The organism is Pseudomonas sp. CCC3.1 (assembly GCF_034347405.1).
Taxonomy (GTDB): Bacteria; Pseudomonadota; Gammaproteobacteria; order Pseudomonadales; family Pseudomonadaceae; genus Aquipseudomonas.
The window spans coordinates 4935535-5048907 of record NZ_CP133778.1 but is presented as its reverse complement, the minus strand read 5'-3'; the positions used below and the strand labels follow the sequence as shown (position 1 = coordinate 5048907).

Sequence of the window (113373 nt, the reverse complement as noted above, 5' to 3'; positions counted from 1 at the left end):
TTCTGAAGGTTAAGACCTGCGCGCTGCCAATAGCCTTGCTGGTCAGCCAGTACCCTGGCAATTCCGGGCACGCCCGCTAACGCCGAAGGCTCAAGGCGCAATCCTTCGTGGCGCTCCATCAGGGCCAGCAAGCTGTACATTTCGTCGTCACTGACGGTGTAAAAACCATCCAGTAAACGTTGCATGGCTTTGCCGACAAAACCTGACGCGCGGCCTACGGCCAGACCATCAGCCGCCGTCACGTTATCAATGCCGAAGTCCTGCACGCTGACTTCGTCATGCAGCCCGGTGTAGACGCCCAGCAGCATGCACGGTGAGTGCGTCGGTTCGGCGAAGATGCAATGCACGGCATCACCGAATGCCAACTTCAAGCCGAAGGCCACGCCACCCGGCGCGCCGCCCACTCCGCAAGGCAGGTACACGAACAAGGGATGTTGCGCGTCTACGGTGATGTTGGCTGTCGCCAACTGCGTTTTCAGACGCTCGGCGGCCACCGAGTAACCGAGGAACAGGTTGACCGAGTTTTCATCGTCGACGAAATGGCAGGTCGGATCGGCCTCTGCCTGCTGGCGGCCCTGAGCAACCGCCACGCTGTAATCAGAGGCGTATTCAATGACCTCCACGCCATGGCAACGCAGCGTGTCTTTTTTCCATTGCCGCGCATCGGCCGACATGTGCACCGTGACCTGAAAGCCCAGTGCGGCGCCCATGATGCCAATCGACATGCCGAGGTTGCCCGTCGAGCCGACGGCAATTTTGTACTGCCCAAAAAAGGCCCGCGCTTTGTCGCTGTCGAGCAATGCGTAGTCGTCATCGAGGGTTAACAACTCAGCAGCCAGCGCCAGGTCTTCGGCGTGCTTGAGCACTTCGTAGATCCCGCCACGCGCTTTTATCGAGCCCGAAATTGGCAGATGGCTGTCACGCTTGAGCCACATTGCACCGGGCAGGGGCTGGTCATAGCGCTCGCTCAGCACGTGCTGCAGATGCGGGATCGGCACAATGTCCGACTCGATAATGCCGTTGTTGGCGACGGTCTCGGGAAACGCACGTTGCAGGTAAGCCGCAAAGCGGTTCAGCCGAGCGCTGGCATCGGCAACGTCAGCGGCAGTCAGCCCCACATCGCCGATGGCTTGTGCGACCGGCGTCACGCCGGGGTTAAACCACGTGGTGGGTTGCAGCGCTACCAGGTGGCGAATCAGCGGGTAATGGGTGTACCAGCTTTCACGTGTTCTTCCCAAAATCATGGTGGGTCCCTTCAAGCGATCAGGTGCAAAGTACGGGTTGAATCAAACAACGCGCGGCGGCACGGCTAACGGCACCGAAGTCACTTTGCTTTCAACCATTAGAAGGCATGGCACAGGAGGCTGACAAAGGATGGATCATCAGGGGGTAGATGACGTGAGGTCATCTGTAGCGAGCGTGCCTCGCGATCTTTTGATTGTTTAAAGACCGCGAGGCAGGTTGCGCAGGGGGTTAGAAATCCCAGCGCGTGGTGACCATTACGTTGCGCGGGTCGCCGTAGTAGGCCGAGGTATAGAAGCCGATATTGGTGTAATACACCTTGTCGAACAGGTTGTTGACGTTGAAGGTCGCTGACAGGTTCTCGGTGAGTTGATAGCGCGCCATCAAGTCCACGAGCCAGTACGGGTCTTGGGTGAATTTTTCCGAGCTTCTTTTGCCGCTGTTGTACAGCGTCTGCCATCCAGCACTCTGCCAGCGTGCGCCGCCGCCGAGAGTGAGTTTGTCTAGGTTACCCTTGAGTTTGTAGCTGCTGTAGAAACTCAATTGGTCTTGCGGCTCCCAGGTCGAGACTTTTTCGTCAGTGTCGTTCTCGCGGGCAATTTTGTGTGTGTAGCCTGCTTGCAACTGCCAGCCAGGGCTAAGTTCGCCGGAAATCTCTGCTTCGTAACCTTTGGTTTTAGTCTTGGCAGACAGGTACGCAATGTCGTTGCCTGGAATCGCGTTGAAGAGTGTGTCTTGTATCGGCCGGTTGTTTTCATGCACTTCGAAATAGGCGAGGCTGGTGTTCAGGCGGCCTCCGTAAAATTCGCCCTTGATGCCCAGCTCATAGTTCTTGCCTTCGTTGGGCTCCAGCATTTTGCGGGTACGGTCCAGGTATTCGGTGTGCGGCTGGAAAATCTCGGTGTAGCTGGTGTAGGCGGAGAAGTTGTCGTTGAGGTCGTACACCGCGCCTGCATAAGGCAGGACTTTACCGCTTGCCCGGCTGTCTCGGGTGCCAGTGACTTGGTAGTTGGCGACGCGCGTGCCCAGCAACAGGTGCAGGTCATCCATCAGGCTGAAGCGACCGGCGATGTAAGTGCCCGTCTGGCGCGTTGTAACGTCGTTGATGCGGGTGGGCTGATTCCACTCGGGCTCGATGGCTTCACCATGCCACTGGTAGAAATCGTACGAGTTGTCGAAATAGGTGGCTCTGCCGTAGTCCTTACCTTTCCATTTGGCATTGGACAAGGACTGGCCTACCACCAGTTGGTGTTCTCGGCCGAGCAGTTCAAACGGCCCCGAAGCGTACACGTCCAGGCTGTCACTGGTGGTTTTGCCGGTGTACTTTTGCGCCCAGATGGAGCTCTCGGTAGCAGAGTCTTGAGAGATATAACCCAAAGGTGCGTCGTAGCCGTTGATCTGATGGTTGTACTGCGCTTTGGTCACCCAGCCATTGGCAAAGTTATGTTCGAGGGTCGCGAATACCGTGCGGCTGTACTGCGCCCAGGAACTCCACTTGGGGCCGTTGTTGAACGAGCGGGGTACATCCAGACGGTTGCCAACGGCATCAAACACCGTACGAGAGCCTGTCCAGCTTGAGCCTTTTGGATCGCTGTCCAGATAGTCCGCACCCAAAGTCAGCAGAGTGTCTTCATCCAGATCAACTTCAAGAATGCCGTAGTACACGCCGGTCTTGCGTGAGTAGTGGTCGAGAAACGATTGCTTGTCCTGGTAGGCCGCGACTGCCCGGCCACGCACATTGCCGGTTTCGGTCAAAGGGCCGCTGACGTCAACTTGGCTGCGGTAGTTGTCCCAGGAGCCAGCGCCGAGTTCGATGTTGCCCTGAAAGTCGGCAGTGGGCTTTTTACGAATCAGGTTGATGGTACCGCCTGCGCCGCCCGCACCGGTGAGCAGCCCGGTCGCGCCTTTGAGCACTTCGACCCGATCATAAATGGCCATGTCACTCAGCGTCTGGCCCGCCGAATATTGGGTGTCCCGCAGGGTTGGAATGCCATCGTATTGAAAATTCACGATGGAAAAACCGCGTGAATAGTAGTTGGTGCGCTCGGAGTCGTAGGTCGATACGGTGATGCCCGGCGTGTGGCGCATCACATCATCAATGGAATTGAGCCCGAAATCGTCCATCACCTGACGGGTCACCACTGAAATCGACTGCGGGGTTTCTCGTGGGGTTAACACCAGACGCGTGGCCGTGGCGATGGTGCCGGGTGTGTAAGACCCAGTCCCTTCGGTAACCGACCCCAACTGGTTGGTGGTGACTTGAGTGGCCCCCAACTCCAGTGCGGCTTCGGACGGGCGAGCAACCAGCACATAGCCCCCATTGCTCTGGCGCTCGGCTTGCAGGCCGCTGTGGGCGAGCAAGCGCTCCAGGCCTTCTTCAACGCTGTATGAGCCCTCTAGCCCGTCGGTTTTGAGGTGGCGAGCCTGTTCCGTGTCGAACGAAAGGGTCACTCCCGCTTGCACGCCAAATTGAGTCAGCGCCTTGCCCAGCGGGCCTGCGCCAATCTGATAGACCGTCTGGCTTTGCGCACACGCTGGGGTCGGCATCAGCGCCAGACCGGACAGGCTGGCGAGAGACGCGCCAAACACCGCCAGCCGAACAGCGCGCGTTATCTTTGTTGGGGCATTGAGAGGAAGCGGGGGCATCGGGTGATCCTTCCGTTAGTCTGGCAGAGAGCCGCTGTATTCGCGGTTTGTGTCAAAGACGGATGAGAATCAAAATCAGCAAGGCTGTTTGCTCACTTTTTTGAATTGAGTTCATGCAGGCTCGATGCTGGCCCAATAACGCGTCATATAGCGCACCTTGACCGGCAAGGTTTTGCTCAGGTTTTGCAGCACAGTGTCGGTGTCATCAATGCGAAAAGCCCCTGAAATACTCAACCCTTGAACCGCCGGGTCGCAGCGCAGCACGCCTGGGCGATAACGCCCCAACGCTTCGACAAAGTCGCCCAGCCGCCAGTCGTCCACGCTCAACATGCCCTGTACCCAGGCCGTCGACCCGGCAGGCAAGCGTTGAATCTCGTCGACTTCATCGCGATCAAACGTGACTTGCTGCCCGACCTCTAGGCGCACAGGCCGCTCGACATGCTGAAGCGGGCGTACTTCAACGGCGGCTTGCAGCACGCAGACGCGTGTTTGCTCGGGCAATTGGCGCACGCTAAAACGGGTGCCGAGCGCCCGAACGCTACCGTCAATGGTGTGAACGACAAAGGGGCGAGGGTCCCAGGCTTTGGCGGTCTGGACCAGCATCTCGCCCTGATACAACTGGATATGCCGCTGCTCTGAGTCAAAACGAATATCCAGCGCCGTGTCGGCGTTCATGTCCAGTTGTGACCCATCATCCAGGCGCAGCGAGCGGCGTTCACGCCTACCTGTACGTTGCTCAGCGAGCATTGCGCGATACGGCACCTGCTCCACGGCCAGCCATGAAGCGCCCCCCACGGCCACCAGCATGCTCAGTATTTTCAACACATCGCGGCGCTGCGCCTTAGCGGCGCCCAAGCTGGATAACGCCGCTTGCTTAGGCATCATCGACCATTGCTGTTGCAGCGTTTCGACGCGTGCCCAAGCCGCCGCATGCTGCGGGCTGGATTGCAGCCACGCCTGCCAAGCCCGGTGTCGGGCCTCACTGACCGTTCCGTCATTGAGTTGCACATACCAGGTGGCGGCGGCTTCGAGCGTTTTAAGATCCAAAGAACACGGCATCACTGTTCGACCAGCAACAGGCAGCGGGTCATCGCGCGAATCAGATGATTTTTAACCGTCGTCACCGACACCCCAAATCGCTCGGCGGCTGCCACATACGTCAGTCCTTCAAGCTGAACCGCCAGAAAAATCTCCCGCGTCCTGGGGCCCAATTCATCGAGCAGCGTATCGATTGCAATCAGCATCTCGATGATCGACAAGCGCACCTCTGGCGAAACCTCCACCGGTTCGGGCCTCTGAGCCAGGGCAAACAGATAAGCCTGCTCAATGGTGCGGCGGCGAGACTTGTCGATCAGCAGCGAACGGGCAATCGCGCTGAGATAGCCACGCGGCTCGCGGATCGGCACATCAACGCGGGCCGTCATCACCCGCACAAACGTATCCTGAGCCAAATCCGAAGCATCGGCCGCATTACCCAGGCGCACGCGCAACCAGCCTTTCAGCCAACTGTTGTGTTCGCTGTACAACTGATGAAGCGCTGAATGATCGAGCGACGACATGAGAGAGTCACCAAAAGCGTAAATGGTAATCGCTCTCATTGTCGTGATGGCACGCCAGTAATGCAAGGGGGGAGGGGCAACTACCTTGCGGACTGTCTGCACATCCCCCGTAGCAGTTGACGAGCTTTGCGAGGCTACGTTCGACTGTGAAACAGTCGTAAATCAGATTGTCGCGGTCTTTCAGTTAAACCGTGGTTTCAGGGTTTACGATCGCTGCGCAATCGGACGTAGCCTCGCAGGCTCGGCAACTGCTACGGGGGTGCAAATTCCTAAAACCGTCCGCTAATCCCCAGCAGCGGGCCTTTTTGCACGATGTCGTACACAAAACCGTCGTTGCGATAATTCACGCCCATGGCCCGGTAGCCGGCCACCGCCGAAAAGCCGGGTGTGAATTCCCAGCCTGCCAGCGCTGCCACGTCCCAGTCTTCACGCGATTGCCCGGCACCCACCATGCCCCAGGAAGATAACCAGAACCGCTCATTGAGGGCGTAGCGCCCCCGCAGTCCGACCATGGCGTCTGCCCAAGTGGCGTTGTCAGAGCCAGAACTCCTCGCCGTCTGCCCACCATGAAGGGTCAGGGTGGTGCTGCTGTACCAGACGCGCACGCCGCCCGCGACGTCGACCCGATAATCGTCATCGCCGAGCACCGTATAGCCGCCGCCCAAAAATCCTGATGCTGTTTTGCTCTCTACCTCCAGCTTGGACCCTGTGGGCAGACGATTTCGGGTGTCGGTTTCGATGTACATCAGGTCGGCGAGCACGCTGTAAGGCCCGCGCCGCGCTTCGCCCATGAACATCACCGACATATCGACGGTACGCGCGATGTCAGAAAAGTCGGACTTTATAAACGTCGTCCCGGTGCTTTTGTGGCCGACGTGCCCGCGGATCCCGGCGCCCCACAGATAAGGCCCGCCGTTGAACTGCCACTCATCGCTGTCTGCCGCGTTGGCGACAGTCGGCAGGCCGCTTGCGGCGCTCGCCAAGGCCCCACACAGCAGGGCCAGGCGAGCGTGTTTGCGCCGCAACCTAGTGTTACTGAGCTTCATGGCGCCTCCCCGTTCAGTGCTGCGTCAACGAGAGCGCAACACCCTCGGCGGCGCAGTCTTCTGTCGGTTTATTGGCTGCCTTTTGCGCCACCTGGATTTCTTCCTTCGCGGCTGCCAAGTCCTTCAGGAACGCCGGATTGCTGTGCAGGCTGGCCACGGTGGCGGCGCCCATGATGCGCCCGGCATCCACGTCGCTTTGCCAGTGGGCGTTGCAGATGACGCGGCTTTGGCCATACGCCAGGCCGCGGGTCATCAGTTCGGTGGCGCGTGCCGGGTTCACCTCTGCGAGGATCAAGCCCCAGGCCCAACCTGCCGCCGAGTGACCGGAGGGCCAGGAACCGTCGGTGCGCAGCAGCGCTTCCATGTCTTTGCGGCAGGTGCCTTCGTCATGCACCACAAAAGGACGGGTGCGGTTGTAGGCGTTTTTCCCGGCATACGTGGAGCCACCGGCATCCGTCAGCGTGCGCTGCATCAAGGTGTAAAGATGCGGTGTGGTCTTCTCGCTGATCTGCGTCCCCATCGCACACGAGAACGTGTTCGCCGGGCCCGGGAATGCTAGCTCGGCATCCGTTGCCGCGAGTTTCTCCCGGGCCGTGCCGCGCAGTGCCAGCGCCGCCTGCCGTGCTTCTTCATCTCGCGCCAGCGCCGCAGAGTCTGGTTTGGGCGGTGCGCCGAGCAACGCCAGGCGCAGCGGCAAATCCGCCGGGGTCAGGTAGCCCGGAGCCAGCTTGAAATGAGGATCCGTGATCTTGGTGGCCGCCTCTTCGGCAAGCACCAGCCCCGACCACAGCAGGCCAGTCAGGGACACGGTCAGCCCCAACTGCTTATGTCGTTGTTTCATCGTGTATTCCCTTGTCTGTCCTGTCGCGGATGGCAGCGGCGTGAGCGGTTAATCAAAACGAGTACAGCGCGTTCAGATAGGCACCTGCGCCCACCTTTTCACCTGTGAGCGGGCTGTTGCGAGCATCGGAGACCAAGGCGTAGGTCTTGATCCCGCCTTCCAGTGCGATTTGGGGTTGCCATTGCCAGGTGAGGCCCAGCTTCAAGGTCACGTCGCGCATCCCGCCACCCGGGTGGTATTCCTCGAATTGGGTGCGTGCCGCTTGTTGAGCTGTGACGCCGAAGCGCGCCATCATGTCGTTCTCATTGCTCCAGGTGCCGTACAGCGTCGAGTCCAGAGTCAATGTCGAAGACAGCGCGTAAGCCGTGGCAAAACCGGCTTCAAGGTACGCGGTGTGGCCCAGACGCTCGCCCCCGTAATTGCGGTTATCGCTTGAGCGCAGGCCGCGAACAAACAGGCGGCCCGCTGGCAGCGTCCAATACGCTTCAGCCCCGACCAGCGCAGTGCTGTCCAGGTTGCCCATGCCCCGCAGATAGTCATCACGACCGTCCAGGGTGTGGATTCTTTCCTTGCGGCCTTGGTCATAACCGATCAACAGCGCAAACCCGAAAGGCGACAACCCCGGCAAGTCCCAACGCAAGCCCTCAGGGAACGCCGCGCTAAACGTGCCCCATTCTTGGGTCGGCAGCACGGCCTTCAATTTCAGCGACGGGAACGCCGCGTAGTGCGACGAACCTTCGTACAGCGGGCCGACACCAATGCCGCCACCCACGGTCACGGACGGCTCACTGGCGTCGTCTGCGTAGACCGGCAGCACCATCGCCAATGTGAGCATTGCACCTGTCATGAGTGTCACGGGATGCTTGAGAAAGTTTGAACCGCCGAGGGTTGTCATTGCTTCTTTCCTTGGGTGTAAAACCAAACGTATGGGCGTGTGTGCAGGGTTATGAAAGTCGGGCGTTGCTCATTAGCGGGCGACAAGCTGCGGCTTTGGGAAGCTCCATTGGCCATTCAGTAGTTGTTCGCTCGGCTGATAAAGCCTGACGGTGTAGTTCCAGCCAGGCGTGGTAGGCAGGCAATTGGCGATCTTCGCGTCGCAGCCGCCGAACTGGATGACAATCGAGCCGTCCTCACTTTTCTTGGCGGTGAGGTTGTTCAGCGAATAGGCGTCTTCGGGGTTCTTCTGGAAGTAACCGTCGGCGTTATAAACACTGACCGACCAAAAACCATTGACCGGGACTTCTCCAACTTTCAGGCGGTAAACGGCGTGCCCATCGTTCTGCGGCATCACGCCGCCCAGGTAGATAGCGTCCTTGGCCGGGTTGCCGCCCCATCCCGTGGCCGTGCCGATCAAGTGATGGATCGGATTGACTGTGCCCTTGGGGCCAAAGGACTGGTTGTAGTCAGGAATCGTCGAACCCAGGACTTCCAGAGCCTCACGCACTTTTTTCTGGCTCGTCTGATCCCACTTAGGGACTACAAACTCCCCAACCTTGGCCTGGCTGACCGTCATTGCATCCTGCAGTGCATGGACCTTTTCAAGGTCTTTACGATCTGCGGGATCGAAGAAGGTGCGCACAGCCACAAATACATAACGGGTGCCGACGGACTCTTTGGTCAGTGTCTGGCGGCCGGCGCCGTAAGCGACGAGGGGCACGTAGTGATCTTCATTGATCACCGCCATCGACATGAAACGCCCATCGGCTTCAGGCAAGGTGATCGTGACGGGGCCTGCATCGAGATCGAACACCGCTGACGAATAGAGCGTGTCCCGATTCATACGGACCACATTTTGGGCGTCGATGGGCACGGCTTCGCGGCTGTGAACAAACCGGCCCAAACTGCCAGTTGCCACCATTTTCCCCAAATAAAGGTCGGACTCAGCACGGGCAAAGTTATCCACACCCACCGGTATCGCCGCCTCTGGGGATGACTGAGCGTTCGCACTTCCAACAACTGCCAGCGCCATGGCAAGGATGCAGACCGCGGATGAAGGGGACATTTAAACCTCTTGGTTTATAGGTTGGCGTTAGTTTTTTGACTGTATAAGAACGCCTTGGCGCAAACTTGCCATTTGGTGCCAAAAGCAATGCGAGCGCGCACGCGAGAGCCGCCCAGCAAAGGGGCACGTGTTGTGTGGGAGGGGTTAGGCGGAGGGGTTAACGGTCTTGTTTCAAGAGGGTGCGATAGTGCGACGGCGGGCTGCCCGTCCAACGCTTGAAGGCGCGGGTAAAGTGCGCGGGATCGCTGTAACCGACCATGTAGGCAATTTCGGTCGCGCTGTATCGGGCGCTGGCAATCAATTGCATGGCTTCACTGCGACGTGTCTCGTCACGTAATGCGTCGAAGTCGATGCCGCAATGTTCGAGACGCCGCTGCAGTGTCCGGGCCGACAGTCCAATTTTTCTTGAAATAGTGACAAGTTTGGACAGTTCCTGATCCGCTACCTGCTGGACGAGCGCGTCAGCGGCGTCGGCGGTTGACTTCAAGGCTTGGGTGGTTTTCCAGGCACTGTCTCGACCGGGCTGTAGAGGAATCTCGAGCAACTCACGATCAAATTCGATCATGTTGTACTCAGCGTTCATCACCAGATTCGGCCCCAGATACTCCTCAAGCGCCTCATCGCCGCGCTCCCTCGGGTTTTTCAGATGCACACGAATGGCACGAGGCTCACCGGACATCAGCGGGATTTTTCTCAGCAGCGCCAGCGTGCCCAAAATCACCTGCTTCGGGTCGGCCCCGTGGTGCCCGTTAAAGTGATGAATCAGCTTCGTCACCCGGCCTTCGGTGATGATCTTCACGTCACTGCCTTGATGCAGCAAATCCGTATGCACTGCCGCCAATGCACACGCCTGAGCAAGATTGGTCGAGCCCAGCACCCATTCGCCCCAGACACCGAGCGAACGCACCTCAATCAAATGCCCCACCGACGCCCCGGCAAACGGGTCTTGGGTGACCGCCGCCATCTCATTGGCAATATGAAAACAGGCCGCGCGCGGAATCCAGGCTTCAGGGTTTTGAAACACCTGCGGGGAAATCCCATAACGCCGAAAAAACTCCAGCGGCGACACCCCGCGCATCCCCAGATAAGGAGCAATTTGCCGAAGCGTACTGAGCTTTATCGAGGGCGCAGCAATCGTCATCGCGTTCATACCTGATCAAAAGGCAAAAAAATCGGCAGGGAGCAGCGGGAACAGGGTGTTTGCGCCTGTTGGCGCGGGTGATGGCACAGTTAACACGATGTTTGTTTCAGGGACAAGGCGGTGGGGGGTGGGAGGTTTTTTTTTGGGGCTGTAGCTATCTCTTCGCCGGTTTCGTGATTGAGCTCGCCCAATTTATTGCTCTTCTTGCTGTACAGCTGAGTTCACAAAAAGCCCAACTATCAGGCCCGCACACCGATATAGAGCTCTAAATCTATTGGCAGAATCTCATTTATTGCTGAAGAAATTTTCCGGATTTGTTCACTGGTTAGTTGCAGCTCACCATCGCATTCGGCAGCTAGGCTTTTCCAGCCAAGGATGTCTAATACTGTTGATTCATATTCAGGAGGGACATCTAGTTCAAACTTGATAGAGCTGTCGTCGCTACCGATTGCGGGAAAACCTGTGATTTCTAAGAACATATTAAGTCGCCGATTATTTTTATTTTAAGCCGCCATTCGATTATTCCATCTACCAGGCTTGGAGTTTATATCAAGCGCATTACCCGATGCGTCAACTCACGTTACAGGTAAGTTGGAATATATATTTATCGTTCTTAAAATGCTTGCCTGCCAAAACCTCAATGCTCGAAAGCTGCGTGTCAGTGAGGTTATAACCCTCGTCGCCTCGCTGTGGTGATGTCCAGTTCATAATTTTTGCTAATTGGGTTTCGCACCCCTCTAGAAGCTCAATTTCAAAGGCGAGAGATTCGCTTTCTTTGTCAAATGCTTCAACAACGTAAATCATGGCTCAACCTCTATTTTTTTATCCGTATCTTTTGTTTGCTCACCTGTTTCGTGATTGAACTAGCCAAGGTTATTACCTTGCTCGCTGTACAGCTGAGTTGACAGTAACCCCGATTATCAGCCTCTCACACTAATATAAAGCTCCAAGTCCATTGGCAGATGCTCATCAATTGCGATACTGAGCTGCTTTACTTGGTCGTTCGTCAGCAACCATTCACCTTCTGGGCTTTCGGCCAAGTTTTTCCAGCTAAGAATTGCCATTACAGCGGCTTCATACTCAGGTTGAACGGTTAGGTCGTATTTCAAAGCGTCGTCCTCATCATCGTCCTTTAAAAATCCACTGATCCATAAAAACATGATTCATCTCCTGATTTATTTAGGTGTCGTTCTGCCGGGCTTTGCCGGGTCTATCTGTTCGCCTGTTTCGTGATTGAACTCGCCTAAGTGATTGCCTTGCTTGCCGTATAACTCAATGGCAGCTGTCTTGCTGTCCCATTCGTAAATACGGCCTTTTCTGTCTTTCCAGCGACTGCGTTTGGCTCCCCCACCCTGGACGCTGCTTTTGGATTTAACTGGAAAAGCATCTGGGAATGCAGGCAAGCCTAATGGAGGCCTGTGATATTTGATATCACCGCCACCAACAGGCTTTGTAAACACCACATACAGCGACGTCAGTCCACTGTCTGCCGGGAAAACCAGAATACAGTCGTCGGTTGTAATGTCTTCGCCAGGCAGTCCTTCAAGTTGACTATCCGTATTCTCTGCGATCGGATGCACGAGAATAGTGCCCAGTTGCGCGCCGCTGTCATCAGGGTAGACCAGCGGAGGCATGTGACCCAGGCGCCCATTCTGTGGTGTCCAGAGAATAGTGATGCCATTTAGCTCGGCTTCCAGCACCGTTTTTGCCGCATTCCACTTAACCTGCACCGTGCGTACCGAGTCGTCGCCTGACGCGCCCGTGTGAATGCCGTACACCTGTAACACGCCTTCAGCATCGCGACGGAACTGAAAGCGCACCCGCGTGGTGGCCCTGCTCATGCTGCGTAGCTGGTCGTCAGTGTGCAGTGTGCCGTCGCCCATTTTGGTGGGCAGCATGCCGAGTATAAAAACGCTGGCAGGTCCGCCAGCGCCGCGCAGTGCCCAAGTCATGCGCTGTTGCATGATGCCGCCACCGGCCATACGACCCAGTCCGGCATCGGCGCCTAGAGCTAACGCTATAGCAGTGGATGCGTCAGGCAAAAGCATGGCGCCAGCGACCATGACATTACCGAAATGTGAAGCGGGTTCTGTGGTCGTTCCAGCGTCGGTGCTGCACCAGTTTTTAGAGAGGCAGGACTTGGCAAAGACTTGATCTGTTCGCTCTTTGGGGGATGGCCATTCATCTTTTGCGATGTAGACCGGTTCTGGCTTGGAGGGGGGATTCCATGCTGCCCATGAAGCGCCACCGTTCGGAAGTCGTGGCTGCCAGTCGTCGCTTGGAAACCAGTCGTCGTTTGGAAAAGGGTCGCCCGGTTTATTCTTCTTCATGGCACGTCTTGTATGACTGCAGAGTGAGTCATGGAGCGTGCAGCTGTATTTCGGCCTTGGTCAAATTGGCTCGGTTACAGGGCGTTTCAGGGTATTCAGAAAATAGGCAGTGGCACGCAGGTGGGGGCTTTGACAGGCGTAGGCCTTGGCTTGGCCCCAGAAACAAAAAAGGCCCACCTTTCGGTGAGCCTCTTTCGGTGTTGCGTATGGTGCGGCACCAGGAGTCGAAAGACTTTATATCTATATGATTTATAATTTATTTATTGTTAGGGTTATGCGCTTCTATCTCTAAAACTATCCTCGGGCACTCGCCCGATTGTCTTCCACTAGGAACGTAGTAGGTTCTGCATCAGAGCCAAACCACCAAATGATCACGGAGATGATAGTGAGCCCGAAGAAAACTCTGCCTGGCAAAGTGAAAATGCCAGGACGCGATTTACGTAAAGCGCAGCTCGTTTAGCTGCCTTCAACTTTATCGCTTTCCGCCTCGTCAAAATTTGGATTTCTGTATCCGGGCGCAAACATTGAGCTCTCCACCCCGTACAGAGCCAAGGGATCGCTAAGCCATAGGCGGTAGGCCTTGTCTTTGATGCTGTGGTCAGGCGAGGAGTCCACGTGGTACTGCTGCAAGACGTACCCAGCCATGGCCGCACGAACTCGAAGCCTTAGGACACCGTCAGGCATGTCGTAGTCGCACATCATAATCTGTGCACAATCCTTATCAGGATGAGGGACAAGAGGGAGGTCGAGCATTCGATTCCACTGGTCATCGTTCTTCTGGTTCTCTTTGGCGAGTGGCTTTTCTCCCAGTTGAACTTGAGCAGATCCGATTCGAGCTAGAACAAAGTCCACAAACTTTCCGCGCTTACGATCGTACGCGCGGACGTGCCAGCGCAAGCCGTCGCAACTGATAGCGAACGGCACAATTTCCCGTTCAGATTTTCCCGAGCCCGAGGTGTAGCTGATTTTCACCACTTGGTTGAGGCTGATTGCGCGCGAGATTGGCGCCAAAACCTCTACTTTCGGCTTGCTGAGCAGCAAAACCGATTCATTTAGGATGAATGGCTTCTCTCCATCCAGACCGTATCCGTACCCATGGGAGAGAGCCGTGAGCACGCGCTCAGGCGAATGCGCGACTAGAGGCGAGAACGTCTCGCGCATCACGTAGTGCTTGGTCACAGTGTCGAGCTCAGTGTTCTGAGGAGCAATCTCTCGATACTGCGCGAAATCACGGGTGGCAGCTGCCGCGCCCACCCCGAACCTATCCATGAGGTCAGTGCGTGAAACGGTCCCCGTGAAATACAGTCGGAAATCTATGTACACCAGACGCTCCCGTTGCGCCTGGCTATATTCGCTCAAATCAATCATTTGCTCTCCGTCTTGCCTTCTTACGGTATTGCCTTCGTACCTGCCTTGCGGAATGCCCCAACGTCTGGTCGGGCGCATCTGAGATCCCACGATAGCACATGAGAGTGCTTGACGTAATCAAAATGACGATGATACATTTCGCTTATGGCTTGTTCTTGTGTTCATCTGTAGCACCTTAGGTGCTTCAAAAAGATGGCTCGGATGAAATGTCAGAACGCCAGAAACACAAAAGCCGGTCAAGGTACGAACTTGACCGGCCTTCGGAAAAAGACGTCTGAATCGGCTCCAGGTGTCTCTCGCGCTTTGTGGAAAAAGCTTGTGGATGGTAGCCCCTATGGGGTCCTTTCGCAAGGGAGCGAGTTCTGTGTTTGAGCCATCTCGAAGGAGGCATTCTATGTCCCAGCTTGAGATGTTCGAAAAACCCGATGGGGAAGGCGAGGTTATCTACCGGATGACCATCACCACCAAGTCGGGGAAGGTGATTCGACGTGCTAACGGGCAACCGTTCCGTATCGTCATTCGCCCAAAAGCGACCAATTGATAATCGCTTAAACAGAGCCCAGGACACATTTTGTGTCCTGAAGGCCACTCGCTTCGTATATGAAAGGGTTACGACATGTCTAGATGTACAGCACCAATACGCGGACATAGCTCAGCTGCAGCGGCAGCGGCCTGCCCTGCGTGCCGCTACCGCAGCAGCTCTCGCTCCTACACCCCATCATTTGGTAGCAGTGGGAGTAGCTATAGCAGCTATAGCAATAGTGGTGGGGCTGGCAGATCGGGCGGTGGTTCAAGGCCACGCTGGTCCAAAGCTGGTTCGTCCGTGTCATACACATTGGATCAGGTGCAATCACTTCAGCCAATTCGCCAGACCATCGAGACTCGAGCAGCGGCGCAACCTGACCTGCGTGACGTATTTCTGTGCCACGCGTGGGACGATCGGCAAGGGGCGGCCAAAGAGCTGCACGAGCTTCTAGTAGCTGCTGGTGTCAAGGTTTGGTTTAGCGAGAAGGATCTTGGGCTCGGTGTTCCGATGATGCGCGCCATCGACAAAGGCTTAGCAAATTCGCGAATTGGACTCGTGCTGGTAACTCCCGCGCTGTTGGCTCGCCTCCCCAAAGAAAGCGTTGCCGACAAAGAGCTTTCCACGCTCTTGGCGAGTAACCAACTAGTTCCCATCGTGCATAACACTACATACGACGCACTTCGCAATGTCAGCCCGTTACTCGCCTCCCGAAGCGGCCTGGACACCGCTGAAGATTCGATGTCGGTGATAGCTGAAAAGATTGCCGAGTTGGTCGCGTTCTAGATTTTGCAATCAGTTGGTTCGTTATCCTGCTGCGCTTGCGTGAAAAAGTTCTCCGCATTATTCGAATAGACTGACCGCTGGAGAAACTGTTAGCGCAAGAGTTGGAGCCTGTTTCCGATCCCTATCTGCTCTCTGTAAAGAGCAGCTAGGGGTCGGTTGGCAGCGTAGGGCTCGGGTGTAGCAGCTTTGGCTCGATAATTGCCATTGGTAATTGGCCGCAGGTTGTCATTGAATATCTATAGAGTGTTAGGTGAATCGATATAATTGGCCCGGTGTCGTGGGATTATATCGCCTAAGGATTAGTTATGATAAAGCCACCGTTCAAAATTCTTAAGTCTCATCTGGTAGACGCATTCTTTATTACGCCTGATAAGTTGTATCGCGAATTCGAAGTGCCTCTAGAGGTGGTGGATAGATTCAGAAGCGGGCGAATCTATTTTCTTGTAAAACGACGTAAAGTGCGATTTTCCAGTGCCTCGCTGAGCAAAAAGTGCCAGATCGTGTTTAAGTATGCCTCACAGGGCATGCTGTCGCGCCCTCACAAGGTCGACATTGCTCAACTGATGCACGGCGCGCCGGCTATCAATAAAGAATTCTTTCCGACACCGGCCCATCTGCAATCAATGATTCAATATGTCGAGTCCGCAGATGAGTATGAGCGCCTGTTGAAGCGAGAGCCCATGGTTGCAGCCGTCATGCCGGGAAGCGGGGAGAAGGAGCGTGCGGATCGGGCAATCGCCTACCATTTTCTGACACCTGTGGACCCGATGCCCAAGGATGAAAATAGGCATATCATCTTTGCTCATCAACTGCTGCGTGTTACCGATGACCTTCCGGAAAAGTACGAAGTTATGTACATCGGCAAGGCCATGGAGCTGTCTGACCGAATGGATGGGCACAAGCGTGTGCAGCAAGCCCAAGCAGAATGCGAGGACAATGCGGAAATCTATCTGTACTTCTTCACGCCACAGTTCGAGGCGATGGCGTCTCGCGACGGCATGGTCATCAAACAACCTAAAGACTATATGACCTTAGGGGAAGAAAATCTTGTGCTCGCCGCCGAGGCCGGTTTGATCAATTACTTCAAACCTGAATTGAATGTTCAGAATAAAACAACGGAGTTGCGTAAAAGCAAGACCATGGCTCGCGTGAAGAGTTTGAAATACACTCATTTTATTTCGGAGTGTAATTTTGATGAACATGACTATGCGTTCGAATCGTCGAAAGTCAAGAAGAGTGGCGTGCACGAGAGGATTTATTCACTTTGACGCAGAGCAGGCATTTCCTACTCATGTTGACGTCTGCTTTGAGCCGGTTGCTGTCGGTCGTGACTATCTGAATCACATCCCAGTTTGAGATTGAAAGCCCATGACGTTTCTAGGCGCTGAGCGAGCAGTCGGATAGTAAGCAGATAGTAGTATCGTGTCGTCTCGTCATGGCTGGCGAGACAATGCTCTATGAACCAAGTCAAATGCTTTCGCTGCCAAGCCCAGGGTGTCGCTCGCTGCCAGCGCAGTGCAATTTTATTCTGTATGGTTTGTGCCTGCCGTAAGTGACGTTGCCGCGTCGCGTGCGATCCGGTCAGCACTCCAGCCAAGAACAGCTCCATATCGAATGGCTTGCTCATGCCCGCCCCCCAATGTAGGCAGCGACTACGTCAATCCGACCGTGCCCCAGTTCATAGCTGATTTGCCGTCGGGCTTCATGATCAAGACGCTGATCTAACTGGCAGCATTGGCCACCGTTAATAGGCGCGCGGTGTTGGGTGATTTGCTCATAGCGCTCACATGCATAGGCCGCTCGTAGCTCATGGAAGCCTTTGAGGTTTTGTGCATGTAGGACGTCCCGTGCCGGGCGGACGACTTTCTGCAGAACACTCAAGTAACTTTCGCTTGGCGCAATCAGGTTGTGGCTACCCGCAGGCGATACCTGCTCCGCAAATCCCAGCGTTATTCGAACTTTCTCATCCACCGTAATCCAGCGGGGAGCGGATGCACCGGCACGGCCGCCTTTGGTGCCGTCTTGGATGTTGATCTTGCCGAATTCTCTAGCCTCCCGACTTAATCGTGGCAGATCCGCCAAGATGGCCTCACGCAAGCGCATGCCGGTGGCTCGCGCCAATAGAACGATAGCGGCGGCCCTTAGCTGATGATGGTTGCAAAGCGCATCGACGATCTGCTTAACCTGTTCGTGGTCCTGGCCCTGCGGCACCGAGTGTCGAACCCCGGTGCGCTGCATACCCAACGCCTTGCTCGGGCTTGGCAATTTCACGCACTGATCACCGCGAAGCGCCGCCATGGTCCTGTTAACGCTGGATAGCCGATTTTGCGCGGTGCTGATGGCGAGGTCACCGCGCCCAACCAGGTCACGGAGATACGCCGCATAGTTGGCCAACACCTTCCGATCAACCTGCCGCGCATCATTGATACCGGGCCCCAGTTCGGATCGGCACCACTTCACAAATGCCTGCCACCGATCAGAATGCGCCTTGACCGTGCCGTAGTGGCCGCCGCCGAACATGTCTTTCAATGCCTGCGGTCCTGCGTAGCTCAATTGCCTGCCGTAGCCGAAATTGCGGCCATCGTGTCTACCCACCAATGCCATCTCAATCACCTCATCTCCCGTTCTCCGATCCTCGCCCCACGTCATCCCGCCAAGGATGTTGAGTGTTATCAGGGATCAAGGCCCCTGCGACCTGTGAGGGTTGTCCACTAACGCGGGACTGACGGCTCCTTACGACCAGGAGCTTGGGCATCTCATGATCTGGCCTCCTGGACACCGTTGCCGGTGGGCGGGTGGAGGCTGCGCTGGCTGACGAGACCGGTGCCGCGAGATCCTGAGTCGGGTGAAGGCAGCTACGCGATGACTGGGGCATGCCTGACTGTCAGTCAGGTGCAGTCCATTCCTTGGGCTGCGGCACCATCATCTACATCGCTGTTGCTGGTGACTTCGGAGTTTGTCACGCCGATTGTCACGAGGGGGAATGCCGCAAAGCCTTGTACGAGGTGGCCTGCAGCAGTGGTAGGAGCGTCCGTCTCTTTCCGGGAGAAAGAGACGGGCGCAGGTTGGCGCACGGGAATGGCCAAGCGGATAGGTTGCTGCAGGGCAGCTATGAAAGGGGATGAGTTGCCGCAGTGGGCACACTGTCAAAGTAGGCATCCATCACATCGCTGTGACCGTGCGAGCCGCCGGACGCTAATCGCACTTTGGGAGAACCACCACCATGTGGCGTAGCCTTAAAGGTTCTGGCTACCTGGGTTGCTGTCGGCGACAGCGCTTTGCCCGATCTTTTCTACGCCTGTGGATAATTCGGGTCAAGACTCCAATTTTCGGGAGTTCTGCGGCTGTGGATGAAATTATCCACCGGTGGAAATCTGTGGTTTTCCACAGACAGTTGCGTTGGCTTTAGATTTTTTAAGTGAGGTCCATCCTAGCAGGGCGGCTTTGCAGCCCTGCTAGGATGGACCCGCAGGGTTGTAGCGGCCGAGATCCAGGGTCGACCTAGTAAGAGAGGTGAACTCTAAGCGGGAAAAGCATTATGCTTACTTATTCATAGATAAAATCGTAGTATGCCTATTTTTTCCCGCTAAGAAGCTTAGGGTGTTTGTATGATTAAGGATTCTGCAAAATGGAGGGCGGAGTTAACTGGTGTTGCTAAGTTTCTAGAGAAAAAAACCTACCAGCTCAGATGGAGTGATATCACGTTCTTTCAGACTGAAAGAAACATAATGACAGCTTTTTATTGGATAAGGAAAATGCTCGAGTCGAAAAAGTCGTCGCCGAAAATAATGGCGTCTTCACTTAAACTTCTCGAGTTTGAAAGAGGGCTGATTGGAAGTGGGGAAGTTGTCGGGCCGATACTCCAAGTAAACTTTGATATGGAGCATCCAAAGGCGATCACTCGGGATTTAGTTTTTGTATGTCATCAAATAGTACATAGTTACATTTTTTCTCTGGCAGTTGGTTATCAGTCCGGTCTGCAAGGTTTATATTTCTCTTCGGATAGAGAACATCGAAGTCGCTTATTTTTTATATCGGTTGAAGATTTAATAAATACCATAAAGATGGTAGGGCTTGATACCGATGTGGGGTTTTCTCCTTGGATAGAAGAGAGGCTTCAATTTCATCGCGTGCAGACAGCGTTTCCACAACCTTAGTATTCTATTGCAGGTCATTGATTTTAATAGATTTGTAGTGAGTCTAGCGAAAGCCTAGTTTGCTTTGATCTTCCCTTGACTAGCCGCTTGGAGAATCACGGGGGCAGTTGCTCCAAGATGTATGGCAACCAATGCGCTCATTTGAGCCTGGATTACCTCCATATAAAACCACACGATTCCACCGCCCGCACCTATCATGAGAATGGTTGAGACCCAGTAAAAAACTGACGTAATCCATTCGGGGCGGCGTGACTTCTTGATTTGTCTGAGCTTATAAAGTGCAATAAACTCAGGGATTATTCCTCCCGCTATTCCATAACCTATAAGCTCAACGTTCATCTTCTTCCTTAACGTCAGAATACTTTTCCCTGCTCATCTCTCTAAATGTTGACCAAATGTCGCCTAATGTGCTTTTTCTGGATTTTAAGGTGTAGAGCTTGCCTTTTGGTGACCGTGGAATCAGGGATTCTCTAACTCGATTGTCAGAGCTAAGTACCTTTATGACTGTCTCCTTCGGGAAACCTGTTTGAGTTGAAACACCCTGTGCGGTCCGGTAATCCCAGCGTGCGTCTCCCAAGGCAGCGATCACACGCGACGTAACTTCAGCCCAAGTATTAGGCGTTCCCTTTTGCTTTTTTTTGATCGGTCTTGTCATGGATTAAGCAACTGTTCGTTATGATGTGAAAATCTATTAAACTTTTTGACTAAATTACCCTTTAGCCCAGATGCTATACACAGATTAGCAAAGCCTGATGTAGTCGTACAGCTAGGACTTAGTGTAAGTACGTAGTATTTCCCACGGTGGTGTCAACCGGGCAGGGTGTAATTGTTGGGTGGGGGATTTTTCAATCGACTGACGAGACACTGGTCAAGCGCTCAGTTTTTCAAATCACGCTTTACTTTTAGTTGGGAGACATTGACTCCAATCTGATTCGCGAATTCGTGTGGAGTGACATGCTCCTGCCGGTTGGCCTCCAGGTACCGACTCCACCAGTTCATGATCAGCCTGCGCTCCTCGATGAACTCGGCCTTGTGGATGTAAGCGGCGCGGACGTTGTTGCGCTCCTTGTGGCTCATCTGCCGTTCAATGGCTGTCTCCGACCACAATCCTGACTCGATCAGTGCGCTGCAGGCCATCGAACGAAATCCATGCCCGCAGATATCGGTTTTGGTGTCGTATCCCATCGTCCGAAGCGCGTTGTTCACGGTATTTTCGGACATGGGCTTCCAGGGTTTGGCATCCCCTGCGAAGACCAATGCGAATTTGCCTGTGAGTGCATGGATTTTTTCGAGTAGCGCCACTGCTTGCGGCGATAAGGGTACTAAATGGATATCCCCTGCCATCTTCGTACCCCTTGTGGAAAAGGGTACTCCCTCCAACGCGGGTCGAGTGTCCGGTATCTCCCAGGTGCCGCGCTTGAGGTCGAACTCGCTCCAGCGGGCGAAACGCAGTTCGCTGGATCGTACAAACACATGCAGCGATAGCATCACCGTCAGACGGGTAAGTGCGCGGCCTTTATAGGTGTCGATCCGCTCCTGTAGTTCCGGCAGTCGCGATAAGGGTAGAGCGGGGCGATGTACCACCCGCGGGGCTTTGATCAAGCCTTCGAGGTCGTAAGCAGGGTTTGTGGTGATAAGCCGGAGGCGTTTTGCCTCGCGCATAATGCTCTGCAGGTAGTTTTGTACCCTTAAAGCAACGTCGATCGTTCCGCGCTTCTTGATCGCTTCCAAGGGCTGCATAAGGTCATGGGTGTCGAGATCAACAATGGCGCGTGCGCCGATTAGCGGGAATACGTGGGTTTTGAGGCGGTTCATCACTGTCTTGGAATGGCCTGGTGCCCACTTGGCCGACATTTCCGCATGCCAGTTGAGCGCAACGCTTTCAAAGGTTCTGCCTTTGATTACGGCTTCCGCCTTGGCTTGGTGCTTGGTCTCTATAGGATCAACGCCATCCGCCAGCATTCGCTTGACTTCCAAGCGCTTGCGGCGCGCATCAGCGAGGCCAATGACGGGGTAGTTGCCGAACGAGGTTAGTCCTTCGCGTCCGTCAGGTTTGACGTAACGGAGCCGCCAGCCTTTGCGGCCATTGGGTTGGACTAGGAGGTAGAGGCCATCGCCGTCGAAAAGCTTGTAGGCGCGGTCTGTAGGTTTTGCCAAGCGGCAAGCTGCGTCGGAGAGCGGAGCTGTGGTGCGCGACATAAGGGTACTCCCTTTTATCGAAGTGACCTGTATCCCAAACTCTACCCTTAAAACGGTTGGAATCCACCAGTTTCTGACGGAAACCGATGGAACGCCAAAACGAAAAAACCCGCCATAAGGCGGGTTTTTCGGGGGTTCCAGAGATTTTGAAAGCCTTCTCTGGAACCTTGTATGGTGCCGGCACCAAGAGTCGAACTCGGGACCTACTGATTACAAGTCAGTTGCTCTACCAACTGAGCTATACCGGCGTTATGGGCGACGAGTATACCCGGATGTTCTAGCTTGTAAACCCCTGATAACAGACTATTTTCACGATCCGCGCTAACGCTGGGGTGTAGGCGGATGGCGGTCGCTGAAGTACTGGCGTAAATACTCGACGGTGACGCGGATTTTGGCGGAGTTGGCCAGCGGGGCGGTGTACACGGCCCAGATGTTTGCCTGCTGTCGGTAGTCCTGGAGGATGTGCACCAATTTGCCGCTTTCCAGGCTGTCGCGCACGTCCCAGTAGGAGCGCAGCAGGATGCCTCGCCCATTAATCGCCCATTGGTGGACGACTTCGCCGTGGTTGGCCGAGAGGGCGCCGGTGACTTTGACGCTTTCTTCGCCTTCCGGCCCTTGCAGGCGCCACAGGCCGAACGGGTGGTCGCGTTCTTTGATGACCAGGCATTCATGGCCCGCGAGTTCGGCCAAGGTGCGCGGTTCTCCGTGGCGTTGCAGGTAGTCGGGGCTGGCGCACAGGACGCGGGCGTTGTTGGCCAGCAGTTTGGCGATGAGGTTGGGGGCGATGTTGTCGCCAATCCGGATGTCGAGGTCGAAGCCTTCTTCGATCAGGTCCACCAGCCGGTCGAACATGTCGAAGCGGATGTCCAGCGCGGGGTAGCGCTGCGACAGTTCTGAGAGCGCCGGGCCGACATGGCGACGCCCCAGGCCGAAACTGCTGATGATTTGTAATTGCCCACGTGGTTCTTGGTGCAACGCCGAGACTTCGTCGCTCATCTGCTCAACGGCATCGAATATATGCAGCGCCCAGCGATAGACCCGCTCGCCGTCGTCGGTCACGGCCACGCGGCGGGTGGTGCGGTGCAGCAGACGTACGCCGATGTTTTGTTCCAGCAGTTGAATGCGTTTGCTGACGTAGGCAGGTGATGCGCCCAGTTCGCTGGCCGCCGCGGCAAAGCTTGAACGCCGGGCCACGATGACGAAGACGCGCAGGTCTTCGAGGTTAGGCAGATTATTCACAAACCGTGTCTTATCCATCATCAGTTCGCCTGATTATCTTTCTTTGGTCGCTTTATACCATGGGCTCACTTTCCTTCTTCAAGAGTTCGCCCCCATGAGCAAGACATTCAAAATTGCCGCCATCGCCGGTGACGGTATTGGTAACGAAGTACTGCCAGAAGGCCTGCGCGTTGTGGAAGCAGCGGCCAAAAAGTGGAACCTCGATCTGTCGATTGAAATCATCGAGTGGGCCAGTTGCGATTACTACGAGCGCCACGGCCAGATGATGCCGGACGACTGGTTTGAGACGCTCAAGGGATTTGACGCGATCTATTTCGGTGCTGTGGGCTGGCCCGACAAAGTGCCGGATCACATTTCGCTGTGGGGATCGCTGCTCAAGTTCCGTCGCGATTTCGATCAGTACGTGAATATCCGTCCTGTGCGTCTGTTCCCAGGTGTGCCGTGCCCGCTGGCAGGCCGTGAGCCGGGTGATATCGATTTTGTGGTGATCCGCGAAAACACCGAAGGCGAATACTCCTCGGTGGGCGGGCGCATGTTTGAAGGCACCGAAAACGAATTTGTCCTGCAAGAGTCGGTATTCACCCGACGCGGTGTGGACCGCATTCTCAAGTACGCTTTCGAAGTGGCCAAAGAACGTCCGCGCAAGCACGTGACCTCGGCCACCAAGTCCAACGGTATTTCCATCAGCATGCCGTACTGGGACGAACGCACCGAAGCCATGGCGGCGAACTATCCACAAGTGACGTGGGACAAGCAGCACATCGATATTCTGTGCGCGCGTTTCGTGTTGCAACCCAACCGCTTTGACGTGGTGGTGGCGTCTAACTTGTTTGGCGACATTCTGTCGGACCTGGGCCCGGCGTGTGCAGGCACTATCGGCATCGCGCCGTCGGCCAACCTTAACCCTGAGCGTAATTTCCCGTCGCTGTTCGAGCCGGTCCACGGCTCGGCACCGGACATTTACGGGCAAAATATTGCCAACCCGATTGCGATGATCTGGTCGGGCGCGCTGATGCTGGAATTTTTGGGCAAAGGTGATGAGCGCTATCAAGCCGCTCACGATGGCATTCTGCGCGCCATCGAGGACGTGATTGCCAGTGGTCCGAAAACACCGGATCTGGGTGGCAAGGCATCGACCCAACAAGTCGGTGAAGCCATCGCTGCTGCCTTGGCGTGAGTTGATCGCACGGCGCGAATAAACGCCGCGAAATAGACGCTTCACCCGCCTGCGAAACCCTCTGAAAACGGGGACTTTCGCGGGCTATTTGGCGTGTGAAATCCGCTATTTAATGCGTAGGAAATAACAACAAATCCAGTTGCAAAGCCTTACATTTCATAGCATATTGTTAACCGTAAGATATGCGTAAACCAGTAGTTAACAGTTCGGGTTCAACGATGTGAAAGGAGTCCTTAACAGCTGTAAATGCTGACGTAGAGCCATGCAGTAAGAGAAAAAACTCTCTCTCTGGAGACTTAAATGTCCAATAACAATAAAAAAGATGTCTTTTTGATATCGACTAGCCTGATTGCTGTACTGGTCACCGTTGTAGGCCTTGCCGTTTACCCGCAACAAGCCGAGATCACCGCCAATATGCTGTTTGAATTGGCTTCTCGTACGTTTGGCACTTCGGTGCAAGTGTTTGTGTTCTGCTGCGCCCTGGTGGTGCTGTACATCGCGTTCAGCAAGTACGGCAACATTCGTTTGGGCAACGGCAAAGCTGAATACCCTACCGTCACGTGGGTGTTCATGTTCATCTGCGCGGGTATGGGGTCGTCGACCCTTTACTGGGGTGTGATGGAGTGGGCGTATTACTACCAGACGCCGGGTCTGAACATCGCCGCAGGTTCGCGTGAAGCGTTGGATTACAGCGTCAGCTACTCGTTCTTCCATTGGGGTATCAGTGCCTGGTCGCTGTATGCCTTGTCGTCGTTGGCGATGGCTTATCACTTCCACGTGCGTAAGAAGAGCGGCCTCAGCCTGTCTTCGATCGTCGAGGCGGTGACCGGCTTCAAAGCGCAAGGCCCCGTCGGCCGTATCGTCGATCTGGTGTTCCTGTTGACCATGTTCGGCGCCTTGACCGTATCGCTGGTGCTCACCGCCTCCACGTTAACCCGTGGTCTGTCGGCACTCACTGGCATGCCGGACACCTTCACCACGCAATTGCTTGTGATTGGCGTAGTAGCAGTTGTGTTCTCGCTCAGTTCCTACATCGGTATTGCCAGTGGCATGCAGCGTCTGTCGAAGATGGTGTGTATTGGCGCGCTGGTGTTCGCAGCGGTCGTGCTGGTCGTTGGTCCAACGCAGTTCATCATCAACAACACCGCCAACTCTGTCGGCCTGATGATGCAGAACTACGTGCACATGAGCCTGTTTACCGACCCGCAAGGTGATGGTGCCTTCACCCGCAACTGGACGGTTTTCTACTGGTTGTGGTGGGTGTCCTACGCGCCGGGTGTTGCGATGTTTGTGACCCGTGTTTCCAAGGGCCGCAAGATGAAAGAGGTGGTCGCCGCGATGTTGATGGGCGGCAGCTTTGGTTGCTGGTTCTTCTTCGGCACGCTGGAAAGCTACAGCATGCATCAGTTCATCACTGGGGCTATCGACGTGCCGCGCATCCTGACGGAACAGGGCGGTGAAACAGCGGTAGAGATGCTGCTCAATGCTTTGCCGTTCGGTCAGATCTTCCTCGGCGTTTACCTATTCATCATGGCGGTGTTCTGTGCCTCGCACATGGACGCAGCGGCCTACGCCGTGGCGGCCACCAGCACCCGCAATATGCAGGAAGGCCAAGACCCGTCGCCCACGCACCGTCTGTTCTGGTGCATCGCCTTGACCCTGGTGCCACTGGCCATGCTGTTTGCCAAGGTCTCGTTGTCGACCATGAAAACCGCAGTGGTACTGACCGCCATTCCGTTCCTGGTGATTCTGCTGACCAAGATATATGGCTTCCTCACCTGGATGTTCAAGGACTACGGCTCGATGCCCGCGTACCTGATCGAGGAAGAGGCCGTGGCCCGTGGCGAGAACCTGGATTACGTCGCCTCGTTTGAAACCGCGACGCCAGCGTCAGCGATCAAGCCCAAAACCAAGGCGGTACCCGCAGCCTGAGTTGATGGCTTTTGAGCGAACCACGCGCAGGCTCCGGCACCACGGTGCCGGGACCTGAGCGATTTTTTTTGCGTGTACTGTTAACCATTGGTTTCTTGTTAGTCATTGGTTACATAAAAACAGCCTGAAACAGGGCGTCATGCACAGCCCTCTTAATAGCTTGAGAGAGACAAGATGAACACAATCGTGAAATTGCCTGCTGACTTCTGCACCAACGCTGACGAAGCTCACACCATTCCGGCGTCCTACTACACCAGCCAGAACGTGTTCGATCAGGAGAAGGAAAAGATCTTCGCCAACACCTGGATCTGTGTCGGCCACCGCAGCGAAGTGGCCAACAGCAACGACTACATCACCCGCGAAGTGATCGGCGAAAGCATCATCGTCGTACGCGGTCGTGACAACGTGCTGCGTGCGTTCTACAACGTGTGCCCGCACCGTGGCCACCAGTTGCTGAGCGGCAGCGGCAAAGCCAAAAACGTGATCACCTGCCCGTACCACGCCTGGACCTTCAAGCTCGACGGCGAACTGGCACACGCGCGCAACTGCGACAACGTGGTCAACTTCGACAAAGAAAACTCCAGCTTGGTCTCGCTGCGCGTTGAAGAATACGCGGGCTTTATCTACATCAACATGAACAACGAAGCCGGCACCGTTGAAGACCAACTGCCGGGCCTTCAAGCACGTCTGCGTGAAGCCTGCCCAGTGGTCGATGACCTGCACCTGGCGGCGCGTTTTGTCAGCGACACACCGGCCAACTGGAAGTCCATTGTTGATAACTACCTGGAGTGCTACCACTGCGCCCCGGCTCACCCGGGCTTTGCCGATTCGGTCAGCGTGGACGAGTACTGGCACACCCTGCACGGCAATTGGTCGTTGCAGTTTGGTCACGCCAAGTCGTCGGAGAAATCCTTCAAGTTCGACGAATCGATCAAAGATCCGTCCTTCAGCGGCTTCTGGGCCTGGCCGTGCACCATGTTCAACGCGCCACCCGGTGGCAACTTCATGACCGTGATCTACGAGTTCCCGGTCAGCGCTGGCGTGACCATGCAGCACTACGACATCTACTTCCTCAACAAAGAGATCACCCCCGAGCAGCAATCGCTGATCGAGTGGTACCGCGACGTGTTCCGCCCAGAAGACCTGCGTCTGGTCGAAAGCGTGCAGCGCGGCCTGCAATCGCGCGGCTATCGCGGCCAGGGCCGAATCATGGCTGACCGTCAACGCAGCGGCATGAGCGAACACGGCATCGCGCACTTCCACAACCTGATCGCCGTGGCCCACCTGGACGACTGATCCCGATGCCGCCGCGGCCTGGCTGCGGCGGCTTAGCCCTATTAAGAGGAGTGTCCTGCGTGCAGCTCAAAGACCCCCAATTGTTTCGCCAACACGCGTTCATCAATGGCGTTTGGTCGGATGCCGACAATCGCGAAACAGTCGACGTGACCAACCCGGCCCAAGGCCAATTGCTGGGCAATGTGCCGCTGATGGGCGGCGCAGAAGCGATTCGTGCCATTGAAGCGGCGGACGCGGCATTGCCTGCATGGCGTGAACGCACCGCCAAAGACCGCGCGCAGATCCTGCGCCGCTGGTTTGAACTGATGCTGCAACACGAAGACGACCTGGCCCAGATCATGACGCTGGAACAGGGCAAGCCACTGCACGAAGCCGTTGGCGAGATTCGCTACGCCGCTTCGTTTATCGAGTGGTTCGCCGAAGAGGGCAAACGCATTTATGGCGACGTGATCCCTTCGCCGTCCACCGACAAACGCCTGCTGGTGGTCAAGCAAGGCATCGGCGTTTGCGCCGCCGTCACGCCGTGGAATTTCCCGGCGGCGATGATCACCCGCAAAGTCGCGCCTGCGCTGGCCGCCGGGTGCACCATCGTGGTCAAGCCCGCCAACGAAACGCCGTTTTCGGCGCTGGCGCTGGCTGAACTGGCACAGCGCGCAGGCATACCGGCAGGCGTGTTGAACATTGTCACCGGCGATGCGCCCGCGATTGGCGCGCAGCTCACCGGCCACCCGCTGGTGCGCAAATTCAGCTTCACCGGCTCGACCCCGGTCGGCCGCTTGCTGATGAGCCAGTGCGCCGAAAGCATCAAAAAAGTCTCGCTGGAACTGGGCGGCAACGCGCCGTTTATCGTGTTTGCCGATGCCGACATTGATGCCGCCGTCGAAGGCGCCATTGCTGCCAAATACCGCAACGCAGGCCAGACTTGCGTCTGCGTTAACCGCTTCTATGTGCACGACGCGGTTTATGACCAGTTCGCCAGCCAGTTCGCCGCCAAAGTGGCCGAGCTGAAGGTCGGGCACGGTGAGGCCGCCGACACCCAAATCGGCCCGCTGATTACTGTCAAGGCGGTGGAAAAAGTCCGCTTCCTGATCGACGACGCGGTCAGCAAAGGCGCGACCTTGCTGCTGGGCGGGCAGGTGCATGCACTGGGCGAGCAATTCTTCGAGCCGACTGTGCTGGGCGACATCCAGAAAGGCATGTTGCTGCTGGACGAAGAAATCTTTGGCCCGGTTGCACCGCTGGTGCGCTTCCACTCCGACGCCGAAGTCGTGGCTTTGGCCAACGACACGCTGTACGGCCTGGCCGCGTATTTCTACAGCCGCGACATCGGTCACGTCTGGCAGATCGCCGAGAAGCTGGAATACGGCATGGTCGGCGTCAACACCGGGCTGATTTCCAACGAAGTGGCGCCGTTTGGCGGGGTCAAACAATCCGGTCTGGGGCGCGAAGGCTCCAAGTACGGGATCGAAGATTACCTGCAACTGAAATACCTGTGCCTGGCGGTCTGAGCCGTCAGCACCGGGTTTTGAATCAGGCGGCACGCGCGTGCCGCCCTTTACCGCAGTAGAGGTTTTGCGATGGCCAACTCATACCAAATGCTTGCCGCCCGTGTCATCGGTGTTGAGCAGGTGACGCCGCTGATCAAACGTTTCACCCTGGTACGTCAGGACGGCAAAGCGCTGCCGGACTTTACCGGTGGCAGTCACATCATCGTGCAGATGAAAGACCTCGACGGCCGTCAGCACAGCAACGCCTATTCGTTGATGAGCGATCCGCGCCAGACCGCCAGCTACCAGATTGGCGTGCGCCTTGAAGAGCAATCCAAAGGCGGCTCGGCCTTTATGCACCAGCAAGTCGAGGTCGGCACCGAGCTGATGATTTCGACCCCCAACAACCTGTTCGCCATCGACCCGAAGGCGAGCAAACACGTGCTGATCGCGGGCGGAATCGGCATCACGCCGTTTCTGTCGCAACTGCACGAACTGCGTGACACCGGCGCCGATTACCAGCTGCACTACGCTTTCCGCAGCCCGGAACACGGCGCGTTTCACGACGAACTCAGCGCAGGCTCGCATGCCGACCGCACGCGCACCTACGCCGACAGCCTGGGTCAATCGCTCAATCTGGCCGAGTTGATGGGCGCCCTCGACAGTGACGCGCACGTCTATGTGTGTGGCCCCAAGCCGTTGATCGATGCCGTCATCGCGACCGGCAAACAGTTGGGCTTGGCCGATGAGCGCGTGCATTGGGAACAGTTCGCGGCTGCACCGATCACCGGCGGCGCCTTCACCCTGGTGCTGGCTAAATCGGGTCAGGAGCTGCGTGTCGAAGAAGGCATGAGCATCCTCAAAGCCATCGAAAAGGCCAAGGTCGACGTTGAATGCCTGTGTCGCGAAGGCGTGTGCGGCACCTGTGAAACGCGCATCCTTGAGGGCGAAGCCGAGCACAACGACCAATACCTGAGCGACGAAGAAAAAGCGTCCCAGCAGACCATGATGATTTGCGTGTCACGTGCCCGTGGCGAGCGTCTGGTTCTGGATTTGTAAGCCGGACTCCGTGATCGGACCGAGGGCCGCAGGCGTGTGTGTATAATCGCGACCGCCCTGCGCCTCCCATGATCACGGAAACGTCATGACTGAAGATAGCTTTGCCTTTCGCCTGAAGGAGCTGCTCGAACACCACAAAATGACCCTGCAAGCGGTCGGGACAGCCTTGGGCATCTCCCGCACGGCGGTGCACAAATGGACCCGTGGTGGCGAAATCGACTACAGCAACCTGCGCAAACTGGCTGACCTGTTCAAGGTCAACTGGGTGTGGCTGCGCTATGGCGAACAGGCAGTGCAAGACCTTCAGGGCGCGGCATCGGTAGAACTGCCGATGACCGATGTGCGGCGCAAATACATCGCCGACATCATGGAAAGCGAAGCCCGCATGACCCTGGCCCAAGAAAACGCCGGGATCGTGACGTGGGAATGGAACCTCATCACCGACGAAGTGTTCTATTCGGCCAACGTTGAGCGGGTGTACGGCTGGCAGGTCAACAGCAACGCAGACTTCTGGCCGCACGTATTGCCCGAAGACGAAGTGGTCATGAACGAGCTGTACCGCGAATGCTTCGCCAACAACACGCCTTACGAATATGACTTCCGCATTTTTCGCCCGGATGGCGAGATGCGCTGGATCTCATCGCGGGCCATGCCACTGAACGACAGCGCCGGGCGTCCGGTAAAAATGATCGGCATCAGCATGGACAACACCGCCCGCAAGACTGCCGAACAATCGCTGCGAAAAAGCGAAGAAGCGTTTCGTGCGTTGTTCGAACTCGCGTGTGGCGCCATCGCCTACGTCGACCTGGACGGCAGTTGGCGGCGCGTCAACGACAGCCTGTGCCAGTTGCTCGGGTACAGCGAGCAAGAGCTGCGGGCGCTGACCTTCCAGGACATCACCCACCCCGACGACCTGCAAACCAACCTGGAGCAGCTCCAGCGATTGCTTGACGGGGACATCAGCAACTACGACCTCGAAAAACGCCTGCTGTGCAAAGACGGGCGCTACATCTGGGCCCACGTGCGCACCTCGTTGCAGCGCAACTCACAAGACGACAGCCCCGAGCATTTGATCAGCGTGATCGACGACATCACCCAAGAGCGCGCAGAACGCCAAGCGCTGCTGGCGCGCATAAAACACCTCGAATCCCTGTAGCCGCTGACGAGGTACGAGGCTGCGATGCGGGCCGCAGGACCGCCGTTAGGAGCGCTTCGCACTCCATCGCAGCCTCATTCTTCGGCAGCGGCTACAGGGCAATGTGCCGAGGAAAACCCAGCTCAAACAGCGTTACGCGATGATCGCTTTGCACACGCACTTCGCCGCCATGCAGCTGCATGATCGACCACACAATCGCCAATCCCAGCCCGCCTGAATCCCCTGGCTCTGCGCGTGAAGGGTCGACTCGGTAAAAACGGTCGAACACTTTGCTCAGGTGCTGGGGCTCGATGGCGGGGCCGATGTTGTGCACGCCGATCCAGCAATAATCGGCGTCATCACGTTGCAACAGCCTGACGATCGAGTCCGGTTCGGCATGCCGCACGGCATTGGCCAACAGGTTGCTCAAGGCCCGCTGCAACAGATGCAGATCAGCCGTCAGCGTCCCGTTGAGCGAGTTGCCCAAGCGCACTTGACGGTCTTCCGCCAAGGCGTCGAAGTAATCGCACAGCTCGTCCCCCACTTCGCGCAGGTTCACGCTTTGCAGGTGCAACGGCCGTTGCCCGTGCTCGGCGCGGGCCAGGAACATCAGGTTCTCGGCCATGCGATTCAGGCGTTCATATTCTTCAATGTTGGACGCCAGCACTTCCTGATACTCCGCCGGGCTGCGCGGTTGGTTCAGCGCCAGGCTGTTGCTGCCCAGCAAGTTATGCAGTGGGGTGCGGATTTCATGGGCCAGGTCGGCCGAGAACTGTGACAGCCGCGCAAAGTTGTCCTCAAGGCGCGCAAGCATGGCATTGAGTGCCTGTACCGGCTCTTTCAGTTCCGTGGGCACGTGGTCGACGGGCATGCGTTGATCAAGGCTGCGCGGGTTAATGCCACGCATGGCCTGCGCCAGTGCACGCAGCGGTTTGAGGCCGCACCGCAACAGCAACAGGCCCAGGCCAAACGCGAGCACGGCGCCAAACCCGACGGCCATGTACAAGCGCAGACGGTAGCTGGCGAGCATCTGCTCTCGCTCTTCAAGCCATTTGCCCACGGTCACGCTCAGGCGTTCTCCCGCAGGCCCTTGAGCGGTGCCGGTCAGCAGGGCGATGTGGTCCACCGTCTGAACATCGGCACGCTTGGGTAATCGTTCTTGAGCAAGAGGCTCGAGGGCGGGCAAGGCAAGCTGACGCGGGTTGATCGTGATCACCGGGCTGCCATCGCCGCGCTTGACCAGCAACACGCTGTCGAGATTGCCCAGCATGTTTTGATACAGCCGCGGGCGCTCTTGCAGGGCTTCGAGGCTGTCGCTGTCGTGCAGCAGGGCCCGCACTTGCTCAAGGCGCCCAAGCAGCGCCATGTCGTCACGAAAGGTCAGCTCCGAGGCCAGCGAGCGGTACAGAAATACGCCGACAGCGCTCAGCACCAGTGCACAGGTCAGGGCAATTGCCAGGGCCAGGCGCCAGGCGATGGATTTACTCATCGGGTGCTTCCAACTGATAGCCGACGCCGCGCACGGTGTGGATAAGTTTAGGCATGAACGGGTCGTCGACCTTGGCGCGCAGGCGGCGCACGGCGACTTCGACCATGTTGGTGTCGCTGTCGAAATTGAGGTTCCACACCTGGGAGGCGATCAAGGTGCGCGACAACACTTCGCCCTGGCGGCTGGCCAGCAAGTGCAGCAACGCGAACTCCTTGTTGGTCAGGCTGATGCGCTGACCACCTCGGCTGACACGGCGGCGCAGCACGTCGATCTCAAGGTCGGCAATGCTGTACGACTCGGCCTCGCGCATCGGGCCGCGGCGCAGCAAGGTGCGCACGCGAGCCAGCAGTTCGGCAAACGCAAAGGGCTTGAGCAAGTAATCGTCAGCGCCCAGCTCAAGGCCGCGCACGCGATCTTCGATAGCGTCTTTGGCGGTCAAAAACAGCACCGGGGTGGCGCCGCGCTGGCGAATCAGTTGCAACAGTTGCCAGCCATTGAGACCGGGGAGCATCACATCCAGGATGATCAGGTCGTACGCCTGCTGCTCAATGAAGTAGCGCCCGTCCAGCCCGTTCAGTGCCACATCCACTGCAAAGCCTGACTCTTTCAGGCCTTTGGCCAGGAAGTCAGCCGTCTTGGCTTCATCTTCAACCACTAACAAACGCATCGCACACCTCGATCAATCGTGGTCACAGGCTAGGCGCCTTCTGTGGTGTTGCCTATTACAAACTTGTAATCCAACTGACGGGGTTCTGACGGCGGTGGCTGGTTAAGGTGGCGTCCTTCGAACAGGAGCTTGCCCATGATGCTGAAAACCTTGCTGTTATGGACTGCGGTTGGCGTTGTCGGCGCCGCTCAGGCAGCGCCCCAGCTACCGCGCCATGCCGATCTGGACCTGGCCACCGCCCGCCAATTGGCCGACGCCACGCTCAAGCACTGCACCGGCGCGCTGAGCGTGCTGGATCGCGGCGCTAACGTTTTGGTTGCGATGCGCCCGGAAGGTGTGGGGCCGCACAACCTGCTGGCCAGCCAGCGCAAGGCCTACACCGCACTCTCGACCAAAACCCCGACCCGGCAGTTTGCCGAGCGCGCCCGCAACAACCCCGAAGCCTCCAACCTCAATTCCATTGCAGAACTGTTGCTGTTAGGCGGCGGCGTGCCGTTGTTTGCTGACGGTGAATTGGTGGGCGCCATCGGCGTGGCCGGGGCGGGCGGCGCCGAACAGGACGAAGGCTGCGCCATTAGCGCGGCCCAACAAATTGGCTTGGCCACACAACGCAATTAACCCCAGAGGATGACTGATGACTATGTTACGAACCACCCTGGCAGCTTTGAGCCTGAGTGCTATTTCGAGTGTCGCGCTGGCAGCGGGCAACCCGTTGAGCGTGCACGTACTGAATCTGGAAAACGGCTTGCCGTCACCGGGCGTCAACGTGACCCTGGAAAAACACGTCGGCCAGAACTGGCAGCCGCTGGCGCAGGGCGTCACCAACGAGCAAGGTCGCATTGGCGAGTTGTTCCCGGCCAAGCGAGCGTTTGAAGCCGGTGAGTATCGGGTCGTGTTTAAAACCGGCGAGTACTTCAAGAAAACCGGTCACGAGACCTTCTTCCCGGAAATCCCGGTGATATTTGAAGTGAAGAACCCCGACCAGCATTACCACATCCCGTTGCTGCTCAGCCCTTATGGGTTCTCGACGTACCGCGGGTCGTAGGCACTGACTACCCTCCCTGTAGGAGCGAGCTTGTCTCGCGATCTTTTATATTTTTAAAAAATCGCGAGACAAGCTCGCTCCTACAGAGGCTGTGTGCGCTGCGCAATCACCATCAGATTGCGTGGCGTGAGGTGGCTGTCGCAAAACTCGCCCACCTGCACGTCATAGCCGTGCTCGCGCAGATACAACGCCCGATCCAGCACCAGCCACAGCTCCAGCGGGCGACGAAACAGCCCGCGTACCAGCTCCAGATTGCGTACTTGAGCCAGCCGCTCCCAACCCGTCGCCTCAAGCGCTGCCCACTCTTCGTGGCCGGTTGTGGATAAGTTTTTCAGCGCCGCCAGGTCCTCGCAATATTGCGCAAACGGCTTGTTCAGCCATGAGCTGGGCAACGAGGGTGTGGATAAGTAGTCATCACGCTGACGCAACTGCCGTTGCAGCCCATCAAACCCCAAGCGGCGCGCCATGGACTCATCGCGCTGGCGCCTTACGCGGCTGCCGGCGGTCACGGTTTCGCTCATCGGCAGGCTCAGGTCTTCCAGCGACAACTGCAAGGGCGACGCTTTGGCTGCTGTGGATAACGGCTGATACTGCGCGGTACCGATTCGGTTGTAGCAGCACGGCGAGATCGCCAGTTGTGCACAGCCTGCTGCGCTGGCCAGTTGCAGCAAGCGCACATGCAAGTCACCACATGCATGCAACGCCACCGGGGTCATGCCGGGTTGCAGTTGCAACGAGGCATCAGCGGCGAGCACGTCTTGCTGCACATGGCGGGCGTTTAACTGATGACGCTGGCTCAGCGTCTGGCCTGCGTCGATCAGCGTCGGGTCGTATTCCAGGCAGGTCAGTTGCTGCTCGGCACTCAGCAGGCGTCGCCCCAAGTGCCCTTTGCCTGCGCACCAGTCCAGCCAGTGAGCAGGCGCCTGTTTAAAGTTCAGGCTCTGGGCGAATGCTTCGATTTGCTGCCATTTGCGACCGGGTACATCCACCTGCAAGCGCGCAGCGGCTGGCGGCAAGGCGTGCACGGGCAAACGGTCAATGGCGCAGAGGGCAAAGGAGGTGGCCGCCAGTGCTGGAAACGGCGCAGGTGCATCTAACGAGTGCGGCTGATTGTGGCTGTCTTCAGCGTCTTGCAACGAACGCTGGCGCAACCACGCAGAGAGTTCGGGGTGTTGGGCTTCCCACGGCATCTTCAGTTGGGTGAAGGGCCGTGGGCGCCACAGGTGCTGGTGGTCACGCAAGAACGTGTCCAGCGCCTCAAAGCGGGCGAGCAAAGGCTCGCCCTGAGGGTCAACGACCTTGGCAGGCATCGACGCGCAACCAGCGCTCCAGCAGCTTGAAACCCTGAATCAAAACAAACGACATGACCAGGTAGATCACCCCGGCGATCAGGAACATATCCACCGTCTGGTAGTTGCGGGCAATGATGGTGCGGGTCATGCCGGTCAGTTCCAGCAAGGTCACGGTACTCGCCAGCGAGCTGGCCTTGAGCATCAGGATCACTTCGTTGCTGTACGCCGGCAGGCCGATGCGCGCAGCACGCGGCAGCATGATGTGCACCAGGGTTTTGAAGCGCGACATGCCCAAGGCGCGTGCGGCTTCGATTTCACCCGGTGGAATGGCCTGAATGGCGCCGCGCAAAATTTCTGCGATATAAGCGGCTGTGTGCAGGGTCATGGTCAGCACGGCACACCAGAACGGACTGCGCAGGTAGGGCCACAAGACGCTTTCGCGTACTGCCTCAAATTGCCCCAGGCCGTAATAAACCAAAAAAAGCTGAATCAGCAGCGGTGTGCCGCGAAAGAAAAAAATGTACCCGTAAGGCAGCGAGCGCACGTACCACAGCTTGGATGAGCGGGCGATGCCCAGCGGAATGGCCACAATTAAACCGGCGATGACCGAAAGGGCGGTCAGTTCCAGCGTCAGGGTTGCACCCTGGATCAGCTTGGGCAGCCACTTGAGGAAAAGCTCCCACACCATTACGTTCTCCTCGCGAAGCCGCGTGCGGCGCGTTTTTCAAGCACGTACATAGTGCCCATGGCCAAAATGGTCAGGCCCAGGTACATCACGGCAGCCACCATATAGAAGGTGAAGGGTTGTTTGGTGAAGGTCACCGCGTTTTGCGCTTGGCGCATGATTTCTTCCAGGCCGATCACGGAGACCAGCGCGGTGTCTTTCATCAAAATCATGAACAGATTGCCCAGGCCGGGCAGGGCGATACGCCACATTTGTGGCAGCACCAGCTTGGTGAAAATCCGCGGCTTGGACAGACCCAATGCCATGCCCGCTTCGCGGTGGCCTTTAGGAATGGCCAAAATGGCGCCACGAAACACTTCGGTCGCATACGCGCCAAAACACAGGCCCAACGCGAGAACCCCAGCCGCGAAGGCGCTGAGGGTAAGGTCGGGCATGCCGATCAGTTCGCCGAGGGCACGCACCGCATTGACGCTACCGAAGTAAATCAGCAACACCCAGAGCAGTTCCGGCACGCCGCGAACCAACGTTGAATAAGCGCCGCCGAGCCATTTGAATGGCTTGTAAGGCGACGTTTTAGCCAGTGCACCGAGCAATCCGAGCACCAGGCCCAGGCACAGCGCACTGAGTGCCAGTTTGACGGTCATCAGCGCGCCAGCGGCAAGCGCCGGGCCGAATCCGTAGAGATCGATAGTCATTGGGTAGGCAGGCTTTGCTAGGGACCGGCGCGCCCGTTGGCGCACCGGTCAGGCAGGTCAGTAGATGCTGAACGGGAAATACTTGTCGTTGATCTTCTTGTACGTGCCGTCTTCAACGATTTGCTTGAGGGCCAGGTTCAGCTTGGCGCGCAGTTGGTCATCGCCTTTGCGTAGCGCGATGCCGACTTTGTCGTCTTCATTGACCGGTTCACCCTTGAACTCGTAAGCCTGGCCAGCCGGGCTTTTGAGCCAGTCGTAGTTGGCGTACTTGTCCGCCAGCAACGCATCGACACGGCCCGAGGTCAGGTCGAGGTAGGCGTTTTCTTGGGTGTCATACAACGAGATGGTCGCGTCTGTGCCCAAGTTGTCATCCAGCCAGGTGGCGGCCTGAGTTGAGCGCTGGGTGCCCAAGGCCTTGCCCTTGAGCGACGCAATGTCGGTTTTGAAATCGACTTTTTTCGGCGCAATGAACTGCTGTTTGTTGGAGTAGTACGGGTCGGTGAAATCGACGGCTTGCTTACGCTCGTCAGTGATCGACAGCGACGACACGATGAAATCGTACTTTTTGGCGTTAAGCGCCGGGATGATGCCGTCCCAATCGGAGGTGACGATCTCGCACTCGGCTTTCATCTTCGCGCACAGGGCCATAGCGATGTCCGGGTCGAAACCGACGACTTCACCACTGGCGTTCTTGTTATTGAACGGAGGGTAAGCGCCCTCAATACCGACTTTGTACTTATCAACAGCCAGGGCATTAGCGCTGAACACCAAGGAGGCGGCAGCAGCCAGGAGAAGTTTTTTATAGTTCTGCATTCGTATTGCTCCGTTAGCGATTGCTGGACATGAATTGTTTGCAGCGCGCTGAAACCGGGTTATCAAACACCTGTTCAGGCGATCCTTGCTCTTCGATCAGGCCTTGGTGCAAAAACACGACTTCAGTGGACACCTGACGGGCAAAGCCCATTTCGTGGGTGACCAGTAGCATAGTGCGACCTTCTTCGGCGAGCGCGCGGATCACACTAAGTACTTCCTGGACCATTTCCGGGTCAAGCGCTGATGTGGGTTCATCAAACAGGATGACTTTAGGTTGCATGGCCAGGGTGCGAGCGATGGCGGCGCGTTGTTGCTGGCCGCCAGACAATTCAGAGGGGTAGGCATGACGCTTTTCAGCGATACCGACCTTGGCCAGTAACGCTTCGGCCACTTCGATGGCCTCGGCCTTGCTCTGACCCAGCACGCGCCGCGGTGCCTCGATGACGTTGTCGAGGATGGTCATGTGCGGCCACAGGTTAAAGTTTTGAAACACAAAACCCAGTTCACTGCGCATGCGGTTGATCTGTTTGCCATCGGCGGCAACCAGTTCGCCATTTTTGGCTTTCTTGAGCTTGAGTTCTTCTCCGGCGACCAGAATCTGGCCATCGTGCGGATTTTCCAACAGGTTGATACAACGCAGCAGAGTGGACTTGCCGGAACCGGAAGAGCCCAGGATCGAGATCACGTCGCCGTCGCGTGCGGTCAGCGAGATACCTTTGAGTACCTCAAGCTCGCCGTAGCGTTTATGCAAGTTGCGGATTTCAAGCGCGGGCGTGGCCAAAGCCATGTGCGGTCCTCATTGTGTTCGGGTGCGATCCTGCTATTGGGGGGCCTTCCTGGCGATGGCCAAGCTAGCATAGGGTCGCCAAGGCAACCAGCCGCCCCACAGACGCAAAAGGCAGAAGAGTGGTCGTGTGTCGCATCGCTACAGCTGACTGTCGCGCCGACAACAACCGACCCTGTGTTTTGCCGTTCGGCCAGACAGGTGTCGCGTAAAAAAGGTCGCGATGGTGCCAGTTTTAGCCCGGTGTTGGAAGCACGAACCTACTAAAGGTCAAACATGTGCACCGGTTTTGGGCCATATGGGAATTTTTGGGTTTTTTTGGTGCGCGAGACGCCCTGTAACTGAGTGTTACGGTAACAAATTAGCAAAAAGCCATTACTCTCAATGGGTTGCCAAAAGAGACCTGCTACGTTGCAGCCCGCGTAAACCGTGCATGTGTCACATTTTGGCTCATTTATTGCGTCAATAATTCTAAACGCCCCGTTGGTTACTTTTTACGAGAAGGTAATCAAGCGCGGCGCTCGGAATGGCTTTCACTGCAAAGGTAGTCCCAATGAGCAATACGCAAACCTCTAACGGCCTGGAGCAAGGGCTCAAGCCGCGGCATGTGACCATGCTGTCAATCGCCGGCGTCATCGGTGCCGGCTTGTTTGTCGGCTCAGGACACGCGATTGCCCAAGCGGGCCCCGCTGTGCTGCTGGCCTATGCCGCCGCTGGCACGTTAGTGGTGCTGGTGATGCGCATGCTGGCCGAAATGGCCGTCGCCTCGCCGGACACCGGTTCGTTCTCCACTTACGCCGACCGTGCCATCGGGCATTGGGCCGGTTTTACCATCGGCTGGCTGTACTGGTGGTTCTGGGTGCTGGTCATCCCGCTGGAAGCCGTCGCCGCTGGCACCATCCTGCATGCGTGGTTCCCGGGCACCGCGATTTGGGTGTTTACCCTGGTCATCACCTTGTTGCTGACTGTGACCAACCTGTTCAGCGTCAAGAACTACGGCGAGTTTGAGTTCTGGTTCGCGCTGGTCAAGGTGCTGGCGATTATTGGCTTCATCGTGTTGGGTGCGTTGGCCATCTTCGGCGTGCTGCCAACCAGCCAAGTCAGCGGCGTCTCGCACCTTGTCGACACCATCGGCTTTATGCCCAATGGCATGGGCGCCGTACTGGCTGCCATGCTGACCACCATGTTTTCGTTTATGGGCACTGAAATCGTCACCATCGCGGCGGCGGAATCCAAAGACCCGAGCAAGCAAATCACCAAGGCCACCAACTCGGTGATCTGGCGTATTGGCTTGTTCTACCTGGTGTCGATCTTCATCGTTGTGGCCCTGGTGCCTTGGAACGACCCAAGCCTTGCCAGTCTCGGCTCTTATCAGACCGCGCTCGTCAGCATGGGCATCCCGAATGCCAAACTGATCGTCGACATCGTGGTGTTGATCGCTGTGACCAGTTGCCTGAACTCAGCGCTCTACACTGCCTCGCGGATGCTCTTCTCCCTGAGCAAGCGCGGCGACGCACCGGCGGCTGCCAAGCGCACCAACGCCAGCGGCACGCCTTACTGGGCGGTGATGATGTCTACCGGCGCAGCCTTTGTGGCGGTGTTTGCCAACTACGTGGCACCTGCGGCGGTGTTCGAATTCTTGCTCGCCAGCTCGGGTGCCATCGCCCTGTTGGTGTACCTGGTGATCGCGGTTTCGCAACTGCGCATGCGTAAAAAGCGCGTGGCCAAAGGCGAGAAAATCGAGTTCAAAATGTGGTTGTTCCCGGGTCTGACTTGGGCGGTGATCGTGTTTATCGTGGCTATTTTGACCATCATGCTGTTCCAGCCGCAGCATCAGGCCGAAATCATGGCCACCGGCTTGTTGAGCATTCTGGTTGTGGCGGCGGGCCTATTGGTGGCACGCCGTCGTCGTATCGAGAAAGCGGGGGCAACGGTACTGAACTGAGGCCAGGAAGGCCCTCACTGTTGAGTCCAAAATAAAGGCCGCCCTCTGTCGAGAGGGCGGCCTTTTTTGTGGGCGTGGATCAGGTGAACGATGACTCGATTCTAGGCACCGTAAAGCGGAACTCGCTGCCTTCGCCCAGCGTGCTCTCGGCCAGCAACTGGCCGCCATGCGCCTTGATGATGCCTTGCGAGATATACAGCCCAAGGCCCGTGCCAGAGGCGTTGCCTTCTTTTGCCGTCCAGTAGCGATCAAAGATGTGAGGCAGTTGCTCAGCGGGAATCCCTTTGCCGGAGTCACGTACGCTAAACACAATGTCATCGCCGTTGGACATGGCCGCCACCACGATTTTGCCGTCCGCCGGGGTGAACTTGATCGCGTTGCTGATCAGGTTGGACAGCACTTGAAACAGTCGCTCCGGGTCGGCGTTGATCCGCAGGTCGGGCTCGGCGTGGAACGTCAGCTCAACCGACTTTTCCGTCGCCAGTGGCGTCAGCAACGACAGTGCCTCTTCAAAGATCTGCGTCACGTCCAGCGATTGCGCAGCGATCGTGTAGCGGCCCGCTTCGATCTTGGACGTGTCCAGCAAGTCTTCCAGCAGAATGTTCATGCGGCTGCTGGCCTGTTGCATGGTGTCGATGGCCGTGGTGATGCGCCTTGAGGCATGCGAGCCGTCACTGCTGAAGGTTTTTTGCATCATCCCGCAGAGCATCGAAATGATCGTCATGGGGTTGCGCAAGTCGTGGGACACCACCGCCACCAGTTCGTCCCGAGCGCGCACGGCTTGCTGCTCGCGATGAACTTGACGCGCCAGGTCATTTTCCAGCGCCGAGCGTCGCAGATCGTTGGCCGCGAACAGATCGCCATGGCTCCATTTACTGGAGATGCCGTCCATTTCGACCTTCCACAACTCGAACGACGTGCGGGGACTCAAACGCAAGCCTTTAGCGCTCGGCTCCAGGTTGAGCGGTTTTTTCGGGTCGCCGCTCCAGGGGATGCTTTCTTTGACCTCGGTGCGAAACCACAGCACAGCGTTGTCCACAGGTTTGGGCAAGCTCATGGCCAACAGGCCGCTGGCAATGTCTTTGTACACAGCCGCTGGCGCATACAACGACGACAGGCTGTGGGTGGAAAACACGGGCGCGTCGTCGTGCTTGAGCCATTGGTACAGGTCGCGGATTTGGTCGGGTTGCGGGCATTGGCCATACCGGTGCAATACGTTGCCTTCGAGAATGGCCACGCCACTCGCCTGGGTCAGTTCCATCAGCAACTTGTGTTCTTGTGCCAGGCCGTCAAACACGTTTTCCGGGCCCTGCACCATGGCGCCGTTCAGGCGTACCAAGGTGTCCACTTTGGCTTCGCGCTGGCGGTTGATTTCCAGGGTTTGCAAGGCGCTGATCTGTAGCGACAGCACTTGGCCGATGGTTTGGCAGGCCATGCGCAACTCGTGCGACACGTGCAGCGGGGTGCGATGACCGCAACTGATCAGGCCCCACAACCGCTCGCCATCCATCAAAGAAATACTCATGGACGACAGCACGCCCATGTTTTTCATGTACTGGCAGTGAATCGGCGACACGCTGCGCAACGTTGCACCGCTGAGGTCCAGCGGCTGCTGAGTGTCGGGGCGCAGCGTGGGCACCAGCTCAACCGGCCTGTAGTCAGCGTTGGGGATGATGCGCAGCCAGTGCGTGCGATACAACTCGCGCGCCTGCTCCGGGATGTCAGAGGCCGGGAAAAACATCCCATTGAACAGCTCCATAGACGGCGCCGATGCCTCAGCGATGACCTGGCCGTGGCCCTCTTCTTGAAAGCGATAGATCAAGACTCGGTCGTAACCGGTCAGCGCCTGAATCTCGGCGACGCAGATGTCGTACAGCGCGGGCAGTGTTTTGGCGGCTTGCAGGCGTTGTAACACGCGGCTCAGATTGCGCACCTTAGCCATCGTGCCCACCCGCTCGACGTCATCGGGTTTTAACTCAAGCTCCAGAATCAAAATGCCTTTGTCTTTGTGCAACAGCCCTTCGTAGTCGATGCCTTGCAGGGTCAGTTCCAGCGGCGGCGCATCGACATGCTCGGCATAATGCGCGGCCTGCCGTACAGCGGTTGCGGCTTGCGGGCCGGTCAGCATCGACAATGGCTGATTCAGCAGTGCAGCGGGCGACAGGCCGAACAGTGTTTCTATGTTGGCGCTGATTTGCTGGATGCGCAGGTCGGGTTCCGACAAGGTCAGCAGCAGGCCGTGGGGCTGAATGGCGCCCGGAAAGCGAATCGGCTCGTCGGCACAATTGGCCAGCAAGGTTTCGAAGGCTTGAGTGTCGAGTGGGTTCATAACAGTACCTCCTGGCGTTCGAGCCACTGCTCGAAACAGCTAAAAGTGGAACAGGCCGCCTCAACGGCTTCATTGCGTGCCTGGGCGTCCAGCGGCACTGCGCTTAGAAAGTCCAGAAAAGACTTCCAGTTGCGGCCGGTGGCTTCGCCATAAACGTAAAGAAAGGCGCATCCGTTGCCGGCATCCAGCGCCAGGTGCTCAGCCACCTGTTTGCGCAAGACATTGCCACCCAAGGTGGCGCCTTCCAGTACATACAAAACCCCAAGCACGCTGGCTTGGCTGTTCAATGCTGCAAGCGTCGGGCACAGCGCCAGCGTCTGAGGATTGATGCCCAGCGCCTGCAGGTCTTGCTCCAGTGCGGGCGTCTTGAGCCGAGCCTGAAGATCGAAGCCTGGCGGGACCGATGCACTGCGTTGCAGTTCGTGCTCTATCGCCTGATAGAACCCGAAATAAGCAGCCAGCAGACGTCTGTAGAGCGGCAGATCAAGGCTGTCTGAGAAAAACGGCAGGCGTTTCTCAAGGGCGACATGCAGGGTGTGAGTGCCAGCGCGCAGCTCGGCAAGGACCGAAGAGGCGGGCGGGGTATTGAGTTCGTGTGGCATGAAGTGTGACAGGGCTCTCTGTGTGCGCTTTTGAGTCAGCGCTCATAAGCATCTGAATTCACGGGATCGAAAAAGTGCAATTAATTTGCCATGGCCAATTAGCGGTTGGTTTTTTACAGTAAGCGGCTTAAATGCAATGAAGAAAGTTTTCCTGATGACGATGAGGTGCTCATGCTCGAATTACGCCCCAATTGCGAATGTTGTGATTGCGACCTGCCGCCAGAGTCCGCTCAAGCGCGAATTTGCTCATTCGAGTGCACGTTTTGCGCAACCTGCGTGGAGCAGACATTAGGCGGGCTGTGCCCTAACTGCGGGGGCGAATTACTGGCCCGCCCGCGTCGACCAGCGAGCAAGCTGGCAAACAACCCGCCGTCAAACACGCGGGTGCACAACCCCCAAGGCTGCGCTACCCGCTGAGATTCAACAGGTAGAGGTTTCGATCAGTGCTTGTTCCGGGCCTGCCTCAAAAAGCCCGGTAGCGGTGCAATGCCGTTCTCTCAAGAGCAACGCGACTCAAAGTGTGGGAGCGGGCTGCTCCCACAGAGGTAGAAATCACTTAAGTGAACAGCTCAGCAGGGTGCGGTAATGGGTCCAGCTCAATTCGTGACGCAGTGCGTCACACTTTGGAAAAGCTTAAGAGATGCGCACGACTAACTGTAGGAGCGAGCTTGTCTCGCGAGCTTTTAAAAGATCAAAAGATCGCGAGACAAGCTCGCTCCTACAGGGCCCGCTTTCGCTTAAATGAACAACATTGCCCACAAGAGCGTGTCTTTCAGGGCTGATGGCTGATCACTCGCCCTGGCATATCCACGGCCAATTCCCCGTGTCGCAACCATTGCAAGGCAATCGGCCATAAGGTGCTCTGAAAGCGGCTATGGAAAAACGCGAAATGGCCGATGGCGTCTTCGCCGATGTCCTGTGGGTTTATGCGCAAATGCGTACGCGGGCTGGCGCTGAAGTAACTCAGCAAGCGCTCGATGGCCGCCACGGTGCCGAAAGGATCGTCGCTAAGGCTGATAGCGAGGGTTTTGGCTGTAACGGATGAAAAGGGCAGGGTGGCAAGCGGGCGTGCGCTAGGGAGGCGCTCATAGCGTGGGCTCAGGCCGCACCAGTCTTTGACCACGCCTGCCGGGGTGTCTTCGAGCCAGCCCAGGCGTTTGCCTGGAAAGTAGCCGCATACGCGTGTCAGCAGCGGCATTACGCCGTGCCATTTGGCGAGCATGTACCAGCGCTGGGCGGATGCGTAGTCGCGCCAGTGGGCAAATTGCGCGCCCACGCTCACTACGTGACGAATAACCGGGCCTGACGCTGCCAGTCCCACTGCACAGCCGCCAAAGCTGTGGCCGACTACATCAATCGGCTGGCCGGGGTATTCGCGCTGTGTGCGCTTGAGCAGGGCTTCAAAGTCGAGTGCGCCCCAGTCCGACCACGAGGCCTCAAAGCCGCGCAGCGATCCGGCGCGTGAGGCGCCGATGCCTCTGTAGTCGAACAGCATCACGTCCAGCCCATGGCTGAACAGATAATCGGCAAAGCGTGAGTAGTAGGTGCAGCGTACGGAGGTGGCCGCGTTGATGATGACCACGGCGCGGGCGGGATTGGGGTCAGGGTGACGCCATTCAAACCCGCCCAGCCAGTAACCGTCAGCAGCGGGCTCAGTGAACGCCCGGCTGACAGGTTGGGTCAGTGCTGCGGTCAGTGCGCGCTCCGGGTGTTGCGCTCTTGCAGCACGCGGGAGGCTTCGACGTAGGCTTTCTGGAAGGTTGGGGTTTCTATCCAGGCCACGGCGCTGTCTTCGTCGTCGCCGTGGATGGCGATGCGGTATTCGATCAGCAGGCCCATCAAGAAGTCCGTGGCAGGCTCTTCTTCCTCTTCCGAGATCACCAGTTCCAGCACCGGGTATTGCAGGAACACCGTGCACATCGTTTGCAGGTTGATGGCTTCGGCGGCTTTCATGACCTGGAACAAATCGTCGTAATCGGCCGGGTCAAAGCCGTTGTCGAGGATGTCCTGAAAGTTAAACGTGCTGAGATCGATTTTGACGTCATCGAACGGGTTGTCGATCAAGGTCGCGGCCGAGGCTTTGGCCGGTTTGCCAGCTCGGTTCTGCTTGGCTTTGGACTTGGCCCGCTGTGCATTCTTTTGCTGTTTTTTGGGCGATGACATGAACGTGTGTCCTTTGCAGGCTGAAGAGAGGATTGAACCCCATCTCTTTGCAATCGCCAAGAGAGGTGGCGCCGCCGGGTATAAATCGCGCCCAACAAAAAACCCGCACTAGGCGGGTTTTTTGTGTGCTTTGAGGTGGTGTGAACACCACATCAAAACTGAATGTGGTGCCCAGAGACGGAATCGAACCGCCGACACGGGGATTTTCAATCCCCTGCTCTACCGACTGAGCTATCTGGGCAACGGGGCGCATTAGAAGCCTTTTTCGATGACCCGTCAAACACTTTTTTCAAAAAATTTTAATTATTACCGTCGCTTACGGACCAAACCCTTTAAAACCGGGGTTTATTCGCTTGGCGGAACGTAGCCTTCTGCTTGGGCGTATTCTTCGCCGCTGAAGAACTTATCCATCTCGCCCTGCAAATATTTTCGATCTTCGGCGTTCATCATGTTCAAACGCTTCTCGTTGATCAGCAATGTCTGGTGTTTTTGCCAGTCAGCCCAGGCTTTGGCCGAGACGTGGTCAAAAATGTCCTGGCCTTTGGTGCCCGGGAATGGGGCGCGCTCAAGGGCGGGCAGTTCTTCTTTGTATTTGCGGCACATAACGGTGCGGGTCATGAGGTCTCTCCTGCGTGTAATAGGTCGGCGGCTCGCTTGAGCAGCTTCTTGACCGGGGCAGCAAGGCCCAGGCGCGGCGGGGTGGCGAGGTTATACCAGAGCCAATCGGCCTCGGCCACGTGATGACCCGACTCCTTGACGTGGATCAGCCAGGGTTCGATGGCCAGTTGGAAATGGCTAAAGGTGTGGGTCAGGCCGGGCAGTTCATGTTGTGCGCCCAGGGCCAGCGAGTGTTGTTGCGCCAGGTGCTCGATGTCGTTGAGGTCGTCCAGCTCGGGCAGGCTCCACAGGCCTCCCCACAAACCGGTCGAGGGGCGGCGGTACAGCAAGATTGCGCCCTCGGCATTGGCCAGCATCGGCATCAGCGTGCGCTTTTGCGGGACGGTCTTGCGCGGCTTGGGGATCGGGTAACGCGTTTCCAGGCCGAGCATGTGCGCTTCGCAGCCGGTTTCCAGGGGGCAGAGCAGGCAACTGGGTTTGCTGCGGGTGCAGAGCGTCGCGCCCATGTCCATCATCGCCTGGGTGTAGGCGTTGACCCGGTCATGGGGCGTGAAGCGTTCTGCGGTGGCCCACAGCTGTTTGGCGATTTTGGGTTCGCCCGGGTAGCCCTCTTGCGCGGTGTAACGTGCCAGCACCCGTTTGACGTTGCCGTCGAGGATCGGCGCCCGCAGGCCCATGCTCAGGCTGGCAATGGCCCCTGCGGTGGACAAGCCAATGCCGGGCAGTTCGACCAGTTTTTCGACGTCACGCGGGAATTCGCCGCCGTATTGCTCGACGACGATCTTCGCGGTTTTCTGCAAATTGCGGGCGCGGGTGTAGTAACCGAGCCCTGTCCACAGGTGCAGCACTTCGTCTTCGGGGGCGTTAGCCAGCGCTTGGACGGTGGGCAGAGAAGCCATGAACCGGTCGAAATAGTTGAGCACGGTGCTGACTTGCGTCTGTTGCAACATGATTTCCGAGACCCACACCCGATACGGGGTGATGCCCTGTTGCCAGGGCAAATCATGGCGGCCGTGATGGTCATACCAGTCCAGCACGGCGCTTGCGAATTGCTCATCTCTCATCGGTTGAACAGCCCTTTGAGCGCGTTTTTGAGTTCTGGGCTGACTTTATCGCCGAGTTTCTCTTCAAGTTTTTCGCTCAGTTTGCTGGCCGCTGCTTTGGCGGCGACTTTGCCCAGGCCGTCTTTGTCCAGACGACAGGCCTTGGCGCCCAGCTCCAGCGGGCCACGGCACAGTAAGGGAAGTTCGATGCCGACAAAGTTTTTGCCAATCTGGCACGCCGGGTCCGGGAGCGGGTTGGTGTCGCCTTCCAGGGTGATGCCGATGCGGTAATCCATGCCCAGCACGCGCAGGTCGATGTCGCCATTGCCTTTTACGCTCAGGCCGGGAATGCGCACGATCAGGTCCGGGTTGCTGGCCACGCCATTACGGAACACCAGGTTGCCCTTGAGTTCCTTGAACGGGGTGTCTTTGCCCAGCGGGGCGCCGCTCAGGGTTTTGCGGTTGAGGATGGAGATGCCTTTGCACAGTTGCTGTTCAATGTTGGCGTTGAGCAGCACGCCGTTGTTGAGCGCAAAACTGGCGGTGCCATTGAGGCTTTGAATCAAGGCGCTCTGGCTGTTGCCGCTGCCGGTGACATTGCTGTTGAGGGTCAGCAGGCCGGTCACGGGTGGTTTTTGGCCCTGGCTCTGCAGGATCTTCTCGACTGGCACATTGGTGATGCGGGTTTGCAGTTTGACCAGCGGCTGGATGGGTTGCACGTCCAGGCTGCCGTTGGCTGCGAACGTGCCTTTGTAGAGGCCGCCGCTCAGGTTTTCGAGGGTCAGTACGCCGCCTTTGCTGTTGGCTTTCAGCGCAGCATTCTGGATCGGCAGCTTGCTGAGTGTCAGCTGGCCAAAGCTGATGTCTGCCTCCAGGTCCAGGGTTTTAAGGCGGGCCACGGGGATGATTTTGGTTGTGCTCCAGCCGCTTTTGGTCGGGGCGTCTGGCAGCGGGCTGTCGCCTGATGCGGTCAGCGCGCTGGCCTCGCTGCCTTGCACTTCAGCCTGGCGAGCAGCGGCGGCGCCATTGGCCTCCGCCGACTTCGGCGGCAGGTAGCGATCAGCGTCGAACGTGTCGCCTTTGAGCTGAATACGCAGGGCTTGTTTGGCGAAGTCTTCGACGGCGATGCGGCCAGTGAAGGTGCTGTCATCGACATTCAGCTTGAGGTCGTCAAAGGTCACGCTGGTGGGCGTGCCTGACAGACGGGTCACTAATTCGACTTTGCTCAGGCTGCCCGGCGCCATGGCAGGCAAGGGCTGGCCGACGCTGTCGAGGAACTTGGCCAGATCAAGCTGGGCAATCGACAGGCCGCCGCTGACCTGTGGGGTCGTGTCCAGGCTGTTGGCTTTGAGTTCGCCAATGGCGCGCAGCTGGTTGGCGGAGATTTTCAAACTGCTCCATTCGGCGACGTTCGCAGCCAAATCAACCAAAAGCTGGCCAGACGCGGAGAAGTTCATGGTTTTGCCTTGCAGCGGCTCGCCAGAGGCTTCGCCCACCACCTTCATGTCTTCGAACTGATAACGCTTAAGCACGCGGTCAAAGCGCAGCTTGCCGTCGAGTTCAGTCTTGACCCGCATCACGGGCTTGTTGGTGCCCAGGAAGGCGGTCAATTTGACCGGGGTGCTGGTGGCCTCATGAATCGGGCCGGTGCTCATCTGGATGCTCTCGGCGCTGAACTGCTGGCCGCTTTGCTCGTCGTTGTATTCAACGCGGGCATTGTTCACCGTCAGGCTGTCGATATCGAGTTTGAGCGGTTGGCTGGCGACTTCGGGCGTGACAGGCGCGGGCTGGGCGCTGTCGGTCGACGCTGTTTCGGCACCCGCTGCGGCAGGCGCTGGCTTGCCGATGTCTTCCCAATTGCCGCGTCCGTCTTTGTCACGGGCCAGACGCAGGTTCAGGCCTTCGACCCGTACATCGCTCATTTGTATTTCTTTGCGCAGCAGCGGCAGTACGCGCACAGACAGACCCAGCATTTGCAGGTCGGCAAAAGGTTGGGTCGGGGTTGCCAGGGTCGCCACGCTAGCGTCGTGCAACTCCAGGCCGAGCCACGGGAAGAGGCTCCAGCCGATGTCGCCATTGAGAGTCAGCTCGATGTGAGCTTTGTCACGGGCTATCTGGCGGATCTCGTTTTTATAATCGTTGGGGTCGAACAGATGGCTCAGGGCAAAGCCCAGCGCCACGATGATCAGCAACAATCCGAGAAGCACCAGACCCAGGATTTTGCCGAACGCTTTCATGGGCGAGTCCTTGTAAGTCTGTGTGAAGGGAAGTTTTAAATTTAGCCGCAGAGTATAGCCCCAGGCGCCAACCGACTGGGCGGTGGATCGCGGCGGATCAGTTCGGTTATTTAACACCGCGTCAGATTGGGCTTTGTCCTACGCTCAAATGGTAATCTTCGTCTGTTTTCCAAACCTTCGGTGGCGCATTGTCGCGCCATGAACTGAACCCAACAAAATGACTCGCGCTGCAAAGCGTCAAGGTCGGGGGTTTAGCGTGTCTGGAAAATCACTTCATCCATGGGGGAGACAATCATGACAAACAGCACCGCTGCGGGCAGCCTTGCCTCACAGCCTGCGTTCTTGTCCAAAGAGCGCATCATCGCTAAACCCGGTTTCAATCGCTGGCTGGTTCCGCCCGCTGCGTTGGCCATTCACTTGTGTATCGGCATGGCCTACGGTTTTTCCGTGTTCTGGCTGCCGCTGTCCAAGGCGGTGGGGGTGACCGCACCTGTTGCCTGTGCACCCGACATGAGTTTTATCGCGCAAGTGTTCTCGTCGCAATGCGATTGGCCGATTTCGATGCTCGGCTGGATCTACACCCTGTTCTTCATTTTTCTGGGTTGCTCGGCAGCCGTATGGGGCGGCTGGCTTGAGCATGCCGGGCCGCGCAAGGCCGGTGTGGTGTCGGCGCTGTGCTGGTGCGGCGGTTTGCTGATTTCGGCGCTGGGCATTTATACCCACCAAATCTGGCTGATGTGGCTGGGCTCGGGGGTGATTGGCGGGATCGGCCTGGGCTTGGGTTACATCTCGCCGGTGTCGACGCTGATCAAATGGTTTCCGGACAAACGCGGCATGGCCACCGGCATGGCGATCATGGGCTTCGGTGGCGGGGCCATGGTTGGCGCGCCGTTGGCTGCGGCGCTGATGAACCATTTTGCCGGGCCGGATGGCGTGGGCGTGTGGCAGAGTTTCGTGGCGATGGCGGCGATTTACTTCGTGTTCATGATCGGCGGCGCGTTGTCGTACCGCGTACCACCGACCGGCTGGAAGCCTGAGGGCTGGACTGCTCCAGCGAACAAAGCCGCTAACGCGATGATCACCAAGCGCCATGTGCACGTGAGCGTGGCTTGGAAAACCCCGCAGTTTGCGCTGGTGTGGCTGGTGCTGTGCCTGAACGTATCAGCCGGTATCGGCATTTTGGGCATGGCTTCGCCGCTGTTACAGGAAGTGTTCGCGGGAAAATTGCTGGGTAACGGCCTGACGTTCAGTCAGCTGGATGCTGCGCAACTGGCGCAAATCGCCGCGATTGCCGCAGGCTTCACAGGCTTGTTGAGCTTGTTCAACATCGGTGGGCGGTTCTTCTGGGCGTCGTTCTCCGACTATCTGGGGCGTAAAAACACCTACTTTGTGTTCTTCGCGCTGGGTTTTGCGCTGTACGCGATGATTCCTAACCTGGGCCATTTGGGCAACGTGTCACTGTTTGTGGCTGCGTTTTGCATCATCTTGTCGATGTACGGCGGCGGTTTTGCCACGGTGCCGGCTTATTTGGCGGACTTGTTCGGCACGCAAATGGTTGGGGCGATTCATGGTCGCCTGTTGACTGCATGGGCGGCGGCGGGCGTGTTGGGCCCGGTGCTGGTCAACTATCTGCGTGAATATCAGTTGAGCATCGGCGTTCCTCGGGCGGCGGCGTACGACATCACGTTGTACATCCTGGCGGGCCTGCTGGTGCTGGGCTTTATCTGCAACTTGCTGGTGCGCCCGGTGGCCGACAAATACTTCATGACCGATGCGCAGCTCGCGGCCGAGCAGGCGTTGGGGCATGACAAAGGCACCGATGCCACAACGTCGCTGGAGTGGAAGGCCGCGTCGGGCAGCATGCCGTTGGTCATTGCCGCCTGGCTGGCAGTGGGCATTCCCCTGTTGTGGGGCGTGTGGGTGACCGTGCAGAAAACGGCGGTGTTGTTTCATTAAGTCGTAAAGCGTTTGCGTAGCAGCTGTCGAGCTACGCGAGGCTGCGTCCGGCGGCAAAGCCGTCGTAAAACCAGACAGCGCGGTGTTTCATATTGACCGTGATCTCAGGTTTTACGATTGCTTCGCAATCGGACGCAGCCTCGCGGAGCTCGGCAGCTGCTACGCAGTCGTGTGTCTTGGACGCATTACGTCAGTCTTATCACCCGCCATGTTTCTGTTTGCCTGACCCGTGCCTATAATGGCCACCTTTTTCGCCCAATGATTTTGCGGAGCTGGTGATGGCCGAACGTAAGGCGTCAGTCGAGCGCGATACTCTGGAAACCCAGATCAAAGCCTCGATCAACTTGGATGGTACCGGTAAGGCCCGATTTGATATCGGAGTGCCTTTTCTTGAGCACATGCTCGACCAGATCGCTCGACACGGGCTGATCGACCTGGACATCGAGTGCAAAGGCGACCTGCATATCGACGATCACCATACCGTCGAGGACGTGGGCATTACCCTCGGTAAAGCCTTCAACCAAGCGGTCGGCGATAAAAAAGGCATGACCCGTTACGGGCACGCTTATGTCCCGCTGGATGAAGCGCTGTCGCGCGTAGTGATCGATTTCTCTGGCCGTCCAGGCCTGCAAATGCACATTCCGTATACCCGCGCGACTGTCGGCGGCTTCGACGTTGATCTGTTTCAGGAGTTCTTTCAGGGCTTCGTGAACCACGCCAACGTGACGCTGCACATCGACAACCTGCGTGGCACCAACACCCACCACCAGATCGAAACCGTGTTCAAGGCGTTCGGCCGCGCGCTGCGCATGGCGATCACGCTCGATGAGCGCATGGCAGGGCAAATGCCATCGACCAAGGGCGTGCTCTGATGCAGACAGTGGCGGTTATCGACTACGGCATGGGTAACTTGCACTCGGTGGCCAAGGCGCTGGAACACGTTGGCGGCGGTCGGGTGTTGATCACCAGCGATGCCAGCGTGATTCGCGAAGCCGACCGCGTGGTGTTCCCGGGTGTTGGCGCGATTCGCGATTGCATGGCTGAGATCCGGCGTTTGGGGTTTGACTCGCTGGTGCGTGAAGTCAGCCAGGATCGCCCGTTCCTCGGGATCTGCGTCGGCATGCAAGCCTTGCTCGACAGCAGTGAAGAGAACGGCGGCGTTGATTGCATCGGTCTGTTCCCAGGCCAAGTGAAGTTTTTCGGCAAAGACCTGCATGAAGACGGCGAGCACCTGAAAGTGCCGCACATGGGCTGGAACGAAGTGCAGCAGAAGGTCGATCACCCGCTGTGGCACAGCATCCCTGACCTGGCACGCTTCTACTTTGTGCACAGCTACTACATCGCGGCGGGCAACCCCCGCCAAGTGGTGGGGGGCGGGCATTACGGCGTCGACTTCGCGGCAGCGCTGGCCGAAGGGTCGCGTTTTGCGGTGCAGTTTCACCCTGAGAAGAGCCATACCCACGGCTTGCAGTTGCTGGAAAACTTCGTGGCTTGGGACGGGCGCTGGTAATGGCGCCCCGTAAAAAGCCGCCGATTCTCACGCTTACCCCCGAGCAAGAGAACGAGGCCAACAGCAAGATCAAACGCTTTATGCAAGACCGTTTCGAACTGGACCTGGGTTCGTTCGAGGCGGCTGAAATCCTTGAGTTGTTCACCCGCGAAATTGCGCCGCATTACTACAATCGCGCGATTTTCGATGTGCAGGCGCACCTCAAAGAGAGGTTCGAAAGCATCGAGAGCGATGTGTGGGCGCTTGAAAAAAACTGATTTCCGAGTCTTCGACTCCCGAATTTTAAGGTTTGCCAGATGCTGATTATTCCCGCTATCGATCTTAAAGACGGTGCCTGTGTACGTCTGCGCCAGGGCCGCATGGAAGATTCCACGGTGTTCTCCGACGACCCGGTGAGCATGGCTGCCAAATGGGTAGAAGGTGGTTGCCGCCGTCTGCACCTGGTTGACCTGAACGGCGCCTTTGAAGGCCAGCCGGTCAATGGCGACGTGGTCACGGCCATTGCCAAGCGCTACCCGCATTTGCCGATCCAGATCGGCGGCGGCATTCGCTCGCTCCAAACCATCGAGCATTACGTCAAAGCGGGCGTGAGCTACGTGATTTTGGGCACCAAAGCGGTCAAGAACCCTGAGTTCGTGGCAGAAGCGTGCCGTGCCTTCCCCGGCAAAATCATTGTCGGCATGGATGCACAGGATGGTTTCGTGGCCACTGACGGCTGGGCTGAAATCAGCACCGTACAGGTCATCGATCTGGCCAAACGTTTTGAAGCGGACGGCGTATCAGCCATCGTTTATACCGACATCGCCAAAGACGGCATGATGCAGGGCTGCAACGTGGAATTCACCGCCGCGCTGGCTGCTGCGACCAGCATCCCGGTGATCGCTTCGGGCGGCATCCACAACTTGGGCGACATCAAGTCCCTGCTGGACGCCAAGGCGCCGGGCATCGTGGGCGCGATTACGGGCCGCGCGATCTATGAAGGCACCCTGGATGTGGCTGAGGCTCAGGCCTTCTGCGACAGCTACAAGGCCTGAGGAGAACCGCATGGCGCTGGCCAAACGCATCATCCCTTGCCTGGACGTGGATAACGGCCGGGTCGTGAAGGGCGTCAAGTTCGAGAACATCCGCGACGCGGGCGACCCGGTAGAAATCGCCCGTCGCTATGACGAGCAAGGGGCTGACGAGATTACCTTTCTCGACATCACTGCCAGCGTCGATGGCCGCGACACCACGCTGCATACCGTTGAACGCATGGCCAGCCAGGTGTTTATCCCGCTGACCGTGGGCGGTGGCGTGCGCTGTATTCAAGACATCCGCAACCTGCTCAACGCGGGTGCCGACAAGGTTTCGATCAACACTGCTGCGGTGTTTAACCCGGAGTTTGTCGGTGAGGCTGCGCAGCATTTCGGCTCGCAGTGCATTGTGGTCGCCATTGATGCCAAGAAAGTCTCCTTGCCGGGCGAAACCCCGCGCTGGGAGATCTTCACCCACGGCGGGCGCAAGCCAACCGGACTCGACGCCGTTGAGTGGGCGATGAAGATGGAAGGCTTGGGCGCGGGTGAAATCTTGCTGACCAGCATGGATCAGGACGGCATGAAAAGCGGCTTTGATCTGGGCGTGACCCGTGCAATCAGCGATGCGTTGGGCATTCCGGTGATCGCCTCGGGTGGTGTCGGCAACTTGCAGCACTTGGCGGATGGCATTTTGGAAGGTCACGCCAGTGCCGTGTTGGCGGCGAGCATTTTTCACTTTGGTGAATACACCGTGCCGCAAGCCAAAGCCTATATGGCTGAGCGCGGGATCGTGGTGCGTTAAACACAAAGGCTACTAGACACCATGGTGTGCCCGCGTCACTCTTGGGCACGCCATGGATTTGGATTGTCTGTCATGTTTAAACGTTTTCTGCTCGGTCTTGCCGGTTGCACGATGTGGCTGGCGAGTTCCACTTATTCGGCGCAAGCCCCTCGGACTCCCCTGGTGCTGCTGACTGAAAATTTCCCGCCTTACAACATGGCCATTAATGGGAAAAACTTCGCGCAAAACCAGAATCTCGAAGGCATTGCCGTCGAAGTGCTGCGTGAAACCTTCAAGCGTGCCGGTATCCCCTACAGCATGACCCTGCGCTTTCCATGGGAGCGTATTTATAACCTCGCTTTGGCAAACCCAGATTACGGTGTTTTTGTCACGGCACGCGTGCCTGAGCGTGAAGCGCTGTTTAAATGGGTCGGCCCAATTGGTCCGGATGACTGGGTCTTGCTGGCCCGGGCAGATAGCCCGATTGAACTGACCTCTCTTGAGCAGGCAGGAAAATACCGGATCGGCGCTTATAAAAGTGACGTGATTGCCCAGTCGTTGGAGAAGCAAGGGTTCAAGCCCGTTATCGTTTTGCGCGATCAGGACAACGCCAGAAAGCTACAGGCCGGGCAAATTGATCTCTGGGCTACAGGTGATCCGGCCGGTCGATTTCTGGCGCGTCAGGTGGGTATTTCAGGGTTCAAGACGGTGCTGCGCTTTAATCAGGCCGAGTTGTATCTGGCATTGAATAAGGAAGTGCCGGATGAGGTGGTGAGCAAGTTGCAGGTGGCGCTGGATGAACTGCGGGCAGAAGGCGTAGTCGAGATGATTCAGGCGAAATACCTCTCGATTCGTTGAATCATCTCGTAGGTGCTTCTGGCAGCTGCGATCTTTTGAATGCTGCTGATTGAAGAGATCAAAAGATCGCAGCTTTGCTACCTCTTCAGCGTTATGGCTGCATGTTCATCTGATAGCTCACAACAGCGGATTGATCGTTTCGGATGTTGTGGCTGTATAGGCAGTGCCGAGTGGTCTGTGCTTGGCGCACTATTTTGAAGGTGTCCTTTTCAAACGCCTCGTCAGCAATGGGGCTATACCCCTCGTGCGCTTCACACTCGGTAGAGGCGGGCGGGCCTGATTTGACGAAGTAGCGCGTATTAAAGTGAGCGTCGCGCACCAGCGTCAGTTCGGTCCAATGGGGGCGCTCAAACCCAAAACCTGTTGCACTTATAGCAGGCATCCACGCATCTCCTTGTTCCACCAGGTTGACGGCCAGCATCCGCACATTCGACAAATCCCCCCATAACGGCCCTTGGTTTTCGCTGGATACGCCGAGTAAACAGAGCATGCTGATACCCGCTTTAGCGCCGACGGGCGCAGTGACATGGGCGTTCCTGCTGGTTAAGGCAGTGCTGTAGTCGGCAGGGTTTTGGCAGCTCTCTGAGCGGTCGACAACTTTGTAGCGGTAAAAGGGTGTGGATATTGAAAATTTCACATCCCAGGTGGGGAAAATGGCGGGATGTTCATCCCCCGACAGTGCGGGCAAATAATGCTGCACAGGCTTCGGGGCAGACAGCGTGGTGATCGTTGCCGGATAAAGCGAGCAATAGTCGGGGTCATTGTTCAGCACGCCATTTTTCCAGCAGTTACTGAGGTTTTCTACTGTGTGCGAGTACTGCGTGTTGAGTTGCTGTGCTTGAGCGATGCCGTCGCTGGTTTCACAAGGGGCGCTTTGATCGCATCGGTTGCGGGCATTCTGGCGAAGGGGGATGGCGCCCAGCACGGCGATGATGGTGTTTGAATCGCGATCCAGCATCGGGCTCCCGGAGAGCGTGCTTGTTGTGAGGTTGCATTGGCTTTTCAGTGCATTGCGCCACACCGCAGGGTGGGCAACGGTATCGGCGCTGGGTTGCAACAGGCAAGACCTGATGGCCAGCGCGTTTACCCGAGGGGACGACGCTCCAACCAGCAGGCCGCTGATAGAGGTTTGGGGGGCGGGGCCAACTGTCAGAGGGTGAATGCCATTTGCGATAAGTCGGGACAGCGGTGCATCCAGCTCCGCTATGGCCAGATTGGTACCTTGCAGGCTTTGCCAATTGACCCTTTTTATTGTGTAGACGGCCTGGTTCTGTGGGGTGTCTTGAAAGTTGTTGAAGCGGATGGCCACGTTTACTTCGGTGTCGGTATTGATGAGTTGCTGGTGGGGAAACTCGAAGCAGTGGCCGCTGGTCAGCACGTACCCTGGTCCGTCACGCTCATAGGCGCGGGTATCAATGAGGCTGGCATTGCAGGTGTGCTTGGCGGTAAACAGGCCAATGCCTGACCAGTGATTGTTCTGGCCCTGACTGTTGTTCAAAACCAGAGGGGGTGCATGGTCGACTACGCCTTGGTCGAAGTTTTTGGCCGCGGCAGGCAAGCAAATAATCAGCAGTGCGCAACCAGCGAGTTGGTGGGCGGTTTTCATGGAATAACCTGATAGTGAGTGATGGTGCCCTGAGGCGGTCACTCAATTAATCAGGTGTCTGAAGGTGGCGTGCGGTACATATGTCTAGCGATAAACACCGTCTTTGCCATGACCCGCCACCGCTTTGTTGCTGCGCAGGCCGATCATCTGTTTGATGTCGATCCAGTCAATGCCTTGTGCTTTTAGCTTGGGCAGTTCTCGCTCCAGCACTGCGAGGGTTTGCGGGTAAGGATGGCCGATCATGACCACCGAACCGTGGGTTTTGGCGTGTTTGATGGCGGTGTTGAGCTGTTCGGTAATCGCTGGTTCGGTCCGCACGTTGTCGAGGAACACATCCCGCGAAACGCTGGCCAAACCAATTTTTTGCGCTTGGGCCGCCGCGACTGTGCTGGCGCTGGTCCGGCTGTCGACAAAGAACTTGTGACGCTGTTGCAGCTCGCCCATCAACCAGGCCATTGCCTGTGGCTGAGCGGTCATGCGGCTGCCTTCATGGTTGTTGATGCCGCTGGTGTAGGGCACCGCCTTGAAGGCTGCGTCGAGGCGTTTGGCCAGCTCATCGAGGGGCAGGTCCGGGTGCCAGGCAAATGGCCCCGTAGCAGGGTCCATCGGCATGTGCAGAATGACGATTTTGCCGGCCTTGTGGGCTTCGCGGGCAAATTCGGCGGCGTGCGGGGTGTCGGGCATGACCGCCGTGGTCACTGGGCCGGGCAGGCTCAAGACACGCCGATCGCGGGGCAGATTTTGCCCCAGGTCATCGATGATCAGACTCAGATACGCCTTGTGGGGCGCTTGAGCAGGGCTGACCGGCGCCGCGTGGGCGGCATCGGTCAGGCAGCAGAGCAGGGCGAGGGCGAGCGAAAAACGCATCTCAATTGCCGCGAGTGATGCTCAAACCTTTGAGCAGGCTCAACGCCTGACTCAACTGGAAGTCATCGTCCTGTGGCATGGGCTTGGCTTTCGGGCCAGAACCGGTTGGGCGATCTGCACCGCCGTTGCCGTTGCCGAGGTGACCTTGCAGGTCGGCCTCTTTGTAGTACTCGGTGTCTTGCTCGCGAGTGATCTTGGCGCGGCTGACTTCGATGTCCGGCACGATGCCTTGGGCCTGGATCGAGCGGCCGTTAGGCGTGAAGTACAGCGCGGTGGTGATTTTCAGCGCGCGATCATTGTTCAGCGGCAGCACGGTTTGCACCGAGCCTTTGCCGAAGCTGGTGGTGCCCATCACCACGCCGCGTTTTTGATCTTGCAGGGCGCCGGCGACGATCTCCGAAGCCGAAGCGCTGCCGCCGTTGATCAATACCACCAGAGGCACGCCTTCGCTCAGGTCTTTGCCGGTGGCCGAGAAACGCAGTTCGGAGTTGGCGATGCGGCCTTTGGTGTAGACAATCAGGCCTTTGGTGATGAAGTGGTCAACCACTTCAACGGCCGATTGCAGCACGCCGCCAGGGTTGTTACGCAGATCAAGGATGATGCCCTTGAGCTTCTTGTTGCCGTTTTCCTTGCGCAGCTTGGTCAGTGCCGCGGCGACTTCTTCGCCCGTCTTGACCTGGAACTGGGTAATGCGGATGTAGCCGTAGCCGTCTTCAAGCAGCTGGGCCTTGACGCTTTTGACCTGAATGTTGGCGCGGGTCAGGGTCACGTCGAACGGTGTGCCGCCATCACGCACCAGGGTCAGGGTGATCTTCTGCCCGATCTTGCCGCGCATTTTGTCCACCGCTTCGGTCATGCTCAGGCCACGTGTGGGCTGACCATTGATCTTGACGATGAAGTCGCCCGCCTGAACACCGGCCTTGCTGGCTGGAGTGTCGTCGATGGGCGAGACAATTTTGATATTGCCGTCTTCAGAGCCGACTTCGATGCCCAGCCCGCCGAACTCACCGCTGGTGCTTTCTTGCAGTTCTGCGAAGTCTTCTGGCCCCAGATACGCGGAGTGCGGGTCAAGGTTGCTGAGCATGCCCTTGATGGCGTTCTCCAGCAGGGTCTTGTCGTCTACGGGTTCAACATACGCAGCCTTGATGCGGTCCATGACCTCGGCAAATGTACGCAGCTCTTCCAGCGGCAGCGGAGCCTTGGCGCTGGCGGCGGCCGCAGGCTGAGCGACTGGCTGGGCAGCCAGTGCCAGAGGCGAGCCAACCACCAGAGCGATCATCAGGGCCAGCGAGTTGAGGCGGGACAAGTGCGGCATGTTGAACGAACTCCTACGTATTAAAGGTGATGGACTCATCCTTGAGTGCGACACCATTGTGCAGGGTCGCTGGGGCGGCCCTGCTGACGAATAGCAAAATACAGCGCTGGTGTGGCTTGCCCGCCGCTGTTGCCCACGGTGGAAATCACATCGCCAGCTTTAACAACGTCTCCGGCGGCCTTAAGCAATGTCTGATTGTGGCCATACAAGCTTAAGTAACCATTACCGTGGTCCAGAATGACCAGTTGGCCTGCGCCGCGCAGCCAGTCGGCAAACACCACGCGCCCCCCGTGCACCGCGTGCACCTGGGTGCCCGCATTGGCGCTGATCATCACCCCGTCCCACTTGGTACGGGCATCGTCGCCCCGGCTTTCACCGAAGCGTGCAAGCAGTCGACCATCAACAGGCCAAGGAAGTTTGCCCCGCGCCTGAGAAAAAGGTCCGCCATAAGAGACGCCTGCACTTGAAACCAAGGCACCAGGGGTCGACTTGACCGGTTTGCGCGGGGCGTCGGTGACAACCGACTCAGCCTCGCGCTGGCGTTTCTTCTCGGCTTCTTGCTGAGCGATCAGCGCTTTTTGCCGCGCCTCTTCGGCTTCGCGGGCCTGACGGGCGAGGGTTTCTTCAATGGTCTTGAGGACTTTAGCCAGATCTGCCTGATCTTGCTCGCGCGACTGGAGTTTCTGATCGCGGTCTTTGACGTCGTTGTTGAGTTTGGCCAGCACTTGCTGGCGTTGGGCGCGCACGGTGTCGAGTTCGGCGCGCTGGGCGTCCAGGCTGCTTTTTTGTGTCAGCAGTTGCGCTTGTTGCAGATTGATATCAGCTTCGACGTTGGCCAACTGGCGCAGGGTTTCGTTGAACCCTTTGAGCTGAGCCATGCGGGCTTGGCTGAGGTAATCGTAATAAGTGAGGGTTCGGGCGAACTTCTCGGGGTTTTGCTGATTGAGTAACAGCTTGAGGTATTCCTGACGGCCGCCCTGATACGCGGCACGGGCCTGAATGGCGATCAGGCGTTGCTGTTCGACTTTTGCGCTGTGGAGTTTTTTCTTCTCGCTATCTAGGCGCAGCAGCTCGCCTTCACTCTTTTTTAGTTCTTTTTGCAGGTCCTCCACCTGTTTTTCCAGCTTACCGATTTCAGTTTCGGTGCTGCGCAGGTCTTTTTGTGCTCCGGTTTTTTCTTCCTGGAGCTTACCGAGGAGCTTTTTCAGCTCGCCGATGTCCTGACGCGTGGCGTCCAACTGTTGTTGAGTTTGCGCACGCTCGTCGGCAAACGCCGGTTGCAGCAGGCACGTGAGGGCTAGGGCTATAAGGGCGCGGAGCATGGGGCGGGCGACACCTGGGGGAACGAGACGGCCTAGTATGCCCGCCATCGTTGCCTATAAGAAATGGAAGAAGGTGAAATTGTGGTTGTGTGTCTTGGTGAAGCTGACCTTGTGGGAGCTGGCTTGCCAGCGATGGGATCACCGTGGCCGACCAGTCAAACCTTATCGCCTGAATCGCTGGCAAGCCAGCTCCCACAAAGGCCTGCGCTTACGCGTCGACCAGGATGGTCTTGCCGGTCATCTCTTCAGGCTGTGGCAGACCCAGCAGCTTGAGCATGGTCGGTGCAACGTCAGCCAATACGCCGCCTTCGCGAACCTTGAACGGGCGCTTGCCGACATAGATGAACGGCACGGGTTCGCAGGTGTGGGCGGTGTGTGCCTGGCCTGTGGACTCGTCTTCCATCTGCTCAACGTTCCCGTGGTCAGCGGTGATCAGGGCTTCGCCGCCAACTTTGTCCAAGGCTTCAACGATGCGGCCCACGCACAGGTCCAGACATTCCACCGCTTTGACGGCTGCGTCGAACACGCCGCTATGGCCGACCATGTCTCCGTTGGCGTAGTTGACCACGATCACGTCATAACGTTGGTGCTCGATGGCATCGACGATCTTGTCGGTGACTTCGGGAGCGCTCATTTCCGGCTGCAGGTCGTAGGTGGCGACCTTCGGTGACGGCACCAAAATGCGCTCTTCACCCGGGAACGGTTCTTCGCGGCCGCCCGAAAAGAAGAACGTCACGTGGGCGTACTTTTCGGTTTCGGCAATGCGCAGCTGGGTTTTGCCGTTTTTAGCCAGGTAATCGCCGAGCACGTTTTCCAGGCTGCCCGGCGCGAAAGCGCTTGGGGCCGGGATGCTGGCGGCGTATTGGGTCAGCATCACAAAACCGGCCAGTTTTGGTTGGCGAGCGCGTTCGAATGCGTTGAAGTCATCTTCAACAAACACGCGGGTCAGTTCGCGGGCACGGTCGGCGCGGAAGTTCATGAAGACCACGGCGTCGCCATCTTCAACCTTCACAGGCTCACCGATAGTGGTGGCTTTGACGAATTCGTCGCTTTCGCCGCGGGCATAAGCGGCTTCAAGGCCTTCCTGAGCGGTGGCGGCGTTGAACTCGCCTTTGCCATCGACGATCAGGTTGTAGGCTTGGGCTACACGGTCCCAGCGGTTGTCGCGGTCCATGGCGAAATAACGGCCGATCAGGCTGGCGATCCGGCCTTTGCCGAGGTCTTTAAAGGCTTCATCCAGCAATTCAATCGACGAGGCAGCGCTTTTTGGCGGCGTGTCGCGACCATCCAGGAAGGCGTGCAGGTAGATTTTTTCTGCCCCGCGTTTAAACGCCAGCTCAGCCATGGCGATCAAGTGATCCTGGTGGCTGTGAACGCCACCATCCGACAGCAGACCCATGATGTGCACGGCCTTGCCGGCGCCAACCGCTTTGTCGACAGCGGCGCAAATGGTCGGATTCTCGAAGAACTCGCCATCACGGATCGACTTGGTGACGCGGGTGAAATCCTGATACACCACGCGGCCAGCGCCGAGGTTCATGTGGCCGACCTCGGAATTGCCCATTTGGCCGTCCGGCAGCCCAACATCCATGCCCGAACCTGAGATCAGGCCGTTTGGCATGCTCGCGGTGAGACGATCGAGCACCGGTTTCTTGGCCGAATAAACGGCGTTGTATTCGTGGCTTTCACTGTGACCGAAGCCATCCAGGATGATCAGGACCAAAGGTTTAGGCGTGGTAGTCATAGATCCCACTCGTGGCTGGTTTAATAGGAGGTATTAAGAAGACGCGCAGTTTAAAGCGAACTTCATGTGACGTCACCGCCGGGCGGGGTTTGGCCGACCAAGGTGGCTGTGTATACTGGCCCACATTTTACCGCCCTGGAACCTTCTGATGGTTGATCACCTGATTGCATTTGCCACTTCTCACTATCTGCTTGTTGGCGCGTTTGTCATCTTGTTGGCGTTGTTGATCGCCCATGAGGTGAGCCGAGGCGGTCGCAGCATCAGCACCGGCGAACTGACCGGCCTGGTCAATCGCGACGAAGGTGTGGTGATTGATATTCGCCCGGCCAAAGACTTTGCCGCCGGCCACATCGTGGGTGCCTTGAACATCCCGCAAGACAAACTGATGGCGCGCGTTGCCGAGCTGGAGAAGCACAAGGCCAAGACCATTATTCTGGTCGATGCTGCTGGCCAGCACTCCGGTACTCACGCGCGTGAGCTGCTCAAAGCCGGTTTCAACGCGGCCAAGCTGTCCGGCGGTATCGCCACCTGGCGCGCAGATAACCTGCCAGTGGTGAAGTAATTATGTCCAAGGTCATCGTTTACTCCAGCGACTACTGCCCTTACTGCATGCGAGCCAAGGCTCTGCTTGAGAAAAAGGGCGTTGCCTTCGAAGAAATCAAGGTCGACGGCAAGCCACAGGTGCGCGCCGAAATGACCCAGAAAGCTGGGCGTACTTCGGTTCCGCAGATCTGGATCGGCGACAGGCATGTTGGTGGATGCGATGACCTGTTTGCTCTGGAGCGCGCAGGTAAATTGGATGCGCTTCTGAACGTCTGACTCTCATTCTCTAAAAGCCCCATGATTAACAAGGATCTGTGATGACTGACCAACAGAACACCGCTGCTGTTAGCGATGATGACACTGCTCCACAATTCTCCCTGCAACGTATCTACGTACGTGACCTGTCGTTTGAAGCGCCGAAAAGCCCGGCCATCTTCCGTCAGCAGTGGGAACCGAGTGTTGCTCTGGACCTGAACACCCGTCAAAAACCACTGGAAGGCGACTTCCATGAAGTGGTTCTGACCTTGTCTGTGACCGTTAAAAACGCTGATGAAGTGGCGTTTATTGCTGAAGTGCAACAGGCTGGCATCTTCCTGATCAAAAACCTTGATCAAGGCTCGATGAGCCACACCCTGGGTGCTTTCTGCCCGAACATCCTGTTCCCGTATGCCCGTGAAACCCTGGACAGCCTGGTCACTCGTGGCTCGTTCCCTGCGTTGATGCTGGCTCCGGTGAACTTCGATGCTCTGTACGCGCAAGAACTGCAGCGTATGCAAGAAGAAGGCGCACCGACTGTTCAGTAATGGTCGAAGCGACACAAAAAAGCGCCGTGAAGGCGCTTTTTTTATGGGCTTGTAGCCGCTGCCGCAGGCTGCGATGGGCTGCGTAGCGGCCCCGCTTTTGCTTTTGATGAAAGGCGAAGGTCCTTCGGCCCTTATCGCAGCCTGCGGCAGCGGCTACAGAATATTGTGGTTACTTGAACCCCAACTGGCGCCAGGCCTCGTAAACGGCCACGGCCACGGTGTTGGACAGGTTAAGGCTGCGGCAGCCTTCGCGCATGGGCAGACGCAGGCGGTGATCGCCATCCAGCGCATCCAGCACTTCGGGCGGCAGGCCACGGCTTTCAGGGCCGAAGATAAAAGCATCGCCTTCGGCAAACTGGGCGTCGTGGAACGGCCGCGAGCCTTTTGTGGTAAACGCGAACAGGCGCGGGTGGCCCAGGCTTTCAAGGCAGCTGGCCAGGTCGGCGTGGCGTTTGAGCGGCGCGTACTCGTGGTAATCGAGACCCGCCCGGCGCAAGCGCTTGTCGTCCAGCTCAAAACCGATAGGCTCGATCAAATGCAGGTGGCAGCCGCTGTTGGCGCACAGCCTGATAATGTTGCCGGTATTCGGCGGAATTTCTGGTTGAAAAAGGATGACGTGAAACATGCACGGCTCCGAACGTAAAGATGGGCAGCATTCTACGCCTGAAGAGGACCCGCGACCGAAGTTATGGCCGCGGGTTTTAGGCTCTTTGGCGATAGTCGGCATGATGGTCGGGATGATGATCGGGCGTTTAACGACCCCAGACCCGATTGAACTGCAACAAATAGAGGTCCAGGCGGACGGGTTGGTGGTGTGGTTCAGCGATGAGCCCAAGCTGCATGGCGAATGGGTTGATGGCACGTTAGGCCTCTTGTTCGCGGCCAAGGGCACGCCGCAAAGCGGTCAACTCAAGCTCAATGGCAAAGATGTGAACTGGCGGGTAAGTCGCACGGACGGGGGCTTGATGCTGACGTTGGTGGCGGCCCGTGCCTTGAAGGGCGACTGGGCCGGTGCGCCGCAGGATGGGCGCTGGCGATTGCAGGTGAGCCTGCGAGAGTAATAAAAGAGGGAATTCCAGCCTGCCTGTACCGGGTTCCCCAAAAGCGTTGTGCGCTTTGATGCAAAAGGCATCAAGGCTGCGGTGTAAAAGTGGGGAGTCTTGGCCTGCCTGTACCAAGGTCCCCTAAACCGGTGTTGCTTAGGTAACAGGGTTATTGCAGGGCGCGTGCCAGTTTTGTTTTTTTGCCTTTATTTTCTTTATATAAACGCGAAAGCCCCGGAATCCGGGGCTTTCGTTTATTCGGGTGTTTAGTGTCTGAAGGCTGTTCAGGCCCTTTAAGTCGCGTGATGCACAGAAGTAGGGCGGCTTGCTTGAGGGTGGTGCGACATTCATAAAACTTCTGTAGGAGCGTGCTCCTACAAGTAATAGGCTTTACGCGTCGTCCCCGTCATCTTCGTCGCCGTCGATTTTCATGCCCAGTTCTTTGATTTTTCGGGTCAAGGTGTTACGACCCCAGCCCAGCAGTACGGCCGCGTCGCGGCGGCGGCCTGCAGTGTGTTTGAGGGCGGTTTCGATCATGATCCGCTCAAAGGTCGGCACCGCACTGTCGAGCAGGTTCGACTGACCACGGCCAAGCGCCTGATCCGCCCATTGACGCAAGGCTTGCTCCCAGTTGGTGACCGGAGACGCATCGTGTTGCAGGTTCAGCAGCTCAGGTGGCAAGTCGCTGATGTGCACTTCGCGACCCGAGGCCATCACCGTGATCCAGCGGCAGGTGTTTTCAAGCTGGCGAACGTTGCCGGGCCACGGCAGGTTTCTCAGGTATTGCTCGGTCTCGGTTTTCAGCAGTTTGGGTTCGACCGACAGTTCTTGCGCGGCGCTGCTGAGGAAGTGCCGGGCCAGCGTCGGGATGTCTTCGCGACGATCTGACAAGCGCGGGATATGAATGCGGATGACGTTCAGGCGGTGGAACAAGTCTTCACGGAACTTGCCAGCCTGCACCAGGGTTTCGAGGTTCTGGTGGGTGGCGGCAATGATCCGCACATCGACCTTGACTGGGATATGCCCGCCCACACGGTAGAACTCGCCATCGGCTAAAACCCGCAGCAGACGCGTTTGGGTGTCGGCGGGCATGTCGCCGATTTCGTCCAGAAACAGCGTCCCGCCATCGGCTTGCTCAAAACGGCCACGGCGCAGGTTGGCGGCACCAGTGAAGGCGCCTTTTTCATGGCCGAAGAGTTCGGACTCCATCAAGTCTTTGGGGATCGCCGCCATGTTCAAGGCAATAAACGGCGAGGCGGACCGAGGGCTATGGCGATGCAGCGCATGGGCGACCAGTTCTTTACCCGTCCCGGATTCACCGTTGATCAACACAGTGATGTTGGAATGGCTAAGACGGCCAATGGCGCGAAACACCTCTTGCATCGCTGGCGCTTCGCCAATGATTTCCGGGGTGGGCGCAGCCGCCGGGGCCACGGCCAGGCCTTGTTGTTCCTGGGCATGCTGGTTGGCACGTTTGACCAGCGACACAGCTTCGTCGACGTCAAACGGCTTGGGCAGGTATTCGAACGCGCCGCCCTGATAGGACGCGACTGCACTGTCCAGGTCTGAATGGGCGGTCATGATGATCACCGGCAGACGCGGGTGTTGCTCGCGGATCTTGGCCAGCAAATCCAGGCCGCTGGCACCGGGCATGCGAATGTCAGAAATGATGACATCAGGCTGCTGACGAGCCAGGCGGCTCATCACGCCATCGGCGCTGTCGAAGCTCTGTGTGGTCATGCCTTCTTGTTGCAAGGCTTTTTCCAGGACCCAGCGGATTGAACGGTCGTCGTCGACGATCCAAACGGTTTCACTTCGGCTCATGTCGATGCGGCTCCTTGTTCCAGAGGCAGAAAGATCGAAAAGAGTGTGTGGCCAGGGTGGCTTTCACACTCGATCAGCCCCTGGTGCTGGCTGATGATGTTCTGGGTGATGGAAAGGCCCAGCCCGGTGCCATCCGGGCGGCCACTGACCATCGGAAAGAATAGAGTGTCTTGCAGCTCGGGCGGGATGCCCGGACCGTTGTCGATGATTTCGATTTTGGTGACCAGTCGATGCCGCACATGGCCAATCGTGAACTGGCGCATGGCGCGGGTTCGCAGGGTGATGCGGCCCAGGCGGAGTGCATTCTGATAGCCGATGGCTTGCATTGCGTTACGCACAATATTGAGTACGGCCTGGATCATTTGTTCGCGGTCGATCAGTAAATCCGGCAGGCTCGGGTCGTAGTCACGCACCAGGGTGATGTCGCCCTGGGTCTCGGCCTCTACCAGATTGCACACCCGCTCCAACACTTCGTGCACATTGGTCATGGCCAGCGAAGGCAGTTTGTTGGAGCCCAGCATGCGGTCGACCAGGTTACGCAGGCGATCGGCTTCTTCGATGATGACGTTGGTGTAGTCACGCAGGCTTTCATCGGGTAATTGGCGCGCCAGCAGTTGGGCTGCACCCCGAATGCCGCCCAGCGGGTTTTTAATTTCGTGGGCCATGCCGCGCACCAGCATCTTGCTGGTTTCTTGTTTGGACAACTGCGCTTCTTCTTTGGTGATGCGCAGCAACCGGTCACGTGGATGCACCTCAAGCAGCAGCATGGTGCCGCTGTTGCTCAAGATCGGCGTTACCGCGTAATCCACGGTCAGGGTTTGGCCGGTGGCAGAGGTCAGCATGGCCTCACGCTTGGTAAACGGGTGGGCTTGCTCAACGGCCAGGCGCAATGACTGCAGGGCCTCGGTGGACTCAGTGAACAGCTCGCTGATGAATTGCCCATGACTGCGTTGGCCGCTGATAGCCAGCAGCATTTCCGCCGCCGGGTTCATGTACTCAAGGCGCAAATCGGCATTGAGTAACAGTGTGGCGGTGGTCAGGTTGTCGAGTAACAGTCGGTGCAGGGCATCACTGATGGTCATGGGCCGATCCCGGATTGCGTGCGCGGGTAAGGCGCTGGTGCAAGGAAAATGCAAAAAACAAACCAAGGCTCCGAAAAGAAGCGCGAATCGCCTGAAATAGGGACTTTAGGCTCGTTTAGGTGGCGCACTGGCTCTGTCCGTCACTCGTTTTGAACCAAAGTGGGCTGGCTAGTGAGAGTTCGAGCAGTGTTCGCACCAATATAGTGCAAGCTAGCTGAATAGATTCAGTTTCTAGTGAATGCGGGGATATTCAGTTTTTGCGGGTCATCTTTGATGAGCGCGTTGCAGGTAAAAAACAACGGCCTGGCTTTGCTGCACTGTCTTGTTACCCTCCATTACCTTCACGGATAGGCGGTGCATGCCGCGATCAATGTTGTTCATTTGCATGACGGTTTGGGTGTCGGGCTGGCCATAGTGTTTGTCATCAAGCAGCCATTGCAGGCGATGCCGGTTGTGCAGGGGCGGGTCAATCGTGAGTTGGACAGTGAAGGTTCCATTGTTGGCGCGCAGGGCCTGTTCGACGGGCAGGCCCTCGATTTTCAGTGCGCTGTAGGGCGGATGATCACGCTCTTGTTCGGGCAGCAGGTGTTGCGGGTTGTCGGGTGGCGCAATGTCCAGGGCTGGCTGGAGATTAAGTGGCTCAAGCGTTATGGGTACGCTGCCGCTTAGATCGCGCGGCGAGCCGCTGTAGTGCACTGTGCCCTGAGCATCGAGGTATTTGTACACTTGCGCGCTCGCAGGCAGGGCAGCCAGCCACAGGCTTATCAAGAAGTAGTGCACAGGCTGTTTACTGCGACAGTGGCATGCCTGCGCCGCCGGCATAAAACACGATCAGTTCGACGGGCTTGTTGCCACTGGTGCCACGGTGCTCGGTTTGAACGACTTCGGGCAGGATCTCGCCAGCCTTCAATGTAATTTTGTGCTTGCCGTCACGGGTTTCAACGAGCAGCTCGCCAGACAGCACATAGGCCACATTAGGCATGGGGTGTGTGTGCCAATTGAGTGCAGTGTTGGCCGGGATGATGATTTTGAGAACGGTAATTTCGGGTTGGCCAGCCGGGTACGGGCCGTAAGGTGCACCATCCCATGAATGGGTGGTTTTGAGCAATTGTTCGACTTTGACGCTTGGAGGGGTGCTGGTGCAGCCGAACAGGGTCAGGCAGGCCAGCGACAACAGCAGAGCTTTGAGTGGGTTGGCGAGCGTCATGGCAGCATCCGTTTGATGAGTTGCCTCACGTTACAGATCGCGCTTTGGGATGGCTGTCAGGCGCCGGTGAAGTTTTAATCGGGTGTTACGCCGCGGAATGTAAGACATTACGCATAAAAAAAGCCTCCCGTAGGAGGCCTTTCTAATCACGCCGCTTTCACGGGTGAAACTGGATTAGCAGCTGTAGTACAGCTCGTATTCCAGTGGGTGCACGAAGGTACGTACTTTGATTTCTTCTTCGCTTTTCAGGGCGATGTAAGCGTCGATGAAGTCGTCGCTGAAAACGCCGCCTTTGGTCAGGAACGCACGACCTTTGTCCAGCTCTTCCAGGGCTTCTTTCAGGCTGCCGCAAACTTGTGGGATCTCTTTCGCCTCTTCAGGCGGCAGGTCGTACAGGTTTTTGTCAGCAGCATCGCCAGGGTGGATCTTGTTCTGGATGCCGTCCAGGCCAGCCATCATCAGTGCAGCGAAGCACAGGTATGGGTTAGCTGCTGGGTCCGGGAAGCGTGCTTCGATACGGCGAGCCTTAGGGCTGGATACGTAAGGAATACGGATCGAGGCGGAACGGTTGCGCGCCGAGTAGGCCAGCATTACCGGTGCTTCGAAGCCTGGTACCAGACGCTTGTAAGAGTTGGTAGCCGGGTTGGTGAAGCCGTTCAGGGCCTTACCGTGCTTGATGATGCCGCCGATGAAGTACAGAGCGGTGTCGGACAGGCCGGCATAGCCTTCGCCAGCGAAGGTGTTCTTGCCATCTTTGGAGATGGACATGTGAACGTGCATACCCGAGCCGTTATCGCCGTACAGCGGTTTAGGCATGAAAGTAGCGGTACGGCCGTAGGCGTCTGCCACGTTGTGTACGCAGTACTTCAGGGTCTGAACTTCGTCAGCCTTTTTCACCAGGGTGTTGAACTGCACGCCGATTTCGTTCTGGCCAGCAGTTGCCACTTCGTGGTGGTGAACTTCGATAACCAGGCCCATTTCTTCCATGGCGTTGCACATGGAGGTACGGATTTCGTGGTCATGGTCGAACGGAGGAACCGGGAAGTAGCCGCCTTTGATACCTGGACGGTGGCCTTTGTTGCCGCCTTCCACGTCCTGGTCGGACATCCACGAGCCTTGCTCGGAGTAGATTTTGAACATCGAGCCGGAGATGTCGGACTTGAACTTCACTTCGTCGAAGATGAAGAATTCTGGCTCTGGACCCACGAAAACGGTGTCACCGATACCGGTGGACTTCAGGTATTCCTCGGCACGGGTAGCGATGGCGCGTGGGTCGCGGTCATAGCCTTGCATGGTCGAAGGTTCGATGATGTCGCACACCAGGATCAGCGTAGGCTGCTCGGTGAATGGGTCCAGAACGGCCGTGCTGTCGTCTGGCAGCAGGATCATGTCGGACGCTTCGATGCCTTTCCAGCCAGCAATGGAGGAACCGTCGAACATTTTGCCGTCGGTGAAGAAGTTTTCGTCCAACGCATCACGGGCCGGCATGGTCACGTGGTGCTGAGTGCCTTTGGTGTCAGTGAAGCGCAGATCAATCCATTTGACGTCATGATCTTTGATGAGTTGAACCGACTTCGACATAGTGTCCTCCGGGGTGGCTTAGGGCTGGTAGTGGAATAGCCCTTAATAAGTGGTTGATGCCGGCGCGAATACTCTGCCAAGGCAACCTGCATCACAAGGGAGCAAATTGCATGCCAGTGCTCCGATTTGGGTTAAACGCCTCAATCTCAAGCAGGTTAGCGTCGAAGACGGCCGATGAATGGCGTTTATCGCACTTAAATGAAGCGATTTGAGTGCGTTGTGCACCACTTTAGTGCGATGAAAACCGTTTGTACGATAACTGGTTAAACCTTGAGCAATTTCCGCTATAATCCGCGCCCCCCTTTTTTGGCAGGCTGCTCGCGCGCTGTTTTCATGAAACTAATCGTTAAAGTCTTCCCCGAGATCACTATCAAGAGCCGCCCGGTTCGGATGCGTTTCGTCCGTCAATTGGCTAAAAACATCCGTGCTGTGCTCCGTGATCTGGACCCGGCTGTGGTAGTGACTGGCGTGTGGGACAACATCGAGTTGCAAACGCGTGTCAGTGACCCCAAAGCCTTGAAGGAGATGACTGAGCGCCTGAGCTGCATGCCGGGCATCGCGCATTTCCTGCAAGTAGACGAGTACCCGTTGGGCGACTTCGACGACGTCGTTGAAAAGTGCAAACTGCACTTCGGCGATGCGTTGGCGGGCAAGATCTTTTCAGTGCGTTGCAAACGCGGCGGCAAGCACCCATTTACCTCGATGGAAATCGAGAAATACGTCGGCAGCAAGCTGCGTCGTGAATGCGGGGCGGCCGGAATTGACCTTAAAAAGCCGGAAATTGAAGTCCGTTTCGAAATTCGCGACCAACGGTTGTTTGTGATTCACAGCCAGCACGACAGCATTGGCGGTTTCCCGCTGGGCTCGCTTGAGCAGACCCTGGTATTGATGTCCGGTGGTTTCGACTCGACAGTGGCGGCCTATCAGATCATGCGTCGCGGCCTGATGAGCCACTTTTGCTTCTTCAACCTCGGCGGGCGTGCCCACGAACTGGGCGTGATGGAAGTCGCGCACTATATATGGAAGAAGTACGGCAGCTCGCAGCGCGTGCTGTTTGTCAGCGTTCCGTTCGAAGAAGTGCTGGGTGAAATTCTCGGCAAAGTTGATAACAGTCATATGGGCGTCATTTTGAAGCGTATGATGTTGCGCGCGGCGTCCCGTATTGCAGATCGGCTCGAAATTGATGCGCTGGTCACCGGCGAGGCTATTTCTCAGGTTTCCAGCCAGACGCTGCCGAACCTTTCGGTTATCGACTGCGTGACAGACAAGCTGGTCTTGCGTCCGCTGATCGCCAGCCACAAGCAAGACATCATTGACCAGGCGGTTGAAATCGGTACGGCCGATTTTGCCAAGCACATGCCTGAATATTGCGGGGTGATTTCGGTCAACCCCAAGACCCACGCCAAGCGTCCGCGTGTGGAGTACGAAGAACAACAGTTTGATATGGCCGTGCTTGAGCGAGCGCTCGAGCGGGCCAAACTGGTGCCGATTGATCGAGTGATCGATGAGTTGGGCCAGGACTTGCAAGTCGAAGAAGTCAGCGAAGTGCTGGCGGGCCAGATCGTGATCGACATCCGTCACCCGGATGCTCAGGAAGATCAACCGCTGGAACTGGCTGGCATCGAAGTACAAGCGTTGCCGTTCTATGCATTGAACAGCCGCTTCAAGGAACTGGATGATACCCGTCAGTACCTGTTGTATTGCGACAAAGGCGTGATGAGTCGCCTGCATGCTCACCATTTGCTCAGTGAGGGACATGCCAATGTGCGCGTTTATCGACCGAGCTAAGAGCCCGGGGCTGTATGCCTGTGGCCTGCGTCACCGGCCCCCCGACGCCGCCGTCAAGCTGTAACGGCTTTGCCGGACTCTACTGTTAATCGCTGCCACGACCTGTCAGCACACCGAATCCTCTGATCGAGATACACAAGTGATCGAAAATCTACGTAACATCGCCATCATTGCTCACGTTGACCACGGTAAAACCACCCTGGTAGACAAACTCTTGCGTCAATCCGGCACTCTGGAGCGCAACGAGCTCAACGACGAGCGCGTGATGGACTCCAACGACCAGGAAAAAGAGCGCGGCATTACCATTCTTGCCAAGAACACCGCTATTAACTGGAACGGCTACCACATCAACATCGTGGACACCCCGGGCCACGCCGACTTCGGCGGCGAAGTAGAACGCGTAATGTCGATGGTTGACTCCGTTCTGCTGTTGGTTGACGCTCAAGACGGCCCTATGCCGCAAACCCGTTTCGTGACCAAAAAGGCTTTCGAAGCTGGCCTGCGTCCAATCGTGGTTATCAACAAGGTTGACCGTCCAGGCGCGCGTCCGGACTGGGTTCTGGACCAGATCTTCGACCTGTTCGACAACCTGGGTGCTACCGAAGAACAGCTGGACTTCAAAGTGGTTTACGCCTCTGCCCTGAACGGTATTGCAGGTCTTGACCACACCGAAATGGCTGAAGACATGACCCCGCTGTACCAGTCGATCGTCGACAACGTACCGGCTCCACAAGTTGACCGTGATGGTCCGTTCCAGATGCAAATCTCGGCACTGGACTACAACAGCTTCCTGGGCATTATCGGTGTTGGCCGTATCGCTCGTGGTCGCGTCAAGCCGAACACCCCGGTTGTGGCTATCGATGCTGACGGCAAGCGCCGTAACGGCCGTATCCTGAAGCTGATGGGTCACCACGGTCTGCACCGTGTAGACGTTGAAGAAGCTTCGGCAGGCGACATCGTTTGCATCAGCGGTATGGATTCGCTGTTCATCTCCGACACCCTGTGTGATCCGATGAACGTTGAAGCGATGAAGCCGTTGACCGTTGACGAGCCAACCGTTTCCATGACCTTCCAGGTAAACGACTCGCCATTCTGCGGTAAAGAAGGCAAGTTCGTGACGTCCCGTAACATCAAGGAACGTCTGGACAAAGAGCTGCTGTACAACGTTGCACTGCGCGTTGAAGAAGGCGACTCGGCTGACAAGTTCAAAGTATCTGGCCGTGGCGAGCTGCACTTGTCGGTACTGATCGAAACCATGCGTCGTGAAGGTTTCGAAATGGGCGTTGGTCGTCCAGAAGTGATCATCCGTCTGGTTGACGGCGTGAAGCACGAACCGTTCGAAAACGTCACCATTGACCTGCCAGAAGAATCTCAGGGCAAGGTGATGGAAGAGATGGGTCTGCGTAAAGGCGACCTGACCAACATGGTGCCGGATGGCAAAGGCCGTGTTCGTCTGGAATACAACATCCCTGCTCGTGGTCTGATCGGTTTCCGTAACCAGTTCCTGACCCTGACCAACGGTGCTGGCATCCTGACCTCTATCTTCGACCGTTACGATGCCATGAAGTCTGGCCACATGTCCGGCCGTCAGAACGGCGTTCTGGTTTCGGTTGAAACTGGCAAGGCGCTGACCTACTCCCTGGAAACTCTGCAAGCACGCGGCAAGCTGTTTGTTGAGCACGGTCAAGAGATCTACAACGGTCAGATCGTTGGTCTGAACAGCCGTGACACCGACATGGGCGTTAACCCTACCAAGGGCAAGAAGCTCGACAACATGCGTGCTTCGGGTAAAGACGAAACCATCGCTCTGGTTCCGCCTGTTCGCTTCACGCTGGAACAAGCTCTGGAATTCATCCAGGACGACGAGCTGTGCGAAGTGACTCCTAAGTCCATCCGTCTTCGCAAGAAGATCCTGGACGAAGGCGAGCGTACCCGCGCTGCTAAAAAAGCCAAAAACTAAGTCACTTAGTTAGCGGTTACAAAAACGCCCCCGACCTTGCGGTCGGGGGCGTTTTTTTATGTCCGGGATTTGTGTAACGGCTGACCCCTCACCCCAGCCCTCTCCCGAGGGTTGGGGTGAGGGTTGCTTTAAAAATTCATCAGCCGTTCGCTGCTGTTTTTACGCTCAACAGCCTTTGGCACATACGCGCAATAACCCGGACGCGGGCCCACGCGTGGGTGGTTACGGCAAGTATCCGGGCGCTTTTCGTAGATGGTGCACATGCGCGACTTGCGATCCAGATACAGGCAATCGTTATTGCTCATGCGCTGCAGGGTGAAAATCCCCGACTTCTGGTTAAAACGCTCAACAATCCCTTCTTTCTGCAGGCGCTTGGCGATGTTCTTCGGCGGGTCGCCGAGTTCGAACTCATCGACCAGGCCAATGCGGATCAAGTCTTTGATCTTGACCTCAACCGGCAAGGTGCAGCAGCTGGAAATGCAGGAGCCGCACATGGGCGCGGAGTATTTGGCCCAGGTATCGAGACGGTCGATTTCCGCGGCGGCGATCAGGTTGGACTTCATCAGGCTTGTATTCCAGCGTGCATCAGGGCGCGCGATCATACCGGGGTTGATGAATGAGTGAACAACCATTTGCCGGTTTTTTGTACAAAGCGATGCTTTAAGGCGTTTAGCCCGAGGTGTGCATCGTTTTGGGGCGGTATTCATTTCGTCCGTTTTTTTCAAAAAAAAGCACGAATCAGCGCGCTTTCTTTCTCTCGAAGCGTCTAGGCTGACACCACTCGTCTTCCAATCGCTCCATCTCGCTAGAGGTTGTACCGATGCCCCAGGAACCGCTTGTTCGTGACGCGCAGGTGGCGGCTTTTCGTGCCGCTGTACTAGCCAAACTGACTTACGCGGTGGGTAAAGACCCGGATCATGCGTTTGACCATGACTGGTTCGAAGCTATCGCACTCGCCGCCCGCGACCATATGGTCGACCACTGGATGGACCATACCCGGCAGATTTATCGCAAAGACCAGAAACGGGTGTATTACCTGTCACTGGAATTCTTGATCGGTCGTCTGCTGTACGACAGCCTGAGCAACCTAGGGTTGCTGGAGGTCGCGCGTGAGGCCTTGACCGAGCTTGGCGTCGATCTGGAGCGCATCCGCCTGCTGGAGCCTGATGCGGCGCTGGGTAACGGCGGTTTGGGGCGACTGGCCGCCTGCTTTATGGAAAGCATGTCGAGCCTGGGCATCGCCGCCCACGGCTATGGCATTCGCTACGAACACGGGCTGTTCCGCCAAAGCATCGTCGACGGCTGGCAGCAGGAGCAAACCGAGAACTGGCTTGATTTCGGCAACCCCTGGGAGTTCGAGCGCGCCGAGGTGCTCTATTCGATTGGTTTTGGCGGCTCGGTTGAGACCAAGCAGGACGAGCAGGGCCAGTCGCGACAAATCTGGTGGCCGAGCGAAACGGTACGTGCCATCGCCTATGACACGCCTGTCGTAGGGTGGCGCGGTGCCAGCGTCAACACCTTGCGCCTATGGCGGGCGAGGGCGCTGCACGACTTGAACCTGGGGCGCTTCAACGCCGGTGATCATTTGGGCGCTGTGGCCGAGGTGGTGCGCGCAGAGAGCATTTCTCGCGTGCTGTATCCGGCTGACAGTAACGAAGCCGGGCAAGAACTGCGTTTGCGTCAGGAATTCTTCTTTGTATCCGCCTCGCTGCAAGATTTGCTGCGTCGCCACCTGAATGTGCACGACACCTTGCTGAACCTGGCCGAGCACGTGTCTATCCAGCTCAACGACACTCACCCCTCGATTGCCGTGGCCGAGTTGATGCGCATCCTGGTCGATGAGCACAGCATCGAGTGGTCTACGGCGTGGCAAGTCACCGTCGACACGCTGTCGTACACCAACCACACCTTGCTGCCCGAGGCGCTGGAGACCTGGCCGGTCGGCTTGATGGAGCGCTTGCTGCCGCGCCATATGCAGATCATCTACCTGATCAACGGCTACCACATCGACTCGCTGCGTGAAAAAGGCGTGCATGATTTTGACGTGCTGCGTGCCGTCTCGCTGATCGAGGAAGACAACGGCCGTCGCGTGCGCATGGGTAATCTGGCGTTTTTGGGCTCCCATAGCGTGAACGGCGTTTCCGGTTTGCACACCCAACTGATGCGCAGCACGGTGTTTGCCGATCTGCACAAGCTCTACCCTGACCGCATCAACAACAAAACCAACGGCGTAACCTTCCGCCGCTGGCTGTTCCAGGCCAACCCGCCCTTAACCGCGATGCTGGTAAACGTGCTGGGCGAGGACGTGCTCGATGAAACAGAACACAAACTGATCAAACTGGAGCCTTTTGCCGAGCGCGCAGACTTCCGCAAGCAATTTGCCGAACAGCGTTTACAGAGCAAATGCACCTTGGCGGCGCTGATCTACGAACGGCTGGGCATCGTGGTCAGCCCTGAAGCGATGTTTGATGTGCAGATCAAACGGATCCACGAGTACAAGCGCCAGTTGCTCAACTTGCTGCACACCGTCGCCTTGTATCAGGCTATTCGTGCTGAGCCGGGTAACCACTGGGTGCCTCGGGTCAAGATTTTTGCAGGCAAGGCGGCGGCCAGTTATACCCAGGCCAAGCTCATTATCAAACTGGCCAACGACATCGCGCGTACCGTCAACAACGACCCGACCGTGCGCGGCCTGCTCAAAGTGGTGTTTATCCCCAACTACAACGTCAGCCTGGCCGAAAACATCATCCCGGCGGCGGACTTGTCTGAACAAATATCCACCGCAGGCTACGAAGCATCGGGCACCAGCAACATGAAGTTCGGCCTTAACGGTGCGCTGACCATTGGCACGATGGACGGCGCCAACGTCGAAATGTGCGAACGGATCGGCGCGGAAAATATGTTCATTTTTGGCCTTACCTCCCAACAGGTCGAAGCCCGAAAGCTCAATGGCGAGTTTCATGCGGCGGCGGATGTGGCGGCTTCGCATCGACTTAATGATGTGTTGCAGGCTATTCGCGGTGGGGTGTTCTCCCACGATGACCCGGCGCGCTACACCGGTTTTGTCGATTCACTGATCGACTACGACCGCTTTTTGGTGTGTGCCGACTTTGATGCTTACTGGGATGCGCAGATGCGCGTTGAACACCTGTGGCACGACAAGGATGAATGGTGGCGCAAGGCCGTGCTGAACACGGCGCGCACGGGCTGGTTCTCATCGGACCGGACCATTCGCGAGTACGCGACAGAGATCTGGAAAGCGTTGTAATTGCTTAGGCCTCGTGGGGGCTGGCTTGCCAGCGATTGAATCACCATGATCTTGCTGTCAGACCGTGCCGTATGCATCGCTGGCAAGCTAGCTCCCACACATTTTGCGAATGATTTAAGGGTTCAGCACCGGCCTCTCTGTCGGTTCTCAGTCTGATTAGAAGATTTGCACGGCAACACGCGTTAAACTGCGCGGGTTTTTCGCCCCCTCCCCATTGTTCGGAGCCTTACATGTCCCGCGTTACCCTGAGTCGCTATCTGATCGAGCAGACCCGCAGCAACAACACCCCTGCTGATTTGCGTTTCCTCATCGAAGTGGTGGCGCGTGCTTGCAAAGAGATCAGCCACGCCGTGTCCAAAGGCGCCCTCGGCGGTGTTTTGGGCAGCATGGGCACTGAAAACGTACAAGGTGAAGTGCAGAAGAAGCTCGACGTGATTTCCAACGAAATCCTGCTCGAAGCCAACGAATGGGGCGGTCACTTGGCTGGCATGGCGTCCGAAGAAATGGACAATGCCTACCAGATTCCGGGCAAATACCCGAAAGGCGCCTACCTGTTGGTATTCGACCCACTGGACGGCTCGTCGAACATCGACATCAACGCCCCGGTCGGCACGATCTTCTCGGTACTGCGTTGCCCGAACGAGTACCTGAGCCAGAACGAACCGTTGAATGAAAAGGCCTTCCTGCAACCAGGCACACAGCAAGTGGCAGCCGGTTATGCCATCTACGGCCCGCAGACCATGCTGGTCCTGACCCTGGGCGACGGCGTCAAAGGCTTCACCCTGGACCGTGAAATGGGCAGTTTCGTTCTGACTCACGAAGACATCACCATTCCTGCAACCACTCAGGAATTCGCCATCAACATGTCCAACCAGCGTCACTGGGAAGCGCCGGTACAGCGCTACGTTGACGAGTTGCTGACAGGTGAAGACGGTCCGCTGAAGAAGAACTACAACATGCGTTGGGTGGCCGCGATGGTTGGCGACGTACACCGTATTCTGACCCGCGGTGGCCTGTTCATGTACCCGCGCGACAGCCGCGAGCCTTCCAAACCGGGCAAACTGCGTCTGATGTACGAAGCCAACCCAATGTCGTTCCTCGTGGAACAGGCGGGCGGCGCTTCGACTGACGGCCATCAGCGTATCCTCGACATCCAGCCAGAAGGCCTGCACCAGCGTGTCGCCGTATTCCTGGGTTCGAAAGAAGAAGTGGCGCGTGTGACCGCGTACCACAAAGAGTAAATACCTGGCTGCACCCCCTGTAGGAGCGAGCTTGTCTCGCGATCTTTTGATTCTTTAAAAGATCGCGAGGCGAGCTCGCTCCTACAGTCGTTTCTGGCCCAGGGAACCACCTCGCGCTTTTCTCTTCTAAGCTTGCAGCAGGCAGCGATGCCGCCTTTCTTATTCAGGAGCTATTCCATGAAGTTGCGTTCTTTGGCGTTGTTGTCGTTCTGTGTGCTGCTGGCGGCTTGCAGCAAGGTCAATCAAGAAAACTATTCCAAGCTGACAGCGGGTATGTCCAAAGCCGAAGTCGAAAAACTGCTGGGCAGCCCGACTGATTGTTCGGGCGCGCTGGGTATGTCGAGCTGCACCTGGGGCGACAAAAACAGCTTTATCAGCGTGCAGTACGCAGGCGATAAAGTGCTGATTTTCTCGGGTCAGGGTTTGAAGTAAAACGGCACAGGAGCGTTGGCGATGAAACGTCTTTTAGCCTGCCTCGGGGCAGCGCTGGTGTTGGCGGGGTGTTCCACGACCAGCCCCGATACGCTGGCACCGAAAACGGTCGAAAGCGTCGACCTGAAACGCTATCAGGGCACGTGGTATGAGCAGGCGCGGTTGCCGATGTTCTTCCAGCGCAACTGCGCGCAATCCCAGGCTCAGTACACGCTAAAGCCTGACGGCAACGTGGCGGTGTTGAACCGCTGCCAGACCGCAGAGGGCAAGTGGGAAGAAGCCAGGGGCACGGCCAGCCCGCAAGTGCCGGGTAAAACCGACAAGTTGTGGGTCGAGTTCGATAACTGGGTGTCGACGTTATTGCCGGGCGTGACCAAGGGCGATTACTGGGTGCTGTACCTGGGCGACGACTACAGCACTGCGCTGGTTGGTAACCCGGATCGACGCTACTTATGGTTGCTGTCGCGCAAGCCGCACATCGACCAGCAAACCCGCGACGATCTGATCAGCAAGGCTCAGCAACAGGGCTATGACACCACACGCTTGATTTGGCGAACGCCAGATGCAGACATGCCCAAGCTTAAGGGCTGAAACGCCCCTTTCTTCTGTAGGAGCGAGCTTGTCTCGCGATCCTTTGATCCTCTAAAAGATCGCGAGGCAAGCTCGCTCCTACAGAAGGCGGCGCTATCGGCTTAACCCCGCAGCAGGGTTTTCCAGGCGCGGTTCTGATACACGGCAATGGCTTGTTGCTTGCGTGCGTTGAGCAACAGGTCATTGCTTTCTGCGTCATCAGTGATGGGCAAGTTGGCCAAGTCTTGCAACTTGTTCATTTCGCCGTACAAGCGATCCACTTCCGGAATTTCCAGCACGCCACGCGCCAGACGCAGCCACGCCTGAATGCGTTCGATGCGCGGCAGTTGCTCGGCCAGGTCTTCGGGTTGCTGCTGGTAGCGATTCAGACGCAGCGCTATGGCTTCATCTGACAGCAGACGCGGCAACCAGCTCGACAGTTGTGCAGCGCCCTGGCGATTGCCACGGGTGGTGCCGCGGTCGATGGTCCAGCTGCGCGCCAGCAGCCAGCGCGAGGTGTTCAGCGAGAACTGGCCCCAACGCGGGTCTTCCAGCTCTTCAAGGAACTGCTCAGGCGCGGCTTTACGCACGTCTTCATCGTCCTGACCGGCTTGCACCATCGGGCGCCAGTCTTCGAGCAAGGCGTCCAGTTGAGCGCGCAAGTCGTGGGTCGAAGGGCGAGGTGCGGCCTGACCGAGGCTGCTGACCAGCGCACGCAGGTCGATCAACTGCTGAACCCAGTCTTGCAGCAAGCGCCAATGGCCATTGAAGCGGTATTGCTCGGCCAGACGCTGACTGCTGCCCAACAGGTGCCAGGCCAGTGCGGCAAAGGCGTCGTCCAGCGGCGTTTCTGGGGTCAGCTCAGGCGCGGGCAGGCTGACGGCGTAGCTGTTGGCGTCAAACAGGCGATAACCGCGTTCAGCCTTGCTGATGTCACACGGCATCAGGGCCAGTTTTTCAGCCAACTCGGCGGCCAGTTCCAGCAAGGCAGCCGGTTCGCCTTCGCGCAATTCCAGTTCCAGTTCGCAGATTTCTTCTTTCTGCTTGCCGGCAATCACGTGGCCCAGGTCCAGAGCGGCTTCGATCACCACTTTGGCTTTGCCGCGGCCCCACGAGATTTCAGCGCGCTCGCGCACAAAATCGGTGGTGAAGATTGGCTTGAGGGTCTTTTTGTCCAGCTCGGCCAACTCCTCCGGCCAGCATTCGCCGTCGAGTTTTTTGATGTCGAGCTTGGCTTTTGGCAGGTGCCAGTCGTATTCGTTGCGCTCCGACAGCCCGGCGATGCTTTGGCCACGGGTCTTGAGGGTTTGAATCACCTCTTCACCGTCGCGACGCAAGCGCAGAGCAACCTTGGCCTTGGCCAGATCGCGCTCAGGCGTGTCGAAATATTGGTTTAACAACTCACGGCTTTCCCAGCCACTTTTGTTGCGCTTTTTCAGCAAAGGGTGCTCGCGCAAGGCGGCGAGGGTTTCGCGGCTGACGCGGAGTTTGATTTCGGTTTCTTTCTGCATGGCCGGAAAATCCAGGAACGGTGCGCAGCCGGGGAAAGTGTGGCTGCCAAGGCCGTGCAGTGTACAGGACTCGCCGCTCCGGCGCGTCGCACGGGTTTATTCCAGGGCGCAGATAGCTCTATGATGGGCCTCGCCCAGCCAACAGGAAGTCAGCGCATGCCCTTACCTTCCCTCAAAGAGCAATTCGCTGCGTTGATCGGCACACCGTCGGTCAGTTGTACTCAGCCCCATTTGGATCAATCCAATCGTGCCGTGATCGACTTACTGGCCGCGTGGCTCGGTGATCTGGGGTTTAACTGCGATATTCAGCAGGTCAGCCCTGGCAAGTTCAACTTGCTCGCCAGTTTCGGCAGCGGCCCCGGCGGGCTGGTGCTGGCAGGCCACAGTGACACGGTGCCCTACGATGATGCGCTGTGGCAGACCGACCCGCTCAAACTCACCGAGGTGGATAACCGCTGGGTCGGCCTTGGCAGTTGCGACATGAAAGGTTTTTTTGCGTTGATCATCGAAGCGGTGCGCCCGCTGCTTGATCAACCGTTCAAACAACCCTTGCTGATTCTGGCCACCTGCGATGAAGAAACCTCCATGGCCGGGGCCCGAGCACTGGTTGAGGCCGGAAAGCCGTTGGGCCGCGCGGCGGTGATTGGTGAGCCGACCGGGCTCAAACCGATCCGCATGCACAAAGGCGTGATGATGGAGCGCATCGACATTCTGGGTCGCAGCGGCCACTCTTCTGACCCAAGCCTTGGGCACAGTGCGCTGGACGCCATGCACGACGCGATCACCGAGCTTAAAAGCCTGCGTCAGCAATGGCTGACCGAGTACCGAAACCCGCAGTTCAGCGTGCCGCAACCGACCCTCAACTTTGGCTGCATTCATGGTGGCGACAACCCGAATCGGATTTGTGGCCAATGCTCGCTGGAATTCGACTTGCGGCCTTTGCCGGGCATGGACCCGGCGCTGTTGCGTTCAATCATTCGCAGCAAACTCGACCCCTTGGCTGAGCGGCATCAGGTCAAGATCGACTTCGCCCCGATAGCGGCCGGCGTGGCGCCCTTCGAACAGGCGGCTGACAGCGAATTGGTGCGCGTGGCTGAACGACTCACCGGCCATCGCGCCGAAGCAGTAGCGTTTGGCACCGAAGCGCCTTATCTTCAGCAGCTTGGCTGCGAGACCATCGTGCTGGGCCCTGGCGACATCGCCTGCGCGCATCAACCAGGCGAACACCTCGAAATGTCACGTTTGCAGCCGACAGTGCGTCTATTAAGCCAACTGATTGAACACTATTGCCTGACCCCGGCCCAGTAAAGTGCCGCAGGCTTAACCCGTCCACACAAGGAGAGCACGCGTGTTGCCAAGTTTGTTTCGACGATAACTATCAGCCTGCTGTGCGTTTGCTGTTTTTGCCCTTTCTAGGCGGCTCATTTTTTACAGGCTTTGGTTATGCACGATTACGTTAACTGGCTGCGTCATGCTTCTCCTTACATCAATGCTCATCGCGACTGCACCTTCATCGTCATGCTCCCTGGCGACGGTGTAGCGCATCCCAATTTTGGCAACATCGTCCACGACCTGGTGCTGTTGCACAGCCTGGGTGTGCGCCTGGTGCTGGTTCACGGCTCACGTCCGCAAATCGACAGTCGCCTCGAAGCGCGTGGCCGGGTGCCGCATTACCACAAAGGCATGCGCATCACCGACGCGCCGACGCTGGAGTGCGTGATCGACGCCGTTGGCCAATTGCGCATTGCGATTGAAGCGCGCTTGTCGATGGACATGGCCTCGTCGCCCATGCAGGGCTCGCGCCTGCGGGTGGCCAGCGGCAACCTGGTCACCGCGCGGCCGATTGGCGTGCTGGATGGCGTGGACTACCACCACACCGGCGAAGTGCGCCGGGTCGACCGCAAAGGTATCAATCGCCTGCTGGACGAGCGCTCCATCGTGTTGCTGTCGCCTTTGGGCTACTCACCGACCGGAGAAATCTTCAACCTGGCCTGCGAAGACGTCGCCACCCGTGCCGCCATCGACCTTGCGGCGGACAAACTGCTGCTGTTCGGCGCCGAGTCCGGCTTGCTCGATGAAAACGGGCGCTTGGTCCGTGAGTTGCGTCCACAACAAGTGCCCGCGCACATGAAACGTCTGGGCAGCGATTATCAGGCCGAGTTGCTCGAAGCGGCGGCCGAGGCGTGCAGCGGCGGCGTGGCCCGCAGCCACATCGTCAGCTACGCCGAAGATGGCGCGCTGCTGACCGAATTGTTTACCCGTCATGGTGGCGGAACGCTGGTGGCCCAAGAGCAATTCGAAGTCACCCGCGAAGCCGCGATTGAAGACGTGGGTGGCTTGCTGGAACTGATCAGCCCGCTGGAAGAACAAGGCATTTTGGTGCGCCGTTCGCGTGAAGTGCTGGAGCGCGAGATCGAACAATTCAGCGTGGTCGAGCGCGAAGGCATGATCATCGCCTGTGCAGCGCTGTATCAAATTGCCGATTCGGACGCCGGTGAACTGGCGTGTCTGGCAGTAAACCCGGAGTACCGTCATGGTCGCCGGGGTGATGAACTGCTGGAGCGCATCGAAAACCGTGCACGGGCACAGGGCCTCAAAACCTTGTTCGTGCTGACGACCCGCACGGCGCACTGGTTCCGCGAGCGCGGCTTCGAGCCTAGCAGCGTAGAGCGTCTGCCAGCGGCGCGAGCGTCGCTGTACAACTTCCAGCGCAACTCCAAAATTTTCGAAAAAGCGCTGTAACGAACGCAAGCTTTGTAGCCGCTGACGAGGAACGAGGCCAGGACCGCCGTCCGGGGCCGCTTCGCACCCCATCGCAGCCTCGTTCCTCGTCAGCGGCAGAGTATCTAAGGAGTGATGATGAAGCTTAGTTTTTGGCAATTTATAAGGAGCTACGCAATCGGTCTGGGAGCGTTCCATCTCTGGAAATTCTACCGAGGCGATCCTTGGTCAGAGGTGCTGACAAGCTACGGCATGTCGCTTGTGCTGGGCGCGCTGTTCTACGGGGGCTGGACGGCGTTTGCAACAAGGCGCGCGGGTTAAGTGCGCACGTCGGGCTGCGATCTCTTGATCCGCAGCCTCGCTCTTGTTCAAAAATCTTTTGTGATGCACACAACCCCTGTAGCAGTTGCCGAGCTTTGCGAGGCTACGTCGGGCTGCGCAGCCGTCGTGAACTCTGCGCACCGGCTCTACAGATCGCAACGATCAGCAGTCTTCCCTCAACACTCCCGTAAACACAAATCAACCCCATGTCACACAAGTCATGCAAGGCCTAGGCACGGCGTTCGCAGTGTTTGTCCTGCGCTGCATCCAGGGCCACGCGCCTCATAAAAATCACTCAACAATAAATCCACTGCCCTACACAGACTCCGGACTCGGCTGATTTCGGCCCGTTTTTTATGCCGATAACGTGCGGCGCTCTCCCACAGGAAAGCGCCATATGGCCAGTCAGAAAGGCGTCACCCAAACACTGCGGCGTATCGGCGGCGATGGCGGCCAAGGGGGTTCCTATTTCGACGACATGACCCCCGCCGAGCTCAAAGAACGCGAAGACCTGCAAACAAAGTACGAGGCCATGCTGGCGCGACAAGAGGCCTACATGGAGCGCCGTCGAGCGGATTTCGCGGCGCAGGAACGCCTTGATGCCGAGCGCCGGGGTTGCGTATTTATCAAGTCCTGCAAGCTGCCCGACGCCGTCATCAACTACAACGACCCCGCAGGCTTTGTGCCCGTTGACAGCCTGAGTGATTACGGCACCTTCGCGATTTTGGGAGCCCGCCAGGCAGACAGTTCCGGGTTAGTGCCACTGGAGCTAATCAGTGGCGCAGTCCCTGCGGGTTTGGGCAGTTTGGCTTTGGGTGGCGCCGCCACTGGCGCGACCACCACCGGAGTCGCCGCAACCACTAGCGGAGCAATGATTGCCGGCGGTTTGTTAGGTTTTCTTGCCTTGTTGTGGCCGTCTTCACTGGGCGACAGCGCGTTGTACACCGAAGAGCAACTGCGCTCACTCAAACAAGCCCGCACCCGCATGCGCTTGTACGTTGAGCCGCAGGCAGACGGTTCGCTCAAAGGGTACGGCTTCTACACCGGCTCAAAACCCGAATGGGAAATGATCGACGTCATCCAGTTCAGCCAGCGTGGCACGCAACAGGTTGCCGACTTTGGTGACGGTGTCGAATTGATCTGGACGCCAGCGATTGATCCAACAGACACCCTCGGCATTCCACCGTTAAAAGGCGCGCCCCACACCCCGCATATCTGGATCTTCCCACCGACCAAAAACGCCGACGCGATCATCGTCAACCCGATCTACCCGCCGGACTACAAGGACTTCATTCTTGTGTTCCCTGCTGATTCGGGGGTGTTGCCGCTTTATATTGTTTTGAATGTGCCGGGGCCAAGGTTGGATTATCACCAAGCGCCCAAGTATCTCCCCGGCTTTTCTGATGCAATCTCGGCGACGAAAAAAACATCTGTTAAAGGTGGAGGGAAGCTTAGACACCGTTGGAAAACATCGAAAGGATTCATTCTAGAGTGGGATTATCAACATGGAGCCATCGAGATGTATGACAAAAGAGGCAAGCACCTTGGCGAGTTTAATCACGTAACAGGCGAACAGAATAAACCTTCAGACCCAGCCAGGAGAATTGAGCCATGATTCATACAGTTTCTGCATTTGATAAAACGACAGAGCTTATGGTGTTTGAAATTGAGATTCCGCAGCAAAACCACCCAAAACTCAAAGCAATCATGGGGTGGACAGAGCCTGAGGATGAAATATTCGGATATGACCTAAATTCTGAACAAATTCAGCTACTTGAAGAACTACTCGATCATAGAATTTATGATCAGCGCTATGTTTTTCAGCTCAGCAGTTATGCCTAGTTATTGGCGGTTCACGCCCCTAGGAAAGGTATTGGATCGCACTATTTTGAGTGCAGCTCTTTGCTGCACGGCGAGGAAAGTTATGGTGGTTACACTGGCGTGGACAAACGAGCCTAGCATCAGGGTCGCCAGATGATCCGGTCGATTGCTGCGCGTCCAAGCCGCTATAAAAAGCACGGAAAAAAGAGTTTGATCGGGCGGATGCTCCGCAAGGTTGAAAAAATCAGCGAGTACTTCAGACCTTCCTTAGGCGAGTTTAATCCCCTGGCGAACAAACTAAACCTGCTGATAAGACCCAGAGGATAGAATCATGAACTTTTTAGTTATGGGATTCGAGAAAGGCAAAGACGCACTTATTTACGAGCACGAAATAAGTTTGCCTGTTCAAGACTTAATGCGTGTTATGCGCTGGAACAACAGCGCGGATTGTATTGGCGCAGACTTTTTTATTTCGCCCGCTCAAGCTGAGGAAATATCGAATCTGGCATTAAATATCTTTCCTGCCGACCTGGATCTTTATCTAAGCAGTTGTGAATAATCAGAGGTTGTCACTCCAGGCTCCTGGCTCCAGCGCCTAACAGTAAGTCAACAAGAGTGGAGTCGAAGCTGGCTCTTCTTAGTGTTGAAGCCTGCAGCGGCGCAGCAAATGGGCCCTGAAAAAATAGAAATATCAAAAAATATCTGTTAGGTGAGTGATGGGATTAACAGTCGAGCTTTCGTGGTATGACAAGAAAACGGAATTTATTGTTGAAGACGAAACGTCCGAAGATTTTGGTAATGATGCCACTATCGTTGAGGCGCTAAGCCTTTCAATAAAAGATGATGTCAATAACGGTTGCTTTGATGTGGGGCGTGAATGGCTCGCAACGTTGCAGCCTTTGTTTGTGCACCGCATAGACTTAAATGAATTCGACTACCAAGTTTCATTTAACTATAAACGTTAGTGCTTGATGAAACGCCGGGTAGGGCGGCATGTTGTTTACTTCAAGCCTGCCAAAAATGGACGTATCACCCCTAAATAAACGAGAGGTAAAAATGGAGTTGCGACTAACAGGTTTTTTGCCGGAGCCGGACCCGGATGATTCTTTGAAATTTAAGCGGGCCCTAGGGGGAGACCTTGAGGTTGACGCACTTGGGATTATGGATTGGGAAACGTTAGAGGAAGCAGGCGGGTGGGAGACTGAGGTAACACCCGACCAAGCAATACTGTTCGCGAAGCTTTTAGGCGAGCCCCAAATAGTGGATTTGACGCTATTTATTGGGTGTGTCGCTTGACCTGATACGACGCCACATACAGGTCAGAGTCGCCATCTTCTATCTTCTCGATTTCGGCTTGTTCGTGCAGGTGCTCGTAATATTAAAAATATCTGTGAGGCTGCACGTGGGTCTTAGCGTTGAGCTTGATTGGTTTGATAAGGAAACAGAATACGGTGTGGGGGAGGAGTGCTCTATTGACTTTGGGGAAGATGGCACAGTTATGGATAAGTTGGGAATCACGGCCGCACATAATGTAAACAACGGAGGATTTGATGTTAAGCGTGAGTGGCTTGTTGATTTGCAGCCATTGTTCCAACATTCGATTGATATGGGTCTTTATGATTATCAGGTTTCTTTCATATATCGAGATCAATGATTTTTAGTGTGGAGATGCAGCGACTACATTTAGGCGAGTTCAATCATCTGACTGGAACTCAGAATAAGTCGGTCGATCCGATAAGGACGATTGAACCATGAGGCATGTACTGGTGGGTGTGGCTCGAAATGAGGATGTTGCGTCCTTCTAACAAGAGTTGGAACTATCGATTTCAGATCTCACATTGATCATGGGTTGGAATAAAGATGACGATTGTCTTTATGGCTATTTACTGACGTCGTAACAAATATCAGAACTGGAGAGATATTGTTCTTTTGAACTTCCGAGAAACTTTGATCTTTATCTGACGTGTTACCACATGGAGTAAGCCGGTAACAGGCGCTGATAAAACCAGCGCCTGCCACACACCTCAGTAACTGATCGACAAAATACTCGCCTGATACGACGCCACAAACAGGTCGAAATCGCCTTGTTCAACCTTTTCCGTCTCGGCTTGTTCGAGCAGTGATTGCTTGGCTTTTGCTTCGAACGCGGCCTGGTCTTCGATGCTCAGCGGTTCGCTGCGGAAGAACTCGGCGTGGGCCTGGCTCTGGCGCATCGAGAACTGGGCGAAGCTTTCTTTGTGTTCGATCATGCTGGCCAGGACTTTGGCTGATGGGGTCAGCGAGACGTCCTGGACCTTGGCGAATTGTTCGTCCAGCGCTTTGCTGTGGGCATCGCTGCCGTGGCTTTGGTCGAGCAGTGCCGCCAGGGGGGCGATTTTTTCCAGCAGTTCTGCCGCCCATTCCTTCAGATCGACCGCTTGGCCATTGCGCTGCAATTGCAGGCCCGGGCGGCGACCTTCCTTGACCACGCTCAGGAAGTTGGACGTGCAATGACCGCATTCGCTGTTCTCAAACTGCGGGCTGTCTTGCAGCGCGCAATACAGCAGGAAAGCGTCCAGGAAGCGGGCTTCCGGCAGGTCGATGCCGATCGGCAGGAATGGGTTGATGTCGAGCAAGCGCACTTCAACGTACTGCACGCCACGCGAGACCAATGCCTGGATCGGGCGTTCGCCGGTGTAGGTCACGCGCTTGGGTCGGATGTTGGAGTAGTACTCGTTTTCGATTTGCAGAATGTTGGTGTTCAGTTGCACCCATTCGCCATCTTTGTGCGTGCCGATTTCAACATACGGCGCGTACGGTGTGGCCACGGCCTTGCGCAGGCTGTCGGTGTAGCTGTCGAGGTTGTTGTAGCACGGCGTAAGACCGGCCTGGGCGTTGCTCTGGTAACCCAGGTCGCTCATGCGCAGGCTGGTGGCATACGGCAGGTAGAGCGTGTCGGCGTCCAGTTGCTCCAACTGGTGCGAACGGCCACGCAAGAAGCCAGCATCCAGCGCAGGCGAAGCGCCGAACAGGTACATCAGCAACCAGCTGTAGCGGCGGAAGTTACGAATCAGCGCGATGTAGGCATCTGATTGGTAGTCGCGGTCGGTGCCGACAAAGCCTTCAGCTTGCTTGAGCACAGGCCACAGGGCTTCGGGCAGGGAAAAGTTGTAGTGGATCCCGGCGATGCACTGCATGGTCTTGCCGTAACGCAGGGCCAGGCCTTTGCGGTACACGTACTTGAGCTGGCCGATGTTGGAGGTGCCGTAATAGGCAATCGGGATGTCTTCTTCGGCCGGCAACGGGCACGGCATCGAAGGGCTCCACAGGTACTCGTTGCCGAGTTTGCTGTAGGCAAAACGATGAATCTTGTCGAGGCTGGCCAGCGTGTCCGCAGGGTCGGGCAGGGCCGGGGTAATAAACTCCAGCAGCGACTCGGAATAGTCGGTGGTGATTTGGTCGTTGGTCAGGGCCGAACCCAGCTCTTCGGGGTGCGGTGTCTGCGCCAGGCGTGCATCGCCCGTGACGCGCAGGCATTCGCGCTCGATACCGTGCAGGCACTGCTCGAGCAGAGTGAGGTTGGCGCGCTCGCCGAGCAGAGCCAGGCGGCGGTTGAGAAGTTCGCTCAAGTTGGATTCCTTCACGCGTCAGTCGCCCCAATATGGGGGTGGTCAGGACGGTCTACAAGGGTGAAGTTGAAACTGGCGTGGTCGCCTGGCTTTATCGGTATTGCTGGGCTTCGTCCCTGTTTCGGTTTTTGGCGCTCCAAGCGCATTTCGGCACTGCGTGCGCAGTGCCGAAATTAACTCAAATGACCTGATGACCGCTACAGGAGAGCGAACGTGCCTTGCGCTTTTGCGACCAGTTTGTCGCCTTGCATCACGTCAGCTTCGACCACAAACGTGCGTCGGCCCGGGTGAATGACCTTGGCGATGCACAGCACTTCGCCTTCCGACACCGATCTCAGGTAGTTGATTTTGCACTCGATGGTCACGCTTTGTCGGTCAAAACCATGGGTGCCGGAGCAGGCCAGGCCCATGGTGATGTCCACCAGGCTGAATAAAACCCCGCCGTGCATTTTGCCGCCGCGATTGCGCAGGTGCGGTTCCAGGCTAAGCGCAACGCGCGCTTTGCCGTCTTCCACAGACTGCACACGGCAGCCAATCAAGTTGCTGAAGGCACTTTCGGCCAAGCCGTCGGGGATTGTCATTAGCGTTTCTTCAACTGTTTAGCGTTGGCAAACAACGACGCCATCGCGTTGTTGCTCGGCGCGGCGGCAACGGTTTCTTTGCGTGGCGCGGTGTTTTGCTGGCGTGGGGCTGAACCTGGGCGTGCGCCGCGAGCACCGTCGATTTTCTCGCCGGGGGTGTCGCTCATGCGCATCGACAAGCCAACGCGTTTGCGCGGGATGTCGATTTCCATGACTTTGACTTTGACCACGTCACCTGCTTTCACCGCTTCACGCGGGTCTTTGATGAACTTCTCGGACAATGCCGAGATGTGCACCAGACCGTCCTGATGCACACCGATGTCGATGAAGGCACCGAAGTTGGTCACGTTGGTGACGACACCTTCGAGGATCATGCCCAGTTGCAGGTCTTTGAGGTCTTCGACGCCTTCCTGGAACTCGGCGGTCTTGAACTCTGGACGCGGGTCACGGCCTGGTTTTTCGAGCTCTTGCAGAATGTCAGTGACGGTCGGCAGGCCGAAGGTTTCGTCGGTGAACTTCTTGGGATCCAGACGCTTGAGGAAGCCAGCGTCGCCGATCAGCGAGCGAATGTCGCGCTCGGTGTCCGAGGCAATACGTTTCACCAGCGGGTAGGCTTCAGGGTGAACGGCCGAGGCGTCGAGCGGGTTGTCGCCGTTCATCACGCGCAAGAAACCGGCGGCCTGTTCGAAGGTTTTTTCGCCCAGACGGCTGACTTTTTTCAGCGCAGCACGGGTTTTGAACGCACCGTTTTCATCGCGATGGCTCACGATGTTTTGCGCCAAGGTGGCATTGAGGCCGGAGATGCGGGCCAGCAGCGCCACCGAAGCGGTGTTTACGTCCACGCCCACGGCGTTTACGCAGTCTTCCACTACGGCGTCCAGACCGCGTGCCAGTTTGAGCTGGGACACGTCGTGCTGGTATTGGCCGACGCCAATCGACTTGGGATCGATTTTTACCAGCTCGGCCAGTGGATCTTGCAGGCGGCGGGCAATCGACACGGCGCCACGGATCGACACGTCGAGGTCCGGGAATTCCTTCGCGGCCAGTTCAGAGGCCGAGTACACCGAAGCGCCCGCCTCGGAGACCATCACTTTGGTGACTTTCAGCGCTGGGTATTTTTTGATCAGGTCAATCACCAGCTTGTCGCTTTCGCGGCTGGCGGTGCCGTTGCCGATGGCGACCAGTTCGACCGAGTGTTTGGCGCACAGGGCGGCCATTACGGCGATGGTCTGGTCCCACTTGTTGTGCGGCACGTGCGGGTACACGGTGGCGTATTCGAGCAGTTTGCCGGTGGCATCGACCACGGCGATTTTGCAGCCGGTGCGCAGGCCCGGGTCCAAGCCCAGGGTGGCGCGCGGGCCAGCAGGGGCGGCCAGCAGCAGGTCGTGCAGGTTGTGGGCGAATACGTTGATGGCTTCGGTTTCGGCCGCGTCGCGCAGTTCGCCCAGCAGGTCGGTTTCGAGGTGGGTGTAGAGCTTGACCTTCCAGGTCCAGCGCACCACTTCGCTCAGCCATTTGTCCGCCGGGCGGTTTTGATTTTCCAGGCCGAAGCGTTGGGCAATCATCATTTCGCCAGGGTGCATCGTGCCCGGCAGTTCTTCACCCACCTTGAGCGAAGAGCTGAGAATGCCTTCATTGCGGCCGCGGAAAATCGCCAGCGCGCGGTGCGACGGCATGCTTTTGAGCGGCTCGTCGTGTTCGAAATAATCGCGGAATTTGGCGCCTTCCTCCTCTTTGCCAGGGATGACCCGGGCGCTGAGGGTGGCTTCCTGCTTCAAGAAGCTGCGCAGTTTATCCAGCAGGCTGGCGTCTTCAGCGAAGCGTTCCATGAGGATGTACTTGGCGCCATCCAGAGCGGCCTTGACGTCTGCGAAGCCTTTTTCGGCGTCAACAAAACGGGCGGCTTCGGTTTCCGGGGTCAGGCTCGGGTCGTTGAACAGACCGTCAGCCAGCTCACCCAGACCGGCTTCCAGGGCGATCTGGCCCTTGGTGCGACGCTTTTGCTTGTAGGGCAGGTACAAGTCTTCGAGGCGGGTCTTGGTGTCGGCGAGTTTGATGTCGCGTGCCAACTCAGGGGTCAATTTGCCTTGCTCTTCGATGCTGGCGAGGATGCTGATGCGCCGTTCGTCGAGTTCACGCAAGTAGCGCAGGCGTTCTTCCAGATGACGTAATTGGGTGTCATCCAGGCTGCCTGTCACTTCCTTACGGTAGCGAGAGATGAAGGGTACGGTGGAGCCTTCATCCAGAAGAGCGACGGCCGCTTCGACCTGCTGCGGGCGCACGCCAAGTTCTTCGGCGATGCGGCTGTTGATGCTGTCCATAAACCACCTGACAAATTGTGATGCAGGCTCGCAGGCCCGTTCTGTAAGGCTTGCGAGGCTGGTTGAGCGGCCCGGAGGGCGCCGCTACCTGGGCCAAAAGGGCAGCCTGTTGACCCGTGAAATCAGCAAATTACGCCAGCGGTTGAAAAAATAAATGCTGGCACACTGTTTGAAAATTCGAGGTTGCCTGACACAAAAGGCGGCGCATTATAACCAGCGTTCCCGGATTCAGGGGACTGCAGGCTGCGCCCGCTATGATCTGTGTACTAGCCGCGAAGGAAAAATCTGCTAACAATGCACACGATGCGTATAAGAGCAGCTAAGCCATAATGCGCGCCGAGATCACAGGAGCATCTAATGAGCAGCATTGCACAACCGGCTGAAGGCGAAAAAATTCTCATCGTTGATGACGATCCAGGGCTGAGCAGCTTGCTGGAACGTTTCTTCGTCAGCAAGGGCTACCGCGCCCGTGCTGTGCCGAACGTCGAGCAAATGGACCGTTTGCTGGCTCGTGAGGTATTTAACCTTGTGGTACTGGACCTGATGCTGCCCGGCGAAGACGGGCTGTCTGCGTGCCGCCGCTTGCGTGCCGCAGGCAATCGGGTGCCGATCATCATGCTCACCGCCAAAGGTGACGAACTGAGCCGCATCAAGGGCCTCGAACTGGGCGCCGACGATTACCTGGCCAAACCCTTCAACCCTGATGAACTGATGGCACGCGTGCGCGCCGTGTTGCGTCGTCAGGCAGCCCCTGTGCCAGGCGCACCGGGCAGCGAAGACGAAAGCGTGACCTTTGGTGATTACGAGTTGTCATTGGCCACCCGCGAACTCAAGCGTGGTGATGAAGTGCACATGCTCACCACCGGTGAGTTTGCAGTGCTTAAAGCCCTGGTCATGCACGCCCGCGAGCCGTTGACTCGCGACAAGCTGATGAACCTGGCCCGTGGCCGTGAATGGGATGCACTGGAGCGTTCAATCGATGTTCAAATCTCCCGTCTGCGCCGCATGATCGAACCGGATCCTTCCAAGCCACGCTATATCCAGACTGTCTGGGGCGTGGGTTATGTGTTCGTGCCGGATGGCAACGCAACCAAGTGATGGGTCATTTGTAGGAGCGAGTCACGCGGTTGCCTTCGGGTCGCCCAGTGACTCGCGATCCATTTTCTTGCGGGTCTTGGTACTCGCTCCTGCAAAGTGTAAGCACCGTTTATGAAAACCCCTCTGTGGTTCCCGCAAAGTTTCTTCTCTCGCACGCTCTGGCTGGTGCTCATCGTTGTGCTGTTCTCCAAGGCACTGACGCTGGTTTATCTGTTGATGAACGAAGACATGTTGGTCGACCGACAATACAGTCACGGCGTGGGCTTGGTATTGCGCGCCTATTGGGCGGCCGATGAAGAAAACAGGGAAAAAATTGCCGATGCGGCAACGCTGACCCGCGTGGTTGGCGGTGGCGTGCCCGAAGGCGAGCAACACTGGCCTTACAGTGAGATTTACGAGCGTCAGATGCAGGCCGAGCTGGGTGCCGACACCGAAGTTCGTTTACGCATGCACTCACCTCCGGCCTTGTGGGTCCGCGCCCCGAGCCTGGGCGATGGCTGGCTGAAAGTACCGTTGTATCCACACCCGCTGCGAGGGCAGAAAATATGGAGTGTGCTGGGCTGGTTCCTGGCCATTGGTTTGTTATCTACCGCGTCTGCGTGGATTTTCGTCAGCCAGCTCAATCAGCCACTCAAGCGTCTGGTCTATGCGGCCAGGCAGTTAGGACAGGGGCGCAGCGTGCGTTTGCCGATCAGTGATACACCGAGCGAAATGACAGAGGTGTACAGCGCTTTTAACCAAATGGCTGAAGACGTGGAACAGGCAGGCCGCGAGCGTGAGTTGATGCTGGCCGGTGTGTCCCATGATTTGCGAACCCCGCTGACCCGCCTGCGTTTGTCTTTGGAGTTGATGGGCAACCACAGCGACCTGACAGACGACATGGTGCGCGACATTGAAGACATGGACGCCATTCTTGATCAGTTCCTGGCGTTTATTCGGGATGGCCGTGATGAGCCGGTCGAAGAAGTTGACCTGTGTGAATTGATCCACGAAGTTGTGGCGCCCTATAACCAGAACGAAGAGCAAGTGCGTTTGCGCCTGCAGCCGATTCAGCCATTTGCGCTGCGTCGGGTATCGATGAAACGCTTGCTCAATAACTTGATCGGCAACGCCTTGCACCATGCGGGCGATGACGTTGAAGTGGCGGCCTATGTTTCTGGAGACACCAGCGCGCCTTACGTGGTGCTGAGTGTGCTGGACCGGGGGGCGGGCATTGACCCTTCCGAGCTTGAAGACATCTTCAACCCGTTCATTCGCGGAGACCGCGCTCGCGGCGGCAAGGGGACAGGGTTGGGGCTGGCGATCGTTAAGCGCATCGCCTCCATGCACGGCGGCAATGTTGAACTGCGTAACCGTGCGGGGGGTGGTCTGGAAGCAAGAGTGCGGCTGCCGCTGGGCCTGATGTTGCCGCGCGGCGCCGTTTAGAAGCCTTCTGTAGTCGCTGCCGCAGGCTGCGATGGGTTGCGCAGCGACCCTGTTGTTGAAGGTCCTGCGGCCCTTATCGCAGCCTGCGGCAGCGACTACAAAGTCGGTTAACCCTTGCCTTTAGTCCGCGTCATGTGCGGGCTGCTGTTTTTTTCCAGATGCTGAATGATGATCCCCGCCACGTCCTTGCCCGTGGTGGTTTCGATACCCTCAAGCCCCGGCGATGAGTTGACCTCCAGCACCAGCGGGCCGTGGTTGGAGCGCAAAATATCGACCCCCGCCACGCTCAATCCCATGACTTTGGCTGCGCGAATGGCAGTCATGCGTTCTTCTGGGGTGATTTTGATCAGGCTGGCGCTGCCGCCACGATGCAGGTTTGAGCGGAATTCCCCCGGCTTGGCCTGACGCTTCATCGCTGCGATCACTTTGTCGCCCACCACGAAGCAGCGAATATCAGCACCGCCCGCTTCCTTGATGTACTCCTGCACCATGATGTTTTGCTTGAGGCCCATGAAGGCTTCGATCACCGATTCGGCCGCCGTAGCGGTTTCACACAGCACCACGCCAATGCCTTGTGTGCCTTCCAGCACCTTGATCACCAGCGGCGCGCCGTTAACCATTTCGATCAAGTCAGGAATGTCATCCGGCGAGTGCGCAAAACCGGTCACCGGCAAACCCAGCCCACGACGCGACAGCAGTTGCAGCGAGCGCAATTTGTCCCGCGAGCGGGCAATCGCCACCGATTCATTGAGCGGGAATACGCCCATCATTTCGAACTGGCGCAACACCGCACAGCCGTAAAACGTCACGGAGGCGCCAATGCGCGGGATGACCGCGTCAAAGCCTTCCAGCGGCTTGCCGCGATAGTGGATCTGCGGCTTATGACTGGCGATGTTCATATAGGCGCGCAAGGTATCGATCACTACCATTTGATGGCCTCGTTCGGTCCCGGCTTCAACCAGACGACGAGTGGAATACAGACGCGGGTTGCGCGACAGCACAGCGATCTTCATGCAGCACCTGTGACAGAGGTAGTGGTGACCGGGAACACCGGCTTGTCTTGTACATATTTCAGCCCTGGGTTAACGACCAATTGGCCGTCGACCAGTGCTTTGGAACCCAGCAACAGGCGGTAACGCATCGATTTTCGGCAGGCGAGGGTGAACTCCACAGGCCATACCCGATCCCCCAACGCCAGGCCGGTACGAATCACATAACGAACTTGCGTGTGGCCGTTAGAGCTTTTAATGGTTTTTATCGCCACCAGTGGCGCTTCACAACGGCGATGACGCAGTTGCACCAGCGTGCCCAAATGGGCATTGAAACGTACCCACTCGACACCGTCGCGCTCAAAAGGCTCGATTTCAGTGGCGTGCAAACTGGAGGTACTGGCACCGGTGTCGATTTTCGCTCGCAGGCCTGCGACTCCCAGATCGGGGAGCGCCACCCACTCGCGCAGACCGACAACGGTCAAGTGATCAAAAGTCTTCAATATAAGTAACCAGCGATTAACGTATTCAGGCCGCAGGGCAGAACCTGCAGATAAAGCCATCGACGAGTGTCGATTTGATGCTTACACACGGTGTTTACGCAGAATATCCGGTAAATGCGACAGTTTTCTACGTGTACCCTGTGCGGTGTTTTAAGCCGCAGTCTTTCAGCAGGCTGGCATTCTATCGGGGAGGTTCCTTCCTTTGCTCATCAAAAGTAGTAGTACAGTTCTGAGTATTTAATCGAAGAGGTGCTCCAATGGCGCAGAAACAAGCAGAGGACGACAAAATCCGTTTGGATAAGTGGCTATGGGCTGCACGTTTTTACAAAACCCGAGCGTTGGCCAAGGCCGCGATTGAAAGCGGCAAGGTTCACTGTCGGGGCGAGCGCTGCAAACCGAGCAAAGAGCCGCGCGTCGGCGATGAACTGCAAATCCGGGTCGGGCTAGAAGAGCGCACCGTGGCAGTCAAAGCCCTGTCAGTCGTGCGTCGCGGCGCCCCAGAAGCGCAAACGCTGTACGCCGAAACCGAACAAAGCATTGCCAAGCGTGAAAACGCGGCCGCATTACGCAAGGCCGGGGCGATGGGGATTAGCACCGATGGCAAACCGACTAAAAAGCAACGCCGCCAACTGCATCAGTTTCATGATGTGAGCGGCGTGGAGTGAGGCATTTCGGGTTTTTCACCGGCCGTATGTCGCATCTGCGGGCGCATGACTTGTAACCGCCCCTGTATGGCGCCATATACGTTCATTAGCTTGTGGCCTGTCAGCGTATTGCCAGTGCGCCGTATCAACGACCTGAACACATTCAGTAACTAATTCAGAACCTATTCTTATGTCCGATCTGCTTAAAAAAGATGCCACACAACGCTTCATGTTCGACACCAGCGATGCCCGTGGCGAGCTGGCTTCGCTGGAGCACAGCTACGCTGACGTGTTGGCCAAACATGCCTATCCACAGCCGGTCCAGCAGTTGTTGGGTGAGTTGATGGCTGCCGCTGCGCTGTTGGTGGGCAACCAGAAAATCGATGGTTTGCTGAGCCTGCAAGCCCGTTCGGAAGGCCCGGTGCCGTTGCTGATGATCGAGTGCACCAGCGAGCGTGAAATCCGCGGCCTGGCCCGTTTTGACGCTGACAAGATTGCGGCGGATGCCACATTGACTGACCTGCTGCCTGATGGTGTGTTGGCCATTACCGTTGACCCTAAGGTTGGCAAGCGCTACCAGGGCATCGTTGACCTTAACGGTGAAACCCTGGCTGATTGCTTCACCAACTACTTCGTCATGTCCGAGCAAGTGCCGACCCGTTTCTGGTTGAAGGCGGATGGCCTGCGCGCACGTGGCATGTTCTTGCAACAACTGCCTGCCGACGTCATCAAAGACGCAGACGAGCGTCTCGACAGCTGGGAAAAACTGCTGATGCTGGGCGATACGCTCAAGGCAGAAGAACTGCTGGGTCTGGACAACGAAACCATCTTGCATCGCCTGTACCACGAAGAAACAGTGCGTCTGTACGACCCTGAAGCCGTTGAGTTCAAATGCAGCTGCTCGCGTGAGCGTTCGGGTAATGCATTGACCAGTCTGGGCCATGAAGACGCGCTCAATCTAGTGACCGAGCACGGTGGTCATATAGAGATCGATTGCCAGTTCTGCAATCAGCGCTATCTCTTTGATGCGGCCGATGTTGACCAATTATTCTCCGGTGCGGGTGTTCAGTCGCCTTCAGACACTCACCACTAAAACGTTTCAGCGCAGGTGAAACACCTGTCAAATACCGTTCTTGCGCGGTTCTGACAGGTGGGCCCTACTCTTTTTGGGCTTTTCTGGCATAATCCGGCCCACTTTTTTCGCGGTAGTAGTGCATACATTTCTACTACAAAACGTTTGGCGCACTCGGCCAATGGCCGACGGGGAACCTCATGACGCAAGCTAATAACGCCGTGTACACCGATCTGAGCATCAACGATCTGGTTAAAGAAGCCCTGAACCGTGGTGAAGGCGAGCTTGCCGACAGCGGTGCACTGGTTGTTAAAACGGGCCACCGCACGGGCCGTTCACCTGCTGACCGCTTCATTGTTGAAGAGCCGACCACCCAGGACGCAATCGCCTGGGGCCCGATCAACCGCAAGTTCCCGGCTGACAAGTTCGACGCCCTGTGGGACCGTGTTTCAGCCTACCTGGGCGAGCGCGAGCGTTTCGTTTCCCACGTTCATGTAGGTTCTGACCCGGCGCACTACCTGCCAGTCAAAATGACCACCGAGACTGCGTGGCACAACCTGTTTGGCCGTTGCCTGTTCATCAACCCTGAACAGTACAACCCAGCGGGCAAAGACGAGTGGCAAGTTATCAACGCACCGAACTTCGTGTGCGAGCCAGAGCGTGATGGCACCAACTCCGACGGTTGCGTGATCATCAACTTTGCCGCCAAAAAAGTACTGATCGCAGGCATGCGTTACGCCGGCGAAATGAAAAAAGCCCTGTTCTCGGTTCAGAACTTCCTGCTGCCAGCCGTTGACGTTCTGCCGATGCACTGTGCGGCCAACATGGGCGAAGAGGGCGACGTGACCCTGTTCTTCGGCCTGTCGGGCACCGGTAAAACCACCCTGTCGGCTGACGAAAGCCGTTACCTGATCGGTGACGACGAACACGGCTGGGGCGTGGGCGTGGTGTTCAACATCGAAGGCGGTTGCTATGCCAAGTGCATCGACCTGTCCGAGAAAAACGAGCCGGTGATCTGGAAAGCTATCCAGCACGGCGCGGTACTGGAAAACGTTGTTATTGATCCAGTCACCAAAAAAGCTGACTACGCAGACGACAGCCTGACTCAGAACAGCCGCGCGGCTTACCCGCGTGAACTGATCGAAAAACGCGCACCGAAAAACCTCGGTGGCGAGCCAAACGCTGTGATCTTCCTGACCTGCGACCTGACCGGCGTACTGCCACCGGTGTCGATCCTCAGCGAAGAACAAGCGGCTTACCACTTCCTGTCGGGTTACACCGCACTGGTCGGTTCGACTGAAATGGGTTCGGGCAGCGGCATCAAGTCGACGTTCTCCACCTGCTTCGGCGCGCCATTCTTCCCGCGTCCAGCGGGCGAATACGCAGAACTGCTGATCAAGCGCATCCGTGGTTTCGGCTCCAAGGTTTACCTGGTCAACACCGGCTGGACTGGCGGCGGCTACGGCGTTGGCAAGCGTTTCAACATCCCGACCACGCGTGGCGTGATTGCAGCGATCCAGAGCGGTGCTCTGATCGGCGCAGAAACCGAGCACCTGGACACCATCAACCTCGACGTGCCTTTGGCCGTACCGGGCGTTGACACTGTTTTGCTCAACCCTCGCAACACATGGGCTGACCAAGCCGCCTACGACGAAGCCGCCAAAGCCTTGGCTGGCCTGTTCGTTGAGAACTTCAAGAAGTTCGACGTAAGCGACGCGATCAAAGCGGCTGGCCCGAAGCTGTAAGCATTCGGCCAACGCACTGATCCACAAAAAACCGCCTGAAAAGGCGGTTTTTTTGTGCCTGCGATTCAGGCTTCCAGCACCTGTGTATCCCAAAGCCCGGCCTGAATCGCCTCATACAACATGCCGATTGTCAGCGGCACCTTGTTGCCTCGGCCTTTGGCATTGCGCTTGAAATGCGGGTCGTTGCCAGCAGGCTGAAAATAGCGATACGCATCGTAATCGGCCAACTCCAGCCCGAAGCGTTCCTCAAGGGTTTCCATCAAATGCTGAGCGTCACTGCCGTTGCAGCCAAGGTCGAGATTGATCGACGTCTTGAGGCTAATGGTTTTGTGTTCTGGCAGGCCGATTTCTTCATGCAGCAACTGCATCAGCTCGCGCAGGGCGGGAGTGTCCGGGAGATTGGCGGCGAGTTTCATTGTGGGGTTCCGTGAGCAGGTGGATACAGAGCATTATTAAATTTAAAGCACTCTGAAAAGTATCTTTAGAGATTCTATTAAGAGTGCTATTTTCGGTGCTTGTTGAGCGATGTCCCGTTCAGTTGCCTTGGTGAGTTCTGTATGGCGTAGCGCAATGAGAATCGCCCAGAGTGATTCCGATGACTTACAGGCATACCGGACACTTCATCCAAATTTCAAAGATATGAGGCCGTATCATGACATTCGCCATGCTCGCTAAAGTTGCTGCATCTGTCACCGATCTGAAAAAAGACCCCATGGGCACCTACCGCGAAAGCGGGGGAGATCCAATGGTCATTCTTAATCGTAACGAGCCCGCCTTTTATATCCTTTCGCCAGAGCGCTACGAGCTGTTGCTGGAGATGATTGACGATGCCGAATTGGCAAGGTTGATAAACGAACGGCGCGGCAATCCCACTATCAAGGCCGATATTGATGAGCTCATCGCAGCTGCCGAAAAAGACTGAAGTACCGGCAGACACGATCAAGATCTATACGCTTGAATTTGTAATTGAGGCAAAAAAGGAGCTGTCCAGACTGGATAAAGTGCTTCAAATCCAGCTGCTGAAAAAGCTCAAATCACGCTTGTCATCACCTAGGGTGCCTGCTGCCAAGCTCAGCAACATGCCCGACTGTTACAAGATCAAACTGCGCGCCAGCGGCGTGAGGCTGGTGTATGAAGTGATTGATAACAGGTTGGTGGTGCTAGTGCTTGGAGTCGGCAAGCGTGATGACAATGCAGCTTACATAGCCGCTAAAAAGCGTCTTCAGTAATCAGTAACGGTCATTAAGGCGTTTGCGTCAGCCCCTGTATCATCCCCTCTTAATTTGCCCCCGGCCTTTTCTCGATTCGCCGCAAACCCTGCGTTACGGTTCAGCACTTTGCAGCGGTCAATGGAGTGACAGTGATGTACAACACCCTGGAACAGGTTTTCGGTTATCCACAGTTTCGCGCAGGCCAAGAGGCGGCGATCAGTGCGGTGTTGGCCGGACGTTCGGCGGCGGCGATTTTTCCGACCGGGTCGGGCAAGTCGTTGTGTTACCAATTACCGGCCTTATTGCTACCGCACCTCACGCTGGTGGTGTCGCCGCTGTTGGCCTTGATGCAGGATCAATTGGCGTTTTTACAGCGCCACGGGATCGCCGCCGCCAGTATCGACTCGGCGCAAGGCCGCGATGAGACCCGTGCCGTCATGGCGCGGGCCAAAGCCGGTGAATTGAAAATTCTGATGATTTCGGTCGAGCGTCTGAAAAACGAGCGCTTCCGTCATTTTTTGCAGCAGGTGCCGATTTCGTTGCTGGTGGTGGACGAGGCGCACTGTATTTCCGAGTGGGGGCATAACTTCCGTCCGGATTATTTGAAGCTGCCGGACTACCAGCGACAGTTCAACATCCCACAGGCGTTGCTGTTGACGGCAACGGCGACACCTAATGTGATCGCCGACATGCAGCGCAAATTTGCGATTGCCGAGTCGGATGTAATCACCACCGGTTTTTACCGCGCCAATCTTAATCTGTGGGTCGAGCCAGTGACCGGCGCGGCCAAGCGTGAGCGTCTGGTGCAGTGGATGGGCGCACGCATCGGCCAGCCGAGCATCGTGTACGTCACGCTGCAAAAAACCGCCGAGTCGATCGCTCAACACCTCAACCAGCACGGGATCAGTGCCAACGCCTATCACGCGGGTCTGCCTCACGAACAACGTGAGGCCATCCAGCGTCAGTTCATGGGCGGGCAGCTCAATTGCATCGTCGCTACCATCGCTTTCGGCATGGGCATCGACAAGAGCGACATCCGCAATGTGGTGCATTTCGACCTGCCCAAGTCGGTCGAAAACTACAGCCAGGAAATCGGCCGTGCCGGGCGTGATGGCGCGTCATCCGACTGCCTGGTGCTGGCCAACCGTGACAGCCTCAACGTGCTGGAAAACTTTGTGTACGGCGACACGCCTGAGCTGCAAGGCATTCGCTGTGTGCTGGATGAACTGCGTGCAGCGATTCCTGAAGGCCAGTGGGAATTCATGCTGTTGCCGCTGTCCGATCAAAGCAATATCCGGCAACTGCCGCTCAAAACCTTGTTGGTGCAATTGGAGTTGCGCGGCCTGATCGCGCCGCGTTACGCCTATTTCGCCGAATACCGCTTCAAGTATTTGATTGAACCCGAGGCGTTGCTGGCCAAGTTTGAGGGCGAGCGCCAACAATTCGTGTCGTCGATTATCCAGACATCTCGCCGCGCCAGAACCTGGGCCACGGTGAACTTCGACACGCTGTACCAACAGCATCAAGCCGACCGCAATCGGGTGGTCAAGACGCTGGATTACTTTCAGGAGATGGGTTGGGTCGAGCTTGAGAGCAAGCAGATGACCGAGGTCTACCAACTGTTGGTGACAGACGTTGATGCGCAAGCACTGAGCCGTGAGCTGCACCATTACTTCACCGCCCATGAGCGCGGCGAGATCGAGCGTATTCATGCGATGTTGGCGTTGTTCGCCAGCGGCACCTGCCTGAGTTATCGACTGGCGCAGTATTTCGGTGATGAACAGGCGCCGCAGCAGTGTGGGCATTGTTCCGTGTGTGCGGGGCAGGTCGCGCAGTTGCCCGAGCCGCCAGCGCTGGTGCCGCTTGTGGATAAAAACTTCGAAGCGTTGTGCACGGGATTTATCCACAGGCATCAGCAACACACAGGACGTTATCCCCCGCCGGAACGCCTGACCCGATTCCTGTGCGGCATTAGCGTGCCGTTATTCACCAAAATCAAGGCGCGAACCATTCCGGGATTTGGGGCATTGGACCATTACCCCTACGCCGAAGTGCGCGACTGGGCCACGCAGCACATGGCGGCCTTATAGGAGCAGCCGGTCGACGCTCGATTGCCTCGGGATCTTTTGATCTTTCAAACGATCCCGAGATAAGCGCCAAAGTGCTTTTTACCCCAACAACTCACGCAGCACGCGGGTGAAGTCCCGGCGACTCACTTCTTCATCAGCATGGCGGCCATCACGTACCACCCATTGGCCGTTAACGATGACATCGCGCACCTGGCGGTCCCCCCCGGCAAACAGCCAGCGGTTGAGAATCGCGTCGTCCTGCGCCGTGGCCAGGTACGGGGCGTTGCCGTCGAGCACCAGCCAGTCTGCGCGCTGGCCGACTGCCAATCCTGCCACCGCTTGCCCCATCGCCTGTGCGCCGCCGGCCAAGGCTGCGTCGTACAACGTACGCCCGACCATCGGCTGATCGCTGCGGTACATCCGGTTACGGCGCTGGTCACGTAAACGCTGGCCGTATTCCAGCCAGCGCAGTTCTTCGACCACGCTCAACGACACATGGCTGTCTGAGCCGATGCCCATGCGCCCGCCTTGAGCGAGGTAGTCCACGGCCGGAAAAATGCCGTCACCCAGGTTGGCTTCGGTGGTCAGGCAAAGCCCAGCCACGGCCTTGCTTTGGGCCATAAGCTGCACTTCATCGGCATTGGCGTGAGTGGCGTGCACCAGGCACCACCGGGCATCGACTTCAACGTTGTCATACAGCCATTGGATAGGGCGCTTGCCACTCCAGCTCAGGCAGTCGTCGACTTCCTTTTGCTGCTCTGCGATGTGGATATGCACCGGGCACGTCGTGTCGCTGGCGCTCAGCACTTCGTGGATTTGCTCAGGCGTGACGGCCCGCAACGAGTGAAAGCACAGGCCCAGTTGCTGTGCAGGTTGTTGCGCCAGCAGCGGCTTTAACTGCTGCTGCAAGGTCAGGTAGCGCTCGGTGCTGTTGATAAAGCGGCGCTGGCCGTCGTTCGGCGTTTGGCCGCCAAAACCCGAATGGCTGTAGAGCACCGGCAGCAGGGTCAGGCCAATGCCGGTCGAGCGAGCAGCCTCGCTGATGCGCAGCGCCAGCTCAGCGGGGTTGGCGTAAGGCTGGCCCGACAGGTCGTGGTGCACGTAATGGAATTCAGCGACCGAGGTGTAACCGGCCTTGAGCATTTCGATGTACAACTGACGGGCGATGACGCCGAGTTGCTCGGGGCTGATTTTGCCCACGAGCCGATACATCAGGTCGCGCCAGGTCCAGAAACTGTCATTAGGGTTGCCCGCCACTTCGGCCAAGCCAGCCATGGCGCGCTGAAACGCGTGCGAGTGCAGATTCGGCATGCCCGGCAACAACGGGCCGTTCAGATGTTGGGCGCCCTGAGCGTCGGAATCGGCTTGAATCCGGGTCAGATAGCCATCGGCTCCAACCTCGATGCGGACATTGGTAGCCCAGCCTGTGGGTAACAGCGCACGTTCGGCAAAGAAGACGGACATCGGTTCGGCACCCCATCGTTTGAAATTTGTATATACATATACAGACGTTTGCCTGCTCGGTAAACTCCGGCAAGCTACGCCCCCATAACTCATGAACAAGGATTGCCTGTGTCGACTCAGCCTGTCGTGCCCCCGCTGGCCGCCCACATGGGCGACAGTCCAGCCCCGCTTTATGCCCGCGTAAAGCAGATGATCACCCAGCAAATCCAGAGCGGAAACTGGCCGCCGCACTACCGCGTGCCGTCCGAAAGCGAGCTGGTCACCCAGTTGGGTTTCAGCCGCATGACCATCAACCGGGCGCTGCGTGAGATGACGGCCGATGGTTTGCTGGTGCGCATGCAGGGTGTCGGCACGTTTGTGGCCGAGCCCAAAACCCAGTCAGCGCTGTTTGAAGTCAACAACATCGCTGACGAAATCGCCGCCCGCGGACACACACACACCTGCAAAGTGATCAGCCTGGGCGAAGAGCTGGCGGGCTCCGAGCGCGCCGCCGTGCTCGACATGCGCGAAGGGCAGAAAGTCTTCCACTCGCTGATCGTGCATTACGAAAACGGCATTGCCGTGCAAATTGAGGACCGTTTCGTCAACGCGCAAGTCGCGCCGGACTACCTCAAACAAGACTTCACCCAGCAAACGCCTTACGCCTATCTGTCTCAGGTCGCACCATTGACCGAAGGCGAGCACGTGGTTGAAGCCATTCTGGCTGATCCCAAAGAGTGCAAGTTGCTGCAAATTGAAGCCAGCGAGCCGTGCTTGCTGATTCGCCGCCGCACATGGTCGGGCCGCCAGCCGGTGACCGCTGCGCGCTTGATCCACCCGGGTTCCCGTCATCGTCTGGAAGGACGTTTCAGCAAATGAGTGAACGCACTGTTTTACGCGCCGCCGATTACCCGCGCATGCCGTGGAAAAACGGCGGTGGCAGCACCGAAGAAGTCACCCGCGACGCAGGCGAGGGCCTTGATGGCTTTGGCTGGCGCCTGTCGATTGCTGACATTGGCGAGTCGGGTGGTTTTTCGCGCTTTGACGGCTACCAGCGGGTGATCAGCGTGCTGCAAGGCGCGGGCATGCACCTGAGCGTTGATGAGGTGCGCAGTCGTGCCTTGTTACCGTTTGATGCCTTCGCCTTTAAAGGCGCAAGCGTTGTCAGTTGCACCTTGATTGACGGGCCGATCCGCGATTTCAACCTGATTTACGCCCCGGATCGTTACAGCGCGCGCGTGCAGTGGCAGGAGGCGGGCGGCCGCCTGTTCACCTCGGCGCAGACGTTATTGATCTTCAGCGCCGATGAGCAGGTGCGCGTGGAACTCGGTAACACGGCTCACGAACAGCTGGGGCGTTACGACTGCCTGCAACTGAACGGCAATGGTGAGCTGCTGGACGTCGCCATCACCGGCCGTAGCTGCGTGATTGAGTTGAACGCAATCTAAAGCGCACCACAGACCTGTAGGAGCGAGCTTGCTCGCGATCTTTTAAAAGATCAAAAGATCGCGAGCAAGCTCGCTCCTACGAAAAGCAGGGAGTTATACCCGCGCCCCATCTTGTTACCTAACGCCCCAAAAAGACGCAAAACCCCCTCCCAGTAACATCCCCGCACTTCGATTTTTTTGCCCGCACACAAACCGCCTGCGCGCTTGCTGGCCTTTATTGACGGGCCGGGCAGCCCTTTTCAACACTTTTTCATCCTCGGCAATCTTACGTTGGCCGCTTACTTGCATATGCTTGTATGTACAAGTACATAAGTGTGCATCTGCCCAACGCTGAGGAGTTACCCGTGACTTCAACTACCCCTAAATCGCCTGCTGCTTTCACCCGTCACCGTGAGGGTGAAATCCGCGCTGCCCGTGGCACCCAGCTCACGGCCAAAAGCTGGATGACCGAAGCCCCGTTGCGGATGTTGATGAACAACCTCGACCCGCAGGTGGCCGAGAACCCAACTGAGCTGGTGGTGTATGGCGGTATTGGGCGTGCGGCGCGTAACTGGGAGTGCTACGACAAAATCGTCGAAAGCCTGACTCACCTCAACGACGACGAAACCCTGCTGGTGCAATCGGGCAAGCCGGTCGGCGTGTTCAAAACCCACAGCAACGCGCCACGGGTGCTGATCGCCAACTCCAACCTGGTACCGCATTGGGCCACGTGGGAGCACTTCAACGAACTCGACGCCAAAGGCCTGGCCATGTACGGCCAGATGACCGCCGGCAGTTGGATCTACATCGGTAGCCAAGGCATCGTTCAGGGCACCTACGAAACCTTCGTCGAAGCGGGCCGCCAGCACTACAACGGCAGCTTGGTCGGCAAGTGGGTGTTGACCGCAGGTCTGGGCGGCATGGGCGGCGCGCAACCGTTGGCCGCCACCTTGGCTGGCGCCTGCTCGCTGAACATCGAATGCCAGCAGAGCCGCATCGATTTCCGTCTGGCCACCCGTTACGTTGATGAGCAAGCCACCGATCTTGATGACGCACTGGCCCGCATCGCCACATACACCGCCGAAGGCAAAGCGATTTCCATCGCCCTGTGCGGCAACGCCGCTGAACTGCTGCCAGAAATGGTGCGCCGTGGCGTGCGCCCGGACATGGTCACCGACCAGACCAGCGCCCACGATCCGCTCAATGGCTACCTGCCAAAAGGCTGGACCTGGGAGCAATACCGCGACCGCGCCGTGACCGATCCGGCTGCTGTGGTTAAAGCCGCCAAAGCGTCGATGGGCGAGCACGTGCAAGCCATGTTGGCGTTCCAGAAGGCTGGCATTCCCACCTTCGACTACGGCAACAACATCCGTCAGATGGCCAAAGAAGTGGGCGTCGACAATGCATTCGACTTTCCGGGCTTTGTCCCGGCGTACATCCGCCCATTGTTCTGCCGGGGTGTCGGTCCGTTCCGTTGGGTCGCGCTGTCGGGTGATCCAGAAGACATCTACAAAACCGACGCCAAGGTTAAAGAGCTGATCGCCGACGACGCCCACCTGCACAACTGGCTGGACATGGCGCGCGAGCGCATCAGCTTCCAGGGTTTGCCGGCACGTATTTGCTGGGTGGGTCTGGGCCAGCGCGCCAAGCTCGGTCTGGCGTTCAACGAAATGGTGCGCAGCGGTGAACTGAAAGCGCCGATTGTGATTGGTCGTGACCACCTGGACTCCGGCTCGGTGTCGAGCCCGAACCGTGAAACCGAATCGATGCAAGACGGCTCGGATGCGGTCTCCGACTGGCCATTGCTCAATGCTTTGCTCAACACCGCGAGCGGCGCGACCTGGGTGTCGTTGCACCACGGCGGCGGCGTCGGCATGGGCTTCTCGCAGCACTCGGGGATGGTGATTGTGTGTGACGGCACCGACGAAGCGGCAGAACGCATCGCCCGCGTGCTGCACAACGACCCGGCCACGGGCGTGATGCGCCATGCCGATGCGGGGTATCAGATCGCGATCGACTGCGCCAACGAACAGGGACTGAACCTGCCGATGGTTAACGGCTAATCAAAACCCTGTAGGAGCGAGCTTGCTCGCGATCTTTTAGAAGATCAAAAGATCGCGAGCAAGCTCGCTCCTACAGGCAGGTGTGAAGTTTTTCAGCAAGCGCAATCCCGGTTTCCCTTTACCTGAGGTGGGGCACATGGCTGTTAATGATGATCGTGCAGGCGCTACACCTATGATCGAGAAGCGGTCGATCGATTACATCCCGGAGTCAGAACGACACGGGCGGCTGTTCAGCCAGTTCACGCTATGGCTGGGAGCCAACCTGCAAATCACCGCGATCGTGACGGGTGCGCTGGCCGTGGTATTGGGCGGCGATGTGTTTTGGTCGCTGATCGGTCTGTTCATCGGGCAAGTGCTCGGTGGCGCCGTCATGGCGTTGCACGGCGCTCAAGGCCCGCAACTGGGCTTGCCGCAGATGATCAGCAGCCGGGTGCAATTTGGGGTGTATGGCGCCGTGGTACCGCTGGTGCTGGTGTGCCTGATGTACATCGGCTTTTCGGCCAGCGGCTCGTTGCTGGCCGGGCAAGCCATTGCTCAACTGCTGCACGTTGAAGACTGGGTCGGCATCGTCGCCTTCGCCGGTTTTATCGTGGCCCTGACCATTTTCGGTTACCGGGTAATCCACGGCATTGGCCGCATCGCCAGCGTGCTGGGGGTGATTGCCTTCATCTACCTGTTCTACAAGCTGCTGGCCGGTAACGACATTGGCGCGTTGCTGGGCAACAAGCATTTCTCGATCAGCAGCTTCTTGTTGGCGATCTCGTTGTCGGCCTCCTGGCAAATCGCGTTCGGACCGTACGTCGCTGATTACTCGCGTTACCTGCCGAGCAAGACGTCTCCCGCCAAAACCTTCTGGGCGATTGGGCTGGGCTCGGTGATTGGCGCACAAACGGCGATGGTGTTCGGCGTGTTCGCGGCGGCCTTGGCCGGGTCGCAATTTGCCCACCACGAAGTGTCCTTCATCGTGGGCCTGGGTGGCACCGGCATTGTGGCGGCGCTGCTGTATTTCGCCGTGGCCTTCGGCAAGGTGACCATCACCACGCTCAATGCCTACGGCAGTTTTATGTCCATCGCGACCATCGTCAGCGGTTTTCGCGGCAGTCGCCGCATCCCCAGCGGCGTGCGTTTGCTCTACATCTTCGCGATGGTGGCCATGGCAACCGCGCTGGCGCTGTTGGGCAAGGACTCGTTCCTCAAGGATTTCTCCGCGTTCATCCTGTTTCTGCTGGCGTTCTTCACACCCTGGAGCGCGATCAATCTGGTGGATTTCTACTGCATCACCAAAGAGCGCTACGACATCCCGGCACTCTCTAATCCCGAGGGCCGTTATGGCCGCTGGAACGGGGTCGGCCTCAGCGTTTATGTGATGGGCGTGCTGATTCAAATGCCGTTTATCTCGACTCACTTCTACACCGGCGCGCTGGTGGACAGCCTGGGCGGCACCGATATTTCGTGGATCATCGGCTTGCTCGTGCCTGCCGCTGTGTATTACTGGGCGGCCAAAAAATGGGCCCGTCCGGTGCCCGCTAAATTGATTCTGCCGGATGAGCGTTCAGCGTCTGAAATGGCGGCGGTCATACCGCCGGTTGTGCCCGCACCGATCTAGTCTGCACTCAAGAACACCCATAAACAGCGACTGGCGGCCAAGACCCTTTTACAAGGAGCACCAATGTGAACCGTTTAAACCTGATCCCCGGCCAACTGAGCCTTGCCCAACTGCGTGACATTTATCAGCAGCCGGTGATCCTTAGTCTGGACGACAGCGCTTGCGCGCAGATTGATGCCAGCGTGGCGTGCGTTGAGCAGATTCTTGCTGAAAACCGCACCACCTATGGCATCAACACCGGTTTTGGTTTGCTGGCTTCGACAAAAATCGCCAGCGAAGACCTGGAAAACCTCCAGCGTTCATTGGTGCTGTCGCATGCGGCGGGCGTGGGTGAGCCGATCAGCGATGACCTGGTGCGGCTGATCATGGTGCTCAAGGTCAACAGCCTGAGCCGTGGTTTCTCCGGGATCCGCCGCGTGGTGATCGATGCCTTGATCGCCCTGATCAATGCCCAGGTGTACCCGCACATTCCGCTCAAGGGTTCGGTCGGTGCATCGGGTGACCTGGCGCCGTTGGCGCACATGTCGCTGGTGCTGCTGGGCGAAGGCAAGGCACGTTACCAAGGCGAGTGGCTGGACGCAGTGTCGGCGCTCAAACAAGCCGGTCTGCAACCCCTGACACTGGCGGCCAAAGAAGGCTTGGCCTTGCTCAACGGTACTCAGGTCTCGACTGCCTTTGCCCTGCGCGGGCTGTTTGAGGGCGAGGATCTGTTTGCCGCCGCCACGGTCTGCGGCAGCTTGACCGTTGAAGCCGTACTGGGCTCGCGCTCGCCGTTTGACCCGCGCATCCATGCCGCTCGCGGCCAGCGTGGGCAAATCGATGCCGCCAGCCTTTATCGCGACCTGCTGGGCACGAGCAGCGGGGTGTCGGAGTCGCACAAAAACTGCGACAAGGTTCAAGACCCGTACTCCCTGCGTTGCCAGCCGCAAGTCATGGGCGCCTGCCTGACCCAGTTCCGTCAGGCCGCCGAGGTGTTGGGCATTGAAGCCAACGCCGTGTCAGATAACCCGCTGGTGTTTGCCGAGCAGGGCGATGTGATCTCCGGCGGTAATTTCCACGCCGAGCCGGTCGCCATGGCGGCCGACAACATGGCCTTGGCGATTGCCGAAATCGGTTCGCTGAGCGAGCGCCGTATCTCGTTGATGATGGACAAGCACATGTCGCAATTGCCGCCGTTTCTGGTGGCCAATGGCGGGGTCAACTCGGGCTTCATGATCGCGCAAGTGACGGCCGCCGCGTTAGCCAGCGAGAACAAGGCGCTGGCCCATCCGCACAGCGTCGACAGCATTCCGACCTCAGCCAACCAGGAAGACCACGTATCGATGGCTCCCGCGGCGGGCAAACGCTTGTGGGAAATGGCTGAAAACGTGCGCGGCGTGCTTGCGGTGGAATGGCTGGCCGCGTGCCAGGGGCTGGACCTGCGCAACGGCCTCAACACCTCGCCCAAACTCGAAATCGCCCGTACCACGCTACGCCGCAAAGTGGCGTTCTATGAAAAAGACCGTTTCTTCGCCCCGGACATCGACGCCGCCCTGCAACTGCTGGCGTCGCGTTGCCTGAATGAACTGATTGCTCCCCAGACGCTCCCCAGTCTGTAGGAGCGAGCTTGCCTCGCGATCTTTTGATTTTTTAAAAAATCGCGAGGCCAGCGCCTATTGAGTCGCCCACCCGCCTTGGCCTTTTAATGATTAGGAGCGTCACACAATGAACCTCTACAAGACTCTGCTGACTCCCTTGCTTTCCATCAGTCTGTTGGCTGGTGCAGGCGCTGCGCAGGCGGCCACCTGGTGCGAATCCGGTAAGCCGGTGAAATTCGCCGGGCTCAACTGGGAAAGCGGCATGCTCCTCACGGACCTGATGCAGTTCGTGCTGGAAAAAGGCTACGGCTGTAAAACCGACAGCTTGCCGGGCAACTCCATCACCATGGAAAACGCCTTGGGCAGCAACGATATTCAAGTGTTTGCCGAAGAGTGGGTGGGCCGCAGCGACGTCTGGAACAAGGCTGAGAAGGCCGGCAAAGTGGTCGGCGTCGGCGCGCCGGTGGTGGGTGCCGTCGAAGGGTGGTACGTGCCGCGTTATGTGATCGAAGGCGATGCCAGCCGCAAGATCGCCGCCAAGGCACCGAACCTCAAGTCCATCTCGGACCTGGCGCAGTACGCGTCCGTGTTCAAAGACCAGGAAGAACCGTCCAAGGGCCGCTTCTACAACTGCCCGGCAGGCTGGACCTGCGAGCTTGAAAACACCGAAATGCTCAAAAGCTATGGCCTGGAAAACACCTACACCAACTTCCGTCCAGGCACCGGCCCGGCCCTCGACGCTGCCGTGCTGTCGAGTTACAAGCGTGGCGAGCCGATCCTGTTTTACTACTGGTCGCCCACTCCGCTCATGGGCCGCGCCGATCTGGTCAAGCTCGAAGAAAAAGCCGGTGTCGACAAGCACGTAGACATCAAGGTCGGCGTGTCGAAAGTCTTCAGCGAGCAAGCGCCTGAACTGGTCACCGTGCTGGAAAAGGTCAACCTGCCGATTGACCTGCTCAACCAGAACCTGGCCCGCATGACCCACGAACGCATCGAGTCGCCGCAACTGGCGAAGATCTTCCTCAAGGAACACCCAGAGGTGTGGCACGCCTGGGTCGATGAAGCCGCCGCCCAGAAAATCGAAGCAGCGCTGTGAAAACGGACGCTGTGTCTGTGGTTAACGTCCCTTTCATTTGACCGAGAGTGCTTATGTTTCCCGAACGTTTTACATTTTCTATAGCGGACTGGGTCAACGGCTGGGTTGATGCGTTGGTGACCAACTATGGTGATGTGTTCCGGCATATTTCCGACACCTTGCTGTGGGCCATCGTCAACCTCGAAACCGTGCTGCGCATGGCGCCGTGGTGGCTGATGCTGGCCATCGTTGCGGGCATTACCTGGCACGCGACACGCAAAGTGGTAACCACGGCGGTGATCGTCGGGTTGCTGTTTTTGGTCGGGGCGGTGGGCTTGTGGGACAAGCTGATGCAAACCCTGGCGCTGATGATGGTCGCCACGGTGATCTCGGTGCTGATCGGCGTGCCGCTGGGCATTTTGTCGGCACGCAGCAATCGCTTGCGCGCCGTGCTGATGCCGGTGCTCGACATCATGCAAACCATGCCCAGCTTCGTGTACCTCATCCCGGTGCTGATGCTGTTTGGCCTGGGCAAGGTGCCCGCGATTTTCGCCACTGTGATCTACGCGGCGCCGCCGCTGATCCGCCTGACTGACCTGGGCATTCGCCAGGTCGACAGCGAGGTCATGGAAGCCATCAACGCGTTTGGTGCCAAC

Annotated in this window: 106 protein-coding genes, 2 tRNA genes and 2 pseudogenes (2 of these 110 cut by a window edge); 55 read left to right on the top strand and 55 right to left on the bottom strand. The window is 57.4% G+C overall.

Features of this window, described 5'->3' with window-relative positions; genetic code table 11:
- From dsdA to RHM56_RS21975, 14 genes are all read right to left on the bottom strand, one after another.
- Positions 1–1244: the 5' portion of a D-serine ammonia-lyase gene (gene dsdA / locus RHM56_RS22040; RefSeq protein WP_322236080.1), read on the bottom strand. It extends 109 nt beyond the left edge of the window; 1244 of the gene's 1353 nt are visible here — the first part of the coding sequence; it begins with the start codon at positions 1242–1244; its stop codon lies beyond the left edge, outside the window.
- Positions 1245–1473: 229 nt separating this feature from the next.
- The gene (locus RHM56_RS22035; protein WP_322236078.1) at positions 1474–3888 is read right to left on the bottom strand and encodes a TonB-dependent siderophore receptor; all 2415 of its coding nucleotides are present in this window, start codon (positions 3886–3888) and stop codon (positions 1474–1476) included.
- Between the two features lie 111 nt (positions 3889–3999).
- Entirely contained in the window at positions 4000–4947 is a 948-nt protein-coding gene (locus RHM56_RS22030; protein ID WP_322236076.1) for a FecR domain-containing protein, read from the bottom strand.
- Positions 4947–5447 carry a sigma-70 family RNA polymerase sigma factor gene (locus RHM56_RS22025; RefSeq protein WP_322236074.1) on the bottom strand — a complete coding sequence of 167 codons (501 nt, stop codon included), beginning with the start codon at positions 5445–5447 and terminating at the stop codon, positions 4947–4949. Before RHM56_RS22025 ends, RHM56_RS22030 begins: the two co-directional genes overlap by 1 nt.
- A 269-nt stretch (positions 5448–5716) precedes the next feature.
- A complete protein-coding gene (locus RHM56_RS22020; protein WP_322236072.1) occupies positions 5717–6493 on the bottom strand; it encodes a hypothetical protein in 777 nt (258 codons plus the stop codon).
- A gap of 13 nt (positions 6494–6506) precedes the next feature.
- Positions 6507–7334, bottom strand: a complete 828-nt coding sequence (locus RHM56_RS22015; RefSeq protein WP_322236070.1) for a phosphatase PAP2 family protein — start codon at positions 7332–7334, stop codon at positions 6507–6509.
- Positions 7335–7386: 52 nt separating this feature from the next.
- Positions 7387–8229, bottom strand: a complete 843-nt coding sequence (locus RHM56_RS22010) for a MipA/OmpV family protein (RefSeq protein WP_322236068.1) — start codon at positions 8227–8229, stop codon at positions 7387–7389.
- Positions 8230–8301: 72 nt separating this feature from the next.
- The gene (locus RHM56_RS22005; protein ID WP_322236066.1) at positions 8302–9336 is read right to left on the bottom strand and encodes a DUF1254 domain-containing protein; all 1035 of its coding nucleotides are present in this window, start codon (positions 9334–9336) and stop codon (positions 8302–8304) included.
- Positions 9337–9493: 157 nt separating this feature from the next.
- Positions 9494–10477, bottom strand: coding sequence for a helix-turn-helix domain-containing protein (locus RHM56_RS22000; protein ID WP_322236064.1), 984 nt, complete (start codon positions 10475–10477; stop codon positions 9494–9496).
- A 239-nt stretch (positions 10478–10716) separates the two neighbouring features.
- A complete protein-coding gene (locus tag RHM56_RS21995; RefSeq protein WP_322236062.1) occupies positions 10717–10956 on the bottom strand; it encodes a pyocin S6 family toxin immunity protein in 240 nt (79 codons plus the stop codon).
- 91 nt (positions 10957–11047) lie between these two features.
- Complete coding sequence (locus tag RHM56_RS21990) at positions 11048–11281, bottom strand: hypothetical protein (protein ID WP_322236060.1); 234 nt, start codon at positions 11279–11281, stop codon at positions 11048–11050.
- 116 nt (positions 11282–11397) lie between these two features.
- Positions 11398–11637 carry a pyocin S6 family toxin immunity protein gene (locus RHM56_RS21985; protein ID WP_322236058.1) on the bottom strand — a complete coding sequence of 80 codons (240 nt, stop codon included), beginning with the start codon at positions 11635–11637 and terminating at the stop codon, positions 11398–11400.
- Between the two features lie 15 nt (positions 11638–11652).
- The gene (locus tag RHM56_RS21980; protein ID WP_322236056.1) at positions 11653–12807 is read right to left on the bottom strand and encodes an S-type pyocin domain-containing protein; all 1155 of its coding nucleotides are present in this window, start codon (positions 12805–12807) and stop codon (positions 11653–11655) included.
- 456 nt (positions 12808–13263) lie between these two features.
- Entirely contained in the window at positions 13264–14175 is a 912-nt protein-coding gene (locus RHM56_RS21975) for a helix-turn-helix transcriptional regulator (protein ID WP_322236054.1), read from the bottom strand.
- A gap of 394 nt (positions 14176–14569) precedes the next feature.
- On the opposite strand from RHM56_RS21975, the gene RHM56_RS21970 reads away from it, so the two are divergent.
- The 3 genes from RHM56_RS21970 (at position 14570) to RHM56_RS21960 (ending at position 16752) form a co-directional block, all read left to right on the top strand.
- Complete coding sequence (locus RHM56_RS21970; protein WP_322236052.1) at positions 14570–14716, top strand: hypothetical protein; 147 nt, start codon at positions 14570–14572, stop codon at positions 14714–14716.
- Between the two features lie 282 nt (positions 14717–14998).
- Positions 14999–15484, top strand: a complete 486-nt coding sequence (locus RHM56_RS21965; protein ID WP_322236050.1) for a toll/interleukin-1 receptor domain-containing protein — start codon at positions 14999–15001, stop codon at positions 15482–15484.
- 305 nt (positions 15485–15789) lie between these two features.
- On the top strand, positions 15790–16752 hold the full coding sequence (locus tag RHM56_RS21960; protein ID WP_322236048.1) for a hypothetical protein: 963 nt from the start codon (positions 15790–15792) through the stop codon (positions 16750–16752).
- An 89-nt stretch (positions 16753–16841) separates the two neighbouring features.
- Here RHM56_RS21960 and RHM56_RS21955 read toward each other — a convergent pair.
- Positions 16842–17111, bottom strand: a pseudogene (locus tag RHM56_RS21955) (hypothetical protein); the annotation flags it as partial.
- Positions 17108–18088 (bottom strand): integrase domain-containing protein, encoded by a 981-nt coding sequence (locus RHM56_RS21950; protein ID WP_322241838.1) that lies wholly within the window; start codon positions 18086–18088, stop codon positions 17108–17110. The pseudogene RHM56_RS21955 and the gene RHM56_RS21950, both read right to left, overlap by 4 nt.
- Before the next feature lie 1004 nt (positions 18089–19092).
- Here RHM56_RS21950 and RHM56_RS21945 point away from each other — a divergent pair.
- Positions 19093–19641 carry a hypothetical protein gene (locus RHM56_RS21945; RefSeq protein ID WP_322236046.1) on the top strand — a complete coding sequence of 183 codons (549 nt, stop codon included), beginning with the start codon at positions 19093–19095 and terminating at the stop codon, positions 19639–19641.
- Positions 19642–19695: 54 nt separating this feature from the next.
- On the opposite strand, the gene RHM56_RS21940 is transcribed toward RHM56_RS21945, so the two are convergent.
- The 4 genes from RHM56_RS21940 to RHM56_RS21925 all read right to left on the bottom strand — a co-directional run bounded on the left by RHM56_RS21940 (position 19696) and on the right by RHM56_RS21925 (position 23097).
- On the bottom strand, positions 19696–19980 hold the full coding sequence (locus RHM56_RS21940; RefSeq protein WP_322236043.1) for a hypothetical protein: 285 nt from the start codon (positions 19978–19980) through the stop codon (positions 19696–19698).
- Between the two features lie 537 nt (positions 19981–20517).
- Entirely contained in the window at positions 20518–21840 is a 1323-nt protein-coding gene (locus RHM56_RS21935) for a tyrosine-type recombinase/integrase (RefSeq protein ID WP_322236041.1), read from the bottom strand.
- A gap of 172 nt (positions 21841–22012) precedes the next feature.
- A tRNA-Thr gene (locus RHM56_RS21930) sits at positions 22013–22088 on the bottom strand.
- A 73-nt stretch (positions 22089–22161) separates the two neighbouring features.
- Entirely contained in the window at positions 22162–23097 is a 936-nt protein-coding gene (locus tag RHM56_RS21925) for a LysR substrate-binding domain-containing protein (RefSeq protein ID WP_322241836.1), read from the bottom strand.
- A 76-nt stretch (positions 23098–23173) separates the two neighbouring features.
- Here RHM56_RS21925 and RHM56_RS21920 point away from each other — a divergent pair, with 76 nt between their 5' ends.
- The 6 genes from RHM56_RS21920 to RHM56_RS21895 all read left to right on the top strand — a co-directional run bounded on the left by RHM56_RS21920 (position 23174) and on the right by RHM56_RS21895 (position 31186).
- A complete protein-coding gene (locus RHM56_RS21920) occupies positions 23174–24256 on the top strand; it encodes a tartrate dehydrogenase (RefSeq protein ID WP_322236039.1) in 1083 nt (360 codons plus the stop codon).
- 300 nt (positions 24257–24556) lie between these two features.
- Positions 24557–26188, top strand: a complete 1632-nt coding sequence (locus RHM56_RS21915; RefSeq protein ID WP_322236037.1) for a BCCT family transporter — start codon at positions 24557–24559, stop codon at positions 26186–26188.
- 174 nt (positions 26189–26362) lie between these two features.
- Positions 26363–27484: a ring-hydroxylating oxygenase subunit alpha gene (locus RHM56_RS21910; protein WP_322236035.1), complete on the top strand. Its 1122-nt coding sequence runs from the start codon at positions 26363–26365 to the stop codon at positions 27482–27484.
- A 59-nt stretch (positions 27485–27543) separates the two neighbouring features.
- A complete protein-coding gene (locus tag RHM56_RS21905; RefSeq protein WP_322236033.1) occupies positions 27544–28992 on the top strand; it encodes an NAD-dependent succinate-semialdehyde dehydrogenase in 1449 nt (482 codons plus the stop codon).
- Positions 28993–29061: 69 nt separating this feature from the next.
- On the top strand, positions 29062–30030 hold the full coding sequence (locus tag RHM56_RS21900) for a PDR/VanB family oxidoreductase (protein WP_322236031.1): 969 nt from the start codon (positions 29062–29064) through the stop codon (positions 30028–30030).
- An 85-nt stretch (positions 30031–30115) separates the two neighbouring features.
- Positions 30116–31186 carry a PAS domain-containing protein gene (locus RHM56_RS21895; protein ID WP_322236029.1) on the top strand — a complete coding sequence of 357 codons (1071 nt, stop codon included), beginning with the start codon at positions 30116–30118 and terminating at the stop codon, positions 31184–31186.
- Positions 31187–31277: 91 nt separating this feature from the next.
- Here the strand turns inward: RHM56_RS21895 and RHM56_RS21890 are convergent, their stop codons facing one another.
- Both RHM56_RS21890 and RHM56_RS21885 read right to left on the bottom strand, forming a co-directional pair.
- Entirely contained in the window at positions 31278–32654 is a 1377-nt protein-coding gene (locus RHM56_RS21890) for a heavy metal sensor histidine kinase (protein WP_322236027.1), read from the bottom strand.
- On the bottom strand, positions 32647–33321 hold the full coding sequence (locus tag RHM56_RS21885; RefSeq protein WP_322236025.1) for a heavy metal response regulator transcription factor: 675 nt from the start codon (positions 33319–33321) through the stop codon (positions 32647–32649). The genes RHM56_RS21890 and RHM56_RS21885 overlap by 8 nt, the downstream gene beginning before the upstream one ends.
- Positions 33322–33456: 135 nt before the next feature.
- Between RHM56_RS21885 and RHM56_RS21880 the strand changes: the two genes are divergently transcribed.
- Positions 33457–33939 (top strand): heme-binding protein, encoded by a 483-nt coding sequence (locus RHM56_RS21880; protein ID WP_322236023.1) that lies wholly within the window; start codon positions 33457–33459, stop codon positions 33937–33939.
- Positions 33940–33955: 16 nt separating this feature from the next.
- The gene (gene uraH, locus RHM56_RS21875; protein ID WP_322236021.1) at positions 33956–34366 is read left to right on the top strand and encodes a hydroxyisourate hydrolase; all 411 of its coding nucleotides are present in this window, start codon (positions 33956–33958) and stop codon (positions 34364–34366) included.
- Positions 34367–34446: 80 nt separating this feature from the next.
- Here uraH and RHM56_RS21870 read toward each other — a convergent pair whose 3' ends face one another.
- From RHM56_RS21870 to RHM56_RS21850, 5 genes are read right to left on the bottom strand one after another with little or no spacing between them, the layout of a single operon-like run.
- Positions 34447–35676 carry a methyltransferase gene (locus RHM56_RS21870; RefSeq protein ID WP_322236019.1) on the bottom strand — a complete coding sequence of 410 codons (1230 nt, stop codon included), beginning with the start codon at positions 35674–35676 and terminating at the stop codon, positions 34447–34449.
- Positions 35657–36346, bottom strand: a complete 690-nt coding sequence (locus RHM56_RS21865) for an ABC transporter permease (RefSeq protein ID WP_322236016.1) — start codon at positions 36344–36346, stop codon at positions 35657–35659. Before RHM56_RS21865 ends, RHM56_RS21870 begins: the two co-directional genes overlap by 20 nt.
- Positions 36346–37038, bottom strand: coding sequence for an ABC transporter permease (locus RHM56_RS21860; RefSeq protein WP_322236014.1), 693 nt, complete (start codon positions 37036–37038; stop codon positions 36346–36348). Before RHM56_RS21860 ends, RHM56_RS21865 begins: the two co-directional genes overlap by 1 nt.
- Before the next feature lie 57 nt (positions 37039–37095).
- Positions 37096–37851, bottom strand: a complete 756-nt coding sequence (locus RHM56_RS21855) for an ABC transporter substrate-binding protein (RefSeq protein ID WP_322236012.1) — start codon at positions 37849–37851, stop codon at positions 37096–37098.
- A gap of 13 nt (positions 37852–37864) precedes the next feature.
- On the bottom strand, positions 37865–38638 hold the full coding sequence (locus RHM56_RS21850) for an ABC transporter ATP-binding protein (RefSeq protein ID WP_019411768.1): 774 nt from the start codon (positions 38636–38638) through the stop codon (positions 37865–37867).
- A gap of 550 nt (positions 38639–39188) precedes the next feature.
- Here RHM56_RS21850 and gabP point away from each other — a divergent pair.
- Positions 39189–40580, top strand: a complete 1392-nt coding sequence (gabP, locus tag RHM56_RS21845) for a GABA permease (RefSeq protein ID WP_322236009.1) — start codon at positions 39189–39191, stop codon at positions 40578–40580.
- A gap of 79 nt (positions 40581–40659) precedes the next feature.
- Here gabP and RHM56_RS21840 read toward each other — a convergent pair whose 3' ends face one another.
- Positions 40660–42909 carry an ATP-binding protein gene (locus RHM56_RS21840; RefSeq protein ID WP_322236006.1) on the bottom strand — a complete coding sequence of 750 codons (2250 nt, stop codon included), beginning with the start codon at positions 42907–42909 and terminating at the stop codon, positions 40660–40662.
- Positions 42906–43511: a biliverdin-producing heme oxygenase gene (locus RHM56_RS21835; RefSeq protein ID WP_322236004.1), complete on the bottom strand. Its 606-nt coding sequence runs from the start codon at positions 43509–43511 to the stop codon at positions 42906–42908. Before RHM56_RS21835 ends, RHM56_RS21840 begins: the two co-directional genes overlap by 4 nt.
- Before the next feature lie 171 nt (positions 43512–43682).
- Here RHM56_RS21835 and RHM56_RS21830 point away from each other — a divergent pair, with 171 nt between their 5' ends.
- Positions 43683–43928: a DUF1272 domain-containing protein gene (locus RHM56_RS21830; protein ID WP_322236002.1), complete on the top strand. Its 246-nt coding sequence runs from the start codon at positions 43683–43685 to the stop codon at positions 43926–43928.
- Between the two features lie 355 nt (positions 43929–44283).
- On the opposite strand, the gene RHM56_RS21825 is transcribed toward RHM56_RS21830, so the two are convergent.
- From RHM56_RS21825 to RHM56_RS21800, 6 genes are all read right to left on the bottom strand, one after another.
- Complete coding sequence (locus tag RHM56_RS21825; protein WP_416194926.1) at positions 44284–45195, bottom strand: alpha/beta fold hydrolase; 912 nt, start codon at positions 45193–45195, stop codon at positions 44284–44286.
- 8 nt (positions 45196–45203) lie between these two features.
- Positions 45204–45674: a hypothetical protein gene (locus RHM56_RS21820; RefSeq protein ID WP_322236001.1), complete on the bottom strand. Its 471-nt coding sequence runs from the start codon at positions 45672–45674 to the stop codon at positions 45204–45206.
- Between the two features lie 165 nt (positions 45675–45839).
- Positions 45840–45915 (bottom strand) — tRNA-Phe (locus tag RHM56_RS21815).
- Between the two features lie 104 nt (positions 45916–46019).
- The gene (locus RHM56_RS21810) at positions 46020–46292 is read right to left on the bottom strand and encodes an oxidative damage protection protein (protein ID WP_322235999.1); all 273 of its coding nucleotides are present in this window, start codon (positions 46290–46292) and stop codon (positions 46020–46022) included.
- A complete protein-coding gene (gene mutY / locus RHM56_RS21805; protein WP_322235997.1) occupies positions 46289–47356 on the bottom strand; it encodes an A/G-specific adenine glycosylase in 1068 nt (355 codons plus the stop codon). The genes RHM56_RS21810 and mutY overlap by 4 nt, the downstream gene beginning before the upstream one ends.
- Entirely contained in the window at positions 47353–49572 is a 2220-nt protein-coding gene (locus tag RHM56_RS21800; RefSeq protein ID WP_322235995.1) for an AsmA family protein, read from the bottom strand. The genes mutY and RHM56_RS21800 overlap by 4 nt, the downstream gene beginning before the upstream one ends.
- 294 nt (positions 49573–49866) lie before the next feature.
- Here RHM56_RS21800 and RHM56_RS21795 point away from each other — a divergent pair, with 294 nt between their 5' ends.
- The 7 genes from RHM56_RS21795 to RHM56_RS21765 all read left to right on the top strand — a co-directional run bounded on the left by RHM56_RS21795 (position 49867) and on the right by RHM56_RS21765 (position 55690).
- The gene (locus RHM56_RS21795; protein ID WP_322235993.1) at positions 49867–51528 is read left to right on the top strand and encodes an OFA family MFS transporter; all 1662 of its coding nucleotides are present in this window, start codon (positions 49867–49869) and stop codon (positions 51526–51528) included.
- A 278-nt stretch (positions 51529–51806) separates the two neighbouring features.
- Positions 51807–52400 carry an imidazoleglycerol-phosphate dehydratase HisB gene (hisB, locus tag RHM56_RS21790; RefSeq protein WP_019411757.1) on the top strand — a complete coding sequence of 198 codons (594 nt, stop codon included), beginning with the start codon at positions 51807–51809 and terminating at the stop codon, positions 52398–52400.
- Positions 52400–53038, top strand: a complete 639-nt coding sequence (hisH, locus tag RHM56_RS21785; RefSeq protein WP_322235991.1) for an imidazole glycerol phosphate synthase subunit HisH — start codon at positions 52400–52402, stop codon at positions 53036–53038. The genes hisB and hisH overlap by 1 nt, the downstream gene beginning before the upstream one ends.
- A complete protein-coding gene (locus RHM56_RS21780; RefSeq protein ID WP_322235989.1) occupies positions 53038–53295 on the top strand; it encodes a DUF2164 domain-containing protein in 258 nt (85 codons plus the stop codon). Before hisH ends, RHM56_RS21780 begins: the two co-directional genes overlap by 1 nt.
- Before the next feature lie 39 nt (positions 53296–53334).
- Entirely contained in the window at positions 53335–54072 is a 738-nt protein-coding gene (gene hisA / locus RHM56_RS21775; protein WP_322235987.1) for a 1-(5-phosphoribosyl)-5-[(5-phosphoribosylamino)methylideneamino]imidazole-4-carboxamide isomerase, read from the top strand.
- A 10-nt stretch (positions 54073–54082) separates the two neighbouring features.
- Positions 54083–54853: an imidazole glycerol phosphate synthase subunit HisF gene (hisF, locus tag RHM56_RS21770; protein WP_153378139.1), complete on the top strand. Its 771-nt coding sequence runs from the start codon at positions 54083–54085 to the stop codon at positions 54851–54853.
- A 72-nt stretch (positions 54854–54925) separates the two neighbouring features.
- Positions 54926–55690, top strand: a complete 765-nt coding sequence (locus RHM56_RS21765; protein WP_322235984.1) for an ABC transporter substrate-binding protein — start codon at positions 54926–54928, stop codon at positions 55688–55690.
- A gap of 91 nt (positions 55691–55781) precedes the next feature.
- Here the strand turns inward: RHM56_RS21765 and RHM56_RS21760 are convergent, their stop codons facing one another.
- The 5 genes from RHM56_RS21760 to gpmI form a co-directional block, all read right to left on the bottom strand.
- Positions 55782–57188 (bottom strand): hypothetical protein, encoded by a 1407-nt coding sequence (locus RHM56_RS21760; protein ID WP_322235981.1) that lies wholly within the window; start codon positions 57186–57188, stop codon positions 55782–55784.
- Between the two features lie 192 nt (positions 57189–57380).
- The gene (locus tag RHM56_RS21755; RefSeq protein ID WP_322235979.1) at positions 57381–58163 is read right to left on the bottom strand and encodes a divergent polysaccharide deacetylase family protein; all 783 of its coding nucleotides are present in this window, start codon (positions 58161–58163) and stop codon (positions 57381–57383) included.
- Position 58164: 1 nt separating this feature from the next.
- Positions 58165–59478 (bottom strand): S41 family peptidase, encoded by a 1314-nt coding sequence (locus tag RHM56_RS21750; protein WP_322235977.1) that lies wholly within the window; start codon positions 59476–59478, stop codon positions 58165–58167.
- A gap of 35 nt (positions 59479–59513) precedes the next feature.
- The gene (locus RHM56_RS21745) at positions 59514–60800 is read right to left on the bottom strand and encodes a murein hydrolase activator EnvC (protein ID WP_322235975.1); all 1287 of its coding nucleotides are present in this window, start codon (positions 60798–60800) and stop codon (positions 59514–59516) included.
- A 208-nt stretch (positions 60801–61008) separates the two neighbouring features.
- Entirely contained in the window at positions 61009–62544 is a 1536-nt protein-coding gene (gene gpmI / locus RHM56_RS21740; protein ID WP_322235973.1) for a 2,3-bisphosphoglycerate-independent phosphoglycerate mutase, read from the bottom strand.
- 148 nt (positions 62545–62692) lie between these two features.
- Between gpmI and RHM56_RS21735 the strand changes: the two genes are divergently transcribed.
- Genes RHM56_RS21735 through secB form a run of 3 tightly spaced genes read left to right on the top strand, consistent with a single transcriptional unit; the run spans position 62693 to position 63890 of the window.
- Positions 62693–63106 (top strand): rhodanese-like domain-containing protein, encoded by a 414-nt coding sequence (locus RHM56_RS21735; protein ID WP_322235970.1) that lies wholly within the window; start codon positions 62693–62695, stop codon positions 63104–63106.
- Positions 63107–63108: 2 nt separating this feature from the next.
- A complete protein-coding gene (gene grxC, locus RHM56_RS21730; RefSeq protein WP_048386465.1) occupies positions 63109–63363 on the top strand; it encodes a glutaredoxin 3 in 255 nt (84 codons plus the stop codon).
- A gap of 41 nt (positions 63364–63404) precedes the next feature.
- Entirely contained in the window at positions 63405–63890 is a 486-nt protein-coding gene (gene secB, locus RHM56_RS21725) for a protein-export chaperone SecB (RefSeq protein WP_322235968.1), read from the top strand.
- Between the two features lie 169 nt (positions 63891–64059).
- Here secB and RHM56_RS21720 read toward each other — a convergent pair whose 3' ends face one another.
- Positions 64060–64515, bottom strand: a complete 456-nt coding sequence (locus RHM56_RS21720; protein ID WP_048360499.1) for a tRNA (cytidine(34)-2'-O)-methyltransferase — start codon at positions 64513–64515, stop codon at positions 64060–64062.
- On the opposite strand from RHM56_RS21720, the gene RHM56_RS21715 reads away from it, so the two are divergent.
- Positions 64514–64951 carry a hypothetical protein gene (locus RHM56_RS21715; RefSeq protein ID WP_322235964.1) on the top strand — a complete coding sequence of 146 codons (438 nt, stop codon included), beginning with the start codon at positions 64514–64516 and terminating at the stop codon, positions 64949–64951. The genes RHM56_RS21720 and RHM56_RS21715 overlap by 2 nt on opposite strands.
- Before the next feature lie 372 nt (positions 64952–65323).
- Here RHM56_RS21715 and ntrC read toward each other — a convergent pair whose 3' ends face one another.
- From ntrC to glnA, 5 genes are all read right to left on the bottom strand, one after another.
- Positions 65324–66757, bottom strand: a complete 1434-nt coding sequence (gene ntrC / locus RHM56_RS21710) for a nitrogen regulation protein NR(I) (protein ID WP_322235962.1) — start codon at positions 66755–66757, stop codon at positions 65324–65326.
- A complete protein-coding gene (gene glnL / locus RHM56_RS21705) occupies positions 66754–67839 on the bottom strand; it encodes a nitrogen regulation protein NR(II) (protein WP_322235960.1) in 1086 nt (361 codons plus the stop codon). The genes ntrC and glnL overlap by 4 nt, the downstream gene beginning before the upstream one ends.
- 264 nt (positions 67840–68103) lie before the next feature.
- Positions 68104–68619 carry a DUF4124 domain-containing protein gene (locus tag RHM56_RS21700; protein WP_322235958.1) on the bottom strand — a complete coding sequence of 172 codons (516 nt, stop codon included), beginning with the start codon at positions 68617–68619 and terminating at the stop codon, positions 68104–68106.
- A 7-nt stretch (positions 68620–68626) separates the two neighbouring features.
- A complete protein-coding gene (locus RHM56_RS21695) occupies positions 68627–69046 on the bottom strand; it encodes a cupin domain-containing protein (RefSeq protein WP_322235956.1) in 420 nt (139 codons plus the stop codon).
- Between the two features lie 174 nt (positions 69047–69220).
- Positions 69221–70627, bottom strand: a complete 1407-nt coding sequence (glnA, locus tag RHM56_RS21690) for a glutamate--ammonia ligase (protein ID WP_322235953.1) — start codon at positions 70625–70627, stop codon at positions 69221–69223.
- Between the two features lie 333 nt (positions 70628–70960).
- On the opposite strand from glnA, the gene thiI reads away from it, so the two are divergent.
- Positions 70961–72415 carry a tRNA uracil 4-sulfurtransferase ThiI gene (thiI, locus tag RHM56_RS21685; protein WP_322235951.1) on the top strand — a complete coding sequence of 485 codons (1455 nt, stop codon included), beginning with the start codon at positions 70961–70963 and terminating at the stop codon, positions 72413–72415.
- Positions 72416–72554: 139 nt separating this feature from the next.
- Positions 72555–74375, top strand: coding sequence for a translational GTPase TypA (typA, locus tag RHM56_RS21680; RefSeq protein WP_322235948.1), 1821 nt, complete (start codon positions 72555–72557; stop codon positions 74373–74375).
- Between the two features lie 128 nt (positions 74376–74503).
- Here typA and RHM56_RS21675 read toward each other — a convergent pair whose 3' ends face one another.
- The gene (locus tag RHM56_RS21675; RefSeq protein ID WP_322241834.1) at positions 74504–74941 is read right to left on the bottom strand and encodes a YkgJ family cysteine cluster protein; all 438 of its coding nucleotides are present in this window, start codon (positions 74939–74941) and stop codon (positions 74504–74506) included.
- A 254-nt stretch (positions 74942–75195) separates the two neighbouring features.
- Here RHM56_RS21675 and RHM56_RS21670 point away from each other — a divergent pair, with 254 nt between their 5' ends.
- From RHM56_RS21670 to RHM56_RS21655, 4 genes are all read left to right on the top strand, one after another.
- Positions 75196–77643 (top strand): glycogen/starch/alpha-glucan phosphorylase, encoded by a 2448-nt coding sequence (locus tag RHM56_RS21670; RefSeq protein WP_322235946.1) that lies wholly within the window; start codon positions 75196–75198, stop codon positions 77641–77643.
- A gap of 230 nt (positions 77644–77873) precedes the next feature.
- Complete coding sequence (locus RHM56_RS21665; RefSeq protein WP_322235944.1) at positions 77874–78884, top strand: class 1 fructose-bisphosphatase; 1011 nt, start codon at positions 77874–77876, stop codon at positions 78882–78884.
- A gap of 177 nt (positions 78885–79061) precedes the next feature.
- On the top strand, positions 79062–79316 hold the full coding sequence (gene bamE / locus RHM56_RS21660; protein ID WP_019411732.1) for an outer membrane protein assembly factor BamE domain-containing protein: 255 nt from the start codon (positions 79062–79064) through the stop codon (positions 79314–79316).
- Between the two features lie 21 nt (positions 79317–79337).
- Complete coding sequence (locus RHM56_RS21655; protein WP_322235942.1) at positions 79338–79907, top strand: lipocalin family protein; 570 nt, start codon at positions 79338–79340, stop codon at positions 79905–79907.
- A gap of 101 nt (positions 79908–80008) precedes the next feature.
- Here the strand turns inward: RHM56_RS21655 and RHM56_RS21650 are convergent, their stop codons facing one another.
- Complete coding sequence (locus tag RHM56_RS21650) at positions 80009–81397, bottom strand: inorganic triphosphatase (RefSeq protein WP_322235939.1); 1389 nt, start codon at positions 81395–81397, stop codon at positions 80009–80011.
- Positions 81398–81553: 156 nt separating this feature from the next.
- Here RHM56_RS21650 and argE point away from each other — a divergent pair, with 156 nt between their 5' ends.
- From argE to RHM56_RS21610, 9 genes and pseudogenes are all read left to right on the top strand, one after another.
- Entirely contained in the window at positions 81554–82705 is a 1152-nt protein-coding gene (argE, locus tag RHM56_RS21645; RefSeq protein WP_322235937.1) for an acetylornithine deacetylase, read from the top strand.
- A 135-nt stretch (positions 82706–82840) separates the two neighbouring features.
- Positions 82841–84139, top strand: a complete 1299-nt coding sequence (gene argA / locus RHM56_RS21640) for an amino-acid N-acetyltransferase (RefSeq protein ID WP_322235935.1) — start codon at positions 82841–82843, stop codon at positions 84137–84139.
- 697 nt (positions 84140–84836) lie between these two features.
- The gene (locus RHM56_RS21635; RefSeq protein WP_322235933.1) at positions 84837–86054 is read left to right on the top strand and encodes a colicin E3/pyocin S6 family cytotoxin; all 1218 of its coding nucleotides are present in this window, start codon (positions 84837–84839) and stop codon (positions 86052–86054) included.
- Positions 86051–86281 (top strand): hypothetical protein, encoded by a 231-nt coding sequence (locus RHM56_RS21630; RefSeq protein WP_322235931.1) that lies wholly within the window; start codon positions 86051–86053, stop codon positions 86279–86281. The genes RHM56_RS21635 and RHM56_RS21630 overlap by 4 nt, the downstream gene beginning before the upstream one ends.
- A gap of 48 nt (positions 86282–86329) precedes the next feature.
- Positions 86330–86500, top strand: a pseudogene (locus RHM56_RS21625) (IS5/IS1182 family transposase); the annotation flags it as partial.
- 91 nt (positions 86501–86591) lie between these two features.
- On the top strand, positions 86592–86819 hold the full coding sequence (locus RHM56_RS21620) for a hypothetical protein (RefSeq protein ID WP_322235929.1): 228 nt from the start codon (positions 86592–86594) through the stop codon (positions 86817–86819).
- Positions 86820–86976: 157 nt separating this feature from the next.
- Positions 86977–87225 carry a colicin E3-like toxin immunity protein gene (locus tag RHM56_RS21615; protein ID WP_322235927.1) on the top strand — a complete coding sequence of 83 codons (249 nt, stop codon included), beginning with the start codon at positions 86977–86979 and terminating at the stop codon, positions 87223–87225.
- Between the two features lie 28 nt (positions 87226–87253).
- Entirely contained in the window at positions 87254–87556 is a 303-nt protein-coding gene (locus RHM56_RS26020; protein ID WP_416194869.1) for a pyocin S6 family toxin immunity protein, read from the top strand.
- A gap of 106 nt (positions 87557–87662) precedes the next feature.
- Positions 87663–87914, top strand: coding sequence for a colicin E3-like toxin immunity protein (locus RHM56_RS21610; RefSeq protein WP_322235925.1), 252 nt, complete (start codon positions 87663–87665; stop codon positions 87912–87914).
- A gap of 370 nt (positions 87915–88284) precedes the next feature.
- Here RHM56_RS21610 and gshA read toward each other — a convergent pair whose 3' ends face one another.
- The 3 genes from gshA to RHM56_RS21595 all read right to left on the bottom strand — a co-directional run bounded on the left by gshA (position 88285) and on the right by RHM56_RS21595 (position 92770).
- Entirely contained in the window at positions 88285–89868 is a 1584-nt protein-coding gene (gene gshA, locus RHM56_RS21605) for a glutamate--cysteine ligase (protein WP_322235923.1), read from the bottom strand.
- 197 nt (positions 89869–90065) lie between these two features.
- Complete coding sequence (locus RHM56_RS21600) at positions 90066–90449, bottom strand: PaaI family thioesterase (RefSeq protein ID WP_322235921.1); 384 nt, start codon at positions 90447–90449, stop codon at positions 90066–90068.
- Positions 90449–92770 (bottom strand): Tex family protein, encoded by a 2322-nt coding sequence (locus tag RHM56_RS21595; protein ID WP_322235920.1) that lies wholly within the window; start codon positions 92768–92770, stop codon positions 90449–90451. The genes RHM56_RS21600 and RHM56_RS21595 overlap by 1 nt, the downstream gene beginning before the upstream one ends.
- Before the next feature lie 357 nt (positions 92771–93127).
- Here RHM56_RS21595 and ompR point away from each other — a divergent pair, with 357 nt between their 5' ends.
- Both ompR and RHM56_RS21585 read left to right on the top strand, forming a co-directional pair.
- Positions 93128–93868, top strand: coding sequence for a two-component system response regulator OmpR (gene ompR / locus RHM56_RS21590; protein WP_019412239.1), 741 nt, complete (start codon positions 93128–93130; stop codon positions 93866–93868).
- A gap of 111 nt (positions 93869–93979) precedes the next feature.
- A complete protein-coding gene (locus tag RHM56_RS21585) occupies positions 93980–95293 on the top strand; it encodes an ATP-binding protein (RefSeq protein WP_322235918.1) in 1314 nt (437 codons plus the stop codon).
- A gap of 107 nt (positions 95294–95400) precedes the next feature.
- Here RHM56_RS21585 and rimK read toward each other — a convergent pair whose 3' ends face one another.
- Positions 95401–96306, bottom strand: a complete 906-nt coding sequence (gene rimK / locus RHM56_RS21580; RefSeq protein WP_019412241.1) for a 30S ribosomal protein S6--L-glutamate ligase — start codon at positions 96304–96306, stop codon at positions 95401–95403.
- The gene (locus RHM56_RS21575) at positions 96303–96785 is read right to left on the bottom strand and encodes an ATP-dependent zinc protease (protein ID WP_026014396.1); all 483 of its coding nucleotides are present in this window, start codon (positions 96783–96785) and stop codon (positions 96303–96305) included. The genes rimK and RHM56_RS21575 overlap by 4 nt, the downstream gene beginning before the upstream one ends.
- A 257-nt stretch (positions 96786–97042) precedes the next feature.
- Here RHM56_RS21575 and RHM56_RS21570 point away from each other — a divergent pair, with 257 nt between their 5' ends.
- From RHM56_RS21570 to RHM56_RS21560, 3 genes are all read left to right on the top strand, one after another.
- Positions 97043–97450, top strand: a complete 408-nt coding sequence (locus RHM56_RS21570; RefSeq protein WP_322235915.1) for an RNA-binding S4 domain-containing protein — start codon at positions 97043–97045, stop codon at positions 97448–97450.
- Between the two features lie 169 nt (positions 97451–97619).
- Positions 97620–98522 (top strand): Hsp33 family molecular chaperone HslO, encoded by a 903-nt coding sequence (gene hslO / locus RHM56_RS21565; protein ID WP_322235913.1) that lies wholly within the window; start codon positions 97620–97622, stop codon positions 98520–98522.
- A 179-nt stretch (positions 98523–98701) separates the two neighbouring features.
- Complete coding sequence (locus tag RHM56_RS21560; protein ID WP_322235912.1) at positions 98702–100246, top strand: phosphoenolpyruvate carboxykinase; 1545 nt, start codon at positions 98702–98704, stop codon at positions 100244–100246.
- A 65-nt stretch (positions 100247–100311) separates the two neighbouring features.
- On the opposite strand, the gene RHM56_RS21555 is transcribed toward RHM56_RS21560, so the two are convergent.
- Positions 100312–100662 carry a DUF1493 family protein gene (locus tag RHM56_RS21555; RefSeq protein WP_322235910.1) on the bottom strand — a complete coding sequence of 117 codons (351 nt, stop codon included), beginning with the start codon at positions 100660–100662 and terminating at the stop codon, positions 100312–100314.
- A gap of 236 nt (positions 100663–100898) precedes the next feature.
- Here RHM56_RS21555 and RHM56_RS21550 point away from each other — a divergent pair, with 236 nt between their 5' ends.
- The 3 genes from RHM56_RS21550 (at position 100899) to RHM56_RS21540 (ending at position 103547) form a co-directional block, all read left to right on the top strand.
- A complete protein-coding gene (locus RHM56_RS21550) occupies positions 100899–101168 on the top strand; it encodes a type II toxin-antitoxin system Phd/YefM family antitoxin (RefSeq protein ID WP_322235908.1) in 270 nt (89 codons plus the stop codon).
- Positions 101137–101475: a type II toxin-antitoxin system RelE/ParE family toxin gene (locus RHM56_RS21545; protein ID WP_322235906.1), complete on the top strand. Its 339-nt coding sequence runs from the start codon at positions 101137–101139 to the stop codon at positions 101473–101475. Before RHM56_RS21550 ends, RHM56_RS21545 begins: the two co-directional genes overlap by 32 nt.
- A gap of 134 nt (positions 101476–101609) precedes the next feature.
- A complete protein-coding gene (locus RHM56_RS21540; RefSeq protein WP_322235905.1) occupies positions 101610–103547 on the top strand; it encodes a RecQ family ATP-dependent DNA helicase in 1938 nt (645 codons plus the stop codon).
- Between the two features lie 78 nt (positions 103548–103625).
- Here RHM56_RS21540 and RHM56_RS21535 read toward each other — a convergent pair whose 3' ends face one another.
- Positions 103626–104990 carry a formimidoylglutamate deiminase gene (locus RHM56_RS21535; protein ID WP_322235903.1) on the bottom strand — a complete coding sequence of 455 codons (1365 nt, stop codon included), beginning with the start codon at positions 104988–104990 and terminating at the stop codon, positions 103626–103628.
- Between the two features lie 147 nt (positions 104991–105137).
- Here RHM56_RS21535 and hutC point away from each other — a divergent pair, with 147 nt between their 5' ends.
- From hutC to RHM56_RS21500, 7 genes are all read left to right on the top strand, one after another.
- Positions 105138–105848, top strand: coding sequence for a histidine utilization repressor (hutC, locus tag RHM56_RS21530; protein WP_322241833.1), 711 nt, complete (start codon positions 105138–105140; stop codon positions 105846–105848).
- Entirely contained in the window at positions 105845–106417 is a 573-nt protein-coding gene (locus RHM56_RS21525) for a HutD family protein (protein ID WP_322235901.1), read from the top strand. The genes hutC and RHM56_RS21525 overlap by 4 nt, the downstream gene beginning before the upstream one ends.
- Positions 106418–106761: 344 nt before the next feature.
- Positions 106762–108459 (top strand): urocanate hydratase, encoded by a 1698-nt coding sequence (gene hutU, locus RHM56_RS21520; RefSeq protein ID WP_322235899.1) that lies wholly within the window; start codon positions 106762–106764, stop codon positions 108457–108459.
- Positions 108460–108595: 136 nt separating this feature from the next.
- Entirely contained in the window at positions 108596–110065 is a 1470-nt protein-coding gene (locus RHM56_RS21515) for a cytosine permease (protein ID WP_322235897.1), read from the top strand.
- A 65-nt stretch (positions 110066–110130) separates the two neighbouring features.
- On the top strand, positions 110131–111663 hold the full coding sequence (hutH, locus tag RHM56_RS21510) for a histidine ammonia-lyase (protein ID WP_322235895.1): 1533 nt from the start codon (positions 110131–110133) through the stop codon (positions 111661–111663).
- A 106-nt stretch (positions 111664–111769) separates the two neighbouring features.
- A complete protein-coding gene (locus tag RHM56_RS21505) occupies positions 111770–112738 on the top strand; it encodes an ABC transporter substrate-binding protein (protein WP_322235893.1) in 969 nt (322 codons plus the stop codon).
- 53 nt (positions 112739–112791) lie between these two features.
- Positions 112792–113373: the 5' portion of a proline/glycine betaine ABC transporter permease gene (locus RHM56_RS21500; protein WP_322235891.1), read on the top strand. It continues 270 nt past the right edge of the window; only the first 582 of its 852 coding nucleotides appear in the window; it begins with the start codon at positions 112792–112794; its stop codon lies beyond the right edge, outside the window.

What these genes read in the sequence shown, in the direction of transcription:
- RHM56_RS22035 (WP_322236078.1), bottom strand. Translation starts at nt 3,888, where the DNA reads ATGCCCCCGCTTCCTCTCAATGCCCCAACAAAGATAACGCGCGCTGTT.
- RHM56_RS22030 (WP_322236076.1), bottom strand. Translation starts at nt 4,947, where the DNA reads ATGCCGTGTTCTTTGGATCTTAAAACGCTCGAAGCCGCCGCCACCTGG.
- RHM56_RS22025 (WP_322236074.1), bottom strand. Translation starts at nt 5,447, where the DNA reads ATGTCGTCGCTCGATCATTCAGCGCTTCATCAGTTGTACAGCGAACAC.
- RHM56_RS22020 (WP_322236072.1), bottom strand. Translation starts at nt 6,493, where the DNA reads ATGAAGCTCAGTAACACTAGGTTGCGGCGCAAACACGCTCGCCTGGCC.
- RHM56_RS22015 (WP_322236070.1), bottom strand. Translation starts at nt 7,334, where the DNA reads ATGAAACAACGACATAAGCAGTTGGGGCTGACCGTGTCCCTGACTGGC.
- RHM56_RS22010 (WP_322236068.1), bottom strand. Translation starts at nt 8,229, where the DNA reads ATGACAACCCTCGGCGGTTCAAACTTTCTCAAGCATCCCGTGACACTC.
- RHM56_RS22005 (WP_322236066.1), bottom strand. Translation starts at nt 9,336, where the DNA reads ATGTCCCCTTCATCCGCGGTCTGCATCCTTGCCATGGCGCTGGCAGTT.
- RHM56_RS22000 (WP_322236064.1), bottom strand. Translation starts at nt 10,477, where the DNA reads ATGACGATTGCTGCGCCCTCGATAAAGCTCAGTACGCTTCGGCAAATT.
- RHM56_RS21995 (WP_322236062.1), bottom strand. Translation starts at nt 10,956, where the DNA reads ATGTTCTTAGAAATCACAGGTTTTCCCGCAATCGGTAGCGACGACAGC.
- RHM56_RS21990 (WP_322236060.1), bottom strand. Translation starts at nt 11,281, where the DNA reads ATGATTTACGTTGTTGAAGCATTTGACAAAGAAAGCGAATCTCTCGCC.
- RHM56_RS21985 (WP_322236058.1), bottom strand. Translation starts at nt 11,637, where the DNA reads ATGTTTTTATGGATCAGTGGATTTTTAAAGGACGATGATGAGGACGAC.
- RHM56_RS21980 (WP_322236056.1), bottom strand. Translation starts at nt 12,807, where the DNA reads ATGAAGAAGAATAAACCGGGCGACCCTTTTCCAAACGACGACTGGTTT.
- RHM56_RS21975 (WP_322236054.1), bottom strand. Translation starts at nt 14,175, where the DNA reads ATGATTGATTTGAGCGAATATAGCCAGGCGCAACGGGAGCGTCTGGTG.
- RHM56_RS21970 (WP_322236052.1), top strand. Translation starts at nt 14,570, where the DNA reads ATGTCCCAGCTTGAGATGTTCGAAAAACCCGATGGGGAAGGCGAGGTT.
- RHM56_RS21960 (WP_322236048.1), top strand. Translation starts at nt 15,790, where the DNA reads ATGATAAAGCCACCGTTCAAAATTCTTAAGTCTCATCTGGTAGACGCA.
- RHM56_RS21950 (WP_322241838.1), bottom strand. Translation starts at nt 18,088, where the DNA reads ATGGCATTGGTGGGTAGACACGATGGCCGCAATTTCGGCTACGGCAGG.
- RHM56_RS21945 (WP_322236046.1), top strand. Translation starts at nt 19,093, where the DNA reads ATGATTAAGGATTCTGCAAAATGGAGGGCGGAGTTAACTGGTGTTGCT.
- RHM56_RS21940 (WP_322236043.1), bottom strand. Translation starts at nt 19,980, where the DNA reads ATGAACGTTGAGCTTATAGGTTATGGAATAGCGGGAGGAATAATCCCT.
- RHM56_RS21935 (WP_322236041.1), bottom strand. Translation starts at nt 21,840, where the DNA reads ATGTCGCGCACCACAGCTCCGCTCTCCGACGCAGCTTGCCGCTTGGCA.
- RHM56_RS21925 (WP_322241836.1), bottom strand. Translation starts at nt 23,097, where the DNA reads ATGGATAAGACACGGTTTGTGAATAATCTGCCTAACCTCGAAGACCTG.
- RHM56_RS21920 (WP_322236039.1), top strand. Translation starts at nt 23,174, where the DNA reads ATGAGCAAGACATTCAAAATTGCCGCCATCGCCGGTGACGGTATTGGT.
- RHM56_RS21915 (WP_322236037.1), top strand. Translation starts at nt 24,557, where the DNA reads ATGTCCAATAACAATAAAAAAGATGTCTTTTTGATATCGACTAGCCTG.
- RHM56_RS21910 (WP_322236035.1), top strand. Translation starts at nt 26,363, where the DNA reads ATGAACACAATCGTGAAATTGCCTGCTGACTTCTGCACCAACGCTGAC.
- RHM56_RS21900 (WP_322236031.1), top strand. Translation starts at nt 29,062, where the DNA reads ATGGCCAACTCATACCAAATGCTTGCCGCCCGTGTCATCGGTGTTGAG.
- RHM56_RS21895 (WP_322236029.1), top strand. Translation starts at nt 30,116, where the DNA reads ATGACTGAAGATAGCTTTGCCTTTCGCCTGAAGGAGCTGCTCGAACAC.
- RHM56_RS21890 (WP_322236027.1), bottom strand. Translation starts at nt 32,654, where the DNA reads ATGAGTAAATCCATCGCCTGGCGCCTGGCCCTGGCAATTGCCCTGACC.
- RHM56_RS21885 (WP_322236025.1), bottom strand. Translation starts at nt 33,321, where the DNA reads ATGCGTTTGTTAGTGGTTGAAGATGAAGCCAAGACGGCTGACTTCCTG.
- RHM56_RS21880 (WP_322236023.1), top strand. Translation starts at nt 33,457, where the DNA reads ATGATGCTGAAAACCTTGCTGTTATGGACTGCGGTTGGCGTTGTCGGC.
- uraH (WP_322236021.1), top strand. Translation starts at nt 33,956, where the DNA reads ATGACTATGTTACGAACCACCCTGGCAGCTTTGAGCCTGAGTGCTATT.
- RHM56_RS21870 (WP_322236019.1), bottom strand. Translation starts at nt 35,676, where the DNA reads ATGCCTGCCAAGGTCGTTGACCCTCAGGGCGAGCCTTTGCTCGCCCGC.
- RHM56_RS21865 (WP_322236016.1), bottom strand. Translation starts at nt 36,346, where the DNA reads ATGGTGTGGGAGCTTTTCCTCAAGTGGCTGCCCAAGCTGATCCAGGGT.
- RHM56_RS21860 (WP_322236014.1), bottom strand. Translation starts at nt 37,038, where the DNA reads ATGACTATCGATCTCTACGGATTCGGCCCGGCGCTTGCCGCTGGCGCG.
- RHM56_RS21855 (WP_322236012.1), bottom strand. Translation starts at nt 37,851, where the DNA reads ATGCAGAACTATAAAAAACTTCTCCTGGCTGCTGCCGCCTCCTTGGTG.
- RHM56_RS21850 (WP_019411768.1), bottom strand. Translation starts at nt 38,638, where the DNA reads ATGGCTTTGGCCACGCCCGCGCTTGAAATCCGCAACTTGCATAAACGC.
- gabP (WP_322236009.1), top strand. Translation starts at nt 39,189, where the DNA reads ATGAGCAATACGCAAACCTCTAACGGCCTGGAGCAAGGGCTCAAGCCG.
- RHM56_RS21840 (WP_322236006.1), bottom strand. Translation starts at nt 42,909, where the DNA reads ATGAACCCACTCGACACTCAAGCCTTCGAAACCTTGCTGGCCAATTGT.
- RHM56_RS21835 (WP_322236004.1), bottom strand. Translation starts at nt 43,511, where the DNA reads ATGCCACACGAACTCAATACCCCGCCCGCCTCTTCGGTCCTTGCCGAG.
- RHM56_RS21830 (WP_322236002.1), top strand. Translation starts at nt 43,683, where the DNA reads ATGCTCGAATTACGCCCCAATTGCGAATGTTGTGATTGCGACCTGCCG.
- RHM56_RS21820 (WP_322236001.1), bottom strand. Translation starts at nt 45,674, where the DNA reads ATGTCATCGCCCAAAAAACAGCAAAAGAATGCACAGCGGGCCAAGTCC.
- RHM56_RS21810 (WP_322235999.1), bottom strand. Translation starts at nt 46,292, where the DNA reads ATGACCCGCACCGTTATGTGCCGCAAATACAAAGAAGAACTGCCCGCC.
- mutY (WP_322235997.1), bottom strand. Translation starts at nt 47,356, where the DNA reads ATGAGAGATGAGCAATTCGCAAGCGCCGTGCTGGACTGGTATGACCAT.
- RHM56_RS21800 (WP_322235995.1), bottom strand. Translation starts at nt 49,572, where the DNA reads ATGAAAGCGTTCGGCAAAATCCTGGGTCTGGTGCTTCTCGGATTGTTG.
- RHM56_RS21795 (WP_322235993.1), top strand. Translation starts at nt 49,867, where the DNA reads ATGACAAACAGCACCGCTGCGGGCAGCCTTGCCTCACAGCCTGCGTTC.
- hisB (WP_019411757.1), top strand. Translation starts at nt 51,807, where the DNA reads ATGGCCGAACGTAAGGCGTCAGTCGAGCGCGATACTCTGGAAACCCAG.
- hisH (WP_322235991.1), top strand. Translation starts at nt 52,400, where the DNA reads ATGCAGACAGTGGCGGTTATCGACTACGGCATGGGTAACTTGCACTCG.
- RHM56_RS21780 (WP_322235989.1), top strand. Translation starts at nt 53,038, where the DNA reads ATGGCGCCCCGTAAAAAGCCGCCGATTCTCACGCTTACCCCCGAGCAA.
- hisA (WP_322235987.1), top strand. Translation starts at nt 53,335, where the DNA reads ATGCTGATTATTCCCGCTATCGATCTTAAAGACGGTGCCTGTGTACGT.
- hisF (WP_153378139.1), top strand. Translation starts at nt 54,083, where the DNA reads ATGGCGCTGGCCAAACGCATCATCCCTTGCCTGGACGTGGATAACGGC.
- RHM56_RS21765 (WP_322235984.1), top strand. Translation starts at nt 54,926, where the DNA reads ATGTTTAAACGTTTTCTGCTCGGTCTTGCCGGTTGCACGATGTGGCTG.
- RHM56_RS21755 (WP_322235979.1), bottom strand. Translation starts at nt 58,163, where the DNA reads ATGCGTTTTTCGCTCGCCCTCGCCCTGCTCTGCTGCCTGACCGATGCC.
- RHM56_RS21750 (WP_322235977.1), bottom strand. Translation starts at nt 59,478, where the DNA reads ATGCCGCACTTGTCCCGCCTCAACTCGCTGGCCCTGATGATCGCTCTG.
- RHM56_RS21745 (WP_322235975.1), bottom strand. Translation starts at nt 60,800, where the DNA reads ATGCTCCGCGCCCTTATAGCCCTAGCCCTCACGTGCCTGCTGCAACCG.
- gpmI (WP_322235973.1), bottom strand. Translation starts at nt 62,544, where the DNA reads ATGACTACCACGCCTAAACCTTTGGTCCTGATCATCCTGGATGGCTTC.
- RHM56_RS21735 (WP_322235970.1), top strand. Translation starts at nt 62,693, where the DNA reads ATGGTTGATCACCTGATTGCATTTGCCACTTCTCACTATCTGCTTGTT.
- grxC (WP_048386465.1), top strand. Translation starts at nt 63,109, where the DNA reads ATGTCCAAGGTCATCGTTTACTCCAGCGACTACTGCCCTTACTGCATG.
- secB (WP_322235968.1), top strand. Translation starts at nt 63,405, where the DNA reads ATGACTGACCAACAGAACACCGCTGCTGTTAGCGATGATGACACTGCT.
- RHM56_RS21715 (WP_322235964.1), top strand. Translation starts at nt 64,514, where the DNA reads ATGCACGGCTCCGAACGTAAAGATGGGCAGCATTCTACGCCTGAAGAG.
- RHM56_RS21720 (WP_048360499.1), bottom strand. Translation starts at nt 64,515, where the DNA reads ATGTTTCACGTCATCCTTTTTCAACCAGAAATTCCGCCGAATACCGGC.
- ntrC (WP_322235962.1), bottom strand. Translation starts at nt 66,757, where the DNA reads ATGAGCCGAAGTGAAACCGTTTGGATCGTCGACGACGACCGTTCAATC.
- glnL (WP_322235960.1), bottom strand. Translation starts at nt 67,839, where the DNA reads ATGACCATCAGTGATGCCCTGCACCGACTGTTACTCGACAACCTGACC.
- RHM56_RS21695 (WP_322235956.1), bottom strand. Translation starts at nt 69,046, where the DNA reads ATGACGCTCGCCAACCCACTCAAAGCTCTGCTGTTGTCGCTGGCCTGC.
- glnA (WP_322235953.1), bottom strand. Translation starts at nt 70,627, where the DNA reads ATGTCGAAGTCGGTTCAACTCATCAAAGATCATGACGTCAAATGGATT.
- thiI (WP_322235951.1), top strand. Translation starts at nt 70,961, where the DNA reads ATGAAACTAATCGTTAAAGTCTTCCCCGAGATCACTATCAAGAGCCGC.
- RHM56_RS21670 (WP_322235946.1), top strand. Translation starts at nt 75,196, where the DNA reads ATGCCCCAGGAACCGCTTGTTCGTGACGCGCAGGTGGCGGCTTTTCGT.
- RHM56_RS21665 (WP_322235944.1), top strand. Translation starts at nt 77,874, where the DNA reads ATGTCCCGCGTTACCCTGAGTCGCTATCTGATCGAGCAGACCCGCAGC.
- bamE (WP_019411732.1), top strand. Translation starts at nt 79,062, where the DNA reads ATGAAGTTGCGTTCTTTGGCGTTGTTGTCGTTCTGTGTGCTGCTGGCG.
- RHM56_RS21655 (WP_322235942.1), top strand. Translation starts at nt 79,338, where the DNA reads ATGAAACGTCTTTTAGCCTGCCTCGGGGCAGCGCTGGTGTTGGCGGGG.
- RHM56_RS21650 (WP_322235939.1), bottom strand. Translation starts at nt 81,397, where the DNA reads ATGCAGAAAGAAACCGAAATCAAACTCCGCGTCAGCCGCGAAACCCTC.
- argE (WP_322235937.1), top strand. Translation starts at nt 81,554, where the DNA reads ATGCCCTTACCTTCCCTCAAAGAGCAATTCGCTGCGTTGATCGGCACA.
- argA (WP_322235935.1), top strand. Translation starts at nt 82,841, where the DNA reads ATGCACGATTACGTTAACTGGCTGCGTCATGCTTCTCCTTACATCAAT.
- RHM56_RS21635 (WP_322235933.1), top strand. Translation starts at nt 84,837, where the DNA reads ATGGCCAGTCAGAAAGGCGTCACCCAAACACTGCGGCGTATCGGCGGC.
- RHM56_RS21630 (WP_322235931.1), top strand. Translation starts at nt 86,051, where the DNA reads ATGATTCATACAGTTTCTGCATTTGATAAAACGACAGAGCTTATGGTG.
- RHM56_RS21620 (WP_322235929.1), top strand. Translation starts at nt 86,592, where the DNA reads ATGAACTTTTTAGTTATGGGATTCGAGAAAGGCAAAGACGCACTTATT.
- RHM56_RS21615 (WP_322235927.1), top strand. Translation starts at nt 86,977, where the DNA reads ATGGGATTAACAGTCGAGCTTTCGTGGTATGACAAGAAAACGGAATTT.
- RHM56_RS26020 (WP_416194869.1), top strand. Translation starts at nt 87,254, where the DNA reads ATGTTGTTTACTTCAAGCCTGCCAAAAATGGACGTATCACCCCTAAAT.
- RHM56_RS21600 (WP_322235921.1), bottom strand. Translation starts at nt 90,449, where the DNA reads ATGACAATCCCCGACGGCTTGGCCGAAAGTGCCTTCAGCAACTTGATT.
- RHM56_RS21595 (WP_322235920.1), bottom strand. Translation starts at nt 92,770, where the DNA reads ATGGACAGCATCAACAGCCGCATCGCCGAAGAACTTGGCGTGCGCCCG.
- ompR (WP_019412239.1), top strand. Translation starts at nt 93,128, where the DNA reads ATGAGCAGCATTGCACAACCGGCTGAAGGCGAAAAAATTCTCATCGTT.
- RHM56_RS21585 (WP_322235918.1), top strand. Translation starts at nt 93,980, where the DNA reads ATGAAAACCCCTCTGTGGTTCCCGCAAAGTTTCTTCTCTCGCACGCTC.
- rimK (WP_019412241.1), bottom strand. Translation starts at nt 96,306, where the DNA reads ATGAAGATCGCTGTGCTGTCGCGCAACCCGCGTCTGTATTCCACTCGT.
- RHM56_RS21570 (WP_322235915.1), top strand. Translation starts at nt 97,043, where the DNA reads ATGGCGCAGAAACAAGCAGAGGACGACAAAATCCGTTTGGATAAGTGG.
- hslO (WP_322235913.1), top strand. Translation starts at nt 97,620, where the DNA reads ATGTCCGATCTGCTTAAAAAAGATGCCACACAACGCTTCATGTTCGAC.
- RHM56_RS21560 (WP_322235912.1), top strand. Translation starts at nt 98,702, where the DNA reads ATGACGCAAGCTAATAACGCCGTGTACACCGATCTGAGCATCAACGAT.
- RHM56_RS21555 (WP_322235910.1), bottom strand. Translation starts at nt 100,662, where the DNA reads ATGAAACTCGCCGCCAATCTCCCGGACACTCCCGCCCTGCGCGAGCTG.
- RHM56_RS21550 (WP_322235908.1), top strand. Translation starts at nt 100,899, where the DNA reads ATGACATTCGCCATGCTCGCTAAAGTTGCTGCATCTGTCACCGATCTG.
- RHM56_RS21545 (WP_322235906.1), top strand. Translation starts at nt 101,137, where the DNA reads ATGAGCTCATCGCAGCTGCCGAAAAAGACTGAAGTACCGGCAGACACG.
- RHM56_RS21540 (WP_322235905.1), top strand. Translation starts at nt 101,610, where the DNA reads ATGTACAACACCCTGGAACAGGTTTTCGGTTATCCACAGTTTCGCGCA.
- RHM56_RS21535 (WP_322235903.1), bottom strand. Translation starts at nt 104,990, where the DNA reads ATGTCCGTCTTCTTTGCCGAACGTGCGCTGTTACCCACAGGCTGGGCT.
- hutC (WP_322241833.1), top strand. Translation starts at nt 105,138, where the DNA reads ATGGGCGACAGTCCAGCCCCGCTTTATGCCCGCGTAAAGCAGATGATC.
- RHM56_RS21525 (WP_322235901.1), top strand. Translation starts at nt 105,845, where the DNA reads ATGAGTGAACGCACTGTTTTACGCGCCGCCGATTACCCGCGCATGCCG.
- RHM56_RS21515 (WP_322235897.1), top strand. Translation starts at nt 108,596, where the DNA reads ATGGCTGTTAATGATGATCGTGCAGGCGCTACACCTATGATCGAGAAG.
- RHM56_RS21505 (WP_322235893.1), top strand. Translation starts at nt 111,770, where the DNA reads ATGAACCTCTACAAGACTCTGCTGACTCCCTTGCTTTCCATCAGTCTG.